Source organism: Kitasatospora phosalacinea (genome assembly GCF_030268885.1).
GTDB lineage: Bacteria > Actinomycetota > Actinomycetes > Streptomycetales > Streptomycetaceae > Kitasatospora > Kitasatospora phosalacinea_C.
The window spans coordinates 1-112,950 of sequence record NZ_BSSA01000003.1 but is presented as its reverse complement, the minus strand read 5'-3'; the positions used below and the strand labels follow the sequence as shown (position 1 = coordinate 112,950).

Sequence of the window (112,950 nt, the reverse complement as noted above, 5' to 3'; positions counted from 1 at the left end):
CACGCCAGCGGCGCCAGCCCGAACACCTCCCGGGTCGCGGTGTCGTCGATCACGAAGGGCCGCTCGAACTGGTACGCCGTCTCCCGGACGGCGCGGACCGTCGGGCTGGCCAGGCCGAGCAGGGCCAGCACCGGGCGCGGGATCGCGGTGACCTTCGGGGCGGGCCGCCCGGCGGCCCCGCAGAGGTCGGTGACGACCTGGCGCTGGCTGCGCGGCGGGTTGCTGGGGACGTGCCAGGCGCGGCCCCAGGCGCGTTCGTCGGCGGCGGCGGTGACCAGCAGCCGGGCGGTGTCCGCGGGGGCGGTCCAGCTGTGCGGGGCGTCGGGGTCGCCGAGGACCTGGACGGTGCGTCCGGCCAGCGCGCGGCCGAGGGCCCGGCCGTCGAGGACGCCGGCGACGCCCGGGCCGAGGTGGTCGGAGCCGCGGACCTCGGTGGCCCGGACGCGTCCGGCCTCGTGCGCGGCCAGCGCCTCGCGCCACATCGCGGCGCGCACCCCGCCCTTCACGGAGTTGGGCCGCAGCGGGGTCTGCGGGGTCATCGGGCCGTCCACCGCGCCGTAGCCGTAGAGGTTGGAGACGGTGGCGAGCACGGCGCCGGTGCGCTCGGCGGCGGTCAGCAGGGAGGCGGCGAGCGGCGGCCAGACCTCGGCCCAGCGGTGGTAGGGCGGGTTGGCGCAGTTGTAGATCGCCGCCGCCCCCTGCGCGGCGGCTCCGAGCGCGTCGGCGTCGGCGGCGTCCAGGTGCAGGCGGCGGACGCCGTCGAGCGGGTGGGCGGTGGCGGCGGTGCGGGTGACGACCACGACCTCCTCGCCGCGCTCGGCCAGCAGCCGGGCGGTGGTGGAGCCGACCGGTCCGGCGCCGACGACCAGGTGCTTGCTCATGGGAACGCTCCGTTCGGAGTCCGGGAGAACGGTGTTCTCGCTCGACCACCAGCCTGGCGCAGCCCCGGACCCCTGTCAAGAACAGTGTTCTCCATCAAGAACGACGTATCCGAATGTTGCGCCCGTTCTCGCCCGCTGGGAGGATGGCCCCATGCCGAAGGCCCCCACCCCCCGCGAGCGGATCCGCGCCGAGTTCACCCGCGAGATCAAGGACGCCGCCCGCCGCCAGCTCGCCGAGCACGGGCCCGCCGGGCTCTCCATGCGCACGCTGGCCAAGGAGGTCGGCCTGGTCTCCGCCTCCGCGCTGTACCGCTACTACCCGGGCCGGGACGCCCTGCTGACCGCCCTGATCGCGGACGCCTACGACGCGCTGGGCGACGCCGCGGACGCCGCCGCGGACCCGTTCGACGGCACCGACCACGCGGGCCGCTGGCTGGCCGTCTGCCGGGCCGTCCGCGGCTGGGCGGTGGCCCACCCGCACGAGTTCGCGCTCGTCCACGGCTCCCCCGTGCCCGGCTACACCGCCCCCGAGGACACCACCGGGCCCGGCAGGCGGCTGCCGCTGCTGATCGGCCGGCTCTTCCAGGAGGCCGCCGCCGCGGGCGCCTACCGCCCGCTCGGCGACCCGGCCGTCCCCGCCGCGGCCCGGGCCGCGCTCGCCCCGCTGCTGGACCGGATGCCCCCCGGCACCCCCGACCACCTGGTGGTCTCCGCGCTGGCCGGCTGGAGCGACCTGCTGGGCGCGCTCGCCCTGGAGGTGTTCGGCACCCTCGGCCGGTTCACCGCCGACCCGGCGGCGTACTTCGACCACCTGATGCACCGCACCGGCACCCTGCTCGGCCTGGCCGCCCCCTGAACGCACGGAACCGCCCGGCCGGGGAGTTCCCCGACCGGGCGGTTCGGCACGCACGCGTCCGTCAGTAGACGGGCTTCTCCGGCTCGATCTGGTTGACCCAGCCGATCACGCCGCCGCCCAGGTGCACGGCGTCCGCGAAGCCCGCGGACTTGAGCACCGCGAGGACCTCGGCGGAGCGCACGCCGGTCTTGCAGTGCAGCACGATGCGCTTGTCCTGCGGCAGGTCCTGCAGGGCGTTGCCCATCAGGAACTCGTTCTTCGGGATCAGGCGGGCGCCCGGGATCGAGACGATCTCGTACTCGTTGACCTCGCGGACGTCGATGATGTCGATCGCCTCGCCGTTGTCGATCCACTCCTTGAGCTGCTTGGAGGTGATCGTCGAGCCGACCGCGGCCGCGCTGGCCTCCTCCGAGACGACGCCGCAGAAGGACTCGTAGTCGATCAGCTCGGTGACCGTCGGGTTCTCGCCGCAGACGGCGCAGTTCGGGTCCTTGCGGACCTTCACCGAGCGGTACTGCATCTCCAGGGCGTCGTAGATCATCAGTCGGCCGACCAGCGGCTCGCCGATGCCGGCCAGCAGCTTGATCGCCTCGTTGACCTGGATCGAGCCGATCGAGGCGCACAGCACGCCCAGCACGCCGCCCTCGGCGCAGGACGGGACCATGCCCGGCGGCGGGGCCTCCGGGTACAGGCAGCGGTAGCAGGGGCCGTGCTCGGCCCAGAACACGCTGGCCTGGCCGTCGAAGCGGTAGATCGAACCCCAGACGTACGGCTTGCCGAGCAGCACCGCGGCGTCGTTGACCAGGTACCGGGTGGCGAAGTTGTCGGTGCCGTCGACGATCAGGTCGTAGCCGGAGAAGATCTCCATCACGTTGTCGTTGTCCAGGCGCTCCTCGTGCAGGACCACCTCGACCAGCGGGTTGATCTCCTTGACCGAGTCGCGCGCGGACTCCGCCTTGGACCGGCCGATGTCGGACTGGCCGTGGATGATCTGGCGCTGCAGGTTCGACTCGTCGACGGTGTCGAACTCGACGATGCCGAGCGTGCCCACCCCGGCGGCGGCCATGTACATCAGGGCCGGGGACCCGAGGCCACCGGCGCCGACGCACAGCACCTTGGCGTTCTTCAGCCGCTTCTGCCCGTCCATGCCCACGTCGGGGATGATCAGGTGGCGGGAGTACCGGCGGACCTCTTCGACGGTGAGCTCGGCGGCGGGCTCGACCAGGGGTGGCAGCGACACGGGGACTCCGATGGTCGTCAGGTTCTGTTCGACTACGCCAACAGTGTCACGTGCCCGGGGTATTCCAAGACAGTGGGTCCAGTGGGTGAGATGCACGACACCGGATGCCGAGACCTCGGCTCCCCGGGCCAACCCCCTGGTCAGGCCCGGCCGTTCCGGTTCACACCCGGCAGGCGGTCTCCAGCCAGACGTCCCCGAGCGACTCCTCCAACGGCACCTGCGTCCGCCATCCGAGACGGTCCCGGGCGGTCCGGACGTCCGCCTGCCGCCACTGCACCGGCTCGACCACCGCCCGCGCCTCCACGGCCCGCAGCCCCTCCGCGCCCGCCTGCTGCGCGGGCAGCACCACCTGCCGGGCGTCCTCGGTGACGGTGCCCTCGAAGCCGGACGCCCGCACCAGCAGGTGCGCCGCGTCCCGGGCCCGGACGGCGTGGCCGGAGCCGATGTTGATCACCCCGGTGGCGGCCGAGACCGCCGCCGCCTGGATCGCCCGCGCGACGTCCCGGACGTCGACGAAGTCCCGGTAGCCGGACAGGTCGGGCATCCGGACCTGGCTCTCCTCCTGCTCCAGCGCCCGCCGCAGCCCCTCCGCCAGCCGCCCGAACAGCGAGGCCGTCGGCGCCCCCGGCCCCACCACGTCGAACACCCGCAGCACCAGCGCGTCCAGCCCCGAGTTCAGCACCAGCTCGGTGCCCGCCAGCTTCGACACCCCGTACGGGCCCACCGGCCGCGGCTCCGCGCTCTCCGGGATCGGGCCCCCGGGCTGCGCGGGCCCGTACTCGGCTGCCGACCCCACGTGCACCAGCCGCGCGGGCTCCCGGCTGCGCCGGATCGCCTCGCAGACCGTCGCCACCGCGAGCGTGTTGGACCGGATCAGCGTCCGCGACGTCCCGTACGTGGCCCCCGCGCAGTTGATCACCACCTGCGCGGCCACCGCGTCCAGGAACCGGGCCAGCGCCCCCGGGCTCCCCGCGGCCAGGTCGAACCTGATGTCCGCGGAGTCCCCCCGCCCCAGCACCGTCACCTGGAGCCCCTCCTCCGCCAGCAGCCGATCGGCCACCCGCCGACCGATGAACCCGTCGGCTCCCAGCAACAGCACCCTCATCGGGTCCCAGTCCTTCCCTCGGGCCCGGCAGCCGCCGGGCGAAACCACATCCGATCAACACCCCGGCCCCCGCCGGCGCCCCGCCGCGCGGGGCCCCGCGACCGCCGGACGCCCGCGCGGGCGGAGCCCGGCCCGACCGGTCGCGACGACCGGACGGGCGGAGCCGACAGCAGCCGACGACCGGCCCCCGGCCGGCCGCGACAGCCCCGGCGCCCGGACCCCCGCCGTCCGGCACGGCCGTCCGCGGCCGGAACCCCCCTCACCGGTACGCCCCCGGCCCCGTGGACGGCGGCCAGGCGGTGCCGGCCAGGAGCAGGGCGGGGCCGAGCGCGGCGGCGGAGAGCGCGCCGCTCGGGGAGGCGCCCAGCCAGTGGGCCGGAGCGGGGAGGGTCAGCAGGGCGGCAGCGGCGGCGGCGGTGAGGACGGCGACCGCGGCCGCGGTCGGGCGTCCGGCGTCGCGGACGGCGGCGGCGAGCAGCGGCAGGGTGCCGAGCACCAGGAGCGCGGCCCACCCGGTGGCCGGGGTGTCCCCGGCCACCGCCCAGCCGAGCCCGGCGAGGGCGGCGAGCTGCGCCAGCACGGCCAGCGGCAGCGCGAACCGCAGCCGGGAGCGGTACTCCCCCAGCGTGGCGGCCCCGCCCTGTCGTCGACCGAACCGGCGCAGCCAGGCGGCCGCCCATCCGGCGGTGGCCGCGCCGAGCGCGGCGGCCCGCGCCGCGCCGGGCGCGGCCGCGGCGAGGAGCGCCAGCAGCAGGCCGGTGCCCGCGCCCTGGCCGAGCGCGGCCCACGGGACGCCGCCCCGGGCGGGGGCCGGTTCCCGCTGTTCCGGCCCCCAGTCGTCCTGGTCCGCCGCCCCGCCCCGGGCCTCCTCCCCGCCGCTCCGCCGTTCGACCGCGGCCCCGGCCCCCGCGCCGAGCAGGACCGCGAGCGCCCCGCCGGGCAGGCCGCCGAGGGTGGCGGCGGGCAGCAGCGGCAGCAGGTGGGCGGCGGCGGTGCGGAGGGCGGCGAGCGGGAGGGTGCGCAGCGGTTCGGCGGGCGGCAGCGGCTCGCGGGTGGGCGGGCGGCGCGGGACGCGGGCGTACAGCTCCTCGGCGAGGCCGAAGACGTCGGCGTGCCGGTAGCGGGCGGCGCCGTCGACGGCCAGGCCGGAGTCCTCCAGCGCGGCGGCGATCTCCAGCGGGTCGACCGCCTGTTCGCACAGGTCCCGGTTGCTGTCGAGGAGTTCGCGCACGGGGTCGGCGGGGGTGCCGGTCACAGCGCCTCCGCGAGGGCGGGCCCCGGGGTGCGCGGCGCCTGCCCGGCGGGCGCCGGCGGCGGGGTGCTGCCGCCGGAGACCCAGTACTCGGCGGGGCGGGCGAAGGGGCGGGCCGGGGCGCCGGGGCGGGCCGGGAAGGCCGGGTAGCGGGAGACCAGGTCGAGGTAGATCTCGCGGAAGGCGCCGACCACGGGTTCCACGGCGAAGCGTTCCTGCGCCCGGAGCCGTCCGGCCAGGCCGAGCCGGGAGCGGCGTTCGTGGTCGGTGAGCAGGGCGAGGCAGGCGGCGGCGAGCGCGCGCGGGCTGCGCGGCGGCACCAACAGGCCGGTGGGGCCGAGCACTTCGCGGGCGACGCCGACCTCGGTGGAGACCACGGCCCGTCCGCTGAGCATGGCGTCGGCGAGCAGCCGGGGGCTGCGCTGGGCGAGCGCGCTGAACACCACGACGCTGCCGGACTCCCAGGCGGCGGCCGAGCTGCGGGGCCGTCCGGCGAACTCGACGGCGTCCGCGACGCCGAGCCGTCCGGCGATCGCGGTGCAGTGCGCGAGGTAGCCGGGGGCGCCCTCCTCGCCGTACACCTTCAGCCTGGCGGCGGGCAGTTCGGCCCGGACCCGGGCGAAGGCGTGCAGCATCAGTTCGGGGTCGCGGCCGGGTTCGAGGGCCCCGGCCCAGACCAGGGTGGGCGCCCCGGGCTCCGCCCCGGCGGCGGGCCGTTCGGTGGCGGCGGTGCCCTCGTGGACGATCCGGGTGCGGGCGGCCTCGCCGCCGCAGCGCTGCTGCCACTGCCGGTCGTACTCGCTGCCGGGGGTGAGCACCGCGGCCTGCCGGTAGGTCTCCTCGGTCAGCTGCCGGAAGAAGGACAGCAGCAGGGCGCGCACCGGCCAGCGGTACGGGGCGCTGCGGTAGCCGCGGTACTGCTCGCGCAGGTGCAGGCCGTGCTCGGTGACCACGAACGGGACGCCGTGCAGTTCGCGGGCGACCAGCGCGGGCAGCGCGGCCGGCCCGCCGCCCACCACGTGGCACAGGTCGGCGCCGCCGAGCCCGGCCGGGCCGGTGCCGTACCAGGGCGCGGAGAGCGGCCGCAGGCACTGCTCCAGCAGGTCGGCGGCGACCAGCACGTCGCAGACCAGCGGCTGGCCCCCGGCGGTGTCGGCGCCGGGCATCCGCCAGACCCGCTCCAGAGCGCGGTGGGCGTGGCCGGAGGCGAGGAACGCGGGCAGCGCCTCGTCCTCCCGGCCGAGCGCGGCGAGCCGGTACAGCGCGGGCCCGAACCCGGCCCGCTCGCCGGGCGTCACCAGGGCGCGGACGAGTTCCTCGTACGCCTTGGTGTACGCCCGGCGGCGCAGGGCGGTCGGTCCGCGCCCGCCGGGGCGGCGGCCCCACATGGGCAGTTCGTGGACGCCGTGCAGGCCGCGGACGCCGCTGGGCGGGGCGGGGCGGCCGGCGGGCAGCAGCCGGTAGAGCCGGAACTCGTGCTCGGGCAGGCCGCCGACCAGGCGGCCGCACCAGCCTCCCTCGCCACGCTGCGCGTTGGTGAGGGTGCCCTCGGTGAGCAGAGCGATGCGCACGACGCCTCCAGAGCAGAGCGTTTCCACTGGGTTCACGGCCCTACGACACAGGGGAGTGCGTCCGTGCTCGACGGTCACCCGGCCGGTGCCCGCTCCCCGCGGTCGCCGCCCTCGCCGTCTCGCCCCCCACACCTGTTCGGTCCGACAACACGACGGTAGAGCGCCAGGCCGAGCCCCCTAGGGGCCCGGCCCGGCTTGCCACACCATCGAGTGAACGCCCGTGACCTCGCGCGTCCCCGTTCCGTTCTTCGGGCTTCCCGCCCGGTGCGCCCCGCGTGCGCCGGGCTCAGCCGCGCCGATCGGCCTCCGCGAGCAGCTCCCGCACCGCGCGGGCGACCGGCGCGGGGTGCTCCAGCATCGCCACGTGCCCGGAGTCCGGCAGCACCAGCAGCCGGGCGTCCCGGAACGCGGCGCAGGCCCGCCGGGCGGAGCGGTAGGACACCAGCTTGTCCTTGAGCCCGTAGACCAGCAGCACCGGCGCGGTGACCTGCTCGGCCTGCCGCCACAGCGACTGCTCGCCGCGCTCGGTGTACGCGCTGACGATCCCGCGCGCCGACCCGGCCAGCACGCCCAGGGCGTACGGGAGCGCGGACCGGCGGCGGTACTCGGCGACGGCCCGGGCCCGGCGGTGGGCGGGGATGCCCGCCGGGTCGGCGTAGACCAGGCCGAGCAGGTCGGCGGTGGCGGTCTCCGGGTCGGCGGCGGGGCCGCGGCGGCGGATCAGCTCGGCGACGCCGGGCACGGCCAGCAGCCCGGTCGACCAGGCGGTGCGCTGCGGGGGCAGTTCGGGCAGCGCCGGGGAGATCAGGGTGAGGCTGCGCACCAGGTCCGGCCGGAGCGCGGCGAGCCGGACGGCGACCGCCCCGCCGAGCGAGTTGCCGAACAGGTGCACCGGCCCGCGCCCGCTCTCCTCCAGGTACCCGATCACGGCCCGGACGTGCCCGGAGACCGACAGGTTGCCGTCCAGCGGCGGGGCGGAGTGCCCGAACCCGGGCAGGTCGACGGCCTCGCCGTCCACGTCGTCGGCGAGCAGGTCGAGGAGTTCGAGCCAGTTGTCGGCGGAACCGCCGAGACCGTGCACGAACAGGGCGGGCGGCAGGTCCTCGCGGGGCGCGGAGTGCCGGCTGACGGCCAGTGCTGCGCCGGGCACCTCGACGGTGCGGTGCGGCTCCAGGGCGGCGAGGGGGTGCTGGGAGGCGCTCATGGAGCACGATGGTAGTGAGGGCGGGAGCCGCCGACACGGCCGGTCACGGGCCCGTACTGCCCCCGTCACGAGGCCGTCTCGACCCGTGGACAGCCGCGGCCCGGGCCGTATTGTGGGCTCCCGACAAGGGCGGTTGTGCGCTTTACTCGGCTTCACCCGCGCACGAGCGGGTTACCGAAAAGTAGAATCAATCACCCCGCCAGTCCATCGCAGACCGTGAAGTGAGGAGCGCCGTGACGGCCATCCAGGAGGCGCAGGAGCGTCCGCGCGGTGCCCGCCTGCCGCGAAGCGCCCGCCGTGAACAACTGCTCGGAGCCGCCCAGGAGGTGTTCGTCGCCCAGGGCTACCACGCCGCCGCCATGGACGACATCGCCGAGCGGGCCGGCGTCAGCAAGCCGGTGCTGTACCAGCACTTCCCGGGCAAGCTGGAGCTCTACCTCGCGCTGCTCGACAAGCACTGCGACGCCCTGGTGGACGGCACCCGGGCCGCGCTGGAGGCGACCAGCGACAACAAGCAGCGCGTGGCCGCGACCATGGAGGCGTACTTCCACTACGTCTCCAGCGAGTCCGGCGCGTTCCGGCTGGTCTTCGAGTCGGACCTGACCAACGACCCGGCGGTGCGCGAGCGGGTCGACCGGGCCACCGACCTGAGCGCGACCCTGGTCTCCAAGGTGATCGCCGAGGACACCGACCTGCCCGAGGCCGAGGCCAAGCTGCTCGCGGTCGGCGTCTGCGGCCTGGCCCAGATCACCGCCCGGTACTGGCTCACCCAGGACGGCGAGATCCCGCGCGAGGAGGCCGTCCGGCTGGTCGCCAGCCTGGCCTGGCGCGGCCTGAAGGGCTTCCCGATGCACCCCGCCCAGGAGGGTTCCGCCGAGCAGGCGGACTGAACCGCGATTCGGCCCTGAGCGGACCGACCCCCGACCTTCGCCTCCCGGCCGGGTTGCTGCCTTAAGGTGATGCCCGTACGGCGCTCCCACCGCGAACGGCGGTCGGGGGCGCGCGGCCAGCTACCGGAGGGACGGAAGCCGTGGAGGTCAAGATCGGCGTGCAGAACGCGAACCGGGAGATCGTCCTGGAGAGCGCGCAATCTGCCGAAGAGGTCGCGGACGCGGTCGCCAAGGCCCTGGACGGCACCTCGAAGCTGTTCACCCTGGTCGACGAGCACGGCCGCCGCGTGCTGGTGCCGTCCGAGCGGCTCGCGTACGTCGAGATCGGCGAGCCGTCCGTCCGCAAGGTCGGCTTCGGCACGCTCTGAGCCCGCGTCACCGGCGCCCCGTCCCCCACCGGGGGGACGGGGCGCCGTGCTGTGCGTACCGGTGGGCCCGGGCGGGTAGGCGGACTGCTGCCGCAGCGTCGCGCACCAGGGAGGCAGCCGTGTGGGAGGCGATCACGTCGGTCCTGATCGGGCTGGCCGTCGGGGTGGGCGCCCTGCTGGTGCGGCCCGACCTGTACCCCGGCCCGCGGGCGCTGCCGGTCGGCACGGCGCTGGTCTCCGCGGTGCTGGCCGACCGGATCGGCCACTACGTGCTGGACGGGCACGCGCCGCTGCTGGCGCTGGCGCTCTCCGCCGCCGTGGCGGCCCTGCTGGTGTCGCTGCCGGCCCGCCCCGACCTGCGGCCGGGGCCCCGCGGCCGGCACCGCCACCCCTGAACGCCGGCGGCCCCGCTCAGGAGGCCAGGCCCAGCGCCGCCATCCGCTTGGTGTGGGTCTCGGTGATCCGGTTGAACATCTTGCCGACCTCGACCAGGTCGAAGCCGCGCACCTGCGCCCCGCCGACCAGCAGGTTGGACAGCGCGTCGCGCTCGGCGACCACCCGCTGCGCCTGGCTGAGCGCCTCGCCCATCAGCCGCCGCCCCCACAGCGCGAGCCGCCCGCCGACCCGCGGGTCCTCGGCGATCGCCTGCCGCACCCGCTCGACCGCGAACTCGGCGTGCCCGGTGTCGGACATCACCCGCAGCACCAGGTCCCGGGTGTCGTCGTCGAGCCGGACGGCGACCTCGCGGTAGAAGTCGCTGGCGATCGCGTCGCCGACGTACGCCTTGACCAGGCCCTCCAGCCAGTCGGCCGGGGCGGTCATCCGGTGGAAGTTCTCCAGCGGTTCGACGAAGGGCTCCATCACCGCGACCGGGTCGGCACCGACCTCGGCCAGCCGGTCGTGCAGCAGCTGGTAGTGCTGGAACTCGGCGGAGGCCATCCGGGCCAGCGCGGCCTTCTCCTCGATGCCGGGCGCGAACTTGGCGTCCTCGGCCAGCCGCTCGAAGGCGCTCAGCTCGCCGTACGCGAGGGCGCCGAGCAGGTCCAGCACGGCCGCCCGGTACTGCGGGTCGGCGGCCCGGGCCGCCCAGGGGCCGATCGAGTCGGTGGGCCCGTCCGCGGGTTCCTGAGTCTCCATGGCAACGACCTTAGTGGTCCCGCCCGGCCGCCCGGAGCCGCCCTCCGACCACCCCGCCAGCCGGGTTCGGCCGGTCGGAGTATCGACCGTCACGTGTTCGAGTCGTCGCTTGACTGTATGGTAGGTGGTGAGGCCAGGTGTAAGACCGGCGCGGCCCGTCCGTCCAACGGCAGGCCGCGCAGTCGTGCCCGGTGGCGTTCCGCCGCCCGGTGCAGCACCCGGCGCTCACGTACGCGGATGCCCGGTCGGAGACCCGATCGGCTCCGACCTGGCCCGAGCCTCGGGCCCAGGCACCGCACCAGGCCGAGCGAGGGCCGCCGCGGACCGCGCCGACAGCGCGCCGCACGACCCGGTTCACCACGGGACGCCCTCCCCCGCGCCGCCCGCCCGACGCGCCCCTCCCGGGGCCGCCCGGGCACGGCAGGACGCGTTCGGGCTCGGCCCTCCACATGGAAGAGGCAGCACCCTGTCCACCACCGTTGACCCCACCAAGACGACCTTCCGCGACCTCGGCGTCCTCGCGGAGACCGCCGAGGCCCTGGAGGCCGTCGGCATCGTCCACCCCTTCCCGATCCAGGAGATGACCCTGCCGGTCGCGCTGACCGGCCACGACGTCATCGGCCAGGCCAAGACCGGCACCGGCAAGACCCTCGGCTTCGGCCTCCCGCTGATCGAGCGGGTCGTGGTCAAGGCCGACGTCGCCGCCGGCCGGGCCACCGCCGAGCAGCTCTCCGAGAGCCCGCAGGCGCTCATCGTCGTCCCCACCCGCGAGCTCTGCACCCAGGTCACCAACGACCTGCAGACCGCGGGCAAGGTCCGCGACGTCCGCGTGCTGGCCGTGTACGGCGGCCGCGCGTACGAGCCGCAGGTCGAGGCCCTGAAGAAGGGCGTGGACATCGTGGTCGGCACCCCCGGCCGCCTGCTCGACCTGGCCGGGCAGCGCAAGCTCGACCTGTCCAAGGTCCGCGCCCTGGTCCTGGACGAGGCCGACGAGATGCTCGACCTCGGCTTCCTGCCGGACGTCGAGAAGATCATCACCATGCTGCCCGCCAAGCGGCAGACCCTGCTCTTCTCGGCCACCATGCCCGGCCAGGTCATCTCGCTGGCCCGCCGGTACATGAGCCAGCCCACCCACATCCGCGCCGCCGCCCCGGACGACACCGGCACCACCGTCGCCAACATCGAGCAGCACATCTTCCGCGCGCACTCGCTCGACAAGGTCGAGATGGTCTCCCGGATCCTGCAGGCCGAGGGCCGCGGCCTGGCGATGATCTTCTGCCGCACCAAGCGCACCGCCGCCGACGTCGCCGAGCAGCTCACCAAGCGCGGCTTCGCGGCCGGCGCGGTCCACGGCGACCTCGGCCAGGGCGCCCGCGAGCAGGCCCTGCGCGCCTTCCGCAACGGCAAGGTCGACGTCCTGGTCTGCACCGACGTCGCCGCCCGCGGCATCGACGTCGAGGGCGTCACGCACGTCATCAACTACCAGTGCACCGACGACGAGAAGACCTACCTGCACCGGATCGGCCGCACCGGCCGGGCCGGCGCCTCGGGCACCGCCGTCACCCTGGTCGACTGGGACGACATCCCGCGCTGGCAGCTCATCAACAAGGCGCTGGACCTGCCGTTCAACGACCCGGAGGAGACCTACTCCACCTCGCCGCACCTCTACGAGCTGCTGCGGATCGCCCCCGGCACCAAGGGCGTCCTGCCCCGGTCCGAGCGCACCCGGGCCGGCCTGGACGCCGAGGAGGTCGAGGACCTCGGCGAGACCGGCGGCCGCGGCGGGCGCGGTGGACGCGGTGGCCGCGACTCCTCCCGGGACGCCCGCGACTCCCGTGACGGCCGCGACTCGCGCGGCGGACGCGGTGGCGCCCCCGAGAGCCCGGCCCCCGCCGAGCGCCCGCGCCGCTCCCGCGAGCGCCGTCGCACCCGCGGCGGCAGCAGCGCGGCCGCCGTCGCCCCCGAGACCCAGACGGTCGAGCAGCCGCAGCCCGCCGCCACCGGCACCGGCCCCGCCGCCGCGCCGGTGGAGGGCCGCAGCCCGCGCCGCCGCAGCCGCAACCGCCGAGGCGGCGGCAGCGCCGCGGCCGCCGCCGTCGAGGCCACCGCCACCCCGGCGGCGGTCGAGGCGCCCGCGAGCGCTCCCGCGCCCGTCGTGGAGGCCCCGGCCGCCGAGGCCGCCACCACCGCCGCCCGCACCCCGCGCAAGCGCACCCGCAAGGCCGCCGCCCCGGCGTTCGCCGAGCCGGTCGCCGCCCCGGAGCCGGTGTCCGCCCCCGAGCCGGTCGCCGCCCCCGAGCCGGTCGCCGCCGAGCCCGTGATCCGCTCCCGGACGCCGCAGCAGCGCGCCATCCGCAAGCCGGTCACCTCCCTGGTGTCCCCCGCCGAGGAGCCCGCGGCGGCCCCGGCCCCGCGCAAGCGCGCCGCCAAGAAGGCCGTCGTCGCCACCGAGGCCGCCCCGGCCGCGGTCGTCGAGGCGGCTCCGGTCGAGGAGGCCCCCGCGCCGCGCAAGCGGGCCACCAAGAAGGCCGTGGCCGCTGAGGCCGCCCCGGCCGAGGAGGCCCCCGCGCCGCGCAAGCGCACCACCAAGAAGGCCGTAGCTGCTGAGGCCGCCCCGGCCGAGGAGGCCCCGGCCCCGCGCAAGCGCACCACCAAGAAGGCCGTCGTCGCCACCGAGGCCGCCCCGGCCGCGGTCGTCGAGGCGGCTCCGGTCGAGGAGGCCCCCGCGCCGCGCAAGCGCGCCACCAAGAAGGCCGTGGCCGCTGAGGCCGCCCCGGCCGAGGAGGCCCCGGCCCCGCGCAAGCGCACTTCGAAGAAGGCCGTGGCCGCTGAGGCCGCCCCGGCCGAAGAGGCCCCCGCGCCGCGCAAGCGCACCACCAAGAAGGCCGTGGCCGCTGAGGCCGCCCCGGCCGAAGAGGCCCCCGCGCCGCGCAAGCGCACCACCAAGAAGGCCGTGGCCGCTGAGGCCGCCCCGGCCGAGGAGGCCCCGGCCCCGCGCAAGCGCGCCACCAAGAAGGCCACGGCCGCCACGGTCGAGGAGATCCCGGCTCCGCGCCGGACCCGGAAGGCCGTCGAGCAGTAACCCGCACCACCCCCGCCGCAGGGGAGGGACCGACACCACGTCGTCCCTCCCCTGCGGCGTTCCCGGCCCCCGTCCGCGCCGTCCCGCCCTCCGCCGCCGGGGGCGTCGTCGGCCGTAGGGTGAGCCCGAAGCGTCGGGGTCGGAGATGAGGGGTCGCAGCGGATGAGTACGCCGCCGTTCTTGAAGTTGCCGTCGTGCGTGCGGGTGACCCGGATGGCGGGGTTGGCCGCGTTGTGGGGCGAGCCGACGGGGGCGGTGCGGGGGACGGCGGTGCTGGTGCCGGGGTTCACCGGCAGCAAGGAGGACTTCATCGCGCTGCTGGAACCGCTCGCGGAGGCGGGTTTCCGGACGGTGGCGGTGGACCAGCGGGGCCAGTACGAGTCCGGTGGTCCGGAGGACCCGGCGGCGTACACCGTCCCGGCGCTGGGGGCGGACGTGCGGGCGGTGACGGCGGAGCTGGGGGTGGCGGGGCCGGTGCACCTGCTGGGGCACTCGTTCGGGGGGCAGGTGGTGCGCGAGGCGGTGCTCGCGGCGCCGCAGGACCTGCCGTGGGTGTCGCTGACGCTGATGTCGACGGGAGCGGGGGCGATCGATCCGCCGGAGGCGGCGCGGACGGCGATGCTGCTGGAGGCGCTGGACTCGATGGACCTGGAGTCGATCTGGCAGGTGATGCGGCAGCTGGACGGCGAGCGGGTGCCGCCGCTGGACCCGGAGATCGCGGAGTTCCTGCACCGCCGCTGGCTGGCGAACCGCCCCCAGGGCCTGCGGGCGGCGGCCGCGCACCTGGTGTCGGCGCCGGACCGGGTGGACGAGCTGGCGGCGGTGCCGTTGCCGAAGCTGGTGCTGTCCGGGGAGCGGGACTACGCCTGGCCGGTCGAGGAGCAGTCGCGGATGGCGGAGCGGCTGGGCGCGGCCCGGCTGGTGGTCCCCGGCGCGGGCCACTCCCCGAACGCCGAGCGGCCGGCCGAGACGGCGGCGGCGCTGGCCGCGTTCTGGTCCGCCTGAGCCGCGCCCGGCGGTCCGCGGTTTCCGGCCGGATCCGGGCCGCGGGCAGGTCTCCTGACGAGTGATCAGAAGTCGGCCCGGGTTTTCGCGCGACAAGAATCGTTAGGTCGGGTAATATTTGATTCCGTCCGGGATCAGTACCCTCCGGCGGCCGCACCCTCCTCCGGCCGTCGAGACCACGGATTTAACCGGTGGGCAACCGCCGGGAAGCAGCGTCGCGGCACAGTGGGACATCGGGGCACTACGCCCTCCCTCCGGTGCCGCAGGGAAAGTGCCGCTGAAGAAGTCCTGCCTGAGAGTGGGGGGAACGACGGGTGACTGCACCTGCCGGACGTCCGACCCAGCCAACGCCGACGAGCCACCGCCTGGTGGCCACCCGTCGGCCGAGTCCGCCTCGGAGTCCGAGGACGGGAAGGGAGAGGCCCATGCGTTTCGAGATCCTCCGCCTGGATCACGCCGGCACGGAGACCGACCGGCTGATCGCCGACGCGGAGACCGTGTCCGAGTACCTGAAGGCCGCCGCGCAGACCGGCGAGCGCCTGTACATCCGGCCGTGCAAGGCCGTGTGAGCGAACGCGGACGGACCTCCGGGCCCGCCGACGTTCCGATACCCGGCTGACGCCCCGTCATCGCAGGAGACCCCTGGGACGGCGGGGCGTCAGTGTGTTCGGGGGCCGTCACCTGCGGGGGTTTGACGGTGCTCCCGCCGGGACATCACCTCTGCCGGACCCGGGCCGTTGCCGGGGCGGCTCGTGACGCACTCCTTACGGGTGATCGTCCTTGACGCAGCAGTCCGGAGGGAGGACCGTTGTCGGTTATGAGGGGCGAGCCAAGCTGCCCGAGGTGCGCCGGTCGGGTCCGCGCCCCCGGCCTCTTCTCCGACACCTGGCAGTGCGATCTGCACGGCGCCGTGCATCCGATGCAGCCGGTGCTGCCCCCGAGCATCGAGGCCCTGAACGTGGCGGTGAACCGCTCGCAGGTGCCGGTCTGGCTGCCCTGGCCGCTGCCGGTGGGCTGGCTGTTCACCGGGATCGCGCACGCGGGTGACGACCTGTCCGGCGCCCGGGCCACCGCCGTCGCCTGTTCCGGCCCGGCCCCGCTGGGCGGGTTCGGCGAGCTGGTGCTGGTGGCCGAGGAGCTGGGCATCGGCCTGGGCGCCCGGTACGCGGGGCTGGACGGGCCGGACCCGGGCGACTCGGTGGCGCTGTACAAGCCGGCCGACGCGAAGCTGATGGCGGCGGGCCGGCCGACGCCGATGTTCCACGTGCCGGGGGCGCCGGACGACCGGGCGGTGTACGTCGGCGAGGCGCGCGGCCTGTGGCTGTGGGCGATCGCCTGGCCCGAGCAGTCGGCGCTGCTGATGCACGACGAGCTGGTGCTGACCGACCTGCGGGACGCGGGCGCCGAGCTGGGCCTGCTGCCCTGCGGGGCGCTCTCGCCCCGGCTGCTGGGCTGAGGCCCGACCCGCCGGGCTGAGGCCCGACCCGCCGGGCCGGGCTCCGCCCAGATCGTCAGCGCGCCGGGGAAGGTCCCGTGCCCGGCGCCGGGTTCGGTGAGCAGGAACCGGCCGTGGCCGCGGCGCGGGGTGTCCCGGTAGGCGTCGCCGCGCACGGTCGGCCGGTGGAGGTCCCGCTCCCCGTCCCCGGGGACGGCCCCCTCCAGCAGTTCGACGTCCACCAGCCGCCGGAGCGCGGCCCGGTCGCGGTCGGACAGCTGCTCGCCCGCGCCGAGCCGGGCGAGGGCGTGCAGGACGTGGCGGCGCAGGCGGCCGGGACCGTCGGCGCGGATCGCCCGCAGGGCGGGGACGGCGGCGGGACCGATCGCGTCCGGCACCCGGCCGGCCGTGAACTCCTCGCGCCGGTCGCCGAGGAGCGGCAGCACCGCGGGCAGGACGACGGCGAGCGCGGCGGGGCCGGGGCCGCCCAGGACGGTGCGCACGGCCTCCCGCGCACCGCGCTCCGGCCGGGCCGGCGGGGCGGACGGCGCGGCGGCCCGCTCGGCGCCGAAGTCGTCGAGCAGCGCGGCGACTTCGCGCTCGGCCGCCGGTACGTCGTCCCGGGTCTCCGTGCCGGAGGGGGTCGGGCAGCGGACTGACGGGCCGTCCGCCGCCCCGGGCCGGGCGGCTCCCTATCCTGGGCGGCATGCGCATCGATCTGCACGCCCACAGCAACGCCTCCGACGGCACCGACTCCCCGGCCGAACTGGTCGCCAACGCGGTCGCGGCCGGGCTGGACGTGGTGGCGCTGACCGACCACGACACGGTGTCCGGCTACGGGGCGGCGGCGGCCGCGGTGGCCGGGACGGGGCTGGTGCTGGTGCCGGGGGCGGAGCTGTCCTGCCAGGTGGACGGCATCAGCATGCACCTGCTGGCGTACCTGTTCAACCCCGCGGAGCCCGCCTTCGCGGCCGAGCGGGAGCTGGTGCGCACCGACCGGTTCCGACGCGGGCGGGCGATCGTGGAGCGCTGCCGGGAGCTGGGGGCGCCGATCAGCTGGGAGCAGGTGGAGCGGATCGCGGGCGACGGCTCGGTGGGGCGCCCGCACATCGCCTCGGCGCTGGTGGAGGCGGGCGTGGTGGCGAGCGTCTCGGACGCGTTCACGCCCGAGTGGCTGGCCAACGGCGGGCGGGCGGACGTCCGCAAGCACGAGACCGACCCGGTGACGGCGGTCCGGCTGGTGCGCGCGGCGGGCGGGGTGCCGGTGTTCGCGCACCCGGGCGCGGTGAAGCGCGGGCGGACGGTGTCGGACGCGGTGATCGCCGAGCTGGCGGCGGCCGGGCTGGGCGGGCTGGAGGTCGACCACGTCGACCACGACGAGCCGACCCGGGCCCGACTGCGCGGCCTGGCGGCCGAGTTGGGGCTGTTCACCACCGGCTCCAGCGACTACCACGGCAGCCGCAAGACCGTCCGGCTGGGCGAGCACACCACCGACCCGGCCGCGTACGAGGAGCTGCTGGCGCAGGCGACGGGGGCGGCGCCGATCACCGGCTGACCCCCCGCCGACCGCCCGCAGCCCGGCCGTCAGTCGAGCGGGACGCCGCGGCGGCCGGGGTCGCGCAGGTCGGTGCCGTGCTGCAGCCAGCGCTCCTGCAGCGCCTCGGCGCCCTGGACGCGCTTGAACGCGGCCTCGTTGGGGGTCATCGGCAGCAGCGGCAGGAAGCGCACCGGGTCGGCCGGTTCGGGGAGGTCGAGGTCGGCGACCAGGCCGCCGGGCTCGGCGGCCAGCACCGAGGTGAACGGGGCTCCGCTCCACAGCGGGGAGCCGAGGTCGAGCGAGCCGCCGGGGGCCACCACCAGGCCCTCGACCTGCGGGCTGGCGGCCAACACCGCGAGCGCCTTGTGCACCTCGTCGCGGCCGCCGCGGACGGTCAGCACCAGTTCGGCGCGCGGGCCGCGCACCGGGTCGGCGACCGGGGAGGTCGGGTCGGCCATCGGGGCGGCGGCCATGCCGAGCGTCGCGTACCGGACCAGGCCGTCGGCGTCGGGGCCGAAGCGCAGCACCTCGATCCGGTCCGCGCCGACGAAGGTGACCGCGGCCCGGCCGGTGGGTTCGCCGAAGGTGCCGGTCAGCCGGGCCTCGACCAGGGTGAGGACGGTCTGCCGGGCCGGGCCCGCGGGGCCGTCCGGCTGCGAGAAGTCGCCGAAGTGAGGGAAGTCGTGCGCCATGCCGCGACCTTAGCGCGGGCGCGCCGCGCCGAACCTTGGCGCGACCTTTACCCGGCCGACGCCGAATGCCGGGCGCGGCTCCGGGAAGAACTGTTAATGTGAGCGGTCGGCCTTGTGAACACGAACCAGGGCCGCCACGGCCCCAGCGCGGGCCCCGGCGTGGAGGAGGTGGTCACGGTGGACAGCAGTCGACCATGCAGTACCGGCAGCTCTCTCCGGCCCACCCCGGCCCGCCGCCCGCGCGGCTGACCGGGCCCACCCCGCAGTGTCGCGCGCGGCCGAGAGAGCACCTTCCCCGGGGCTGATCCGACGAAACCCGCCCAGCGAACGGGCTTTCTGACACTTCTTCGGCCCTGGCGTGTCCACCGGTGTTTTCCGCCGTCGCGTCCCCCCGGCACGTCCCGGGGCGCGCCGGTCCGGCCCTAGGGAGCCCGCGCCATGTCGATGATGCACAACCTGCGCGCCGCCGTCGTCCGTCCAGCCCGCCGCCGGGTCGGCGACGCGTTCGAGTCGAAGCCCGGCGACACCCCGTCCGCGGTGGTGGACTGCGCCGTCTACCAGCAGGGCAAGCGGGCCACCGAGACCTGCAGCCCGCGCGAGGCCGCCCGGCAGGTGAAGGCGGCGCACCAGCTGGCGCCCGGCTCGTTCAGCTGGATCGGCCTGCACGAGCCGACCGAGGCCGAGTTCGAGGGCATCGCGCAGCGCTTCGGCCTGCACCCGCTGGCCGTGGAGGACGCGGTGCACGCGCACCAGCGCCCCAAGGTCGAGCGGTACGACGGCATGCTGTTCGCGGTCTTCAAGACCGTCCGCTACGTCGAGCACGAGCAGCTGACCCCGACCAGCGAGGTGATCGAGACCGGCGAGCTGATGGTCTTCGCCGGGCCGGACTTCGTGATCACCGTCCGGCACGGCGCGCACTCCTCGCTGCGCGCCCTGCGGCACCGCCTGGAGGCCGACACCGAGGGCACCGGCCTGCTCGCCAAGGGCCCGGCCGCCGTGCTGCACGCCATCGCCGACCACGTGGTGGACAACTACCTGCTGGTCGCCGACCGCCTGCAGAACGACGTCGACGAGATCGAGTACGACGTGTTCGCCAACAAGGGCGGCCGCGGCACCGACGTCGGCCGGGTCTACCAGCTCAAGCGCGAGGTGCTGGAGTTCAAGCGCGCCGTCACCCCGCTGCTGCGCCCGATGCTGCAGCTCTCCGAGCCCACCGCGCGGCTGGTCGACCTCGACATGCAGAAGTACTTCCGGGACGTCGCCGACCACCTGGCCCGGGTCAGCGAGCAGGTGCAGGGCTTCGACGAGCTGCTGAACTCGCTGCTGCAGGCCAACCTGGCGCAGGTCTCGGTCGCCCAGAACGAGGACATGCGCAAGATCACCGCCTGGGCCGCGATCTTCGCCGTCCCCACCATGATCACCGGCGTGTACGGGATGAACTTCGAGCACATGCCCGAGCTGAAGTCGACGTACGGCTACCCGGCGGTGCTCGGCGCCATCGTGGTGATCTGCTTCGGCATGTACCGGGGCTTCCGCCGCAACGGCTGGCTGTGACCGGCCGGCCCGCCCGCCGGGCGGGGCGTCAGCGACGCTCCGCCCGGGCCACCAGCACCAGGCCCAGCAGGATCAGCCCCACCGCCGGGTAGGCCGCCGCGGGCGGCCACTGGCCCAGCCACACCGCGGCGATCAGCGCCGCGCCCGGGGTCTCCAGCAGGATCGCCGTCGAGGTGATCGACGGGCCCAGGGTGCGCACCACCCGGTTGCTCAGCGAGTGCCCCAGCAGCTGCGCCGTCACCATCAGCAGGAAGATCTGCCACCACACGCCCGCCGGCCAGCCGCCCAGCCGGGCCCCCGTCAGCAGGCAGGCCACCAGCAGCGCGAGGGCGCAGGTCGCGTAGCAGACCAGGGTGTACGCGGTGGTCGACACGGTGCGCCGCACCTCCGCGCCCAGCAGCATGTACCCGGCCGCCGCCGCGCCCGCCGCCAGCGCCAGGCCGTCGCCCAGCAGCGCCCGCGCCGAGACCGTCAGGTCGACGCCGGTCAGCACCAGCACGCCCGCGAACGCCACGCCCGCGCCCAGCCACACCAGCCTGGGCGCCCGCACCCCGGTCAGCCGCATCAGCAGGATCGCCCACAGCGGGGTGGTGGTCACCAGCGCGGTGGACGACGCCACCGAGGTCATCCGCAGGCTCGGCATCCACAGCGCGAAGTGCAGCGCCAGCAGCACCCCCGCCGTCGCCGCCAGCAGCAGCGCCCGCCGCGGGATGCCGCGCAGCTCGGCCCGGTGCCGCCACAGCGCGTACGGACCCAGCACCGCCACCGACATGCTGTTGCGCCAGAACGCGATCGCCAGCGCGGGCGCGGCCGTCGCGCTGATCAGCGGCGCGGACAGCGAGATGCCCGCGATCGACACCGCCAGCAGCAGCAGGTCGGTGCGCGGCAGGTGCCGCCGTTCCCCGAGCGCCGGGGGTGCGGCGGGGGCGGTGGTGCTGACGGCGGTCACGGCGCTCCTTCGGGCGGTGGGGTGGACGGCATACACGGTAAGGGCTGTCGGACGCTACGGCACTGTCGCCCGGGGGACGGGGCCGGGCGCCGGGCACCCAGGCCGTACGCTGTGCGGCATGGAGCGTACGACGACCCCGGACCCGTCCGACTTCCTCGACCGGGCCCTGGTGGAGGAAGCCGCCAAGAAGTCCGGCCTGCTCTGGGTCCAGCCCGCCGGGCAGCCGCACGCCCGCCCGCTCTGGCACGCCTGGCACGACGGCGCGATCGTCGTCGTCGGCGACGGCGCCGAGCAGCCCCTGCACGGCCTCGCCGCGAGCGGCTCCGCCGCGGTGACCCTGCGCAGCAAGGACAAGTGGGGCCGCCTGGTCGCCCTGACCGCCGCCGTCACCCGCCTCGACCCCGGCACCACCGCCTGGGAGGGCGCCGTCGAGGAGCTCAAGGGCAAGCGGCTCAACGCCCCCGACACCGACACCATCGGCGACCGCTGGGCCCGCGAGTGCCACGTCCTGCGCCTCACCCCCACCGACGCCCCGCTCGCCCCGCTCCCCGACGACGCCCTCGCCGCGGCCCCGGTGCCCACCCCCGCCACCACCCGCGCGCCGATCCCGGCGGGGCTGCCCAAGATCCTCTTCAAGAAGCGCAAGCGCGAACGCTGACGCGGACGCGCAGCCAGGGGCGCGGGGAACTGCCGCGCCGGACCTGGCGCAGCCAGGGGCGCGGGGAACTGCCGCGCCGGACCTGGCGCAGCCAGGGGCGCGGGGAACTGCGCGAGCAACCCGGCACCCACCGCAGGATCGCGGGCTGACATCGGCTCACCACCCACCTCGCGACCTCGCTGACGTTCACCTTCCGCTGCGCGCAGTTCCCCGCGCCCCCGTCTGCGCCAGCCCGCTCGCGCAGCAGCGCAGCTCGCCACCGCCCCCGTCTGCGCCATCCCGCTCGCGCCGACGCGGCTTCCGCCGCCCTCCGCGGATAGATTTGGGGGGTTGTGTCCGTTTCCGCCGGAGGGAGTCTCGTGTGGCGGGGCCAGGCAGCCGGGTCTTCATCTCCCACCTCTCCGGTGTCGCGGTGTTCGACCCGAACGGCGACCAGGTCGGCCGGGTCCGGGACGTGGTCGTCTCGTTGCGCCTGGGCGGGCAGCCGCCGCGGGTGCTGGGACTGGTGGTGGAGGTGATCGGGCGGCGGCGGATCTTCCTGCCGATGACCCGGGTGACCAGCCTGGAGTCGGGCCAGGTGCTGTCGACCGGCCTGCTGAACATGCGCCGCTTCGAGCAGCGCCCGTCCGAGACGCTGGTCCTGGCCGAACTGCTGGACCGCACCGTGACCCGGACGAAGACCTCCGACGAGGTGACCGTCCTGGACGTGGCGATGGTGCAGACCCGGCTGCGGGAGTGGGAGATCGACAAGGTGTTCGTGCAGGCGGGGCGGCCGCCCGGGCGGCTGCGGAAGGCGAGGGGCGAGCAGCTGCTGCTGGACTGGTCGGCGGTGACCGGTTTCTCGCTGGCCGAGGAGGGCCAGGGCGCGGCCAACCTGCTGGCCACCTTCGAGCAGCTCCGCCCGGCCGACCTGGCCAACGTCATGCACCACCTGTCGGCCAAGCGCCGGGCCGAGGTCGCCGCGGCGCTCGACGACGACCGGCTGGCCGACGTGCTGGAGGAACTGCCCGAGGACGACCAGGTGGAGATCATCGGCAAGCTGCAGGAGGAACGGGCCGCGGACATCCTGGAGACCATGGACCCGGACGACGCCGCCGACCTGCTCTCCGAACTGCCGGAGGCCGACGCGGAGCGCCTGCTGCGGCTGATGGAGCCCGCCGAGGCGGAGGAGATGCGCCGCCTGCTCTCGTACGAGGAGGACACCGCGGGCGGGTTGATGACCACCGAGCCGATCGTGCTGGAGCCGGACGCCTCGGTCGCCGAGGCCCTCGCCCGGGTGCGGGTCGCCGACACCAAGCCCGCGCTGGCCGCGCAGGTGTACGTGTGCCGCCCGCCGAACGAGACCCCGACCGGGACGTACCTGGGCACCGTGCACTTCCAGCGGCTGCTGCGCGAGCCCCCGTACACGCTGGTCGGCTCGCTGGTGGACGACGACCTGGATCCGCTGCCGCCGAACACCCCGCTGCCGCTGATCACCTCCTACCTGGCCACGTACAACATGGTCGCGGCGCCGGTGGTGGACGAGGACGACCACCTGCTCGGCGCCGTCACCGTCGACGACGTGCTGGACCACCTGCTGCCGGAGGACTGGCGCGAGGGCGCGGAGCACGACATCGACGCGAGCACCGGCGGGGTGCGCGGTGGACGCTGACCGCAAGCGGCCGGGCGAGGGCTCCTCGGGCCAGCGGATCCAGGGCGAGCTGCGCGAACTGCGGCAGCTGCGCGAACTGCGCGCCCGGGAGCAGCGCGGCCGCCGCGAGGAGCGTCCCTCCCCCGCCGGCGGCTCCCGGGCCCGGCTCGACCAGCCGCGCACCGGCCGGCCCGGGCTGATCCGGCTGCCCGCCTGGGACCCGGAGGCGTTCGGCAAGCTCTCCGAGCGGATCGCGCGCTTCCTCGGCACCGGGCGCTTCATCGTCTGGATGACGGTGGTGATCGTCGTCTGGGTGGTGTGGAACACCCTGCTGCCGGAGGCCGTGCACTTCGACGGCTACCCGTTCATCTTCCTCACCCTGGTGCTCTCCCTGCAGGCCTCGTACGCGGCCCCGCTGATCCTGCTCGCGCAGAACCGCCAGGACGACCGGGACCGGGTCAACATGGAGCAGGACCGGGCCCGCAGCGACCGCAACATCGCCGACACCGAGTACCTGACCCGCGAGGTCGCGGCCCTGCGGCAGGGCCTCGGCGAGGTCGCCACCCGGGACTTCGTGCGCTCCGAACTGCAGTCGCTGCTGAAGGAACTGGACGAGCGCCGGGAGTCCGCCGACACGCTGTGACCGGCGGCACGCTACCGGCGAGTCGGGGGCGGGGCGCCGCGCCGTACCATCAACACATGGCCAACGAGACAGAGGTGGCGGCCGGGGCGACGGAGCAGTCCGTCCGGGAAGCCCTGGCGACCGTCCACGACCCGGAGATCAACCGCCCGATCACCGAGATCGGCATGGTGAAGTCCGTCGAGATCGGCGACGGCGGCGCGGTGAAGGTCGCGGTGTACCTCACCGTCTCCGGCTGTCCGATGCGCGAGACGATCACCCAGCGGGTCACCGACGCGGTGTCCGCCGTCCCCGGCGTCACCGCCGTCTCCGTCGAGCTCGACGTGATGAGCGAGGAGCAGCGCCGCGAGCTCTCCACCCTGCTGCGCGGCGGCGCCCCCGAGCGGGAGATCCCGTTCGCCAAGCCCGGCACGCTGACCCGGGTCTACGCGGTGGCCTCCGGCAAGGGCGGCGTCGGCAAGTCCTCGGTGACGGTCAACCTGGCGGCGGCGCTGGCCGCGGACGGCCTGAAGGTCGCCGTGGTGGACGCCGACATCTACGGCCACAGCGTGCCCCGGATGCTGGGCGTCGAGGGCCGGCCGACCCAGGTGCAGGACATGATCATGCCGCCGTCGGCGAACGGCGTGAAGGTCATCTCGATCGGCATGTTCACCCCGGGCAACGCCCCGGTGGTGTGGCGCGGCCCGATGCTGCACCGCGCCCTGCAGCAGTTCCTGGCCGACGTCTACTGGGGCGACCTCGACGTCCTCCTGCTCGACCTGCCGCCCGGCACCGGCGACATCGCCATCTCGGTCGCGCAGCTCGTCCCGAACGCCGAGATCCTGATCGTCACCACCCCGCAGATGGCCGCCGCCGAGGTCGCCGAGCGGGCCGGCACCATCGCCCTGCAGACCCACCAGAAGATCGTCGGCGTCATCGAGAACATGTCGGGCATGCCCTGCCCGCACTGCGACGAGATGATCGACGTCTTCGGCACCGGCGGCGGCCAGACCGTCGCCGACGCCCTCACCCGCACCGTCGGCGCCACCGTCCCGGTCCTGGGCTCCATCCCCATCGACGTCCGCCTCCGCGAGGGCGGCGACGACGGCCGCCCGGTCGTCCTCTCCGCCCCGGACTCCCCCGCGGGCGCCGCCCTGCGCACCATCGCCGGCAAGCTCTCCGGCCGCCAGCGCGGCCTCTCCGGCCTCTCCCTGGGACTGACCCCGAAGAACAAGTTCTGACGGCCCCCCAGCAGGACGGACGGCCCCGGGCAGCACGCCCGGGGTCGTTCGCGCGCACCCGCCCGGGGCGGCGGGCCGGGGGTGTCGCGGCGACGGCGGCGGCGGTGCCGGGCCTGGGCGTGCTGCTGGTGCTGACGGCGGCCGGATCGAGCGGCAGGACGACGGCCCGTACCGGTGCTACGGGTAGCGGGCGCCGGGGGGCCTACCGGCCGTCGTACGTGCCCAGGTCGGTGACGGTGGTGAAGCCGACGCCGTACGCGGACACCGAGCGGCCGTAGGCGCCGATCAGCACGCCGGGGGCCTCGCCGGCCAGCACCCAGCCGTGTTCGGACTCGCGGTAGCGGAAGGGCTGCGGGAGGCCGTTGACGGGCAGGGTGAGGGAGGACCAGGCGGGGCCGTCGAGGTCGTCGGCCAAGTCCCAGGCCAGGGCGGACTGCTGGTCGAGCCAGCTCTGCCGCAGGGTGCGGTCGAGGTTGCCGGGCCAGGTCGCGGCGAGCAGGCCGGAGCCGGCCAGCCAGGCGGCGGAGGAGGCGGAGGTGGCCTCCAGGGTGCCGGTGTTGTCGGCGCTGCGGCGCACGTCGCGGCGGGCGACGGTGACGACCACGGCGAAGCGGCGGGTGTCGCGCGGCTCGGGGCCGCGGGCGGGCTCGTCGCCGTGGCCGAGGGTGCCGTAGTCGGGGGTCTGGACGCCGTCGGCGGTGCGCTGGCCGGTGCCGACCTGGCCGAGCCAGCGGCGGCCGGTCCAGCCCTCGTCGAGGCCGTACCAGGGGAAGTCGGCGGCGTGGTAGCCGGCCAGCGGGTCGGCGGCGCGGCGGGCGGCGGGGGCGCCTGCCGTAGGGTGCGTGACGTCCACTGCGGGCTTCTCCTCTGCTGTGCTCCCCGGGCGCTCCATGGTCGCGCACCCGGGCCCCCTCGTCCGGGAAACCGGGCCGGACGCGGCCGGTCGTGACGGAGCCCACAGGGTCCGCCGTCCGGAGGGGCAGTGGACACGATAGCGGCGCGGACGGCGATGCCCCGCCTGCGGGAGCGGGGCGGGGCGTCGTGGGTGTCGTGCGGGCCGGGCGGCCGGGGCCTCAGGTCGCGTCGGGGTCGAACGGGGGGCGTTCGCCCGCGGCCAGGGCCGGGCCCGCGCTCGCGGCGGTCGCGGCCTTGGAGAAGTCCACCGAGGCGGTGGGCGTCGGGGTGCGGTCGCCGTTCAGCGCGGACTTGATGTCGACGCTGTCCTTGAGGTCCTTGAGCCCGAGCGGGTCGTCGCCGTCGCCGATCAGCTGCTTGCGGACGAAGGTCTTCGGGTTGAGGTCCTCGAAGTCGAAGTTCTGGAACTCCGGCCCGAGTTCGCTGCGGATGTCCTCCTTCGCGCTGTCCGCGAAGGAGCGGATCTTGCGGATGAAGCCCATCGTGTCCTGGATCAGCTTGGGGAGCTTGTCCGGACCGAAGATCACGATGGCCATGACGACGATCGTCACGACCTCCAGTCCGCCTATGTCTCCGAACACCTGAACTCCCAGCACCCGACAACGCTGAACCAAGGGTAAACGCGGGCTACCGCTCCCCCGGCCCCCGGAAGATGAAACCGTGGTAAAGACCACCCGGGTGACCGGCGGCTACGGCGTGCCGGTGAAGGCAGGCTAGCGCAGGAGCTGCCGCGGGTCACCGGTGGGCGTGGGCGTCGCGTCCAGCTGGTAGCGGGCGCGCAGCGGGTAGTCCGGCACGTCCACCGGCTGCTGGGCGTTGACCGGGACGATCGCCCCGCCGACCGGCGTGACGCTGGTGGGCTGCCGGGTGGTGCCCTGGCCCGCGGTGACGCCGCCGACCCCGCCGAGGGTGACGGCCGCGACCGAGAACGCCCCGGCGGCGGCGAACACCAGGCGGCGGCCGCGCGCGGCGGACGGCCGGGCGGCGGGCAGTTCGCCCAGCGCGGCGGCCAGCGGGCGCGGCAGCGCCTCCGCCGCGGGGCGCGGGGCGGCGGACGGGCGGGTGCCGAACAGGCCGGCCCGCGGGTCGATGCCGGGTATCGGCGCGTCCGCGCCGAGCGCGCCCCCGCCGAAGCCCGCGCCCCGGCCGAAGGTGCCGCCGGTGAGCCGACTGCCGCCGAACACTCCGCCGGACCCCGACGGACCGTCGGGGCCCGGCGCGTCCTCGGGCAGGTCGGCGACCGCCATGAGTCTCGCCATCAGGGCCGCCGACGGGCCGGGCGCGGCGGCCTCGCTGAGTGCGCGCTTGACCGACCGGGCCTGCTCGGCCTCGGCCAGGCAGTCCGGGCAGGTCGCCAGGTGGGCCTGGACCCGCTCGCGGGCGTCGTGGCCCAGCTCGCCGTCCAGGTAGGCGGAGAGCCGGTCGCCCAGGTGGTGCTCCTCGGCCTGCGGCTCGACCGGACGGACCGCCAGCGGGCGCAGCTCGGCGCCCGCCGGGGCCTGCTCGGCCCGGCGCAGCGCCGCCCAGCGCGGACGGCCCGCGGCCGTGTCCGCGCGCTCGGGGGCGCGATCGCTCATGACCCCCTCCGGTCGCTGACGGCCTGTTCGGCGCCGACCGGCACGGGCTCGGCGGAACCGCCCCGGCGCGAACGGCCCGCGGCGGCGTTCGGCGCCCGGTGCTTGAGGGCGGCGCGCAGGTGCGAGCGGCCGCGGTGGATCCGGCTGCGGACGGTGCCGAGCTTCACGCCGAGCGTCGCGGCGATCTCCTCGTACGACAGGCCCTCGATGTCGCACAGCACCACGGCGGCCCGGAACTCCGGCGCGAGGGTGTCCAGCGCCTGCTGCACGTCCGCGTCGAAGTGGGTGTCGCTGAAGTGCTGGGCGGGGCTGGGCTCGCGGCTGGCCAGGCGCTCCGCGGCGTCCTCGGCGAGGGCGTCGAAGCGGATCCGCTGGCGGCGGCGCACCATGTCCAGGAACAGGTTGGTGGTGATCCGGTGCAGCCAGCCCTCGAAGGTGCCGGGGGTGTACGTGGACAGCGAGCGGAACACCCGGACGAAGACCTCCTGGGTGAGGTCCTCGGCGTCGTGCTGGTTGCCCGTCAGCCGGTACGCCAGGCGGTAGACGCGGGCGCTGTGCGCCTCGACGATCTCCTCCCAGCTGGGCGGCGTCCAGCTCTGCGCGTCGGGCCCCTCCGCGAAGGACGCGAGCGTGCCGGCGGCCCCGGCCACCGAGTCGTCGGCTGCGGTCGACTTGTCCAGGGGGGAGTGCACAGACTGGTTCATCACGGGCTTCGGCGTACGGATCGACGTGAGGCCGCGGGGGTGCCGCTGCACAGGGACGTCGCCCTCGGCCACACCTCCTCGGTCGGCTCTTCTGCCCAGCAGAGCCACCACCATATCCACCTCACCCGTCAAGCCCGGATAAGAGCCGTCGAACAGCGACCGCCCCGGACGGTCGGGCCGCCCGTAGCAGTTCAACGGCCAGCCGTCGAACGCGGTTCCCGGGCGGCCAGTAGTCTGTCGCTGGAATTTGTCGACTTGGGTCGGCAACGGCGCTCCGGAAGAGGCAGCCATCACCGAGTTCGGGCCCCAGCGAGCGGCCCTCGCCGACACCTACGTCGGCGAGGACGCGGTGCTGACCTACGCCCGGGCCCAGTCGGCCCGCACCGGCATACGCGCGATCGGCCCCAGCGGCGGCGCCGCGCTGCGGCTGCTCGCCGCCGCCCTCGACGCCAAGGCGGTGGTCGAGATCGGCACCGGCACCGGCGTCTCCGGGGTCTACCTGCTGCGCGGCATGCGCGCCGACGGGGTGCTCACCACCGTCGACTCCGAGCCGGTCCGCCAGCAGTACGCCCGCGAGGCGTACCGGGCCGCCGGGTTCCCCGGCAACCGGGCCCGCTGCATCCCCGGCCGCGCCCGGGACGTGCTGCCGCGGCTCGCCGACGGCCAGTACGACCTGGTGTTCTGCGACGGCGACCCGGCCGACTCCCGGTTCCACCTCACCGAGGCGCTGCGCCTGCTGCGGCCGCGCGGCGTGGTCTGCTTCGAGGGCGTCTTCCAGGAGGGCCGGCTCGCCGAGCCCGAGCTCGACGACCCGCAGACCCGCGCCGTGCGCGACCTGGTCGCCGAGATCCGGGAGAGCGACACCCTGCTGCCCGCCCTGCTGCCGGTCTCCGACGGGCTGCTCTGCGCCGTCAAGCGCTGAGGCGCCCCGGCGGGCGCACGCGGAACGGGCCCGGCCCCCCGCGGCGGGGGGCCGGGCCCGTCGAGCACCTCGCGGATGAGACCGGGAGATGCGGGGTCACCTACCTGCAGATCAGCCGCAGGCCTTCTTGAGGGCCTCGCCCAGAGCGTCCGCCTCGTCCGGCGTCAGCTCCACCACCAGGCGCCCGCCCCCTTCGAGCGGAACTCGCATGATGATGCCCCGCCCCTCTTTGGTGACCTCCAGCGGGCCGTCACCCGTCCGCGGCTTCATGGCCGCCATGCTCGTTCCCCTTCCTGCAACCGTTCAGGTACGCACCGGACGGTCCGTCCACCGCCGGCATCGAACGCATTGATCGGAAGCCATTATCCCGCATGCAACCGCTGGATGACCAACATCACTCTCTGCGCCAACCCTCGCCAACCAGCCACAAAGCGCCCATTACCTGCCGAAAGCCGCATCCCGCCGCACTCCGACACGCCCGCCGGAGGTGCGGCACCTCACACTCCCCCGCCCGGCCGCGAACCGGCATGCTGGCCCACGACAGCCACCGCGACCCGGGGAGCCCTCACCCATGTCCGACACCGTGCGCTACGAGCGCGACGGCGCCCTCGCCGTCCTCACCATCGACCGCGCCGAGGCCATGAACGCCCTCGACGTCCCCACCAAGGTCGCCCTCCGGGACGCCGTCACCACCGCCGCGGCCGACCCCGCGGTCCGGGCCGTGCTGCTGACCGGCGCGGGGGAGAAGGCGTTCTGCGTCGGGCAGGACCTCAAGGAGCACGTCGGCCTGCTCCAGCGCCAGCGCGAGACCGGCGAGGGCGCCCTGCGCACCGTCGCCGAGCACTACAACCCGCTGGTCCGCGCCCTGGCCGGGATGCGCAAGCCCACCGTCGCCGCGGTCAACGGCGTCGCCGCCGGGGCCGGGGCCTCGCTCGCCTTCGCCTGCGACTTCCGGGTCCTCGCCGACACCGCGGGCTTCAACACCTCCTTCGCGGGCGTCGCGCTCACCGCCGACTCCGGCGCCTCCTGGACGCTCCCCCGCCTGGTCGGCCACGCCCGCGCCACCGAGCTCCTGATGCTCCCCCGCACCGTCCGGGCCGACGAGGCGCTCGCCCTCGGCCTGGCCACCCGGGTCGTCCCGGCCGCCGAACTCGCCGCCACCGCCCGCGAGTTCGCCCTCACCCTGGCCAACGGCCCGACCGTCGCCTACGGCGCGATCAAGGAGTCCCTCGCCTACGGCGCCTCGCACTCCCTGGACGAACTCCTCGACAAGGAGGACGAGCTCCAGACCCTGGCCGGCGAGAGCGAGGACCACCGCATCGCGGTCGACGCCTTCCTCACCAAGCAGAAGCCCGACTTCGTCGGTCGCTGAGCCGCTCCCGCGGCAGGACCGGGACGCTCCGCCGGGCCCCGGCGGGGCGTCCCCGCGCTACCTCGCGTGGCAGTCGGCCAGGTGGTCGTTGACCAGCCCGCACGCCTGCATCAGCGCGTACGCGGTGGTCGGGCCGACGAAGCGGAAGCCCGCCCGCTTGAGCGACCTGGCGAGCGCGGTCGACTCCGGGGTGACCGCCGGGACGTCCGCCAGGGTGAGCGGGGCGGGGCGGTCGGCCGGGTCGGGGGCGTGGCTCCAGACCAGGGCGTCCAGTTCGCCGTCGGCGAGGGCGCGGGCGGCCTTGGCGTTGGCGATGGTGGCGAGGACCTTGGCGCGGTTGCGGATGATGCCGGTGTCGTTCAGCAGCCGCTCGACGTCGGTGTCGTCGAACTGCGCGACCGCCGCGGCGTCGAAGCCCCGGAAGGCCGCCCGGAAGCCCTCCCGGCGGCGCAGGATGGTGATCCAGGACAGGCCGGACTGGAAGGCCTCCAGGGTGATCCGCTCGAACAGGGCCCGGTCGCCGTGGACCGGGCGGCCCCACTCGGTGTCGTGGTACGCCCGGTAGTCCTCGGCCGAGTCGCCCCAGCCGCAGCGCCGCAGCCCGTCCGTCCCGAGGACCGCCCCCGTCACGCCCGGTCGCTCTTCTCGTGCTGCCCGGCGGCGGCGTCCTCGTCGGCGGCCTCGTCGGTGGTCGCGTCGGCGGCCGCGTCGGACTCGTGGGAGGAGAGCACCTCGGTGGTTTCGCCGACCGCCGGCCCCTGCGGCTGCTTCTCCAGGACGGTGCTGAAGGACTCCAGCCCGGGCAGCGGGTCGCCGCCGGCCGCGGCGGAGCTCTCCACCGAGCCGCGGACCACGCCGACGGCCTCCAGCTCGGCGATCCGGGCGTCGCGGAGCGCGAGTTCCGCGCCGAGGCGGTCGAGCACGTCGTCGACCTCGTCCATCCGGTAGCCGCGCAGCGCCATCGGGAGGCGGAGCTCGTCCACGTCGGTGCGGCTGAGGGCGCGGTCCTGCGGCAGGCGCACGGCGAGGCGGTCGTGTTCGGCCTCCGGCAGCGTCCCGCCGCCGCCCAGGGCCACCACTGCGGCGCCACCGACCACCAGGGCCATCGCGATCACGATCACCACGAACACGAGCTGTCCTCCGTCAGTTCCCGGCAGTTCCCGGTCGGCTTCGGCCCGCCCGCGGGAGCTACGGTGGGATCATGGTCCCCTTACAGGCCGGGGCCCATCATTGCACCCGGGAGCGCTGAGGAGGAGACACCGGTGGCACTACGCCTCGGCACGCGGGAGTTCGGCCCGGACGAGCTGGTCATCATGGCGATCGTCAACCGCACCCCGGACTCGTTCTTCGACCGGGGGGCGACCTTCGCGGACGAGGCGGCGTTCGCGGCCGCGGACCGGGCGGTGGCGGAGGGCGCGGCGATCCTGGACATCGGCGGGGTGAAGGCCGGTCCGGGCGAAGAGGTCACCGTGGAGGAGGAGTTGCGCCGCACGGTGCCGTTCGTGGCGGAGCTGCGCAAGCGCCACCCGGACGCGGTGATCAGCGTGGACACCTGGCGGCACGAGGTCGGCGAGGCGGTCTGCGAGGTCGGCGCGGACCTGCTGAACGACGCCTGGGGCGGCTTCGACCCGAAGCTCGCGGAGGTCGCGGCCCGGTACGGCGCGGGCCTGGTGTGCACGCACGCGGGCGGCGCCGAGCCGCGCACCCGCCCGCACCGGGTGGGGTACGAGGACGTGATGGCGGACATCCTGGCGGTGACCGTCGGCCTGGCCGAGCGGGCGCTCGAACTGGGCGTGCGCCGCGACGGGTTGGTCATCGACCCGGGGCACGACTTCGGGAAGAACACCCGGCACTCGCTGGAGGCGACCCGCCGCCTGCCGGAGATGACCGCGACCGGCTTCCCGGTGCTGGTCTCGCTCTCCAACAAGGACTTCGTCGGCGAGACCCTGGACAGGCCGGTGGACGAGCGGCTGCTCGGCACCCTGGCCACCACGGCGGTCTCGGCCTGGCTGGGCGCGCAGGTCTACCGGGTGCACCAGGTCGCCGAGACCCGCCAGGTGCTGGACATGGTGGCCTCGATCCGCGGCACCCGTCCCCCGGCGGTGGCCCGCCGGGGGCTGGCCTGAGCCGCGCCCGGGCCCGGAACGGCGCTACGCCGGGGTGCCCTTGGGCCCCCGCGCGGCGTCCAGCACCTTCAGCACCTCCGCCACGTCGTCGGTGACGTGGAAGAGTTCGAGGTCGGCGGGGTTGGCCTTGCCCTGGGCGACCAGGGTCGACTTGAGCCACTCCACCAGCCCGCCCCAGTAGGCGCTGCCGAACAGGATCACCGGGAAGCGGGTGACCTTCTTCGTCTGCACCAGGGTGAGCGCCTCGAACAGCTCGTCCAGGGTGCCGAGGCCGCCGGGCAGGACCACGAAGCCCTGGGCGTACTTCACGAACATCGTCTTGCGGACGAAGAAGTACCGGAAGTTGAGGCCCAGGTCGACGTATTCGTTGAGGCCCTGCTCGAAGGGCAGCTCGATGCCGAGGCCGACGCTCAGCCCGCCCGCCTCGGTGGCGCCCTTGTTGGCGGCCTCCATCGCGCCGGGGCCGCCGCCGGTGATCACCGCGTAGCCGGCCTCGGCGAGGGCCCGGCCGATCTCCACCCCGGCCTCGTACTCGGGCGAGCCGACCGGTGTCCGGGCGGAGCCGAACACGCTGATGGCGGTGGGGAGTTCGGCCAGGGCGCCGAAGCCCTCGACGAACTCCGAGGTGATCCGCAGCACCCGCCACGGGTCGGTGTGCAACCAGTCGGCGGGCCCGGTGGTGTCCAGCAGCCGCTGGTCGGTCGTGCTCGCCTCGACCTGGTCGCGCCGCAGCAGGACGGGGCCCTTGCGCTTCTCGGGCCAGGGCTTCTTCGTCCGGCGGGCGGGGTCATCTCCGTTGGCTGTCATGACGAAACCCTACGCCTGACGGGGTGCGATCCGGGGTAAATAACGGCCGTCGCCCGGGCGGGAATCCGGCGAACCGCACCCGGCTCCCGCCCCCTCGACGGCTACCGGGTGAGCCAGTCCCGCATCCGCTCCTCGACCTCGGCGATCGCGCTGAGCGAGCAGTGCTCCTCGCGCTTGTGCGCCAGGTTCGGGTCGCCCGGGCCGTAGTTGACGGCGGGGACGCCGTGGGCGGAGAACCGGGCCACGTCCGTCCAGCCGAACTTGGCCCGGGGCTCGCCGCCGATCGCGGCCAGGAAGTCCCGGGCGGCGGGCAGGCCGAGGCCGGGCAGGGCGGCGGGCGAGGCGTCGACGATCTCCAGCTGGTACCCCTCGAAGACCGAGCGCAGGTGCTCCTCGGCCTGCTCCAGGCTGCGGTCGGGGGCGAACCGGAAGGCCACGTGGATCTTGCACTCGTCGGGGATGACGTTCCCGGCGACGCCGCCGTCGATCCGGGTCGCGTTCAGGCCCTCGCGGTACTCCAGGCCGTCGATCTCCACCCGGCGCGGCCGGTACTCGGCCAGCCGGCGGAGCACCTCCGCGGCCTTGTGGATGGCGTTGTCGCCGAGCCAGCTGCGGGCGGCGTGGGCGCGGACGCCGGTGAGCGTGACGTCGGCGCGCAGGCTGCCCTGGCAGCCGCCCTCGACGACGGCGCCGCTGGGCTCCATCAGGACCGCGAAGTCGCCCGCCAGCCAGTCGGGGTGGGTCGCGAACAGGTGGCCGAGGCCGTTGCGGTGGGCCTCCACCTCCTCGCAGTCGTAGAAGACGTAGGTGACGTCCCGGTTGGCCTCGGTGAGGGTGGCGGCGAGCCGCAGCTGCACGGCGACGCCGGACTTCATGTCGGAGGTGCCGCAGCCGTAGAGCAGGTCGCCCTCGACGTGCGAGGGCACGTTGTCGGCGATCGGCACGGTGTCCAGGTGCCCGGCGAGCACCACCCGCTCGTCCCGGCCGAAGTGGGTGCGGGCGACCACGTTGTTGCCGTACCGGTCGACGGTGAGGTGCGGCAGGGCCCGGAGCGCGGCCTCCACGGCGTCCGCGAGGGCGGTCTCCTCGCCGCTGACGGAGGGGAGGTCGACGAGGCGGGCGGTCAGCGTTCCGCCGTCGAGGGAGAGGTCGAGGGGCGCGTTCGGGCTGCTCATGGCGGTTACCTTATCGACAAGGTGCGGCTCCACCGGTGAGGTCGTCGGCCCGCCGGACCCCCTCCGCGGACGGCCGCGCAACCGTGCGGACCCGTACGGCCGTCCGAGCGGTTACGGTGTCCGCGAACAGCGCACGCCGGGCCGGGACCGATGCGACGCGATCAGCCACTGAGAGGGGCCACCCGTGACCGAGGACGCCGAGTACGACGCGCAGGACGGCGCCGCACCGCGCCGGCGGCGGCCGTGGCGGCGGGTGCTGGTCGGGCTGGTCGCGCTGTCGGTCGTGGGCGGCCTGGTGGTGTGGCTGAACCGGGACAAGATCACGCCCCCCGACGAGGGCTGCACGGTCACCACCGCGGCGGGCAGCGGCACCCTGGAGCTCCCGGCGGCGGCCAACGCGGCCACCATCACGGCGGTGGCGATGTCCCGCGGCCTGCCGGAGCGGGCGGTGACCATCTCGCTGGCGACGGCCATCCAGGAGTCGAAGCTGCACAACCTGGAGGGCGGCGACCGGGACTCGGTGGGCCTGTTCCAGCAGCGCCCCTCGCAGGGCTGGGGCACGGTCGACCAGATCATGGACCCGGTGTACGCGACCAACAAGTTCCTGGACGCGCTGGTGAAGGTCAACGGGTACGCGCAGATGCCGCTGACCGACGCCGCCCAGCAGGTGCAGCGCAGCGGCTACCCGCAGGCGTACGCCAAGCACGAGAACAACGCGACGCTGCTCGCCACGGTGCTGACCGGCCGCGAACCCGCCTCGCTGGACTGCGTGGTGCACCAGCTGCCGGACCCGCACCCCACCGACCCGGCCCAGAGCGTCCCGGACGCGGCCCACCTCTCGGAGCGGGTGCGCCGGGAGTTCGGCAAGGCGGTGGCGGTGGCGGGCGCCGAGAAGGCGGCCAAGGACCCGCGCGAGGTGCTGGCGCTCACCCCGCAGCCGACCGCGAGCACCGCGGGCGCGGGCGGGCCGGGCCAGACCGGCTGGGCGCTGGCGCACTGGTCGGTGGCGCAGGCGGCCGAGCTGGGCATCGGGCAGGTCGCGTACGACGGCAGGGTGTGGCGGGTGGACAAGCACGGCGAGGGGTGGAAGCCGCTGGCGGGCGCGCCGTCCGACCGGGTGCTGGTGACGCTGGGCGCGCCGGTCAAGAAGTGACGCCCGGGCGGCGGCCGACGGGCGCGGAGCCCCGACGGTGCGTTGACGCACTGGTGCGCGGGTGACCGTCCGCCGGGTGAATCGCGTCAACTCCCGCTGACGGCGGGCCCGTCGGCGGGCACCTCCGGACCGGTGCGCCGCCGGGGGCCGGAAGGCCGGGCCCACAAGGGGAGTGACGGTTCTTCGGCGACCGCCGCCCGGCCGGTGCGTCCGCACGGCCCGAAAAAGGATCGTCCGATCTTTGCCAACCCTTGACCTTGACCGGCCGAAACCTTCCCGGTGCTCTTGCGGTCATACACGTCGCCCGCCGGGCGGAGCGCCCCGCGCCCCGGCCCGGCGGACCGTCGACCTCACCTCTTAGGAGCACCATGTCCCTCCCCCTCACGCGCCGGATCGCCCAGGCCGCGCTGCTCGTCGCCGCCACCGCGGCGCCGCTCGCAGCCGCGGCGGGTGCCGCCTCCGCCACCGAGGTGGTGCCGCAGACCGACCTGGGCGCCGGCGTGACCAAGCTGGCCGACGTCCCCAACTCGGGCGACGCGGTGCAGGGGGCCGCCCACGAGCTGGGCCACGTGGTCGGCACCACCGGCGCCGCGACCCTCGCGGCGGGCGGCCCGGCGGCTGCCGACGCGGCCGGCAACACCGTCGCGCACAACCTGCCGTCCACCGACGACGCGCTCGGCAAGCTCGGCCCGGTCGGCAAGGCCGGCCAGCTGACCGGCTCGCTGGAGACGCTCACCGACAAGGTCGCCCCGGCGGTCGAGGAGAAGGTCGCCCCGGCGGTCACCGAGAAGGTCCTCCCCGCCACCGACCGGGCCACCGCCACCCCGCTGGCCACCGTCGCCCGCGGCCTGCCCACCGACAAGCTCACCCAGGGCCTGCCCGCCGGCGACAAGCTCGGCCCGGTCACCGGCGCCCTCCACTCGCTGCCGGTCGCGGGCGCCGTCGAGGGCCTGACCGAGCACGAGTCCGCCAACCGCCTCGGCGGCGTGCCCTCGCTCGGCGGCGACAGCCCGCTGGGCGGCCTGACCGGCGCGCTCGGCCCGGTCGGCGGCCTGCTCGGCGGCATCCAGGGCGGCGGCCTGCCGATCGGCTGACCCCGCGGAGCCCGGGACGACGGGAGGGGCGGAGCCGACCGGCTCCGCCCCTCCCGTTCCGCCCTCCGGCGGCGCTACCGCTTGAGCCGCTCCACCGCCGAGGCCACCCGCTCGTCGGTGGCGGTGAACGCCACCCGCACGAACCGGTCGCCCGCCGGGCCGTAGAAGTCGCCGGGCGCCACCAGGACGCCCAGCTCGGCGAGTTCGGCCACCGTCTCCCAGCACGGCCTGTCCTGGGTCGCCCACAGGTACAGGCTCGCCTCGGAGTGCTCGATCCGGAACCCGTACGCCTCCAGCGCGGCCCGCAGGGCGCTGCGCCGCTGGGCGTACCGGGCCCGCTGCTCGGCCACGTGCGCGTCGTCGGCGAGCGCGGCCGCGGTGGCCGCCTGCACCGGCGCGGGCACGATCATGCCGCCGTGCTTGCGGATCTCCAGCAGCTCGCGGACCACCACCGGGTCACCGGCCACGAAGGAGGCCCGGTAGCCCGCCAGGTTGGAGCGCTTGGACAGCGAGTGCACGGCCAGCAGGCCCTCGTGCGAGCCGCCGCAGACCGACGGGTGCAGCACCGACACCGGCTCGGCCTCCCAGCCGAGCTCCAGGTAGCACTCGTCGCTGACCAGCAGCACCCGGTGCTCCCGGGCCCACTCGACGGCGCGGCGCAGCTCGGCCGCGTCCAGCACCCGCCCGGTGGGGTTGGACGGCGAGTTCAGCCACAGCAGCCGGACCTTCGAGCCGTCCAGCTCCGCGACGTCCCCGTACGCGACCGGCTCGGCGCCGCAGAGCAGCGCCCCGACCTCGTAGGTGGGGTAGGCCAGCTTCGGGTAGGCGACCTGGTCGCCCGGGCCGAGGCCGAGCTGGCCGGGCAGCCAGGCCACCAGTTCCTTCGAGCCGACGGTCGGCAGGACGGCCTCGGGGCCGATCCCGGCGCCGCAGCGGCGCCCCAGCCAGCCCGCGATGGCGTCGCGCAGCGACAGCGGGCCCCACACGGTGGGGTAGCCGGGCGTGTCGGTGTGCGCGGCCAGCGCCCGCTGGACCAGTTCGGGCACCGGGTCCACCGGGGTGCCGACGGAGAAGTCGCAGAGCCCGTCCGGGTGCGCCTGGGCGGTGCGCTTGTACGGTTCGAGCTTGTCCCACGGGAAGACCGGCAGGCGGTCGGAGACGCGGCGCGCCGCCCCCGGGTGGCCCGGGAACGGCGCGTGCGTGCTGTCGTTGGTGCTCACAGCGTGGATGCCACCGATCAGTGGTCGGCGTTCTGCGGGGGCAGGGCCGCGATGAACGGGTGGTCACGCTCGATCAGGCCGAGCTTGGAGGCACCGCCGGGCGAGCCCAGGTCGTCGAAGAACTCGACGTTCGCCTTGTAGTAGTCCTTCCACTCCTCCGGGGTGTCGTCCTCGTAGAAGATCGCCTCGACCGGGCAGACCGGTTCGCAGGCACCACAGTCCACGCACTCGTCCGGGTGGATGTAGAGGGAGCGCTCGCCTTCGTAGATGCAGTCCACGGGGCACTCTTCGATGCACGCCTTGTCCTTGACGTCGACACAAGGCTGCGCGATGACGTAGGTCACGCTGTCGTTCCTCCTCGGAAGGGCTGCCGCCCTACTGTTTACTCGGTCGCGCTTTGCGCGCGGCGTCGTCGATGCCCGCCCCTAGTATCGCGGGTCGGGGGGCGCAAATGCACAGGAGGTGCGGTTGATGGTCGGCCCGGAGCCGTGGAAGGCCCGTCCGGAGGTCCGGATGGACCCGTCTGACGTGGGACGACGCGTGTCGGTCCGGCGTGTCGACGGCGTGGCGGAGGGCCGTCCGGTGTTCCGCGATGTGATCGGCGTGCTCACGTCGTGGGACGGCGACGGGTTGACGGTCGAACCGCGCAGCGGCGCGCCGGTGCGCTTCGCGGCCGAACTGCTGGTGGCCGGCAAGCCCGTCCCGCCGTTCCCGGCCCGCCGCACCGCCGCGCCCGCCGTCGCCCCGCTCGACCTGCAGCGCACCGCCGCCCGCTCCTGGCCCGCCGTCGAGCAGGAGCAGCTGGGCGAGTGGACGCTGCGCGCCTCGTCCGGGTTCACCCGCCGGGCCAACTCGGTGCAGGCGCTGGGCGACCCGGGCCTGCCGCTGCCCGCGGCGCTGGAGCGGGTGCGCGAGTGGTACGCGGCCCGTTCGCTGCCCGCGTACGTCGAGGTGGTCTCCCCCGGCTCGCCGCCCGCGCTCGCCGCCGAACTGGACCGGCTCGGCGCGGCCCTCGCCCCGACCCTGGTGCGCACCGCCCCGCTCGGCGAACTGGCCCGCACCGGCCGCCCCGCGGACGTCCGGCTGTCCCGCACCGCCGGACCCGAGTGGCTGGCGCTGTACCGCCGGGTGGGCGGCGACCCCGCCCTGGAGGCAGCCGCCACCGCGGTGCTGCACGGCGGCCCCTCGGTCTGGTTCGCCCGGGTCGAGGGCGGGGACGGCACCCCGCTGGCCATCGGCCGGCTCGCCGTGGACGGCCCGTGGGCCTGCTTCGGCGCGGTCGAGGTCGCCCCGGCCGCCCGCCGCCGCGGCCTGGCCACCGCCGTGATGGCCGCGCTCGCCGCCCGCGCCGCCGAGGAGGGCGCCACCGGCGCCTACCTGCAGGTCGAGGCCGACAACGGGGGCGCGATCGAGCTGTACGACCGGCTGGGCTTCACGACCAGTCACACTTACCACTACGCCCGCCTTCCCCAGCGGTAGCGTGCACCACCTGAAGTGAGCCACGACCGCTGCTGAACCGAAGGCCGCAGTGACCGAGCAGAGCAGAACCCGCTTCCGCACCGAAGCCCGGGGCGAGCACCCCGACCCGGTGCTGCTGTGCCTGCTCGCCGCCGCCGAGCACACCCTCGGCGATCCCGGCGACAGTGCCGAACAGCCGTCCCTGGAGGAACTCCTGACGGCCTGTCAGGCCGCCCTGGACCGGCACGCCGCCGCGATCCGCCAGGCCGTCGCCGAACGCCGCCCGAGCGGGCCGGAGGAGACCGCCGCGCTGCTCGCGGCGGTGCTCGGCGGCCGCGAGCGCTTCCACGGCCGCCAGTCCGACTACCTCCGGCTGGAGTCCTCGCTGCTGCCGGAGGTGCTGCGGCGGCGGCGCGGGCTGCCGATCATGCTCGCGCTGGTCTGGCAGGCGGTGGCCGCCCGGGCCGGCCTGACCGTGCACGGCATCGCCCTGCCCGGCCACTTCATCGTCGCGGTCGGCGGACCGGCGGGCGGCGACGAGTACGTCCTCGCGGACCCCTTCCACGGCGGCCGGCTCCTCGACGTCCCCGACGTGGAACGCCTGGTCGCCGCCTCCGGCCACCTCTTCTCCCCCGAACTCCTCTCCCCCGCGCAGCCCTTGGACACCGTGCTCCGCGTCCTGGGCAACATCCGCCGCTGGGCCGCCGACCGTCCCGAACACGCCCGCACCCAGCTCTGGGCCACCGAACTCGCCCTGCTGCTCCCCCGCCATCCAGCCCAACTCCGGCTCGAACGAGCCGAGTTGCTCGTGAAGACCGGCGACTTCCTGGCCGGCGCCGCCGAGATGGAGTCCTACGCGCAGATCCTCGACGCCTTCGACCCGGAGAGCGCCGCGAAGGTCCGCCTGGAGGCGAGGTCGGCCCGCCACCGCCTCAACTGAACGCACAGCGGGCGCAGATGGGGGCGCGGAGGGCTCCCGAGCAGCCGGTGCAGATGGGGGCGCGGGGAACTGCGCGACCAGCCGGGCACCCACCGCAAGATCGCGAAATAGTGCAACCAGCCGTCCCTCAGAGCGATCCGGCTGGCGTGCACGTGGCTGGGCGCGCAGTTCCTCGCGCCCCTGGTCTCGCCCTTCGTCCCCCTTACAGCCAGCCCTTCTCCCGCGCGATCCGCACCGCCTCCGCCCGGTTGCGGGCCGCCGTCTTCTGGATCGCCATCGACAGGTAGTTGCGCACCGTCCCCTCGGAGAGGTGCAGCCGGGCCGCGATGTCCGCGTTCACCGCGCCGTCCGCCGCCGCGGCCAGCACGTCGCGCTCGCGGCCGGTGAGCGGGTTGGCCCCCTCGGTGAGGGCGGCCGCGGCGAGCGTGGGGTCGATGACCTTCTCCCCGCGCAGCACCCGCCTGATCGCTTCGGCGAGTTCCGCGGCGGGTGCGTCCTTGACCAGGAAGGCGTCGGCCCCGGACTCCATCGCCCGGCGCAGGTAGCCGGGCCGTCCGAAGGTGGTGGCGATGACGACCTTGGTCCGCGGCCGGGCCCGCCGGACCTCCGCGCAGGCGTCGATGCCGGTCATGCCGGGCATCTCGATGTCGAGGACGGCGACGTCCACCTGGTGCTCCGCCACCGCCGCCGCGACCTCGTCGCCGCGGGAGACCTGGGCGACCACCTCCAGGTCGTCCTCCAGCGAGAGCAGCGCGGCGAGCGCCTCCCGCACCATGCCCTGGTCCTCGGCGAGCAGCACTCGCACCGGTCGTCCACCCGTTCCGTCCGTCACGTCGGGCAGCCTATTACCGTTCCCCGTCGGGACGTTCCCCGCTGGGTCCGGGCCGCAGCGGCACGAGGGCGCGCAGCCGGAAGCCCCGGCCGCGGTCGGCGGGGCCGGTCCGCAGGCGTCCGCCGACCTGCTCCAGGCGCTCGGCGAGGCCGGAGAGGCCGTTCCCGGCGCCGGACTTGCCCGGTCCGGCGCCGTTGTCGACGACCTCCAGGACGGCGTAGCGGCCGTCCTCCTCCCAGGTCTCGTCGAGGTGGACGGTGCACCGGGTGGCCCCGGCGCCGTGCCGGACGACGTTGGTGACGGCCTCGCGCAGCGCCCAGGCGAGCACGCCGGACTCCTCGGCGGCGAGGCCGGGACGCTCCTCGGCGAGCCGGGGGTCGGCGTCGAGTTCGATCTGGCTGGCGGCCAACGCGGTGCGGGCGGCGGCGAGTTCGACCGGCAGGGTGGGGCGGCGGAAGCCGCTGACGGCGCTGCGGACGTCGGCGAGGGACTGCCGGGCGACCTGCTCGATGTCGGCGACCTGGGCGCGGGCGGCGTCGGTCTTCCCGGCGTCCATCAGGCGTCCGGTGAGTTCGCCCTTGATGGCGATCAGCGAGAGCGAGTGGCCGAGCAGGTCGTGCAGGTCGCGGGCCAGGCGCAGCCGTTCCTCGGAGGCGGCGAGGTGGGCGACGGCGGCCCGGGCCTCGCGCAGTTCGCGCATGGTGGCGACCAGGCGCTGCATGGCGAGCATGGCCAGTCCGGCCATCAGGCAGGGCAGGCCGATGCTGACCAGGGTCTCGGCGTCGGCGCCGCTGGTGAGCCCGACGACGGCGAAGAGGCCGGTGGTGCCGAGGACGCCGACCAGGCCGTAGCGGCCGGGGAGGATCACCGAGGCGCACACCGAGGTGTACGTGAACAGGGTCAGCCAGGACTCGCCCAGGGCGTACGAGGTGGCGACGGCGATCACGGCCATCAGGGCGAGCGGCAGGTACCGACGGGTCTGCCGGAAGCCCGGGTGGTTGCGGACCACGATCAGCGACAGGTAGCAGGCCAGGAAGGCCGCCAGCGCGACGCCCCCGGCGACGCTCACCGCCGGGGAGTGCTGCCCCGTCGTCAGGTCCTGGACGGGGTAGGCCAGGTAGAGCGCCCAGATGGACGTCCAGGCGAGCTTGGCCAGCAGTTGCCGCCGGGTGTCGACGGGCGCGCCGGGGTACGTGGTCCAACGGCCGTCCGGCCCGGCCTCCCCGTCCTGGTCGGGGTGGCGGGCCGGTGCGGTGTTCTGCATGCGGGCCATCATGCCCGTCGCGCGTCCTTGCGGTACAGGTGGGCCGCGGCGGCGGTGAAGAGCACCAGGAAGGCGGCCAGCGCGGCGATCGGGAAGCCCGCGACGCCCCCGCCGTGGACGAACGAGGCCAGCTGGTTGTAGTCGTAGACCGGGTTGAACCGGGCGTAGGTCCTCAGCGAGTCGCTGACCGGGAACCAGGTGCCGCCGAACAGCGCCATCAGCATGTAGACGATCATCACCACGGGCTGGACGGCGTCCGGTTCGGCGGCGTAGCCGAGGGCGACGCCGAGCGCGGCGAAGACGAAGCTGCCGAGCCACAGGGCGGCGGCCAGGCCGAGCCACTGGACGGCCGGGAGGTCGACGCCCTCGATCGCGCCGATCGCGAAGACCACGGCGATCGCGGGCAGCGTGGTGACCGCGCAGGCGGCGATCTTGCCGAGGGTGTAGGCGCGTCCGGGCAGGGCGGTGAGCCGCAGTTGGCGGGTCCAGCCGCTCTTGCGCTCCAGCGAGATGCGCTGCGCGGAGCCGGTCAGCACGGCGCCGACCGCGCCGAAGGTGGCCATCGAGACCATGAAGTACGACTTGGCGGCGACCCCGTTCGCCACCGTGCCGCCGTTGCCGTAGGCGCTGATGAAGAAGACGTACAGCAGGGCGGGGTAGAGCACGGTGAACATCAGGTACCGCTTGTTGCGCAGGGTGCGCAGGATCTCCAGCCGGACCAGGGTGGTCATCGGACGTACTCCTCTTCGCTCTCGGTGCGGTCCTGCTCGCCGGTGATGGTCAGGAAGGCCTGCTCCAGGCCGAGGCTGGTGACCTCCAGCCCGCGCGGGTAGTAGCCCGCCGCGTAGAGCGCGGCGACGCCCGCGTCGGCGTCGGCGGAGCGGATCCGGACGGTGCGCACGCCGTCGGCGCGGGTGCTGACGTCGAGCCCGACGGTGCCGGGCAGGGCGCGCAGCACCGCCTCGTCGAAGTCGGGGCCGGAGGCGGCGCCGTCGGCGGGGTGGAGCTCGAAGCCGATCCGGCGGGCGCCGGCCCGGGCCTTGATCTCGGCGGAGGAGCCGTCGGCGATCAGTCGGCCCTTGTGCAGGACGAGGACGCGGTCGGCGACCGAGTCGGCCTCCTCCAGGTAGTGGGTGGCGAACAGCACGGTGCGCCCGGCATCGGCCTGGGCGCGCATGGCCTCCCAGAACTGGCGGCGGACCGAGACGTCCATGCCGGTGGTGGGCTCGTCCAGGACGATCAGGTCGTTGGCCCCGGCCACCGCGAGGGCGAAGCGGACGCGCTGCTCCTGGCCGCCGGAGAGCTTGTCGACCCGGCGGTCGGCGAGCTCGGTGATCCCGGCGGTGGCCAGCACCCGGTCGACGCCGTGGCCGCGGGGGTGGACCCTGCAGGCCAGTTCGACGATCTCGCGGACCTTGACGTCGCTCATCAGGCCGCCGCTCTGCAGCATCGCGCCGACCCGGCCGGCCGTGATCGCGGCCCGCGGGCTGCCGCCGAACAGCTCGACGGTGCCGCTGTCGGGCTCGCGCAGGCCCAGCAGCAGGTCGAGGCTGCTGGACTTGCCCGCGCCGTTCGGGCCGAGCAGGGCGACCGTCTCGCCCGGTCGCAGCACCAGGTCGAGGCCGTTCACCGCCTTCACCCGGCCGTAGCTCTTGCTGACGTTCCGGAAGGCCGCGACCTCCCCCGTTCCCGTCGTCATCTGCACCAAGTCCCTTCGAGAGCCGTTCTCTCCGACTCCTCAAGGCTCCTCGGAACGGGGGTGTCCGCGGCAGTGCCCGCCGTCGTGACCTCCGCATGACGGATGTCACGGCCCGAGCGGTGACCGGCCGTCACAGCAGGCCGAGCGACTCCTTCAGGAAGCGGACCTGGAGCAGCAGCAGGTTCTCCGCGACCTGCTCCTGCGGGGTCATGTGGGTCACCCCGGACAGCGGCAGCACGGTGTGCGGGCGCCCGGCGGCGAGCAGCGCGGTGGACAGCCGCAGGCTGTGCGCGACCACCACGTTGTCGTCGGCGAGGCCGTGCACGACCATCAACGGCCGGCGCAGCGAAGGGGCCATCTCCACCAGCGAGTTGGCCCGGTAGACCTCGGGCTCGGCGTTCGGGTCGCCGTAGTAGCGCTCGGTGTAGTGGGTGTCGTACAGGTCGTGCTCGGTGACGGGCGCGCCGGCCACCGCGGCGTGGAAGACCTCCGGTGCGCGGAGCACCGCGGCGGCGGCCAGGTAGCCGCCGTACGACCAGCCGCGGATCGCGACCCGGGCCAGGTCGAGCGGGAACTGCTCGGCGAGCGCGTGCAGCGCGTCGACCTGGTCCTGGACGGAGACCTCGGCGGTGCGCCGGTTGATCGACTTCTCCCAGCCGGGGCTGTGCCCGGGGGTGCCGCGCCCGTCGGCGACGATCACCGCGAAGCCCTGGTCGGCGAACCACTGCGAGACCAGGTGCGGGTTGTGCGCCTGCACCACCCGCTGCCCGTGCGGGCCGCCGTACGGGTCCATCAGGACGGGCAGTTCGCCGTCGACGTCGGGGTCGTAGCCGGTGGGCAGCAGCACCGCGCAGGGGATCCGCCGCTCGCCGGCGAACCGGAACACCGGGCGGGCGGTGATCAGCGGGGTGGCCGCGTGCGAGGCGACGACCAGCGGCTCGGCGCCCTCGCGGTGCACGGTGACGGTGGTGCCGGGGCGCATCGGGTCGGCGGTGGTCAGCACCGTGGTGCCCGCGCCGCGCACCGCGCCGAGCGCGCCGTCGCCGACCTCCCGCACGCCGTCCGGTCCGGCCTCGAAGACGCCCAGCCAGCCGGGCGGGCGGCGCTCGAACTCGGCGGCCCCGGCCGAGGCGGTGAACAGCACCGTCTCGCCGTCGGTGCCGAGCACCGAACGGACGTGCAGCCCGGCGTCGGTGAGCGCCTTCTCGCCGACGGTGAGCACCCGCACGCCGTCCCGGTCGGTGATCCGCACCAGCTGCCCGTCGGCCCGGCGCACCGGCACGCCGCCGAACAGCTCCAGCCAGTCCGCGTCCCGCTCGGTGACCAGCACGGTGGTGGCGCCGGTGGCGGGGTCGGCCTCCAGGACCAGCTGTTCGCGCTGGTCGCGGGCCTGCACCTGGAGCAGCGGCGGCCCGCCCGCCGACCAGTGCACCCGGGCCAGGTACGGGTACGCCGCCCGGTCCCAGCGGATCTCGGTGCGCGTCCCGTCCAGGCCGAGCAGCCAGAGCCCGACCTCGGCGTTGGGCGTCCCGGCCGCCGGGTAGGCGACCTCGACCGGCGGGCGGCCGGGGTTGGCCGGGTCGGCGATCCACCAGCGGCGCACCGGGGTGTCGTCGACCCGGGCGGCCAGCAGCGCGCTCCCGTCGGGGGCCCACCAGTAGCCGCGGTCGCGGCCCATCTCCTCCTGGGCGATGAACTCGGCCTGCCCCCAGCTGATCCCGTCCGCCTCCGGCCCGGCCAGCAGCCGGTCGCCGCTGCCGTCGGCGGCGCTCACCCGCAGTTCGCCGCCGGGGGTGGCGTAGGCGACGTGGCGGCCGTCGGGGCTGGGCCGCGGGTCCAGCAGCGGGGTGGCGGCGGGCAGCTCGCGGGCCGCGCCGCTGGCGGTGTCGACCGTGAACAGCCGCCCGGAGAGCGCGAAGGCGGCGGTGCGGGCGGCCGCGTCCAGGGCGTAGCCGACGATCCCGGCGGAGGTCTCCCGGCTGCGCTCGCGGCGGGCCCGCTCGGCGTCGGACAGCTCCTCCGCGCCGCCGTCGAGCAGCGCCCCGGGGTCGGCGAGCACGCTCTCGGCGCCGGTGGCCACGTCGAGGCGCCAGAGCAGGTTGGCCGGGCTCCCCTCGCCGCGGGAGCGCAGGAACAGCACCCGCGCGCCGTCCGGGGAGACGCTGAACGAGCGGGGCGCGCCCGCGGTGAACCGCCCGGTGCGGGCGTACTGCCGGGGGAAGGTGTCGTGCGGCTTCTCGGTCGTCATGGCCCGACCCTACGGCCACGGGCCCCGGTGATCACCCGGACGGCGCAGCTCACCCGAACGGCGGCGTACGGCCGTTCGGAGGGCCGCTGACCGGGGACGGAGCGGGCGGCGCGGGGGTGCGCGACACCCCGGGCCGGGTTACGGAACGTCATCCGGGTGTCACTGTTCGGGTATCAGTTGACCATCGTTCCGCCCGCCGCCCCGTCCCCGGGGCGGCGCACCCGAGAAAGGGTGTGAGCCGTCATGGCTTTGTCCGTCTCCGCCGTCCTGCTGATGCTGGTCGTGGTCGTGGTCCTGGTCCGCCGGTCGAACCTGAAACTGAGCCACGCGCTGGTGTGCGCGCTGCTCGGCTTCTACCTGGCGGGCAGCTCGATCGCACCGTCGATCCAGCAGGTGACGGCCAACCTGGCCGGGATGCTCAACGGGATCAACCTCTAGCGGCCGCCGAGCGCGTCCGGCCTGCCCGGGGCGTCCCCCCTGGGCGGGCCGTTAAGCTGCCGGGCATGACCTCCGTACCCCCGGCCGACGCGCGCGGGCTGCTGCTGGTGCACGCCCACCCCGACGACGAGTCGATCAACAACGGCTCGACCATGGCCCGGTACGCGGCCGAGGGCGTCCGGGTCACGCTGGTGACCTGCACGCTGGGCGAGGGCGGTGAGGTGATCCCGCCGGAGCTGGCACACCTGGCGCAGGACCGCGACAACACCCTGGGCAAGCACCGGATCGGCGAACTCGCCGCCGCGATGCGCGAGTTGGGCGTCACCGACCACCGCTTCCTGGGCGGCCCGGGCCGCTGGCGGGACTCCGGGATGATGGGCGTCGCGGACAACGACGACCCGACCTGCTTCTGGCGGGCGGACGTGGACGAGGCGGCCGGCCTGCTGGCGGAGGTGATCCGCGAGGTCCGGCCGCAGGTGCTGGTGACGTACGACGAGAGGGGCGGCTACGGCCACCCCGACCACATCCAGGCGCACCGGGTGGCGATGCGCGGCCACGAGCTGGCCGCCGACCCGGCGTTCCGCCCGGAGCTGGGCGAGCCCTGGCGGATCGCCAAGGTCTACTACAACCGGATGCCCCGCTCGGTGATCGAGGCCGCGCTCGCCGGGACGGCCGCCGAGGCGCCGTTCGGGGGCACCGCGCCGGTCGACCAGGTCCCCGGCGTGGTGGACGACCGGCTGGTCACCACCGTCCTGGACAACGCCGCGCACGCCGCGGCGAAGGCCGCCGCGATGCGGGCGCACGCCACCCAGATCACCGTGGACGGCTCCGGCCGCCACTTCGCGCTCAGCAACGGCCTCGGGCAGCCGCTGCTGGCCACCGAGTACTACGAGCTGGTGCGCGGCGCGCTCGGCCCCGGCGGCCCGGAGACCGACCTGTTCGCGGGGGTGGAGCGGTGAAGCCCCTGGACGTCCCGCACGCCCTGCTCGGCACCCGCGCGCAGCGCCTGGCCGAGCCGGTGCCGTCGCGCGGCCTGCGGATCGCCGCGTACGTCGTGCTGTTCCTGCTCGGCGCCGCGGTGTCGGTGTGCGGAGCTTTCGTGCAGACCCTGTGGGGCGGCTTCGGCGTGCTGCTGGCGCTGGCGGCCTGCGGCGGGCTCTTCTACGGGGGGCTGCGGGCGACCGGCACCAAGCTTGGCGCGGGGTGCGCGCTGGGCGGCTGGTTCCTGGTGCTGGCGGTGCTGCTGGCGCCCCGGCCGGAGGGTGACCTGGTGCTCTCCGCGACGGCGTCCGCGTACCTGTACCTGTTCGGCGGCGCGTTGCTCGGGGTGGTCTGCGCGACCCTGCCGACCCGCTCCGGGTTCCTGTTCGGCGCACCGGCGCCGGAGCCCCGACGGGCCGTCAGGGACGGCGACCGCTAGCGCATAGCGGGGCGATCCGGACCAACGGGATCCACCGGTCGTCCGACGGCCCGGATGCCTTGTCGGTAAGGTGGTGCCCCGGCGGGCCACCCCCCTGTCCGGCCCGGCCGGGCCGGAGGGTAGCTTCGGCACCACTCGCGTGGCGGGGGCGCTCGCCGCAGCCGACACGTGAACAGCTGAGTCCCCGGGGCAGGTCGCCCCGCCGCACGCCGCACGCCGTCGTCCGGCGGTCACCCGCCCCATACGCAGCGGACGGCCCGGCCGGCCCGGCCGCGAACCCGGAGCAGAGCAGCATTGAGCAGCCGCGAATCTGACAACGCCCACCCGCAGCCCCGCCGCGGCGCCCCCGACGCGTACCCGTCGGGCACCCCGCCGTACGGCACCGGCGTGCCCGGTGGGATCGGCGCGGACCCTGCCGCCGGACGGCCCGCGCCAGGTGCGCGACCCGACGAGGCCGAGGCGCCGAAGACGACGGAGACCACGCTGACCACCCGGGTGCGGATCAACATCCCCGGTTCGCGGCCGATCCCGCCGGTCGTGGTGCAGAGCAAGGTCAAGGACGAGAAGCCCGCGGAGCCGTCCGGCCCGCGCCACCGCGGCGGCGCCGGGGACCCGGTGCTCGGCGTGATGGACGCCAGGGGCCGCACCGCGACCCCGCCGAACCTGCCGCCGGAGTGGCAGGAGTCGGCCGCGCCCCGGTCGGGCGCGAAGACCTCCGAGTCGGAGTCCACCGGCGAGTGGTTCAAGCCGCGCCAGAAGGGCCGCCCGGAGCCCGCACCGGCCGCCGCCGCCCCCGCGGCCCCGGCGACCCCGGCCCGGCCCGGACAGGCCGCCCGACAGCCCTCCGCGGGCGCCCCGCAGGCCGCCCCGCGCCCGTCCGGCGCCCCCGCCTCGCCGTTCGCCCCGGCCGACCCGGCGGCGTCCTCCCGCACCGGCGGCCACCCGCTGCCGCGCCAGGACGAGCGCCCCGCCGCGGCAGGGCGCGACCCGTTCGCGGCGGACCCGCTCGCGGCCGCCCCGCAGGACCCCTTCGCGGCGTCCCCGCAGGACCCGTTCGCCCGGCCCCAGTCCTCCGCCGCGGCCGACGACCCCTTCGCCGCCCCGCAGGACCCGTTCGCGGCATCCCCGCAGGGCCCCTTCGCGGCCGCCCCGCAGGGCTCCGCCGGGGAGCCGGAGGACACCCAGATCGGCGGCTTCGATCCGATCACCGGCGAGGAGCCGCCCCCGGGCGCCGACATATCGGACCCGCCGACCACCCAGCTCTTCGCCGACCCGCCGACCACCCAGCTGTTCCTGAAGGCCCCGGGCTCCGCGGACGACCCGTTCGCGGACCCGTTCGCCGCCCCGGCCGCCGGCCCGGCCTCCGACCCGTTCGCCGAGGCCCCCAAGCCCCGTCCGGCCGCCGGTGGCGACGGCGGCGGCCGGTTCGCCGACCTGCCCGCCGCGCAGCCGTTCCCGGGCGGTCCGCGGGCGGCCGCGCCCAAGCGCGAGCAGGCCCCGGCCGCCCAGCCGCCGGCCGGGGAGCCGAAGCCCGCGGCCCCGGCTGCGCCCGCGCCCGCCGCTCCGTCCGCGGGTGCGGCCAAGAAGAAGGGCGGCCGCGGCAAGAAGCTGGTGGTGACCGGCCTCGGCGGCGTGCTGTTCCTCGGTGCGGCGGCGTACGGCGCGGGCCTGATGATGAACCAGTCGGACATCCCGAAGGGCACCACGGTGCTGGGCACCGACATCGGCGGCGACTCCCGCGACCAGGCGGTGAAGGCGCTGGACGGCGCGGTGGCCAAGGTCGGGCAGCAGCCGCTCCGGCTGAAGATCGGCGACCAGTCGGTCACCCTGGACCCGGCGAGCGCCGGTCTGAGCTTCGACACCACGGCGACGGTGGACGGGCTGACCCGGCACAGCTACGACCCGGTCGAGGTGCTGGGTTCGCTGGCCGGCAGCACCAAGGCCGTCGAGCCGCAGGTGCGGGTCGACCGGGCGAAGCTGAAGGCGGCGCTGGACGACCTGGCCGCCAAGTCCGGGCAGAGCCTGCAGGAGGGCTACGTCCGGTTCACCGACGCGGGCCCCGAGGTGGTGCCGGGCACCGGCGGCAAGGCGCTGGACTCGGCGGCCGCCGTCGGCCTGGTCGAGCAGGCGTACCGCGGCCGGGCGGCCGGCAAGGCGGACGCCGAGGTGGCGCTGCCGGTCGCCGACGCCCAGCCGAAGGTCGGCCAGGACGTGCTGCAGGCCGCCGCCGACGGGCTGGGCAAGCAGGTGCTGGCGGGCAACGTCACGGTGGTCTCGGGCACCCACCAGTTCGCCTTCGGCCGCAACACGGCCGCCAAGGCGCTGGTGCTGGCGCCGGACGCGACCGGCACCGTGGTGCTGAAGTGGGACATGAACCAGCTGGCGCTCGCGGTGGGCACCGTCTTCGACAAGGTGAAGACCACCAAGAACGGCCAGCAGGTGCTGATCACCACCCAGGACGTGGCCGACGCGATCGGCCAGGGCGTCACCAGGACCGGCAAGGACCGCACGGTCCGGATCCCGGGCTGACGTCCCGTCAACCCGTCGGCCGGGCCGGGGCGCTGAGCGGGCGCCCCGGCCCTCTGGCGAATCCTCGCCACTGGCGTCGCGGAACGGGACGAAACGGACGCCGCAACCGCGCGGCCACGTCGTGTTACCAATCCTTGATCCGCCGCCGGTCGACAAGTCGGTTCACCGGTACGCAAGATGTGCCGCGTGCCGAGACCCCGCTTCCTCCCGCTCCCGCTGACCGCCACGGTGGCGGCGCTGTCCATCGCGCTGTGCTCCTGCAGCTCCACCGCGGGCTCCGCCGACGGCGGCCCGGCCCGGGCGGCGGCAGCGGCGGGCGGCGGGGACGCGCCGCGGATGACCCAGCAGGAGATGAACGCCCGGCCGCGCGACGCCCTGCGCCAGGGCGGCACCCTGGTCTGGGCGATCGACCAGTACTCCACCCAGTGGAACCCGGTCCAGGCGGACGGCTCCGAGGCGTCCACCAACGACGTGGTCAAGTCGCTGCTGCCGACCTTCTGGCGCTCCGACGCGGGCGGCGTGCAGACCCCCAACCCGGCCTTCCTGCTCGACGCGAGGAGCGAGCAGCAGCAGGGCAGGCAGGTCGTGGTGTGGACGCTCAACCCGAAGGCCCACTGGTCCGACGGCACCCCGATCACCTGGCGCGACCTGCAGGCCAACTGGCAGGCGCTGAACGGGCAGGACCCGGGCTACAAGACCGCCACCACCAACGGCTTCGACCAGGTGGAGAGCGTGGTCCGCGGCCAGGACGACTTCCAGGCCGTGATGACCTTCAAGGAGCCGTACTCGGAGTGGCAGGCGATGTTCAACAACGCCGGCAACGCCCCGCTGCTGCCCGCGAAGTACGTCTCCTCCCCCGAGCTGTTCAACACCTCCTTCAGGAACCGCGTCCCGGTCACCGCGGGCCCCTTCAAGCTGGAGTCGCTGGACGCCGGGGCGCGCACCGTCACCGTGGTCGCCGACCCGGGCTGGTGGGGCGACAAGCCGCTGCTGGACCGGATCGTCTTCAAGGCGTACGACACCGGCGCGATGCCGCAGGCCTTCGCCAAGGGCGAGGTCGACTTCTACAACAACGGCCCCAACACCGAGGGCTACCGGCTGATCCGGTCCACCGCGGGCGGTGAGGTCCGCAAGGCCGGCGGCCCCAACCTGCGGCACCTGGTGCTCAACGGCAGGAGCCCGCTGCTGGAGGACGCCCGGCTGCGGCAGGCGCTGATCCAGGCGATCGACCGGGCCGAGATCACCCGCACCGACCTGGCCGGCCTGGACTGGCCGTACGTGCCGATGAACAACCACTTCCTGGTGCCCTCCCAGCACGGCTACCAGGACAACTCGAACGGCCTGAGCCGCTTCGACCCGAACGCCGCGAAGGCCTCGCTGGACGCGCTGGGCTGGAAGCCGGGCCCGAACGGCGTCCGCAGCAAGGACGGCAAGGAGCTGGTGCTGCGCTACGTGGCGCCGGCCGCGAACAACCTGGCGCAGAACGAGAGCGAGGAGGTCACCCGGATGCTCGCCGCGGTCGGGGTGACCGTCCAGGTCAAGACCGTGCCGGCCGGCGAGTACTTCGACGGCTACGTCTACAAGCACGACTTCGACCTGACCTCCTTCTCCCTGTTGGGCACGCCCTTCCCGGTCTCCAACTCGATCAGCACCTTCCAGCAGGACTCCGGCTCCAACTGGGCCCAGGTCGGCAGCAAGGCGCTGGACAAGGCGATGGCGGACGCCGCCAAGGCCGACACCGTCGACGAGGAGACCGCCGCGCTCAACCGCGCCGACACGGAGGCCTGGCAGGTCGCCGGGCTCGTCCCGCTGTACCAGCGCCCGGCCATCTACGGGGTGCGCAAGGAACTCGCCAACATCGGTGCCGCCGGGCTCGGCGATGTCGTGTACGAGAACATCGGCTTCGTGAAGTAACAACCGCGGCGGTAACGCCGCGGCGAGGTCTCGCCAATGGCGAGAAAATGCCAGTCGGGCGGCGCCCCGCGCGCCGCCCGAATTGGGGGACCACTACCCATGAATTCGCCCCCGCACGCCCGAAAACACCGGTGTCCGATTATCGGACACTCAATTGCGCCCACCAATTGCGGTGAATAGCACCAAAACGGACATCTGCTCTACGCGCGTCATCTCACCGCCCTCCCGAACCGGCCGTCCTGATAGCGGAGCTGACGGTGCATCGTTACGGACATGTGAACACCACTTGACCCGGCTTGTCCGGTTTTGACCGTCTCGCTGGACCGATGTCAAGAGTCCGAGAACTACGAAGTGGTTGACATTCCAGCACGAAGGAGGAAATGGGCCGCCGACAACTGGGGAACTCTTGACGTTCGATAAACGACTTGCAAGAGTCCATTCATCCAAGTTCTTACTCCTTGCTTCTGCACGGACCACGGTCGGGAGCTTTAGCACCATGACGACGCCTACTGGGGCCACGACGGACGGGAACACCTCCCGTCCCGGGTCGACGTCGGACCTCGCGGACAACGCCACGACCGACGCGCCCGGCGATCCGGGCTTCCGCGGCCTCTCCCCCGGCCAGCTGATGTGGCGCCGCTTCCTCCGCGACCGCACCGGCGTGGTGAGCGCGTGCGTGGTGCTGTTCTTCGTCGCGGTGGCGATCCTCGCCCCGCTCATCTCCATGCTCTACGGCAAGAACCCGGAGACCCACTACGGCCAGGAGGACGTCAGCCTGCTGACCGACTCGGGCCTGCCCACCGGGCCCAACGGCGGCATGAGCGGCGACTTCTGGTTCGGCCTGGAGCCGGGCCTCGGCCGCGACGTGCTGACCCTGCTGATCTACGGCATCCGCACCTCGCTGGTCATCGCGGTCGCCACCTCGCTGCTGACCACCGTGATCGGTGTCGCGCTCGGCATCGCGGCCGGCTACCTCGGCGGCAAGACCGACTACCTCATCGGCCGGGTCATCGACGTCCTGATGTCGTTCCCGTCGCAGATCTTCCTGATCGCGACCATGCCCGTGGTCACCAGCCTGCTGGTCAGCCCGAACGAGAAGAACCCCGGCTGGCTGCCGTTCGTCGCGGTCACCCTGGTGCTCTCGCTGCTCGGCTGGATGGGTCTGGCCCGCATCCTGCGCGGCGTGTCGCTGTCGCTGCGCGAGCGCGAGTTCATCGAGGCCGCCAAGGTCACCGGCGCCTCCCCGATGCGGATCATCTTCAAGGAGATCCTGCCCAACCTGTGGACCCCGATCCTGGTGCAGTCCACCCTCGCGCTGCCGGCCTTCGTCACCGCCGAGGCGGGCCTGTCCTACCTCGGCGTGGGCGTCTCCGAGCCGACCCCGGACTGGGGCCGCATGATCGCCGACGCCGCCAACTACCTCCGGACCGACGTCACCTTCCTGCTCTTCCCGGGCCTCGCCATGGTGGTGTTCGTTCTGGCCTTCAACCTGCTCGGCGACTCCGTCCGGGACGCGTTCGACCCGAAGACCAACCGCTGACAGGCCCTCAAGACTCCGGGGGGACCGGAAAGCCAGGCCCCGGGCACACCCACGATGATTTCCGCACACCTATCCCAGGCAGGATGAAGATGAGCTCTCGCAAGACGCGGCTCGCGGCCGCCATTCTCGTGGCCGGGGCCCTGGCCGTCACCACGGCGTGCTCCAGCGGCCACAGCAACAGCGACGGCAGCAAGGGCGGCGCCGGCGCCTCCAAGGCCCCGGTCAAGGCCACCTCGATCTCGGTCGGCACCGCCGAGGACTCGAAGGGCCCGGCCGTCGCGGAGCCGGGTGCGAAGAAGGGCGGCACGGTCAACATGATCGACCGCGACGACTTCTCGCACCTCGACCCGGCCCAGATCTACATGAACTACAACGCCGAGGTCTCGCTGCTCTTCACCCGTCAGCTGACGGGCTACAAGACCGCCCCCGACGGCACCCAGAAGCTGGTCGGTGACCTCGCCACCGACACCGGCACCACCACCGACGGCGGCAAGACCTGGAAGTTCACGCTGAAGGACGGCGTGAAGTGGCAGGACGGCTCGCCGATCACCTCGGCCGACGTCAAGTACTCGATCGAGCGCACCTACGCCTCGTTCATCAAGTCCGGCCCGACCTACGTCCAGACCTGGATCTCGGGTGCCGACTACCGCAGCGCCTACGAGGGCCCCTTCGGCGGCAAGCACCTGGACGCCGTCCAGACCCCGGACGACAAGACCGTGGTCATCACCTTCCCCGAGGCCCACACCGACGCCAACTTCACCCTGGCGATGACCGGTTACGGCATCGTGCCGAAGGACCACGACACCAAGGAGGAGTACGACAAGAAGCCGTTCTCCTCGGGCCCGTACCAGATCACCGAGCACGTCACCGACCGCTCGCTGGACCTGGAGCGCAACCCCAACTGGGACCCGGCCACCGACCCGATCCGGAACGCCTACCCGGACAAGTGGCACATGAGCTTCGGCGTCCAGGCGCAGCAGTCCACCGAGCGCTTCATGGCGGACAACGGCGACGACAAGAACACCTTCTCGTTCCACAACCAGGTCCACACCACCTACATCGACCAGGTCAAGGCCGACGAGAAGCTCAAGTCCCGTACCCTCGAGGGCCTGACCCCGTACGTGGACTACTACTACATCAACAACACCCGCATCAAGGACCAGAAGGTCCGCGAGGCGCTGGTCAAGGCGTTCCCGCACCAGCAGACCCGCCAGCTGCAGGGCGGCACCTCCTACGGTGACTACGCCACCTCGTACATGAGCCCGACCGTCCTGGGCTACGAGTCCTACGACGCCTACGGCATCCTCAAGAAGCCGCAGGGCGACCCGGACGCCGCCAAGCAGCTGCTGACCGAGGCGAACGCGGTGGGCACCACCATCGTCTACGCGTACAACAACACCCCGGTCCAGCAGAAGGTCACCGAGGCGATCCGCGACGCGCTGGAGAAGGCGGGCTTCAAGTTCGTCCCGAAGCCGCTGGACGCGAAGACCTACTACGACGCCATCGGCCAGGTCAACAACGAGTACGACCTGTACTGGGGCGGCTGGGGCGCCGACTGGCCGACCGGTTACACCTCGCTGCAGCCGGTCTGGGACGGCCGTGCCATCGCCGACGGTGCCTCCAACTACGCCCACCTGAACGACCCGGAGATCAACTCGGCGATCGACGCCGCGGTGAAGATCGCCGACCCGGTCGAGCAGGGCAAGGCGTGGGCCGCGATCGACAAGAAGCTGCAGGACAAGGCCGTCTCGATCCCGGACGTCTACCAGCGCTCGCTGAGCCTGTACGGCTCGGGCCTCGGCGGCGTCAAGTTCGACACCCTGGCCGGTCTGCAGTCCCCGCTCAACATCTACGTCAAGTAGTAGTCGTCACCGAGCAGTAGCTCACGGCGGGGCACCGGCACGATCTGCTGGTGTCCCGCCCCGATCAGGAGAGCCCGTCCGATGCTCCGATTCCTCGTCCGCCGAACCCTCGGCGCTCTCGTCATCCTGTTGATCGTCTCGATGGTCACGTATGCGCTGTTCTTCGCGATCCCGGCGGACCCGGCCCGGCTCTACTGCGGCAAGACCTGCTCGCCCGAGAACCTCGCCCTGATCAGGCACGAGATGGGCTTCGACAAGTCCTGGCCGGTCCAGTACTGGAACTGGCTGAGCACCATCTTCAGCGGTGGCACCTTCAACGGCGTGCACTGCGGCGCCCCGTGCTTCGGCTACTCCTTCGACAAGAAGGAACTGGTCGGCGGCATCCTCGCGGACCGCTTCCCGACCACCCTGTCGCTGACCGTCGGCTCCGCCGTGATCTTCCTGATCTTCGGCATCGGCACCGGCATGCTGGCCGCCCACAAGCAGGGCAAGGCCGCCGACAAGATCGCCAGCTCGCTGTCGCTGCTGGCCTCCTCGATGCAGATCTACGTGGCCGGCCCGCTCGCGCTCTGGGCGCTGTGCTACAGCACCGACCTGCTGGACCTGCCGACCTACATCCCGTTCACCAAGGACCCGATCGGCTGGGCCGGCGGCCTGCTGGTGCCGTGGATCGTGCTCTCGCTGATCTGGACCGCCAACTACACCCGCATGACCCGTTCCTCGATGGTCGAGCAGCTGTCCGAGGACTACGTGCGGACCGCCCGGGCCAAGGGCATGTCCGGCAGCTCGGTCTTCATGCGCTACGCCTGGCGCGGCGCGATGGGCACCATCGTCACCGTCTTCGGCATCGACCTGGGCGTGCTGCTCGGCGGTGCCATCATCACCGAGACGACGTTCAGCCTGCACGGCCTCGGCCAGCTGGCGATCCAGTCCTTCATCGACTCCGACCTGTCGCTGCTGGTCGGCGTCACCGTGGTGGCCGCCACACTGATCGTCTTCTTCAACATCATCGTCGACGCCGCCTACGCCCTGATCGACCCGCGCATCCGCCTGGCCTGACGGCCACACCCCGGCCGACCAGCAGTCCCGACCTCACGTACCGCACCGAGGAGCCCAGTCCATGACCACCCAGGCCAAGCCCGAGGAGGTGTCCGCCGGCAGCGGCGGCACGCCGTTCCTCTCAGTCCGCGACCTCTCGGTCCGCTTCAGCACCGAGGACGGCGTGGTCCGGGCCGTGGACAACCTCTCCTTCGACGTCGCCCCGGGCTCCACGCTCGGCATCGTCGGCGAGTCCGGCTCTGGCAAGTCGGTGACCAACCTGGCCGTGCTGGGCCTGCACAACCCGGACCGGACCGAGATCTCCGGTTCGATCAAGCTGGACGGCCAGGAGCTCGTCGGCGCGCCGAACAGGGAGCTGGAGAAGCTCCGCGGCAAGAAGATGTCGATGATCTTCCAGGACCCGCTGACCGCGCTGTCGCCGTTCCACACCATCGGCAAGCAGATCGGCGAGACCTTCCGCAAGCACACCGGCGCCTCCAAGAAGGAGGCCCGGGACCGGGCGATCGAGATGCTGACCCGGGTCGGCATCCCGCAGCCCACCAGCCGGGTCGACGACTACCCGCACCAGTTCTCCGGCGGCATGCGCCAGCGCGCGATGATCGCCATGTCGCTGGTCTGCGACCCCAAGCTGGTCATCGCGGACGAGCCGACCACGGCGCTGGACGTCACCGTGCAGGCCCAGATCCTCGACCTGCTCAAGGACCTCCAGCAGGAGATGGGCACCGCGATCATCCTGATCACCCACGACCTGGGCGTGGTCGCCCGGACCGCGCAGGACATCATGGTGATGTACGCGGGCCGGGCCGTGGAGCGCGGCACCGTCCGCGAGGTGCTGAAGGCCCCCCAGCACCCGTACACCTGGGGCCTGCTGTCCTCGATGCCGAGCCTGACCGGTGACGTCAACATCCCGCTGAAGCCGGTCCGCGGCACCCCGCCGAGCCTGATCAACCTGCCGTCGGGCTGCCCGTTCAACCCGCGCTGCGACTTCCGCGAGAAGGTGATCGGCGGTGGCTGCACCTCGGAGCGCCCGCCGCTGTCCCCGGCCACCGGGCACGCTGCCGCCTGCCACCTGAACCAGGCGCAGCGGCAGGACATCTTCATCGACCAGATCAAGCCGCGGCTCGGCTGAGAGGCACTCCCATGAGCAACGAACTGACCCTCAAGCCGGCGTCCCCGGCCGTCGGCTCCGGCGACCCGCTGCTGTCGCTCACGGGCCTGAAGAAGCACTTCCCGGTGATGGAGGGCTTCCTGTTCAAGCGCCAGGTCGGCGCGGTGCACGCGGTGGACGGCGTGGACCTGGAGGTCTTCCCGAGCGAGTCGGTGGGCCTGGTCGGCGAGTCCGGCTGCGGCAAGTCGACCACCGGCCGCCTGGTGACCCGGCTGCTGGAGCCGACCGGCGGCGAGATCCGCTACGCCGGCCAGGACATCACGCACGCCAGCCGCAAGGAGCTCGCGCCGATCCGGTCCGAGATCCAGATGATCTTCCAGGACCCGTACTCCTCGCTGAACCCGCGGCACACCGTCGGCTCGATCATCGGCGCGCCGATGGAGATCAACGGCATCAACCCGGCGGGCGGCATCCAGCGCCGGGTGCAGGAGCTGCTGGAGACGGTCGGCCTCAACCCGGAGCACTACAACCGCTTCCCGCACGAGTTCTCCGGCGGCCAGCGCCAGCGCATCGGCGTGGCCCGGGCGCTGTCGCTGAACCCGAAGCTGATCGTCGCGGACGAGCCGGTCTCGGCGCTGGACGTGTCGATCCAGGCGCAGGTGGTCAACCTGCTCCAGGAGCTGCAGCGCGAGCTGGGCATCGCGTTCCTGTTCATCGCCCACGACCTGTCGGTGGTGCGGCACTTCTCGCAGCGCGTCGCGGTGATGTACCTCGGCAAGATCGTCGAGATCGCGGACCGCAAGTCGCTGTACGAGTCGCCCCGGCACCCGTACACCCACGCCCTGCTGTCGGCCGTCCCGGAGGCCGACCCGGACGACGACCGCGAGCGCATCCGGCTGACCGGTGACGTCCCGTCGCCGCTCAACCCGCCGTCCGGCTGCCGGTTCCGCACCCGCTGCTGGAAGGCGCAGGAGAAGTGCGCCTCCGAGGAGCCGCCGCTGGTCCAGCTGTCCGGCAACGCGGCGAACCACCTGACGGCCTGCCACTTCCCCGAGGACCCGGCCCCGGCCGCCGTCCCCGCCCAGCGCGCCGAGGTCTGAGCCCCCGGCAGCACCGCGAAGGGCCCCGCCGATCCGTTCGGCGGGGCCCTTCCGCGTCCGCGGGGGCGGTCAGATCAGGTTGTCCCGCTCCCCCGCGAAGTGGCAGGCCGAGTCGTGCCGGGCCCGCCCCTCAAGCCAGTCCCGCACGGTCAGCGCCGGGTCCTCCCTGGCGCACTTCTCCTGCGCCTTCCAGCAGCGCGTCCGGAACCGGCACCCGGAGGGCGGGTTGGCCGGGGAGGGCACGTCGCCGGTCAGCACGATCCGGTCCCGGTGCTCGCGCGCCGCCGGGTCCGGCACCGGCACCGCGGACAGCAGCGCCTGGGTGTACGGGTGGGTGGCGTGCTCGTAGATCTCCAGGTCGCTGCCGATCTCGACCATCCGCCCGAGGTACATCACGCCGACCCGGTCGGAGATGTGCCGGACGATCGACAGGTCGTGGGCGATGAACATGTACGACAGGTTGAACTCGCCCTGCAGCTTCTCCAGCAGGTTGATCACCTGGGCCTGCACCGAGACGTCCAGCGCGGAGACCGGCTCGTCGCAGATGATCACCTCCGGCTTGAGCGCCAGGCCGCGGGCGATGCCGATGCGCTGGCGCTGGCCGCCGGAGAACTGGTGCGGGTACCGGTTGATGTACTCCGGGTTCAGGCCCACCACGTCCAGCAGGTCCTGCACGGCCTTGCGCCGGTCGCCCTTCGGCGCCACCTCGGGGTGGATCTCGAAGGGCTCCCCGATGATGTCGCCGACCGTCATCCGCGGGTTCAGCGAGGTGTACGGGTCCTGGAACACCATCTGGATGTTGCGGCGCACCGCCTTGAGCGCGGCGCCGGACAGCCGGGAGATCTCCTCGCCCTTGTACTTCACCGACCCGGCGGTGGCGGGCTCCAGGTTCATCAGGACCTTCGCCAGGGTCGACTTGCCGCAGCCGGACTCGCCGACGATGCCGAGCGTCTCGCCCTGCATCAGGTCGAAGGAGACGCCGTCGACGGCCTTGACCGCGCCGACCTGCTTCTTGAACAGGACGCCCTTGGTCAGCGGGAAGTGCTTGAGCAGGTCGCGCACCTCCAGGATGGGTTCGCCGCGCGGCACGTCCTGGGCGAACGCGACCTCCTCGGGCGTGGTCGCCCCGAGCGGGGTGGCTCCGTTAGCCGTCACGGAGGGTCTCCTTCCAGAAGAAGCACGCACTGCGCCGTCCGGGCAGCGGCGTCCCGTCGTCCGCGGTCACCTGCTCCAGCGGCGGCACCTTCTGCCGGCAGACGTCCTGCGCCCGCGGGCAGCGCGGGTTGAACGCGCAGCCGGGCGGGATCCGCAGCAGGTTGGGCGGCAGGCCCTTGATCGCGAAGAGCTCCTGGCCCTTCTGGTCGAGCCGCGGGATGGAGTCCAGCAGCCCGCGGGTGTACGGGTGGGCGGGCCGGGCGTACAGCTCGTGGACGGGGGCGGTCTCGACGATCCGGCCCGCGTACATGACGGCGATCTTGTCCGCGACGTCGGCGACCACGCCGAGGTCGTGGGTGATCAGGATCAGGCCCATGTGGTACTCGGCCTGGAGTTCCGCGAGCAGGTCCATCACCTGGGCCTGGACGGTGACGTCCAGCGCGGTGGTGGGCTCGTCCGCGATGATCAGGTCCGGTTCCAGGGCCAGCGCCATCGCGATCATGATGCGCTGGCGCATGCCGCCGGAGAACTGGTGCGGGTAGTCGTTGACCCGTTCCTTGGCCGCCGGGATGCGCACCCGGTCCATCAGCTCGACCGCCTTGGCCTTGGCGTCCTTGCGGTTGTCGCCGCGGTGCTTGCGGTACATCTCGCCGAGCTGGTAGCCGACCGGGAGCACCGGGTTGAGCGAGGAGAGCGCGTCCTGGAAGATCATCGCGATCTTCTGTCCGCGGATCCTGCGCCGCTCGTCCTTCGACATCTTGAGCATGTCCCGGCCGCGGAACAGGATCTCCCCCTGCGGGATGCTGGCCGGCGGCATGTCGAGGATGCCCATGATGGCCTGCGCGGTGACGGACTTGCCGGAGCCGGACTCGCCGAGCACCGCCAGCGTCTCGCCCGCGCTGACGGTGTAGTTGACGCCGTTGACGGCCTTGGCGACGCCCTCCCTGGTCTTGAACTCGACGTGCAGGTCCTTCACGTCCAGCAGCGGCCCGGTGAACGGTTCCTCGCGGGCCGTGCGGGCCTGGTCGGCAGCGGTGGTCATGTGCCTCGTGTCCCCTCGCTCAGCGCAGCTTCGGATCGAGGGCGTCGCGCACCGCGTCGCCCAGCATGATGAAGGCCAGCACGGTGACGGAGAGCGCCGCGGCCGGGAAGAACAGGGCGAACGGGGCCTGCCGGATCACCTTCTGCGCGGAGGAGATGTCCACGCCCCAGGAGATCGTCGGGTCCTGCAGGCCGATGCCGAGGAAGCTCAGCGTGGCCTCCGCGGTGATGTAGCCGCCGAGCGCGATGGTCGCGACCACGATCACCGGGGCCACCGCGTTCGGCAGGATGTGCCGGAACATCAGCCGCCCGGTGCCGGCGCCGAGCGCCCGCCCGGCGACCACGTAGTCGGACTGCTTGACGGTGATCACCGAGCCGCGCATCACGCGGGCCAGCTGCGTCCAGCCCAGGAAGGCCAGCGCGATCACCACCGACCAGACGGTGCGGACGGAGAACGCGTTCAGCAGCACCAGGGCGCCGAGCAGCAGCGGGATGCCGAAGAAGATGTCGATGATCCGGGAGATCACCGAGTCGGTCCAGCCGCCGAAGTACCCGGAGACCATCCCGGCCAGCCCGCCCAGGACGGTGACCGCCAGGGTGACGCAGATGCCGACCGTGATGGACGCCCGGGCCCCGTAGAGCACCCGGGCGTAGATGGAGCGGCCCTGGCCGTCGTAACCGAACCAGCCCGCCCCGAAGAAGTCGGTGTAGTCGGGCTTGCGCAGGTAGTCCTGGGTCAGGTTGGCGGCCCGCGGGTCGGCGTTGGTGAACAGCCCGGGCCAGATCGCGATCACGATCAGCAGCAGGATCAGCAGTGCCGAGATGATGAAGGTGGGCCGCTTGCGCAGGTCCCGCCAGGCGTCGCCCCACAGGCTGCGGGCCTGCTCCCGCTTGACCGGGTCGGGCTCGATCAGCGTCTCCTGCTCCACGGCCAGTCCCTGCTGTCCGACGTAGTCGAGGTGGTCGCTGTCGGTCGGCTGGATGTTGCGCAGCGGGTCGTTGTGGTCGGGGATGTCCTCGTTGCGCTCAGGCATAGCGGATCCTCGGGTCCAGGACGGCGTAGAGCAGGTCGACGACCAGGCTGGCGACCAGGTACACCAGCACGAGCACGGTGACGATGCCGACGACCGTCGGGCCTTCCTTCTGGTTGATCGCCTTGTAGAGGACGTTGCCGACGCCGGCGATGTTGAAGATGCCCTCGGTGACGATCGCGCCGCCCATCAGGGCGCCCAGGTCGGTGCCCAGGAAGGTCACCACCGGGATCAGCGAGTTGCGCAGCAGGTGCCGCCCGATGATGGTGTGCCGGGGCAGGCCCTTGGCCACCGCGGTGCGCATGTAGTCGGCGCGCAGGTTCTCGCCGATCGAGGTGCGGGTGAGCCGGGCGACGTAGGCCAGCGACAGGGACGCCAGCACCAGGCCCGGCAGGATCAACTGGGTGATGTCCTTGGAGTCCTGGACGGTCGCGGTGACCCATCCCAGGTTGATCGCGAAGATCGTCTGCGCGATGTAGCCGAGCACGAACACCGGGATCGAGATGACGATCAGGGTCAGCACCAGGACCAGGGTGTCGGCGATGCTGCCGCGGTACAGGCCGGCGATCAGGCCGAGCGGCAGGCCGATGAAGATCTCGAAGAAGAAGGCGACCAGGGCCAGCCGGATGGTGACCGGGAAGGCGTCCGCCATGATCTCGGAGACCGGGCGGCCGGTGAAGCTGGTGCCGAAGTCCAGGTGGAAGATGTTGTTCATGTAGTGCAGGTACTGCTTCCACAGCGGCTGGTCGAGGTAGTACTTGTGCCGCAGGCTGGCGACCTGCGCCGGGTCGGCGGCCTTGTCGCCGAACATCGCGGCGATCGGGTCGCCGGGCAGGCTGTACACCATCAGGAAGATCAGCAGCGTGGCCCCGAAGAACACCGGGATCATCTGGAGCACGCGGCGTAGTACGTAGTGGCCCATGGGAGCCCTCCCTCCGAAGGGGTGACGTAGTACCGGAGCCCCGCCCTCCGTGCGGGGAGGACGGGGCCGGTGCCGGGCAGGTCAGCCCTTGACCTCGACCTGGGTCCAGGCCGGGTTGCCGAAGGAGTCGAACGTGACGTTCTGGACGTTCGTGGAGTAGCCGGAGTTGGTCCGGTAGTACCAGAGCGGGATGGCCGGCATGTCGGTCGCCAGCTGCTCCTCGGCCTTCTGGTAGCCGGTCGCGGTGTCCTGGATCGAGGCGGCCTGGTCGGCCTCGGTGGAGAGCTTGTCGAACTCCGGGCTGGAGTAGCCGGTGTCGTTGGAGGCCGCGCCGGTGCGGTAGACGTCCGCCAGGAAGTTGGCGTTCAGCGGGTAGTCCTGCACCCAGCCGGTGCGGAACATGCCGTTGATCTGGTGCCCGGTGATCGCCGCGCGGGCGGTCTTGAAGTCGGTCTTCGGGTCGCCGCTGCAGTTCACCCCGGTCGCCTGCCGGATCGAGTTGCAGACCGCGTCCACCCACTCCTTGTGGCCGCCGTCCGCGTTGTACGTGATCTTGACCGCGTTGCCGGGGACGCCGCCGCCCTCCTGGATCAGCTGCTTCGCCTTGTCCGGGTTGTACGTGCAGAAGTCCCCGCAGGTGCCGGACTTGTAGCCCTCGACGCCCTCGGCGACCCAGGCGGTGGCGGACTTGCGCGAGCCCTGCAGCACCGTCTTGGTGATGGTGTCGCGGTCGATCGCCATCGACAGGCCCTGCCGGACCTTGGCGGTGTTCGCGCCCTGCCACTCGGGCTGGTAGAGGGTGAAGCCGACGTTCTGGATCGCGCCCTGCGGGGCGTCGATCGCCCGGTCGCCCAGGTCGTTCTTGTAGTTCGCCAGCGCCGACGGCGGCACCTGGTCCATCACGTCCAGGTTGTTCGACTGCAGGTCCGCGTAGGCGGCCTCGGCGGTGGTGTACATCTTGAAGACGACGCCGCCGTTCTTCGGCTTGTCCACGCCCTGGTAGTTGGCGAAGGTCTTGGTGACCACCTGCGAGTTGTGGTCCCAGCTGACGAACTGGTATGGCCCGTTGCCCACCGGCTTCTGCCCGTAGCCCGCCGGGTCCTTGAAGAACCCCTCCGGGAGCGGCGAGAAGGCCACGTACCCCAGCTTGTACGGGAAGTACGAGACCTTGTTGTACAGCTTGATCGTGAAGTGCGTGTCGTCCTGGACGGTCAGGCCGGACATCTTGTCGGTGGTCGGCGAACCGCTCTCCGGGTGGACGTCCTTGTAGCCCTCGATGTCGCCGAACCAGGAGCTGTTGATCTGGTTGTTGCCGACGTTGGCCGCCCAGTTCCAGGCGTCCACGAAGCTCTTCGCCGTCACCGGCGTCCCGTCGTGGAACGTCCACCCCGACTTCAGCGTGACGTTGTAGGTCTGCGCGTCACTGGTGTCGATCGACTCCGCGACCTGCATCCGCAGCTTGCCGCTGGAGGGGTCGTAGTCGGCCAGGCCCTTGAAGAGGTTCTGCACGATGCGTCCGCCGCCGGTCTCGTTGGCGTTGGCAGGCTGCAGCGGGTTCTGCGGCTCGCTGCTCTGGTAGGTGAAGGTCTTGCTGGTGTCCGACGAACCGCCGCCGGAGCCGCCGTCACCGCTACTGCCACAACCCGTGGCCACCAGGGCCACGGACGTCGCACTGACAACAGCCCAGCGCACGCGGGTGCCTGCAGGCATGGAGCTTCCTCCTCAGGGGTGTATGAGACGCATCTCACCTCATGAGAAGGGGCGGGCAGGTGCGGCGCGACCGCAGTAGGGCCGGACGGGGGAGGTACGGCGGAGGGGTGCCGGGCGTGTCGCCCGGCACCCCTCCTGAGTGCCCGTCAGTGCCGCGCCGGCCTTCAGGCGGCGGCCGCGGTCTCCCGCTCGGCCGCGAAGTGGCAGGCCGACTCGTGCTTGGCGCCACCGGCCAGCAGCTCGGGGACGGCCAGCAGCGGGAGCTCGGTGGAGCAGCGCTCCTGCGCCTTCCAGCAGCGGGTGCGGAACCGGCAGCCGGAGGGCGGGTTGGCCGGAGAGGGGATGTCGCCGGAGAGGATGATCCGCTCCCGCTTCTCCCGGTCGCTCGGGTCCGGCACCGGCACCGCGGACAGCAGCGCCTGGGTGTACGGGTGGGTGGCGTGGTCGTAGATCTCCAGGTCGGTGCCGATCTCGACCATCTTGCCGAGGTACATCACGCCGACCCGGTCGGAGATGTGCCGGACGATCGACAGGTCGTGGGCGATGAACATGTAGGAGAGCTCGAAGTCCTGCTGCAGCTTCTCCAGCAGGTTGATCACCTGGGCCTGCACCGAGACGTCCAGCGCGGAGACCGGCTCGTCGCAGATGATCACCTCCGGCTTGAGCGCCAGGCCGCGGGCGATGCCGATGCGCTGGCGCTGGCCGCCGGAGAACTGGTGCGGGTACCGGTTGATGTACTCCGGGTTCAGGCCCACCACGTCCAGCAGGTCCTGCACGGCCTTGCGCCGGTCGCCCTTCGGCGCCACCTCGGGGTGGATCTCGAAGGGCTCCCCGATGATGTCGCCGACCGTCATCCGCGGGTTCAGCGAGGTGTACGGGTCCTGGAACACCATCTGGATGTTGCGGCGCACCGCCTTGAGCGCGGCGCCGGACAGCCGGGAGATGTCCTCGCCCTTGTAGAGGACCTGGCCCGCGGTGGCCCGCTCCAGGTTCATCAGGACCTTGGCCAGGGTCGACTTGCCGCAGCCGGACTCGCCGACGATGCCGAGCGTCTCGCCCTTGTGGAGGGTGAAGGAGATGCCGTCGACGGCCTTGACCGCGCCGACCTGCTTCTTGAACAGGATGCCCTGGGTCAGCGGGTAGTGCTTGACCAGGTCGCGGACCTCCAGGATGGGCTCAGCCATGGAGGGTCTCCTTCCAGAAGTGGCAGGCGCTCTTGCGCCCGGCGAGCTCGGCGCCGTCCCGGTCGGTGACCTGGTGCAGGGCGGGGCTCTCGGTGCGGCACAGGTCGGTGGCGGCGTCGCAGCGCGGGTTGAACGCGCAGCCGGCCGGGACCTTGTAGAGGTTGGGCGGCAGGCCCTTGATCGCGTACAGCTCCTCGCCCTTCTGGTCCAGTCGCGGGATCGACCGGAGCAGGCCCTCGGTGTAGGGGTGGGCGGGGTTGGCGTACAGGTCGTGGACGGGGGCGGTCTCGACGATCCGGCCCGCGTACATGACGGCGATCTTGTCCGCGACGTCGGCGACCACGCCGAGGTCGTGGGTGATCAGGATCAGGCCCATGTGGTACTCGGCCTGCAGTTCCGCGAGCAGGTCCATCACCTGGGCCTGGACGGTGACGTCCAGCGCGGTGGTGGGCTCGTCCGCGATGATCAGGTCCGGCTCCAGGGCCAGCGCCATCGCGATCATGATGCGCTGGCGCATGCCGCCGGAGAACTGGTGCGGGTAGTCGTTCACGCGCTGGGCGGCGGCCGGGATGCGCACCCGGTCCATCAGCTCGATCGCCTTGGCCTTGGCCTCCTTCTTGGAGAGGCCCTGGTGCACGCGGAACATCTCGCCGAGCTGGTAGCCGACGGAGAGCACCGGGTTGAGCGAGGAGAGCGCGTCCTGGAAGATCATCGCGATCTTGCGGCCGCGGATCTTCCGGCGCTCCTCGCCGGACATCTTCAGCATGTCCTGGCCGCGGAACAGGATCTCCCCGGAGGTGATCCGGCCGGGCGGCATGTCGAGGATGCCCATGATGGTCTGCGCGGTGACGGACTTGCCGGAGCCGGACTCGCCGAGCACGGCCAGCGTCTCGCCCGCGGCGACCGAGTAGTTGACGCCGTTGACGGCCTTGGCGACGCCGTCCCGGGTCTTGAACTCGACGTGCAGGTCGCGGACTTCGAGCAGCGGGGTGCCCGGGACCGGGCGGTCCTTCGCGGCAGTGGTCTTCTCAAGTGCGGTGGTCATGATGCGGGCCGCCTCTCTCAACGCAGCTTCGGGTCGAGGGCGTCGCGCACCGCGTCGCCGAGCATGATGAACGCCAGGACGGTGACGGAGAGCATGCCGGCCGGGAAGAACAGCGCGAACGGTGCCTGGCGGATCACCTTCTGGGCCGAGTTGATGTCGATGCCCCAGGAGATGGTCGGGTCCTGCAGACCGATGCCGAGGAAGCTCAGCGTGGCCTCGGTGGCGATGTAGCCGCCGAGCGCGATGGTCGCGACCACGATCACCGGGGCGATCGCGTTCGGCAGGATGTGCTTGAACATGATCCGGCCGGTGCCGGCGCCGAGCGCCTTGGCCGCGGTCACGTAGTCGGACTGCTTGACGGTGATCACCGAGCCGCGCATCACGCGGGTCATCTGCGTCCAGCCGAGGACGACCAGCGCGAAGACCACCGACCAGACCGTGCGGACCTGGAAGGCGTTCAGGATGACCAGCGCGCCCAGCAGCAGCGGGATGCCGAAGACCATGTCGGTGAAGCGGGAGACGATCGTGTCGACCCAGCCGCCGTAGTAGCCCGCGATCATGCCCAGCAGGCCGCCGAGGACGGTGACGCCGGCGGTGACGCAGATGCCGACGACCACCGAGGCGCGGGCGCCGTAGATCATCCGGGCGTAGATGGAGCGGCCCTGGCCGTCGTAGCCGAACCAGTCGCCCTGGAAGAAGTGCAGGTAGTTCGGCTTGGTCAGGTAGTGGTTGCGCAGGTCGCCGGCCCGCGGGTCCACCGAGGTGAACAGGCTCGGGGCGATCGCGAACAGCACCAGCAGGACGATCAGCACCGCGGAGATGACGAAGACCGGGCGCTTGCGCAGGTCGTGCCAGGCGTCCAGGCCGAGGCTGCGGGGCTTCTCGGCCTTCGCCTCGGCGGCGGTGCCCCGCTGCGCGGGGATCGCGTTCTCTCCCGCGGGGGCGGTCTTTTCGATCATGTCAGGCATACCGGATCCTCGGGTCCAGGACCGCGTAGAGCAGGTCGACGAGCAGGCTGGCGAAGAGGAAGACCAGCACCAGCACCACGACGAAGCCGGAGACGGTCGCACCCTCGCTGCGGCCGATGGCGTGGTACAGCGCGTTACCGACGCCCTGGACGTTGAAGATGCCCTCGGTGACGATCGCGCCGCCCATCAGGGCGCCCAGGTCGGTGCCCAGGAAGGTGACCACCGGGATCATCGAGTTGCGCAGCAGGTGGGTGCCGATCACCTTGCGCCTGGGCAGGCCCTTGGCGACGGCGGTGCGCATGTAGTCGGCCTTCAGGTTCTCCGCGATGGAGGTCCGGGTCAGGCGGGCGACGTACGCCAGCGAGATCGAGCCCAGCACGACGGCGGGCAGGATCAGCTGGTCGAAGGTCATGTGCTGCGCCTGCACCGTCGGCTTGACCCAGCCGAGCTGGATCGCGAAGACGTTCTGGAAGATGAAGCCGAGCACCGGGACGGGGATGGAGATCAGCAGCAGGGTCAGGACCAGGGTCGACTTGTCGAACGCCTTGCCGCGGCGCAGGCCGGCGAACAGGCCGATCGCGACGCCGACGACCAGTTCGAAGGCGAAGGCGAGCAGCGCGAGCTGGATGGTGACCGGGAACGCCTCGCCGATCACGTCGGTGACCTTGCGGCCGCCCATGGTCGTGCCGAAGTCACCGGTGAACAGGTCCCCCATGTAGTTGAGGTACTGCTGCCACTTGGAGACGTCGAGTCCCATCTGGTGCTTGAACGCGGCGAGCTGGGCCGGGTCGGCGGCCTTGTCGCCCCACATCGCGGCCGCGGGGTCGCCGGGCAGCATGCGGGTCATGAAGAAGATGATGGTGACCGTGCCCAGGAACACCGGGATCATCTGGAGCAGTCGCCTCGCGACGTAGCGCCCCATCGTGCCTCCAATTGACTGCTCTGACGGGCTGTCGTCCCGGTGTCAGAGTTCTGGACGTGACAACGGCCGGTGCCGGGCCGCCCGGTGGGGCGGGGCACGGCACCGGCCGTGTCTGTTCGAGCCGTGCGGTGCCGGCGCGGTTACTTCTGCTTGACCTCGACCTGGGTGAAGACCGGGTCACCGAACGAGTCGTACTTCACGTTCTGCACGTTGTTCGAGTAACCGGCGGTGGTCTTGTAGTACCAGAGCGGGATGGCCGGCATGTCCTTGGCCAGCTGCTCCTCGGCCTTCTGGTACAGGTCCGCGGTGTCCTTCACCGAGGTGGCCTTGTCCGCCTCGGCGGCCAGCTTGTCGAACTCCGGGCTGGAGTAGCCCGCGTCGTTGGCCGCGGCGCCGGTGCCGTACACGTCGCGCAGGAAGTTGGCGTTCAGCGGGTAGTCCTGCACCCAGCCGGTGCGCATCAGGCCGTCGACCTTCTTGTTCTTGATCAGGTCGCGGGAGGACTTGAAGTCCGGCTTCGGGTCGCCGACGCACTCCACGCCGGTGGCCTGGCGGATGGAGTTGCAGACCGCGTCCACCCACTCCTTGTGGCCGCCGTCGGCGTTGTACAGCACGGTGATCTTGTTGCCGGGGACGCCGCCGCCCTCGGTGATCAGCTGCTTGGCCTTCTCCGGGTTGTACGTGCAGTACTCGCCGCAGGTGTTGTCCTTGTAGCCCATGGCGCCCGGGGCGACCCAGGAGTTGGCGGGCTGGCGGGAGCCGTTGAGCACCGTCTTGGTGATGGTGTCGCGGTCGATCGCCATCGACAGGCCCTGGCGGACCTTCGACAGGTTCGCCGGCTTCCAGTCGTCCGCGTACAGCGAGAAGGAGATCGACTGGATGGCGCCCTGGGCCTGGTCGACGGCGCGGTCGCCCAGGTCGCTCTTGTAGGAGGCCAGGTCGCTCGGGTCGACCTGGTCCAGCACGTCCAGGTTGTCGGAGACGAGGTCCTTGTAGGCGCCCTCGGCCTGCGAGTAGTTCTTGAAGACGATGCCGGCGTTCTTCGGCTTGTCGACGCCCGCGTACTTGTCGTAGGCGGCGACGGTGACGGCCTTGTTGTGCTCCCACGAGACGAACTTGTAGGGGCCGTTGCCGATCGGGGACTGGCCGTACTTCGCCGGGTCGGTGAAGAAGACCTCGGGCAGCGGCGAGAAGGCGGTGTAGCCGAGCTTGTACTCGAAGTACGAGACCGGGCCGTTCAGCGCGATGGTGAAGTGGGTGTCGTCGACGACCTTCAGACCGGACATGGTCGTGGCCTTCGGGTCGCCCTCGTCCGGGTGGACGTCGGTGTAGCCCTGGATGTCGGAGAACCAGTCGGAGTTGATCTGGTTGTTCTTGACGTTGGCCGACCAGTTCCACGCGTCCACGAAGGACTTGGCGGTCACCGGGGTGCCGTCGTGGAAGGTCCAGCCCGACTTCAGGGTGACGGTGTAGTTCTGCGCGTCGGTGGTCTCGATCTTGTCGGCCACCTGGTTGCGGAGCTCGCCGTTGGTGGGGTCGTAGTCCACCAGGCCCTTGAAGAGGGTCTTGATGATGCGACCGCCACCGACCTCCATGGCGTTCGCCGGCTGGAGCGGGTTCTGCGGCTCGGTGCTCTGGTAGCTGAAGGTGCCCTGGGCGTTGACCGCCCCGCCACCGTTCGAGCCGGAAGAGCTTCCGCCGTTGCTGCCGCAAGCGGTAGCGGCGAGGGCGACCGCGACGGCTGCGACAACCCACTTGGCCTGGCTGGCACCGCGCATGGGTGTGCCTCCTGAAATCGTGTTGCAGATCGCTCGCGGCCTGGCGCGCACCCCTGCGCAGGAGCCTCGACCCGAGCTCGACTGCACCCACTATCGGTCACTCACGGATACGGAAATGACCATTCCGGATTTCAATTTGGTCACATGAACGATGGATGAATCCCGGAAAACGGACATTCAAGACATACTCAGACATGGGCGAAACGGACAGTTGTCACGGATGACGATCCGTGACGTCCGATTAACGAACGCCCCGCCCTCGGGTGCCCGTGACGCAACGTCACCGAAAACGCGACCGGCCGACGTCCGCGAGGACGCCGGCCGGTCGGCCGAACGGGGTGGAACCGCGGGCGTCAGCCCTTCTTGGCGCGCGAGGCGGTGCGGCCGCGCTCCTTGGCGTCCAGGACGACCTTGCGGATGCGCACGGTCTCCGGGGTCACCTCGATGCACTCGTCCTCGCGGCAGAACTCCAGCGACTGCTCCAGCGAGAGCTTGCGCGGCGGCACGATGGACTCGGCCACGTCGGCGGTCGAGGACCGCATGTTGGTGAGCTTCTTCTCCTTGGTGATGTTCACGTCCATGTCGTCGGAGCGGGAGTTCTCGCCGACGATCATGCCCTCGTACACCTCGGTGCCGGGGTCGGTGAACAGCACGCCGCGCTCCTGCAGGTTGGTCATCGCGAAGGCGGTGACCACACCGGCCCGGTCGGCGACCAGGGAGCCGTTGTTGCGGGTGGTCAGGGTGCCGAACCACGGCTCGTAGCCCTCGTGGATCGAGTGCGCGATGCCGGTGCCGCGGGTGCTGGTGAGGAACTCGGTGCGGAAGCCGATCAGACCGCGGGAGGGCACCACGAACTCCATCCGGACCCAGCCCGAGCCGTGGTTGGACATGTTGTCCATCCGGCCCTTGCGGACGCCCATGAGCTGCGTGACGGCGCCCATGTGCTCCTCGGGGACGTCCACGGTGAGGCGCTCGACCGGCTCGTGGGTCTTGCCGTTGATCTCGCGGGTGACCACCTGCGGCTTGCCGACGGTCAGCTCGAAGCCCTCGCGGCGCATGGTCTCGATCAGGATGGCCAGCGCCAGCTCGCCGCGGCCCTGCACCTCCCAGGCGTCCGGGCGCTCGGTCTCCAGCACGCGCAGCGAGACGTTGCCGATCAGCTCGCGGTCCAGGCGGTCCTTCACCTGGCGGGCCGTCACCTTGCGGTCCACCTTGGCGCCGGACTTGGCGTCCGCGCCCTTGCCGGAGCCGCCCTTGCCGACCAGCGGCGAGGTGTTGGTGCCGATGGTCATCGAGATCGCGGGCTCGTCGACGGTGATCAGCGGCAGCGCGATCGGGTTCTCGGTGTCCGCGAGGGTCTCGCCGATCATGATCTCGGAGATGCCCGCGACGGCGCAGATGTCACCGGGGCCGGCCACCTCGGCGGGCTTGCGGGTGAGCGCCTCGGTCATCAGCAGCTCGGAGATCCGGACGTTCTGGATCGAGCCGTCGCGCTTGATCCAGGCCACCGTCTGGCCCTTGCGCAGCTCGCCCTGCTCGACCCGGAGCAGCGCGATGCGGCCGAGGAAGTTGTCGGCGTCCAGGTTGGTGACGTGCGCCTGCAGCGGGGCGTCCTCGTCGTAGGTCGGGGCCGGGACGTGCTCCAGGATGGTGGAGAAGAACGGCTCCAGGTTGCTGGAGTCGGCCGGCACGGTGCCGTTCTCCGGCTTGGTCAGCGAGGCCACGCCGTCACGGGCGCAGGCGTAGACGATCGGGAACTCGATCTGGTCCTCGTCCGCGTCCAGGTCCAGGAACAGGTCGTAGGTCTCGTTGATGACCTCGTCGATCCGGGCGTCCGGGCGGTCGGTCTTGTTGATGCACAGGATGACGGGCAGCCGGGCGGTGAGCGCCTTGCGCAGCACGAAGCGGGTCTGCGGCAGCGGGCCCTCGGAGGCGTCGACCAGCAGGACGACCGCGTCCACCATCGACAGGCCGCGCTCGACCTCGCCGCCGAAGTCGGCGTGGCCGGGGGTGTCGATGATGTTGATGGTGATCGGCGCGCCACCGTCCTTGGGGTGGTACTTGACCGCGGTGTTCTTCGCGAGAATGGTGATGCCCTTCTCGCGCTCCAGGTCGTTCGAGTCCATCATCCGGTCGTCGAGCTGCTGGTGGGCGGCGAAGGCGCCGGCCTGCTTCAGCATGGCGTCGACCAGGGTGGTCTTGCCGTGGTCGACGTGGGCGACGATGGCGACGTTACGAATGTCGTTGCGCGTGGGCATGCGGCGCTGATTCTCCCGGAATCGTGGGTCACGGTGCCCGGCCCGCGTCAGCATTCACCGGTCCACCCGCCGGGCACGGCACATGCCTCGGCTTCTTCCCATCGTACGGGGAAGGGCCCAATGGAGCCGAAACGGGCGGCTGCGGGGCGGTGGAGATCACAAGTGCGTCTCGGTCCTTCCCGTACGCACCACGGGGTCGGGAAGCTACGCCGGTGAAGAAGAAGACCCGTCTCCTGGTGCTCCTCGCGGTGTTCGCCGGGGTGTTCCTGACCCAACCGCTGCTCTCCCGGGTGTCGGTGCCGCCGCTGCACGTCGGCCTGCTCGCGATCTTCGGCGGGGCGGTCACCGGCAACCTGCTGACCCAGCTCGGGCTGGCGGTGCTGGCCCGCCCCGCCGGTCTGGCGCCGACCCTGTACCTGGTCGGCGCGGGCCGCCGGGTCCGCACCGTGCGGTTGGGCCGGTGCCCGCTGGTGCTGCGCACCGTGCCGCTGCCGTTCCTGGCCGGCAGCTACCAGCTCACCCCCGGCCCGCGGTGGCGGGCCTGGACGGCGGTGACGGCCGCCTACCTGCCCGCGCCGGTCCTGGGGGTCTGGCTGCTGGCGACCGGCGAGGGCGGCTGGCAGCCGTTCGGCCTGATGCTGGCGGCCCCCCTGCTGGAACTGGCCGTCCAGGCCGCCTTCCCGGGCTGCCCGGGCTGGGTGGTGCTGCGGATGCCCCTGGCCTCCCCCGCGGTGCTGGCCCAGGTGTACGCGACCCCGGGCCAGGCGGTGGCCGCCCGGGCGCTGGAGGGCGGGCGGATCGGCGAGGCCGCCGCCGCGCTGGCCGCCGAACCGGGGAACGGCACCCTGACCGACGGCCTGTTCCGGGTGCGGGTGCTGCTGGCGACCGGCGAGTGGGCCGCCGCCCTGGAGCGGGCCGAGCGGATCACCGTCGCCGCGCCGGTGGCCCGGGTCGGCTGGCTCGCCGACCTGGTGCGTGCCGAGGCGCTGGTGTGCGCCGCCGACGCGGGGCTGCTGCCGCCCGCCGAGTACCTGCCGCGGCTGGCCGCGGCGGTCGACGCGGTCGGCGACCGCCGACCGGGCGCGGCGGTCCGGGCCGACCTGCACCGGCTGCGCGGGGATTGGGAGCAGGCCGTGAAGTGCGCCGCCCCGGCCGCGCGGCGGGCCCTGGACGCGTGGGGCGCGGCGGACGCCGCCTGCTCGCTGGCGGCCGCGCTGCAGGCCGCCGGGCGGCCGGAGGAGGCCCGCCGGGCCCTGGCCCGGGCCCACGGGGTGCTGCCCGGCCTGGCCCGGACCGCCCTGGTGGAGCGCCGGGCCGCGGCCGTGGTGCTGGACTAGAGCGCCAGCTCGAACCAGACGATCTTGCCCTTGGGGGTGCGGCGGCTGCCCCAGCGCTCGGCCAGCAGGGAGACGAGCTGCAGGCCGCGGCCGCCCTCGTCGGTCTCCTGGGCGCGGCGCTGGCGCGGCTGGGCGTAGCCGTCGTCCCAGACCTCGCAGACCATGGTCTTGTCGCGCAGCAGGCGCAGCCGGATCTCGCCGCGGCCGTGCCGCAGCGCGTTGGTGACCAGCTCGCTGACCAGCAGCTCGGAGGTGTCGACGAGTTCGTCCAGGCCGCGTTCCAGCAGCCAGCCGCAGGCGGCCTCGCGGGCCTTGGCCACCGAGGTCGGCTCGGGGGGCAGCCGCCAGTCGCCGACCGAGCCCCGGGGAAGGCCCTTGACCTTGGCCATCAGCAGGGCGATGTCGTCCTCGCCGTGGTGCGGGTTGAGCTCGTCCAGGACCTGGTCGCAGAGCTCCTCGATCCGCTCGGACCCGGCGGCCAGGGCGGCCCGGAAGGCGTCGATGCCCTCGTCGAGCTGGTGCTTGCGGGACTCCACCAGGCCGTCGGTGTAGAGGGCCAGCACGGCGCCCTCGGGCAGGTCGACGGTGACCTCCTCGAAGGGCTCGCCGCCGACGCCGAGCGGCAGGCCCGGCGGCACGGTGATGGTGCGGGCGCCCTGGCCGGGGGTGAGCAGGACGGGCGGGAGGTGCCCGGCGTTGGCGAAGGTGCAGCGCTGCTTGACCGCGTCGTACACGGCGTAGACGCAGGTGGCGAGGTAGACCTCGGCGCTGGAGCGGTCCGGGTCCTCGTCGTTGCCCAGGCCGCGGGCGATCTCGTCGAGGGCGGAGAGCACCTCCTCGGGGTCGAGGTCGAGCATGGCCAGGGTGCGCACGGCGGTGCGCAGCTGGCCCATCGCGACGGCGGCGCGCAGGCCGCGGCCCATCACGTCGCCGATCACCAGGGCGGTGCGGCTGCCGGGCAGCGGGATGACGTCGAACCAGTCGCCGCCGACCTCGGTGTTGTTGTTGCTGGGCAGGTAGCGGCGGGCGATCTCCAGGCCGGAGGCGGCCGGGTTGCCGGGGGGCAGCAGGCTGCGCTGCAGGATCAGGGCGCGCTCGTGCTCGCGGCGGTAGAGCCGGGCGTTGTCGACGCAGACGGCGGCGCGGGCGACGAGCTCCTCGGCGATCGCGACCTCGCGGGCGTCGAACGGCTCGCTGCCGATCGCCCGGGAGAGCTGGACCAGGCCGAGCACCTGGTCGCGGGCGACCAGCGGCACCACCAGGGTGGAGCGCAGCAGCGGGTCGGGCCCGGGCTGCGGGACGACGCTGCGGCCGGTGCGCAGGGCGCGGGCGTGCGGGGAGCGCGGCGGGTAGCAGAGCGTGCCGCCCGCCTCGGCGACCCGGACGCCGCCGCGCTCGCTGCCGAGCACGGACGGGGCGTTGCCGACCACGCTGGAGACGGCGACCCGGCGCAGTTCGCCGCTCTCCGGGTTGGCGCTGAGCGGGGCGGAGTCGCCGGTGAGCAGCGCGGTGTACAGGTCGACGGTGGCCACGTCGCAGAACTGCGGGACGATCACGTCGAGCAGTTCCTTGGCGGTGGTCTCCAGGTCGAGGGTGGAGCCGATGTGGGTGGACGCCTCGTTCAGCAGGGCGAGGCTGCGGCGCACCCCGGCGGCCTCGCGTTCGGCGATGTGCCGGCTGGTGACGTCCTGGACCTGCCCGGCCACGCCGATCGGGCGGCCGCCCGCGGCGGTGAGCCGGTACAGCGAGACCGCCCAGGTCCGCTGGTCCTCGTCGCGCCCGGCGCTGGGGCGGGCGGCCCGGACCGGGCCGGACAGCCGCAGGTCGAGGACGGGCTCCTGGCCGGTGAGGACCTTGCGCAGGGCGAGCAGCAGCCGGTCCGCGTCGGAGGGGCGGAACACGTCGCCGGGGGCCAGGCCCTGCAGGGCGGCGGGGCTGCGGCCGACGCCGGCCGCGAAGGCGGCGTTGACCCGCTGCAGCTTGAGGTCGGTGTCGAACAGGAAGAACCCGGTGGGGGTCTGCCCGATCACGGCCTCGGAGGCGGCCAGGTCGGTCTCGATGGCGCGCAGCCGGCCGAGGTCGACGGCCAGGCAGGTGGCGGAGCCGTCGGCGCTGGCGGGCATCGCGTAGACCTCGGCGAGGCTCTCGGCGCCCGACAGGTCCCGGTAGGGGGCGGTGCCGACCCACTCCTCGCCGGACAGGATGCGCTCCAGCCGGGCCCGGCCGCGCTGCCACAGCTCGCGCGGGACGAACGCGGTGATCGGGTCGGCGCCGACCGCCTCGGCGGCGGGGACGCCGAAGAACTCGGCCGCCCGGTCGCTCCACTGGGCGATCCGCCCGTCCGGGCCGATCGCGAAGGTCGCGACCCGGATGTAGTCGTAGATGGTGCCCGAGGCGCCCTGTCCCCAGCCGAGCGGCAGCGGGACGGGGGTCGTCGGGGCACCCGGCTGCTCCGGCACCGCGGCATAGCCGCCGCTGCCGTGCGTCACGTTCCGTGCCGGGAAGCTGTTCAACGGACCGACCCCTCCAACCCGCGCCCATCCGGTGTCGAGAAGACCGAGTATTCGATGTCCGAGTATTCATCATCCGGGTGCGGGCGCACACGCCCTTCAACGTCACAACATCGAATCGGGTAGCTGAACCTCCGAGTTCACGAGCTCGAACCAGACCACTTTGCCCAGCCCCTCGGCCCTGGTGCCCCAGCGCAGGGCGAGCCTGCGCACCAGTTCGAGGCCGCGCCCGCCCTCGTCGCCCGCCCCGGCGTGGCGCTCCTTGGGCGGGTCGGGCAGCGGGTCGGAGATCTCGACCAGGAGCAGTTCGCCGAGGGTGAGCCGGACGCCGATCGGGGCGCTGGCGTACCGGACGGCGTTGGTGACCAGTTCGCTGACGAGCAGTTCGGCGGTGTCGGTGAGCTCCTCGACGCCCCAGTCGGCCAGCGTGCCGCGGACCAGGCGGCGGGCGCGGGAGACCGCGGTCGGTTCGGCGGGCAGCGTCCAGCCCGCGGTGGGCGACTCGGCCCGGCCGCGGCCGAGCCGGGCCAGCAGCAGGGCCACGTCGTCGGGCTCGCGGCCCTGCTCCATGGTGCCGAGGACGGCCTCGCACGCCTGCTGGATCGAGGCGTACGGCTGTTCCAGCACGCTGATCAACCTCCCCAGTCCCACGTCCAGGTCCTTGTCCCGGGACTCCACCAGCCCGTCGGTGCACAGGGCGAGCAGGCTGCCGTCCGGGATCTCCATCTCGATGGACTCGAACGGCACCCCGCCGACGCCGAGCGGCGCGCCGGAGGGCAGGTCGAGCACCTGGCCCGCGCCGCCGGGCAGCGGGCCGCCGGAGCGGGCCGGTTCCGCGTCGGCGCCGGGGACCACCAGGACCGGCGGGATGTGGCCGGCCTTGGTGACGGTCAGGCTGCGCCGGGCCGGGTCGAAGACCGCGTAGACGCAGGTGGCGAGCAGGGCCTCGTCGGGGCCCTGGGCGAGGTCGTCGGCGAGCTCGTGGACGTGCCGCAGGACGACCTCGGGGGCCAGGTCGAGGGCGGCCAGCACGCGGACGGCGGTGCGCAGCCGCCCCATCGTGGCGGCGGCCCGCAGGCCGTGGCCCATCACGTCGCCGACCACCAGGGCGGTGCGGTCGTCGGGCAGCGGGATGACGTCGAACCAGTCGCCGCCGACCTCGGTGCCGCTGGAGCCGGGCACGTACCGGTAGGCGACCTCGACGCCGGTGGGCTGCGGGACCTGCTGGGGCAGCAGGGTGCGCTGCAGGGTGAGCGCGGCGGTGCGCTCGCGGGCGTAGAGGCGGGCGTTGTCGAGGGAGCTGCCGGCCCGGTCGGCGAGCTCGACGGTGAAGGCGAGGTCGTCGCGGTCGAAGCCCTCGCGGTAGCCGGCCCGGCTGACCACCAGCAGGCCGATGACGATGCCGCGGGCCCGCAGCGGGACCACCAGCCGGGAGTGGACGCCGAGTTCGCGGGCGGCCTCGACCTTGGGGTCTCCCGCGAAGGACAGCTCCTCGGTGCCGTTGCCGCCGGAGAGCATCTCGGGGACGCCGCTGCGCAGCACCCGGCCGAAGACCGAGTCCTCGTCGAAGGTGACCCGGGCGCCGTGCCGCAGCATGGTCTCCACGGCGGGGCCCTGCTGGATCGCGGCGACGCCGAGCTGCAGCAGCGAGGTGTGCCGGTCGTGGCCGTGCCGGGGCAGGTCGTCGCCGTGCGCGACGGCCTGCAGCAGGATCACCCCGGCGTAGTCGGCGAGCCGCGGGACGACCGCGCCGGCCAGCTCCTGGGCGATCATCGACGCGTCCAGCAGGTCGCCGACCCGGGAGCCGAACTCGTTGAGCAGCGACAGCCGACGCCGGGCGCCCTCGACCTTGGCCACTGCCCGGTAGCGCTCGGTGACGTCCATCACGGTGCCGGAGATGCCCAGGACGCGGCCGGAGCGGTCGGTCATCCGGCTGTAGGAGATCGACCGGTAGCCGGAGCGGGCGGTGGACGGGGAGGCCAGCGTGACGTCGATGACGGGCTCGCCGGTGGCCAGCACCTGGCGCTGGACGGCGGTGATCTCGTCGGCGGAGCGCTCGGGCAGCGTCTCGCCGGTGGTGCGGCCGATGTGCTCCTCGGCGGGCAGGCCGTTCATCTCGGCGAGGGTGCGGTTGACGGCGGTGTAGCGCAGGTCGGTGTCGAGGACGGCGATGCCGAGCGGGGACTGCTCGAACAGGGCGTCGCGGACCGCGAGGTCCCGTTCGACGGCGCGCAGCGCGGCGGCCTCGGTGAGCGCGGCCTGCACGTACGGGGCGCCGTCGCCGTCGACCAGCAGCGACAGCCGGACCTCCACCTCGACCGGCAGGCCGTCCCGGTCGGCGAGTTCGGTGAAGCCGTGCCAGGAGCCGCGGCGCAGCGTCTCCTCCAGGGCGGCGCGGGTGCGCTGCACCTGGTCCGGGTCGGGGATCAGCTCGTCGACGGCGCGGCCGACCAGCACCTCGCTGGGCCAGCCGAGCATCTCCTCGGCGGCGGGGCTCCACAGCACCACCCGGCCCGAGGTGTCCAGGATGACGATCGCCACCCGGACCACGTCCAGCAGGCTGCCGCCCTCGGTGCGGCGGCTCGGGTGCAGGGCGGTGGGGCCGCTGTCGGCGCGGGCGCCGGGGGGCGCCGCCGGCGTGCCGGGGAAGGCCCGGGCGGGGCGGCCGCGGGCCGGGGACTGGCCGGGGCCGGGCGCGGTGGGCGGCTGCGGGGCCGGGCCCGCACTGGGGGCGGTGCCGGGCAGTGCGGAGGGCCGCTCGCCGGGGCCGGGGCGGCCGCGGCGCAGCCGGGCCCGGGCCGCCGCCCGCCCGGCCGGGCCCGCGGGCAGCGCGGCACCGCCGGGGCGCCGCGCCCCGCGCGCGGGCGGACCGGACGCCTCGCGCCCTCCGCCGTCACCCGGCTTCGCCACCTACGGAGCCTCCGGCCGTCGCTGGGACGCCCCCGGCGGTCACCGGGGTGCGGGCCGCCGCCACGCCGCGCCGCCGCGGGCTCACGGATCGTGACGAATGCTGCCGAACTCTGCCATACCCAGGGAACCGCGCCGCTATCCCGGCATCCGGGTCGTCTGTCCGATTGGCGTACAGACCGGGCGTTTCGGCGTGCGGGAGGGTCTCCCGGGTGCCTAGTGCAGGAGCCCGTCGCGGTGCAGGTCGTCGAAGAGGACCTGGTCGACCGGGGGGACGCGGTCGCGGTCGGCGTAGCCGAACCACTCGACCTCCTCGATCTCGCTGCTGGCGGCGAGGGTGCCGGTGTAGTCGGCGGCGTAGCAGGCCATCGAGACCAGGGTGCCGGGGGCCTGGGCGTGGGCCTCGGCCCGGTAGGTGCCGACGTGGGTGACGGTGTCGGGGAGGATGGCGACGGTGAGCTCCTCGGCGACCTCGCGGACCAGGGTCTGCAGGTCGGTCTCGGTGCCCTCGCGCTTGCCGCCGGGGATGTAGAACACGTCCTTGCCGCGGGGGCGGGCGCACAGGATCCGGCCGCCCTCCAGCCGCACCCACGCCACCGTGTCGATCAGGTCTGCCATCGCCGTCCTCGTGCTCGTCGTACCCGCCCGACCCTACGGCAGGGGCGGGGCGTCGGCGGCGGCCAGCCGCTGGTTCCCGAACTCGGGGCGGTCGGTGACCTCGGGGCCGAACCAGGGCGGCGGGGTGAACGCGGCGGCCCGCTCGGGGTCGGTGAACTCGACCTCCACGGTGCGCAGTCCGGCCAGTCGGCCGTGGTAGGTGTCGACCACGGCCTCGTCCGGGCCGAGCGGGACGATCCGGCGGGTCTTGTCGATCCGGGCGTGCTCGGTGGCGGGCCACAGCTCGGCGAACTGCTCGGCGCTCAGCGGGATCTCCCACTCGCCGCGGACCAGCCCGACGCCGCGCTTGACGGTCAGCGAGCACGCCGTGCCCTGCTCGCGCACCCGCGCCTCGGCCCCCTCCGGCCCGAGCACCAGGTACCCCTGCCGGACCTCGAACTCCCGCCCGTCCGGGACGGCTGCGCCGTCCGGGACGAGGAACTTGCGCTCGATCTCGACGCCCACGCGTCCTCCTCGGCATCCACCTCCGGGGCGGCGTGCGCCGCTCCGGGGCCACACGCTACGCGGGCCGGGCCGGGCGGCGGGGGATCACGCGGGGTCGGCGGGTTCCCCGGCGCCCTCCGGGGCCTCGGGGCCCTGGGGGTCCTCGGGTTCGACCCAGTACAGCTGCTTGTGGCCGCGGGCCTCGAACTCGGCCGCCAGCGCCTCGGCCCGGGCCCGGTCGAGGCCGCGGGCGAGCAGGAAGCGGTTGCCGTTGTCGTCCTGGCGCATCACCCGGTGCGGGGCGGCCGGGCGTTCCTCCCGGTGCATGCCCACACGGTAGCGGTCCGACCCGGTGGGGGGCGGGTCGGACCGCCCGTCCGGCCACCAGGCTGGACGGTGAGTGCTACCGGGCGGTACGCGGCCGGTCAACGTCTCGTTAACGCGGGGGCGTCCCAACTAGCTTACGCGTACCAGGAGTTCGCCGTGCAGTACGGCGAACCAGGCATCCGGGTCGGCGCCCCAGCGGGCCCAGCCGTCGGCGATCCGCTCCAGGTCCGCGGGGGTGGCCAGGCCCTCGGCCAGGGCGGTGTCGGCCAGCTTGGTGCGCGTCGTGCGCTCGGCCCAGCTCTGCGACCACCAGGCGCGCTCCTCGTCGGTGGCGAAGGTCCAACTGCTGGACGAGGGAACGACCTCGACGCCCGGCCCGTCGGCCAGCCCGGCCGCACGGGCCCAGGCCAGCAGGCGGCGACCGGCGTCGGGCTCGCCGCCGTTGGCCCGGGCGACCTTCCGGTACAGGCCCACCCACTCGTCCAGCTCCGGCAGTTCGGGGTACCAGGCCATCGCGGCGTAGTCCGAGTCGCGGACCGCGATCACCCCGCCGGGGGCGGTGACCCGGCGCATCTCGCGCAGTGCGGCGACCGGATCGGGCAGGTGCTGCAGCACCTGGTGGGCGTGCACCACGTCGAACGAGCCGTCGGCGTAGGGCAACCGGTACACGTCCGCGACCTCGTACGACAGGTTCGCCAGCCCGCGGTCGGCGGCCAGGGCGGCGGCCTCGGCCAGCACCCCGGCGACCGGCTCGATGCCGACCACCCGACCGGTGGGGCCGACCAGTTCGGCCAGGTCGGCGGTGATCGTGCCCGGACCGCAGCCGACGTCCAGCAGCCGCTGCCCGGGGCGCAGTTCGGGCAGCAGGTAGGCGGCGGAGTTGGCGGCGGTGCGGCTGCGGTGCGAGCGCAGGACGGCGTTGTGGTGGCCGTGGGTGTAGGCGGGCATGGCGGGACTCCCTCTCCCTCGAAGGCGGTTCCTCGGCGGCTCCTCCAGCATAGGAAAACGTTCCACTCTTCGGACACCTGCGTCTCGCATCGCAAGACTGATGAGCAATCACTCGTCTTTTCCACGTCGGCGGGAGCAGAATGCTCCGCATGGGAAAGACCTATGAGCGCATTGATGCCAAGCTGCGCGCGTTCATCGAGAAACAGCCCGTCTACTTCGTCGGCACCGCCCCGCTGGCCGCCGACGGCTTCCTCAACCTGTCGCCCAAGGGCCGGGTCGGCACCCTCGTCGTGATCGACGAACTGACGCTCGCCTACCTGGACTTCGGCGGCTCGCACGCCGAGACCATCGCCCACCTGCGGGAGAACGGGCGGATCGTCCTGATGTGGTGCGCCTTCGAGGGCCCGCCCACCGTGCTGCGGGTGCACGGGCACGGCGAGCCGGTGTTCCGCGACGACCCGCGGTTCGCCGAGCTGCTCGCCCGCTTCGACCCCGCCGCGGACGGCACCGCGCTGCGCGCGATCGTCCTGGTCCGGGCCGAGCGGGTCAGCGACTCCTGCGGGTTCGCCGTCCCGTTCATGGACTACCGGGCCGACCGGACGCTGCTCGCCGAGTACTTCGACCGCAAGGGCGAGGACCGGTTCAGCGAGTACTGCGAGGGCAAGGAGAACGTCGGCGTCAGCATCAACGGGCTGCCCGCCCTGCCGCTGCCGGTGCCGCCCCGGCCGTCCTGAGCGGCCGCTGCCGCCGGGCGGCGCACGGGCGGGCGTACGGTGGGAGCCCCGCCGCCCGCCGACCCCGTGGAGTCCCGCCGTGCCCCGCCCCCACGTCCTGCTGAGCGCCGCGGTGTCGCTCGACGGCCACCTCGACGACGCCTCGCCCGAGCGGCTGCTGCTCTCCAACGCCGAGGACTTCGACCGGGTCGACGCGCTGCGCGCCGACAGCGACGCGGTCCTGGTCGGCGGCGGGACGCTGCGCGCCGACAACCCCCGGCTGCTGGTCAACTCGGCCGGGCGGCGCGCCGAACGGGTCGCCGCCGGGCGCCCCCCGTACCCGCTGAAGGTCACCCTGAGCGCGAGCGGGCGGCTCGACCCGCAGCTGCGGTTCTGGCACACCGGCGGCGCCAAGCTCGCCTACACCACCGACGCCGCCGCGCCCGCGCTGCGCGCCGCGCTGGCCGGGGCGCCCGGCACCGAGGTGGTCGGCCTGGGCCCGCAGGTGGCGCTGGGCGCGGTGCTGGACGACCTGGGCGCCCGCGGGGTGCGCCGGCTGATGGTCGAGGGCGGCGGCGCCGTGCACACCCGCTTCCTCGCCGAGGGCCTCGCCGACGAGCTGCAGGTGGCCGTCGCCCCGCTGCTGGTCGGCCAGGCCGACGCGCCGCGCTTCCTCTCCCCCGCCGCCTACCCCGGCGGCCCGACCCGGCGGATGCGGCTGCTCGGGGCACGTACCGTGGGGGACGTCGTCCTGCTGCGGTACGCCCCGAAGGAGTCCCCCGATGAGCACCGGTGACCACGACCGCGAGCGCGACCTGCACTGGATGCGCCGCGCGATCGAGCTGTCGAAGCGCTGCCCGCCCTCCACGACCGCCTTCTCGGTCGGCGCGGTGGTCGTCGGCGCGGACGGCGAGGTGCTCGCCGAGGGGTACAGCCGCGAGGTGGACGCCGTGAACCACGCCGAGGAGGCCGCGCTCGGCAAGCTCCCGGACGGCGACCCGCGGCTGCGCACCGCCACCGTCTACTCCACCCTGGAGCCCTGCGGCCGGCGCGCCTCCCGGCCGCACCCCTGCGCGGAGCTGATCGTCGCGGCCCGGGTGCCGCGGGTGGTGGTGGCCTGGCGGGAGCCCGCCCTGTTCGTCGAGGACTGCCAGGGCACCGCACTGCTGACCGCCGCGGGCACCGAGGTGGTCGAGCTGCCGGAACTCGCCGCGGAGGCCCGGGCGGTGAACGCGCACCTGGTGGGCTGAGGGCGCCCGCGGACGTTTTTGTACGATTGAGGAACAAACACTCGTACGAGGCCTCCCGAGGAGCCCCGATGCCCGTCCTCACCCCGCCGGTCCGGGCCGTCCTGCTCGACATGGACGGCACCCTGGTCAACTCCGACGCCGTGGTCGAACGCTGCTGGCGCCGCTGGGCCGAGCGCAACGGCCTGGACGGCGACGAGGTGATGCGGGTCGCGCACGGGCGGCAGGGCCACCTCACCATGGGCCTGCTGCTGCCCGACCGCCCGGTGGAGCAGAACCTCGCCGAGAACGCGGTGATGCTCGACGAGGAGTCCTCCGACACCGAAGGCGTGGTCGAAGTCCCGGGCGCCGCACGGCTGGTGGCCTCGCTGGCCGGTCTGCCGCACGCCCTGGTGACCTCCGCCGACGACCGGCTGGCCCGGGTCCGGATGGCCGCCGCCGCCGTCCCGCTGCCGCCGCTGATGATCACCGCCGAGCACGTCGGCGCCAGCAAGCCCGACCCGGAGGGCTTCCTCAAGGCCGCCGCCGAACTGGGCGTCGCCCCCGCCGAGTGCCTGGTGCTGGAGGACTCCGAGGCGGGCATCGCCGCCGCCCGGGCGGCCGGGATGCCGGTGCTCGGCATCGGCCCGCGCGCCGCCGCCCACCGGCCCGACCACCACGTGGACGACCTGTCCGGCGTCTTCGTCAGCCCCGCCGCCGACGGCACCCTGGTCGTCGAACTGCCCTGATCCGCCCTTCGGTTGACGCCCGGTGACGCGCCGCAGCGAGGGCTGCGCGGCGCCGGGCGTCACGCGCCGCCGACAGCGGGCCCGCGGAGGTGCCGACCGGCCGGGAGGGCGGCGGCGGGCAGCAGGCCGAGGGCGGCGAGCAGCGCCAGGGCGGGCAGGGCGCCGGGCGTTCCGGTGCCGGTGCCGGTGCCGACGGCGACCGCGATGCCCAGGGTCGGACCGACGTTCATCGCGGTCTGCTTCAGGCCGCCGACCACCCCCGCGTACCCCGGCGGGGCGTCGCCGACCACGGTGCCGGTCGCCGTCACCATCACCGCCGCGAACCCCGCGCCCAGCAGCGCCGAGGCCACCGCGGTGGCCGCCACCGACGCGCCCGCGCCGCCCGGACCGGCCAGCCCCGCGATGCCCGTCACCAGCAGCGCCACCCCCGCCAGCGCCGTCCACCGCGGCCCCCGCGCCCGCAGTGCCCGTTCCGCCGCCGGGGCGCCCAGCACCATCAGCGCGGTCAGCGGGAGCATCCGCAGCGCGGTCTGCGACGGGCCGACGTGCAGGGCGTCCTGGAGGCGGAAGGTGGTGCTGAACAGGGTGCCGAACAGCCCGGCCGAAGCGGTCAGCAGCAGGAACAGGGAGGCCGCCACCGGGCGCGACCGGACCACCGGACGCGGCACCACCGGGTTCGCGGCCCGCCGCTCGTGGCCCACCAGGGCCCCCAGCAGGGCCGCGGACAGCGCGAGTTCGACGGACGCCCCGCCCCAGCCGCGCTCCGGGACGCGGGACAGCGCGTGCACCGAGACCGCCAGCGCCGCCGCCAGCAGGACCGCGGCCGCGAGGCCGAACGGGGGCCGGGCTCCCGGGTTCCCGGGCTCAGCCGGACTCTCGGGCTCGACCGGGCTGCCGGGCTCGACCGGGGCGGGGCGCAGGGCGAGCGTCATGGCGGCGAGCAGCACGGCGACCGGGACGTTGATCCAGAACACCGCGCGCCAGCCGAACCCGTCCACCAGTGCCCCGCCGAGCAGCGGACCCGCGCCCGCCGCCACCGCGATCGCCCCCGTCCGGACGGCGACCGCCCGGCCCAGCCGCTCCGGCGGGCAGCACAGCCGCAGCAGCGCGAGCGTGCCCGGCTGCAGCAGCGCGCCGAACACGCCCTGGGCGACCCGCAGTCCGACCACCCAGCCGACGGTCGGCGCGAGCGCGACGCCCGCCGAGGACGCGCCGAAGCCCAGCACGCCCGCCAGCAGCGTCCGGCGGTGGCCGTACCGGTCGCCGAGCCGCCCCGCGAGCACCAGCAGGGCCGCGACGGCCACCAGGTAGCCGGTGCTCGTCCACTGCAACCGGGCCGCGGTGGCGTCGAGTTCGCGCTTCATGTCGGGCTGCGCCATCAGCAGCACCGTGCCGTCCAGGGCCACCAGGACGGCCGCCCCGGCACTCACCGGCAGCGCGAGGCGGCTCACTGCGCGGCCCCGAGGTCCGCGGCCCCGAGGTGCGCGGTCAGCACCGCCGCCAGCAGTTCCTCCTCGCGCCCCTCCCCCAGCATCAGCCCCGTGCTCCCCCAGCCCTGCAACTGGGCCAGCCCGTGCAGGTTCGCCCACAGCGCGGCGGTCACCACCGGGGCCCGCTCCGCGTCCCCCGTGCACTCCCCGACCAGGCGCACCAGCTCCCCGAACAGCGGCACCGTCGCCTCCCGCAGCCGCGGCCCCGCCTCCGCCAGCCCGTCGCTGCTCAGCAGGTCGTGCCGGAACATCAACTCGTACATCCCGCGCCGCTCGACGGCGTACGCCAGGTACGCCCGGGCGAGCCTGGCCAGCCGCTCCCGCGGCTGCGCCCCCCGCACTGCCGCGAACCGCCCCGCCAGCTCCTCGAACCCGCGGCGCGCCACCGCCGACAGCAGCTCCCGGTGGGTCGCGAAGTAGCGCCGGGGCGCCCCGTGCGACACCCCGGCCCGCCGCGCGATCTCCCGTAGCCCGACCGCCCCCGACCCCTCCGCCACCACCAACTCCACCCCGGCGTCCACCAGGCGCTCCCGCAGGGGGGTCTGTTCGTCGCTGCTCATGGACACTGTCTACCAGCAGCGAGTAGACAGTGTCTACGGACTACGTTGAAGACATGGCCCCACTGCCCGACTGGATGCGCCCGCCCCGCGCGGAAGGCTGGTTCGCGGAGGATCTCGACCGCCTGCCCGAGGCGCCGCGGCACACGGAACTGATCGACGGAGCGCTCGTCTTCATGACGTCCCCGCAGCGGTCGTGGCACAGCCGCGTCGTCACCGCGCTCACCAACGCCCTCACCGCCCAGGCCCCCGCCGACATCGAGGTCGAGCGCGAAATGACGGTCCGGCTGGACTCCCGCACCCGTCCCGAGCCCGACCTCCTGCTCGTCACCGTGCCGTTCGACCCGGACCGCACCTGGCACGACCCCGCGAACGTCCTGCTCGTCGCCGAGGTGGTCTCGCCCGAGTCCGCCCACCGCGACCGCACGGTGAAGCTCCGCAAGTACGCCGAGGCGGGCATCCCCCACTACTGGCTGATCGAGGACGAGTCCGGAGCCGCCGTGGCCCACGTCTACGAACTCGACGCCCCCACCCGCAGCTACGTTCCGGTCGGCATCTTCCGGGGGGCGTTCACCCGCTCCGTGCCGTTCGCGGTCACGGTCGACCTCGACCGGCTCGTTCCCCGTACGGGCGCAGCACGGTGAGGCCGTCCTCCGGGGCGGCGGACATCGCGAAGGGGAAGCGGTCGAGCTCCAGGCAGAGCCGCACGTCGTCCTCGTGGACGCCCTTGCGGACGTGCTGGAGCAGTTCCGCGGCGGCGGTGGAGTCGGCGGCGCGCCGGAGGTAGGGGGCGGGGTCCGGGGCGGGGCCGGTGGCGCGGTGGGCGATGTACCGGGCGCAGGCGAGGTCCTCCTCGGCGCGGCCGTCCTCGCCGGTGACGACGAAGGTCACCTCCGGGCGGCCCCGCAGGGCGCGGGCGGTGGCCCCGGCGACCACGAAGCTCGCACAGAGCACCAGGTCGGCCCCCTGCACCGCGAGCGCGCCGACCGTCCCGGCGGTGGTCTTCTGCACGACGGTGCGCCCGGCGAGGTCGGTGCCGCGGATCCGGCCGGGCGAGTTGACGGCGTCGAAGCCGGGCGCGGGCGCCCCGTCCTTCAGGGCGACCCACTCGGGGTGACGGGCCTTCAACTCCAGTGCCGCGTCGAGCGATTCGGCCAGCACGATCCGCTCCGCCCCCTGCGCGAAGGCCCAGGCGGCGGTGGTGAAGGCCCGCATCACGTCGACGACCACGGCGACGGACGGGGTGGCGGTGAGTTCGCCGATGGCGAGGAAGCTGGTCTCCATGCCGCCCATCCTCACCGGCCCGCCCCGCCCGGCACCAAGGCTTTTCCGGGCCCGGACGCGGCGGTGGCCGCCCTCCCGGGGGAGGGCGGCCACCGTTGCGGGCCGGTCAGACGTTGAAGCGGAACTCGACGACGTCGCCGTCCTGCATGACGTAGTCCTTGCCCTCGATGCGGGCCTTGCCCTTGGCGCGGGCCTCGGCGAGGGAGCCGGCGGCGACGAGGTCGTCGAAGGAGGTGACCTCGGCCTTGATGAAGCCCTTCTGGAAGTCGGTGTGGATGACTCCGGCGGCCTCGGGGGCGGTGGCGCCCCGCTTGATCGTCCAGGCCCGGGTCTCCTTGGGGCCGGCGGTCAGGTAGGTCTGCAGGCCGAGGGTGGCGAAGCCGACCCGGGCGAGGGTGGCGAGGCCGGGCTCGTCCTGGCCCATGGACTGGAGGAGTTCGAGGGCCTCGTCGTCGTCGAGCTCGATCAGCTCGGACTCGATCTTGGCGTTGAGGAAGATGGCCTCGGCGGGGGCGACCAGGGCGCGCTGGGCGTCCTTGAAGTCCTCGTCGGAGAGGGCGTCCTCGTCGACGTTGAAGACGTAGAGGAACGGCTTCGAGGTCATCAGGTGCAGGTCGCGGATGGCGGTGGTGTCGAAACCGGCCTCGAAGAGGGTCTTGCCGGTCTCCAGGACGGCCTGGGCGGCCTCGGCGGCGGCGAGCACGGCCGCGGTGTCCTTCTTGAGCCGGGCCTCCTTCTGGAGCCGCGGCAGCGCCTTCTCGATGGTCTGCAGGTCGGCGAGGATCAGCTCGGTGTGGATGGTCTCGATGTCGTCCTTGGGCGAGACCTTGCCGTCGACGTGGACCACGTCGGGGTCGGTGAAGGCCCGGACGACCTGGCAGATCGCGTTGGCCTCGCGGATGTTGGCGAGGAACTTGTTGCCCAGGCCCTCGCCCTCGCTGGCGCCGCGGACGATGCCCGCGATGTCGACGAAGTCGACGGTGGCCGGGAGGATGCGCTGCGAGCCGAAGATCTCGGCGAGCTTGCCCAGCCGCGGGTCCGGGACGCCGACGACGCCGACGTTCGGCTCGATGGTGGCGAACGGGTAGTTGGCCGCCAGCACGTCGTTCTTGGTCAGGGCGTTGAACAGGGTCGACTTGCCGACGTTCGGCAGGCCGACGATTCCGATCGTGAGCGACATGGAGAGTGGTGTCCCGGGGCTTGGAGGGCGTCGAGGTGGCCCGGTGCGGGCCGATCCCCCAGTCTACGGGGCGCGCGGGGGGACGGACGAAGCGCGGTGGGAGCGCGCACCGGCCGGACACGGACAATTGCTCGGGAGCCATTACACACGGTGTCGATGATCGGACCGTACGTTGGTCGGGTGGAGCAGAGCATCCGTACCCAGCCGCCAGGGCCGAGAAGGCGACCGCCCGGACGCGGCGCCGGCGAGGCCGCCGTTCCGGGGCAGAGCGGGCCCCCCGAGTCGCGGCTGCGGTCGGCGTCCGGCGCCCGGACCGGCCCGCCGGCGCTGAAGCGCGCGGTGCAGCGGCTACTGGCGGCGCGGCAGCGGCGCGGCGGGAGCGGGCGTCCGGCCCGGCTGACGGCGGTGGGCACCGGGGTCGTGGCGGTGGCCGGGACGCTGGTGTGCGCCGCGGTGGACCGGTTGCTGTTCGGCGGGCTCGGGGTGCTGTTCGGGCTCGGCTATCTGGTGGTGTGCTTCCAGCTGGCCGTGCGGGTGCGGTACCCGGACCTGCCGGCGGCGCCGATCTGCGGGCCGATCGCCTTCGCGGCGGCGCTGGTGCTGCTGCAGCCGGGACCTGCGCAGGGCGTCACCGGCCAGGTGGTCGCGCTGGCCGGCGGCCTGGCGCTGCGGGCGGGCTGGCTGTTCGCCGGCACCGCCCTGGCCGCCGCGATCGTCACCGCGCGTTACCTGGCCCAGCGCCGCCGTCGCCGGGCCAGGTAGGGCGCCGGGCCGGGCAGGCCGCCGGGCCAGGTAGGTCGTCGGGCCGGCCAGGTCGGCGGCCCGGGCAGGTCGGCGGCCCGGCGGGTGCGCGGGGTCAGTGGCCGACCGGGGGTTCGGCGGCGGGCACGGTGGGCTGCAGGGTGGCCGCCATGGCCGCGCCGACGATGCCCGCGTCGTTGCGCAGTTCGGCGGGGACGACCTCGGCGCGGCGGTCCTTGAGCAGGGGCAGGAACTTCTCGTGCTTGCGGCTGACGCCGCCGCCGATGACGATCAGCTGCGGGGAGAACAGCATCTCGACCAGGTCGAGGTACTCGTCGACCCGCCCGGCCCACTCGGACCAGCTGAGGTCGTGGCGCTCCTTGGCGGCGGAGGAGGCGCGCCGTTCGGCGTCCTTGCCGCGCAGTTCGAGGTGGCCGAGTTCGGTGTTGGGGACGAGCACGCCGTCGGAGAACAGGGCGCTGCCGATGCCGGTGCCGAAGGTGAGCAGCAGGACGACGCCGCCCCGGCCGCGTCCGGCGCCGTAGGTGACCTCGGCGATGCCGGCCGCGTCGGCGTCGTTGACCACGGTGGCGGGCAGGCCGAGGGCCTCGCTGAACCGGGCGGCGGCGTCCAGGCCGATCCAGCCCTTGTCGACGTTGGCGGCGGTCATGGTGCGCCCGTCGACGACCACGCCGGGGAAGGTCAGGCCGACCGGCCCCCGGTGGTCGAAGTGCCGGACGACCTCGCAGACCGCGCCGATCACCTCCTCCGGTCCGGAGGGGTGGGGGGTGAGCACCTTGTGGCGCTCCCGGGCGAGCGCGCCCATGTCCAGGTCGACCGGTGCGCCCTTGATGCCCGAGCCGCCGATGTCCACGCCGAAGACCGTCGTCACTGCCGTCGCCTCCCGTGCCCGCCGGGGGCGTCCGCTGCCCGCCGGCCCTCGCACCAACGTACGGGGGTACGGGGTCGGGCGCAGCCCGTTCCCGGAGGGCGGCCGCCCGCACGGGCGACGCCCGGCCCCGTGGAGCGGGACCGGGCGCCGGGCGGGACGGGGAGGGTCAGACCTTGCCGGCGGCTTCGGCGCGCAGGTCGCGGCGGAGCTCCTTGGGGAGCGAGAAGGTGAGGTGCTCCTCGGCGGTCTTGACGATCTGCACGTCCTGGAAGCCGTGCGCGGCGAGGAGTTCGAGCACGCCGTCGACCAGGACCTCCGGCACGGAGGCGCCGCTGGTCAGGCCGACCGTGCCGACGCCCTCCAGCCAGGCCGGGTCGATCTCCTCGGCGAAGTCGACCAGGTGGGCGGCCTTGGCGCCGTACTCGAGGCCGACCTCGACCAGCCGGACCGAGTTGGAGGAGTTCTTGGAGCCGACCACGATCAGCAGGTCGGCCTCGGGGGCGAGCTGCTTCACCGCGACCTGGCGGTTCTGGGTGGCGTAGCAGATGTCGTCGCTGGGCGGGGAGACCAGCAGCGGGAAGCGCTGCTTGAGGGCGCCGACGGTCTCCATGGTCTCGTCCACGGAGAGGGTGGTCTGGGAGAGCCACACCAGCTTGGACTCGTCGCGGACCTTGACGTTGGCGACGTCCTCGGCGCCGTCCACCAGGTGGATCCGCTCGGGGGCCTCGCCCATGGTGCCGACGACCTCCTCGTGGCCCTCGTGGCCGATCAGCAGGATGTCGTAGTCCTCGTCGGCGAACCGGCGGGCCTCCTTGTGCACCTTGGTGACCAGCGGGCAGGTCGCGTCGATGGTGGCGAGCTTGCCCGCCTCGGCCTCGTCGTGCACGGACGGGGCGACGCCGTGCGCCGAGAAGACCACGATCGAGCCCTCGGGCACCTCCTCCGTCTCGTCGACGAAGATCGCGCCCCGCTTCTCCAGGGTCTGCACGACGTACTTGTTGTGGACGATCTGCTTGCGGACGTAGATCGGCGCCCCGTACTGCTCCAGGGCCTTCTCCACGGCGATCACGGCGCGGTCGACACCCGCGCAGTAACCCCGGGGGGCGGCGAGCAGGACACGGCGCTGGGGGGTGGTCGACATGGCTCCATCGTACGGGCGAGTCCCGCGGGCCCCCACGCGCGTCGGCGCGGTCTTGGCGGCGGCGGGCGGGTCGGATCGGGTGGAATGGCGAGGGTGAGCACACAGGCACCGGCCGCTGAGCTGCGGCGCACCCTCGGGGTGCGGGATCTGATGGTGTACGGGCTGCTGTTCATCGCCCCGATGGCGCCGGTCGGCGTGTTCGGCGTGCTGGACGCGAAGAGCCACGGCGCGGTGGCCGCGGTGTACCTGGTGGCGACGGTGGCGATGGGGTTCACCGCGCTGTCGTACGCCGAGATGGTGCGGGCGGTGCCGCGGGCCGGGTCGGTGTTCGCGTACGCGCGGGCCGGGCTGGGCGAGGGGGCGGGGTTCGTCGCCGGGTGGATGGCGATGCTGGACTACCTGCTGATCCCGGCGGTGGCGTACCTGTTCTCCGGGATCGCGCTGAACTCGCTGGTGCCGGACGTCTCGCGCTGGGTGTGGACCGTGCTGGCGGTGCTGGTCACCACGGCGCTGAACCTGGTCGGGGTGCGGACGGCCGCGGTGGTGGGGTTCGCGGTGCTGGCGATGGAGGTCGTGGTGCTGGCGGTGTTCGTGGTCGCCGCGGTGGTGGTGCTGGCCCGGGACGGGGCGGCGCGCGACTGGGGCTCCCCGTTCGGGGGAGTCGGCGCGTTCTCGTTGACGGCGGTGCTGTCCGCGGTGTCGGTGGCGGTGCTCTCCTACCTGGGCTTCGACGCGATCGCCTCCTTCGTCGAGGAGGCCGTCGGCGCGTCGGCGGCGGTGGCGCGGGCGGTGCTGTGGTGCCTGGCCCTGGCCGGGCTGCTGTTCGTGGTGCAGACGTACCTGGCGGCGGTGCTGGAGCCGACGACGCCGCAGCAGCTGGCCGCCGACCCCCAGGCGCAGGGCTCCGCCTTCTACGACACCGTGGAGTCCTCGGTCGGGCACTGGCTGCACGTGCTGATCGCGGCGTCCAAGGCGATCGGGGCGGCGTTCGCGGCCCTGGCCGGGCAGGCCGCGGCCGGGCGGCTGGTGTTCGCGATGGGGCGGGAGGGGCGGCTGCCGCGGGCGCTCGGCGCGGTCGACGGGCGGACGGGGGTGCCCCGGCGGGCGCTGCTCACCGCGGCCGTGATCACGCTGGTCGCGGCGGTCTGGGCGGCCCGCCGCGACGACGGGCTCGACCAGCTGACCTCGGTGGTCAACGTCGGCGCGCTCACCGCGTTCGTGCTGCTGCACGCCTCGGTGGTGGGCTGGTACGTGGTGCGCGGCGGCTCGCGGGACTGGCTGCGGCACGGGGTGGTGCCGCTGCTGGGCGTGGCGGTGCTGGTGGCGGTGCTGGTGGAGGCGTCGCACACGGCGCAGGTGGTGGGGGCGGTGTGGCTGGGGGTGGGGCTGGTGGTGCTCGTCGCGCAGCGCGGGCGGGAACGCGAGGCGTGAAGCCAGGGGCGCGGGGGGGAACTGCTGCGCTTGGCGGGGTGGTGCGGATGGGGGCGCGGGGAACTGCGCGAAGCGGGAGGTGAACGTCAGCAAGGTCGCGGGACGGTGCAAGTGATCATCCTGCTTCGCGATCTGGCTGTGCGTGCTCTGCCGGCCGCGCAGTTCCCCGCGCCCCTGGTTTCGCGCCTGCGGGTTTCGACTGCGCGTCCAGGGCAGCGGTTAGCCTCGGGGGATGGTCAATGCGAGCAGTCCGGAAGCGCCCCTGCCGGTGGGGAAGGTGTCGGCGTTGATCGGGGGGTGGGTCGATCGGCTGGGCGAGGTGTGGGTGGAGGGGCAGATCGCGCAGCTGAACCGGCGGCCGGGGGCCGGGATGGTGTTCCTGACGCTGCGGGACCCGGACCGGGACGTCTCGTTGACGGTGACCTGCTTCCGGCAGGTGTTCGAGCAGGTGGCGGACGCCGTGCAGGAGGGGGCCCGGGTGATCGTCCGGGCGAAGCCGGAGTGGTACACGGCGCGCGGGACGCTCTCGCTGCGGGCGTCCGAGCTGCGGCTGGTGGGGTTGGGCGAACTGCTGGCGCGGCTGGAGCAGTTGAAGCGGCGGCTGTTCGCCGAGGGCCTGTTCGAGGACGCCCGGAAGAAGCCGCTGCCGTTCCTGCCGGGCTGCGTGGGCCTGGTGACCGGCCGCGGTTCGGCGGCCGAGCGGGACGTGCTGGAGAACGCCCGGCGGCGCTGGCCGGCCGTCCGATTCGAGGTGCGCAACGTGCTGGTGCAGGGGCCGCAGGCGGTGGGCCAGGTGTGCGAGGCGGTGCGGGAGCTGGACGCGCTGCCGGAGGTGGAGGTGATCGTGGTGGCCCGCGGCGGCGGCAGCGTGGAGGACCTGCTGCCGTTCTCCGACGAGGAGCTGGTGCGGACGGTGGCGGCGGCCCGGACGCCGGTGGTGAGCGCGATCGGGCACGAGCCGGACCAGCCGCTGCTGGACTTCGTCGCGGACTTCCGGGCGTCCACCCCGACCGACGCGGCGAAGCGGGTGGTGCCGGACGTGGGCGAGGAGCTGGCCCGGGTGCGGCAGTTGCGCGACCAGGCGCGGCGGGCCGTGCTGCACCGGGTCGAGCGGGAGTCGGCGGGGCTGGCCTCGGTGCGCAGCCGTCCGGCGCTGGCCGCGCCGACCGAGGCGGTGGCGGCCCGCGGCGCGGAGGTGGAGGCGCTGGTGGAGCGGGCCCGGCGGGTGCTCGGGCACCGGCTGGACCTCGCGCAGAGCGACCTGGGGCACGCGCTGGCCCGGGTGGTGGCGCTGTCGCCGCTGGCCACCCTGGAGCGCGGGTACGCGGTGCTGCAGAAGGCGGACGGCACGGTGCTGACCGACCCGGCGCAGGCCGCGGACGGGGAGGTGCTGCGGGCCCGGGTGGCGGGCGGCTCGTTCGGGGTGCGGGCGGAGCCGGACGCGGGCTGACCGCCCGTCGACCATCCGGTACCGGCTCGCGGAATTGCCCGCGAGCCCCCTCCGCACGGGAATTGACGGGCATTCACGGTGCTTTTCCGTGAACTGCTTGCACCCGATCGGACCGGGTCATAGTGTGACGGGCCTTCCCTTTTCCGGCATTTTCCGGAGGTTTGGCATGGACGTCTCCCCGTCGAACAGACCGGTGGTGACGCCCGCGCTGATCGAGGCCGCCAAGTCGGGGAACCGCGATGCCTGGGCGGACATCTACCGGTGCTACCACGGCGCCGTGCTGGCGTTCCTGCTGCGCCGCACCGGGAGCCGGCCGCTGGCCGAGGACCTGGCCCAGGACACCTTCGTCCGCGCGATGGCGGGAATTCGCGGTTTCCACTGGACGGGTACGGACCTCGGCGCGTGGCTGTTCACCATCGCCCGCCACGTACTGCTGGACCACGAGAAACGGCGCTCCACCCGCCGGGAGTCGGCGGTGGCCGCGGTCGCCGACCACGACTCCGGGGTGCGGGTGGAGGAGTCGGTGATCGCCGCGGCCGAGGCGGAGCGGGTGGGCGCGGCGCTGTCGGTGCTGAACGAGCGGCAGCGCTCGGTGCTGCGGCTGCGGTACTGGGACGGGCTGAGCTCGGTGGAGATCGCCGACCGGATCGGGCTGCGGGTGGGCGCGGTGAAGACGCTGACGTACCGGGCCCGGCTGAACCTGCGGCGCACGCTGGCGCAGGGCTCGCCGGCCCCGGTCCGGCGGACGGCGGGGGCGGCGGGTCAGGCCGCGGGCGGGCGCTGCCGGGAGAGCGGCGTGGAGTGCTCCTGGAAGCCGAGGCTGCGGTAGAGGGCCTGGCCGTCCTCGGTGGCGTGCAGGTCGACCCGGGTGGCGCCGCTCGCGTCGAACCAGGCGAGCAGGGCCTCGGTGCAGGCTCGGGCGTGGCCCCGGCCGCGCTGCTCGGGGCGGGTGCAGATGTTGAAGACGAAGCCGAACAGGCCCTCCGGGTGGCCGGGGGCGGGCAGCCGCTGCTCCAGGGTGCCGACGGCGCAGCTGAGCAGCCGTCCGGGGCGCTCCGGGTCGTCGACCACGTACGCCTGCAACCGGCGCCGCGGCTCGGCGAGTTGCCGGACCAGCAGGTCGGCGGCGGTGCGCTGCCAGGGGCCGGGGCGGGCCTCTCCGTGCATGGCCTCGAACATCAGCGTGCGGAGTTCGACCAGTTCCTCCGCGTCCGCGGGGACGGCCGGGCGTGGGGTGCTCATGCAGCGCAGGGTAGGGCGGGGTACGGGGCGGGGCGCAACGGGTTTGTCGGGGGCAGCGCCTACCCTGGCGGCATGGCAGATCAGCGGGGTCAGCAGGGAGCAGGTCCTCAGGAGTCGCTCGGTTACGAGCAGGCGCGGGACGAACTGCTGCAGGTGGTGCGGCAGTTGGAGACCGGCGGGACGACGCTGGAGGAGTCGCTGGCGCTGTGGGAGCGCGGCGAGGAGCTGGCCAAGGTCTGCCAGCGCTGGCTGGACGGCGCCCGGGCCCGGCTGGACGCGGCGCTGGCCGCGGAGGAGCCCGCCGGGGAGTGAGCCGTCCGCGCCCTGTGACGCACGTCACGACGGCTCCGGGAATGGTTTAAGTTTCATCGAAGTTGGACCTGGTCGTACGGCACCCCAGCCGCCGGATCGGACCCCAGTCCCCAGCTTTGAGGTAGGACACAGACCATGACCCTGGCACTCGACGCCGCCGCCCAGGACCTGCTCTTCCGTGAGGCCCGCACCGCCAACACCTTCTCGGACGAGCCGGTCAGCGACGAGCAGGTCCAGGCCATCTACGACCTGGTGAAGTACGGCCCGACGGCCTTCAACCAGCAGCCGCTGCGCATCGTCCTGGTCCGCTCCGAGGAGGGCCGCGCCCGCCTCGTCCAGCACATGGCCGAGGGCAACCAGGCCAAGACCTCCGCCGCGCCGCTGGTCGCCATCCTCGCCGTCGACAACGAGTTCCACGAGGAGCTCCCGACCCAGCTGCCGCACTTCCCGCAGGCGAAGGACCTCTTCTTCTCCGAGCGCCCGGTGCGCGAGGCCTCGGCCGTGCTGAACGGCGCCCTGCAGGCCGCCTACTTCATCATCGGCGTCCGTGCCGCCGGCCTGGCCGCGGGCCCGATGACCGGCTTCAACCCGGAGGGCATCAACAAGGAGTTCTTCGGCGACGGCGAGCACTCGGTGCTGGCCGTGGTCAACATCGGCAAGCCGGGCGAGGACGCCTGGTTCCCGCGCAGCCCGCGCCTGGCCTACGACGAGGTCGTCACCACCGTCTGAACCGGTCCCCGGCACTGACGCCGAAGGCCCCCGCCGGATGTCCGGCGGGGGCCTTCGTGGTGCGCGGCGCTCCGCGGTGCGCGGCGTCAGTGCAGGGTCTCGGCGAGCTGGGCGAGCTCCTCGTACGAGGCGGTGCCGGTGAGGACCGTGGTGCCGGTGTCCCCGGCCGGGCGGACCAGTCCCCGGTAGCGGTCGCCCTGCACCCGCTGCCACTCCTGGCCCGCCACGGTGACGGTGCCGTCCGGCTGGGCGCCCGGCACGTTCTGCGCCACCACGTCCGCGGACTTGCCGTTGCTCTGCTCGATCGCCGCGTACTGGCCGGAGGCGGTGTTGATGCCCAGGTGCCAGGAGGCGTGGCCCTTGTCGTTCGGGCTGTAGCTCACCGAGGTGGCCTTCCAGCCGTCCGGCAGCCGGTCCGGACCCAGCAGCGGGTAGGGCGCGGCCCGCTTCGCCGACGCGAGTTCGACCTGGTACGGCACCGCGTGCGCGCCGCCCTTGCCGTCCGCGCTGGGGATCGAGAAGTACGCGACCACCACCACGACGCCGACCGCCGCCATCGACAGGACCATGTCCCGTACCGTCTGTCGGCCCCTCTTGCTGCTGTTGCCTGCCACCCGCCCATGGTAGGCGGCGCTTACGCGGGCACTGCGCACCGGTGTGCCGGTGGGGGGTGGTGGGGGCGGTGAGGGGCGGTCACCGCCCGGTAAGGGGCGGAGGAGGCGGGCGCCACAGACACCCGTTCCACCTGCCGATACGATCGCAGCAACCCTCAATGCAGCACCGGTGACGCTCCGCGTCCAGGTGCTGACTGGCCGTCGCGTACAGAGAGGTAACGACGATGACCACGCAGTACCCGCACCACCTCCCCTCCGCCCTGGAGGTCGCTCCGGAGGCGCCCGACCGCAACCTCGCCCTCGAACTGGTCCGGGTCACCGAGGCCGCCGCGATGGCGGCCGGCCGCTGGGTCGGCCGGGGCGACAAGAACGGCGCCGACGGCGCGGCCGTGAAGGCGATGCGCACCCTCGTCTCCACCGTCTCGATGAACGGCGTCGTCGTCATCGGCGAGGGTGAGAAGGACGAGGCCCCGATGCTCTACAACGGCGAGCGGGTCGGTGACGGCACCGGCGCCGAGTGCGACGTCGCCGTCGACCCGGTGGACGGCACCACGCTGACCGCCAAGGGCATGAACAACGCCGTCGCGGTCCTCGCGGTCGCCGACCGCGGCACCATGTTCGACCCCAGCGCGGTCTTCTACATGGACAAGCTGGTCTGCGGCCCCGAGGCCGCCGACTACGTCGACATCACCGCCCCGCCCGCGGTCAACATCCGCCGGGTCGCGAAGGCGAAGGGCTCCGCGGTCGAGGACGTCACCGTCGTCGTGCTGGACCGGCCCCGGCACCAGGACCTGGTCCGGGAGATCCGCGAGGCCGGTGCCCGGATCAAGTTCATCTCGGACGGCGACGTGGCCGGTGCGATCATGGCCGCCCGCGAGGAGACCGGCGTCGACCTGCTGATGGGCGTCGGCGGCACCCCCGAGGGCATCATCGCGGCCTGCGCGATGAAGTGCATGGGCGGCGTCATCCAGGGGCGGCTGTGGCCCAAGGACGCGGCGGAGCGCCAGAAGGCGATCGACGCCGGGCACGACCTGGACCGGGTGCTCACCACGGACGACCTGGTCAGCGGCGAGAACGTGTTCTTCGTCGCCACCGGCATCACCGACGGCGAGCTGCTGCGCGGCGTGCACTACCGCCAGGAGACGGCCACCACCTCGTCGCTGGTCATGCGCTCCAAGAGCGGGACGATCCGGCGGATCGACTCCACCCACAAGCTCGCCAAGCTGCGGGCGTACAGCGCGATCGACTTCGACCGGGCGAACTGAGCAGGCAGGGGCGCGGGGAACTGCGTGCGGCGGGAGTCGCACGTCAGCGTGGTCGCGGGACAGTGCAAGTGGTTGCCCTGCTTCGCGATCCGGCTGTGCGTGCTCGGTCGGCCGCGCAGTTCCCCGCGCCCCCGGCTCCGCGTTTCCTGGTTCCGCCCTTCAGCCGGCTATGCGGGCCGGGACGCGGATCTCCGCTTCGCGGCGGCGACGGCGGGTGAGGACGACGCGGCGTTCGGCGGCGGTCAGGCCGCCCCAGACGCCGTAGGGCTCGGGCTGGGCGAGGGCGTGTTCGCGGCACTCGAGGAGGACGGGGCAGCGGGCGCAGACGCGCTTGGCCTGCTCCTCGCGGGCGAGGCGGGCCGCCGTGGGCTCCTTGGAGGGGGCGAAGAACAGCCCGGCCTCGTCGCTGCGGCAGGCGGCGGAAGTGTGCCAGGGGCTGTCGTCCACGTCCGGCTGGGCCGCCGGGCGGCGGGCGGCGGCGGTGGACTCGATCGGATGCAGCACGGTAACTCCTGACCAGGCTCAAGGCTCGGGGACGGTGTCGCCTCCTGCCCGACTGCCCCGTGCTCCCTCGCCGTGGCACCGTCGCCGACCCGCGGGGTCACAGCCGTACAGGAACGATGTGCGAGGGGAACTACCCCGCCGCCCCGGGATTCATGCACACCGCACGCAACCGACTACCCGCTGCACTCGGGACAACGACGAGTGCCGCGAGGGGAGTTGACGCCGCGTCGGGAAACGCGCAGGTCAGCCGTCGAGCTGTCGGCGGACCCACTCCGTGAGCTTCTTGCCGCGCCGCGGCTTGGCCTCGACGCCGCCGAACACGGCGGCGCCCTTGACCCGGACGACGGGGGCGTAGGGGTCGGCGGAGGTCTGTTCGCGAACTTCGAAGCCGCCGAAGACGCCCGCGCCTCCGCCGTGCAGGCTGACGTTCTCGGGGACGCGGACCTCGACGCCGCCGAACACCGTGACCACCTCGATGACCACCTCGGGGGACTCGAAGACCGCGTCGGTGAGGTCGATCTCGATGCCGCCGAACACGGCGACCGCCTTGAGGTGCGAGCCGACCCGCCAGCGGCCCTTGCGGGAGGCGCCGCCGAAGACCGCGACCATGGTGGGGGACTCGGCGCGGGCCGGGGGCAGCGGGGGCTGCGGGGCGGGGGCCGGGGCGTCCAGCGGGGGCTTGGTGAGGTTGTGCCGGATCGGGCCGGGGTGGCTGGGCAGGTCGCGGGTGAGGGGTTCCAACTCGCCGAAGGTGCGGGCGTTGTAGGCGGCCTCGACGCGCTCGGCGTGCTCGTCGACGGTCAGCCGGCCCTCGGCGTACGCGTCGCGCAGCAGGTCGGCGACGCGTTCGCGGTCGGCGTCGGAGGCGCGCAGTTCGGCGGCCAGGTCGGTTCCGGGCGCCTGGACGGGGGCGTTCTTCGCCAGCGGGGCGGGCAGCGGGCCCTGCGGGTCCTGCTCGGGGGAGTTGTCCACGTCACAAGCCTAGCGAGCCGACCCCCGTACCGAACGGCGGTTCGACGCAACGGGCGTGACCCCGGTCACGGAGGCGGACCTGGGCGCGGCGGGAGCGGCGGGTGCGCCTAACCTGGAGGGTGCCTCGTCGACGAAGCCGAAAGAACCGAAGGATCACCCCATGGCCCCAGAGTTCGCCTACCGCGACCTGCTCCCGCTCGGCACGGACACCACTCCGTACCGCAAGCTCACCTCCGAGGGGGTCTCGACCTTCGAGGCGGGCGGTCGCACCTTCCTGCAGGTCGAGCCGGAGGCGCTGCGGCTGCTGACGGCCGAGGCGATGCACGACATCTCGCACTACCTGCGCCCGGCGCACCTGGCGCAGCTGCGCCGGATCCTGGACGACCCGGAGGCCAGCCCGAACGACCGGTTCGTGGCGCTGGACCTGCTGAAGAACGTCAACATCTCGGCGGGCGGCATCCTGCCGATGTGCCAGGACACCGGCACCGCGATCGTGATGGGCAAGCGCGGCCAGAACGTGCTGACCTCCGGCGAGGACGAGTCGGCCATCGCCCGCGGCGTGTTCGACGCGTACACCAAGCTGAACCTGCGGTACTCCCAGATGGCCCCGGTGACCATGTGGGACGAGAAGAACACCGGCAACAACCTGCCGGCCCAGATCGAGCTGTACGCCACCGACGGGGACGCGTACAAGTTCCTGTTCATGGCGAAGGGCGGCGGCTCCGCCAACAAGTCGTACCTGTACCAGGAGACCAAGGCGATCCTCAACGAGGCGTCGATGCTCAACTTCCTGGAGCAGAAGATCCGTTCGCTGGGCACCGCGGCCTGCCCGCCGTACCACCTGGCGATCGTGGTCGGCGGCACCAGCGCCGAGTTCGCCCTGAAGACCGCGAAGTACGCCTCCGCGCACTACCTGGACAACCTGCCCACCGGCGGTGACGCGAGGACCGGGCACGGCTTCCGCGACCTGGAGCTGGAGCAGAAGGTCTTCGAGCTGACCCAGAAGATCGGCATCGGCGCGCAGTTCGGCGGCAAGTACTTCTGCCACGACGTGCGGGTGATCCGGCTGCCGCGGCACGGCGCCTCGCTGCCGGTCGCGATGGCGGTGTCCTGCTCGGCGGACCGCCAGGCGCTCGGCAAGATCACCGCGGAGGGCGTGTTCCTGGAGCAGTTGGAGACCGACCCGGCGAAGTACCTGCCGGAGACCACCGACGAGCACCTGAACGACGACGTGGTGCGGATCGACCTGAACCGCCCGATGTCCGAGGTCCGCGCCGAGCTGTCCAAGTACCCGGTGAAGACCCGGCTCTCGCTCACCGGCACGCTGGTGGTGGCCCGCGACATCGCGCACGCCAAGATCAAGGAGCGCCTCGACGCCGGCCAGGGCATGCCGCAGTACCTGAAGGACCACCCGGTGTACTACGCGGGCCCGGCGAAGACCCCCGAGGGCTTCGCGTCCGGCTCCTTCGGCCCGACCACGGCCGGGCGGATGGACTCCTACGTCGACCAGTTCCAGGCGGCGGGCGGCTCGATGGTGATGCTGGCCAAGGGCAACCGCTCCAAGCAGGTCACCAAGGCGTGCGCCGAGCACGGCGGCTTCTACCTGGGCTCGATCGGCGGCCCCGCGGCCCGGCTGGCGCAGGACTGCATCAAGAAGGTCGAGGTGCTGGAGTACCCGGAGCTCGGCATGGAGGCGGTCTGGCGGATCGAGGTGGAGGACTTCCCGGCGTTCATCGTGGTGGACGACAAGGGCAACGACTTCTTCGCCGAGGTCACCGACGGCCCGCTGATCACCAACCTGCGGGTGCGCTCGGCGCAGTAGCGGCGTCCGTGCGCTGAAACGGGACGAGCCCCGGCCGGTGAGGGTCGGGGCTCGTTCTGGTCGTGCGGGCAGCGGTCACGGGCAGTTGAGGACCGCGCCGAGCGGTTCGAGGTCCTCGCCCGGCTTGTCGGTGGCGGGCACCGGGTCGGCCTCCGGCGCGGGCTGCTCGGCCAGCACCTGGAGGGCGTTCTCGATCGCGTTCGGGTCGGTGGCGACGGCGGTGTGCTCGACCGGGGCCGGGGTCTGCTCGGCCTCGGGAACGGCGGTGGTGGTCTCGTCGGCCATGGGGTGGGCCGCCTTTCAGCTGAGAGGGTTCGATCACCCGGACGACTGTCGTTGGGCGCGCGGACAGTATCGTAGGGACCGCTAAATGTCTTATAAACGTTGCACCGCGCACCCGCTTGGTGGACGTTTGCACGGTTCCTCATAAGCTGTCGCCCCCACACGACCGGCGGAGGCGTGGGGAACAGACGGTTCATCGGCCACAGGGGAGGACATGGAGCATCAGGACACGCGCTCCGCCGCGGCGTTGCGCTTCCAAGTGCTCGGCCCTGTCCAGGCGTGGCGCGGTGACGTGCCGCTGGCCCTCGGATCGCCGCAGCAACAGGCCGTCCTGGTGGCCCTGCTGCTCAGCGAGGGCCGTCCGGTGACCACCGACGACCTGGTGGACGGCATCTGGGGGGACCGCACCCCGCCGCAGGCGGTGGCCGCGCTGCGCACCTACGTCTCCCGGCTGCGTTCGGTGCTGGAGCCCAACCGCGCCGCCCGCAAGCCCTCCGAGGTCCTGGTCTCGATGACCGACGGGTACGCGCTGCGGATTCCGGCAGACGCCCTGGACCTGGCCGTCTTCGAGCGGCAGGTCACCGAGGCGTCCACCGCCCGGGCCGACGGCGGCTTGCGCCCCGCCCACGACACCCTGGTCGCCGCGCTCGACCTGTGGCGCGGCCGTCCGCTGGCCGGCGTGCCGGGGCCGTACGCCGAGACCCAGCGCGGCCGGCTCTCCGAGCGGCAGCTCGCGGTGGCCGAGGAGCGCTGCGCGCTGGCCCTGGAGATCGGCCTGCACGCCGACGTGGTGGCCGAGTTGAACTCGCTGTGCGCCGCGCACCCGCTGCGCGAACGGCTGCGCGAACTGCTGATGCTGGCGCTGTACCGCAGCGGTCGGCAGGCCGAGTCGCTGGGCGTGTACGCGGACACTCGCAAGCTGCTGATCGACGAGCTGGGCGTGGAGCCGGGCAGCGGGCTGTCCACCATGCACGCCCGGATCCTGGCCGGCGACCCGGACCTGCTGGCGCCGTCGGCCGCCCCGCCGAAGGCCGCCGCGGAGCCTCCCCCGTTCGTCCCGCCCGCCCAACTCCCGGCCGACGTCTCGGACTTCAGCGGGCGCAGCAAGATGGTGAGCGAACTGCGGGACGTGCTGAGAGCGGGTTCCGGCCAAGCCGTCGTGGTGACCTCGCTGGCCGGCATCGGCGGCGTCGGCAAGACCACCCTCGCGGTGCACGTCGCGCACTCGCTGCGCCCGGACTTCCCGGACGGGCAGCTGTACGTGGACCTGCGCGGCGCGGGCGCCTCCCCCGCCGACCCGGCCGTGGTGCTCGGCGACTTCCTGCACGCCCTCGGTGCGCCCGACGCCCCCGACTCGCTGGAGCAGCGCGCCGCGCTGTACCGCTCGCTGCTGGCCGACAAGCGGATGCTGATCCTGCTCGACAACGCCCGCGACGCCCGGCAGTTGCGGCCGCTGATCCCCGGCGTCTCCGGCAACGCGGTGATGGTGACCAGCCGCTCCCGGCTGGCCGAACTGCCCGGCGCGCACCTGGTGGACATCGAGGAGCTGACCCCGGACGAGGCGCTGGCGCTGTTCTCGGCGATCGTCGGCGCCGAGCGGGTCGGCGCCGAGCCGGAGGCCGCGCTGCAGGTGGTGACCTCCTGCGGGTTCCTGCCGCTGGCGGTCCGGATCGCCGCCGCCCGGCTGGCCAGCCGTCCGCGCTGGAGCGTCTCCGACCTGGCCCGGCGGTTAGCGGACCAGCGCAACCGGCTCCAGGAGCTCCAGCTCGGCAACCTCGCCGTGGAGACCACCCTGGGGCTCGGTTACGCCCAGCTCCGGCCGGAGGAGGCCCGGGCGTTCCGGCTGCTCGCCCTGGTCGACTCCCCCGACCTGCCGCTGGCGGCCGTCACCGCGCTGCTCGGCACCTCCGAGCCGGAGGCCGAGGACCTGGCGGAGGCCCTGGTCGAGGCCAACATGCTGGAGTGCTTCACCCCCGGCCGGTACCGCTACCACGACCTGCTGCGCCTGTACGCGCAGCGGCAGAACGCCAAACTGGCGGACGTCGAGCAGCAGCAGGCGGCGCTACTGCGGCTGCTGGACCTGCTGCACGCCACCATGCACAACGCCCGGCAGGTGATCGAGCCGGACGACCTGGCCATCGAGCCGCTGCACCGGGCCGACTCGAGCGGCCAGTCGTTCGTCGACGGCCAGGCGGCCCGCAGCTGGCTCCGGTCCGAGATCGGCGTCCTGCTGGGCGCCGTCGAGGCCGCCGCCGACGCCCCCCTCGACCTGCTGCAACCCGCCGTGGACATCCTGCAGAACCTGACGTTCGTGAGCGAGGACCCGACGCTCGCCCCGCGGTTCCTCGCCATGCTCCGGGCCGCCGCGGTGAGCCCGGTGGCCCTGCAGGACCCGGAGACCCTGGCCTGCGTGCACCACGCGCTCGGCCAGATCCACCGGACCGCCTCCGAACTCGCGGCCTCCGAGGAGTCGTTGGCCCTCAGTCTGGCACTGCAACCCGTCGGCCGGGCCACCGCGCTCCGGTTGACCACCGCCAACGGCCTGGCCATCACGCTCACCCTGGCCGGCCGACCCGCCGAGGCCCTGCCCTTCTACCAGCAGGCGCTGGAGGCGGTGCAGCAGTTGGACTCCCCGATCAGCGAGGCCAGACTGCTCGCCAACACGGCCCGCGCCCACGTCGGTCTGGGTCGGCACGCCGAGGCGGAGGAGTCCGCCCGCGCCGCGGTGGCGGCGGCCCGGGCGTCCGGGAACGTGCCGTGCCTGGCGGACACGCTCTACCAGTTGGGCGTGGTGCTGCGCTCGACCGGCTCGCCCGGCGAGGCGGCGGTGCACCTGCGGGAGGCGCACCAGCTCTACCGGCAGCAGCAGCACCCGATCTGGGAGGGCTACTCGCTGGCCCGGCTGGCCGCCTGCCTGCTCGCGGACGGTCAGTTCGCGGCGGCGGCGGAGGCGGCCGAGGAGTCGCTGTCGATCGCCCAGGAGATCGAGGCGGCGTACTGCCAGGGCATGGCGAACGCCGCACTGGGCGAGGCGCTCCTGGAGCTGGGCCAGCCCTCGCGCGGGCTGGCCTGTCTCCAGGAGGCGCTCACGGTGTTCACCCGGCTCGGTGTGCCCGAGGCCCAGCCCGTGCAGGACCTCATCGCTTCGCGGCACACCGAGCCTTCCCCTCCCCCTCTTCCCCCCGTCGCGCCGTAGGCCCCCGCTCCCCCGTGGTACCCCCCTGGTCCCCCCCCTGGCGGAAGCCTTCCCCCCGGGAGCGTCGGCGTCCCCGCAGCCCCCCGGCTGCGGGAACGCCTTGACGCTTCCCCGGCGCTGAGAAGACTCTGACAGGTGGCGATTGACGTTCGATAAACGCTCGCGGCAAGGCCGTCGGTCGGGCGCCGGCCCGGGCCGCGGCGCAGCTCACGGCCCTGGCGCGGGGCATGGCGCGGTCGCGCCATGCGGCGTGCGGACCGTTGGCGCGCTACCTGGCGGGCCCCGGTGTGCTTCCCCTGGCGGGCGATAAGCGCCCAACGGCGCACGAGTTGACCGGAAACGGACTCCACGGTGCGGTGATCGCGTTTATCCTCGAAGGCCAGGGTCGGGCGTGGTGTGCGGGCCACGACGGGCAGGGCAGGACGCACGCGGGAGAGGTGCCCAGATCATCGTGACGGACGAACAGACCGCTGCCGCCGCCGACGCCGACGGGGCGTCCGCGGCAGGTGCGCGCCGAGCCGAACGGGCCCGCCAGGCCGCCGTGTTCGACGCGATCGGGGGCCGCTACCAGGAGGTGTTTCCGGCCAGGACCGGGCAGCTCGCGTGCGGCGACTGGCTGCTGTCCGAACTCCAGCCCGGCGCAAGGGTGTTGGACGTGGGCTGCGGGGCCGGTGAGCCGACCGCCCGCCAACTGGCCGCGGGCGGGCTGCAGGTGACCGGCGTCGACCTGTCGGAGGGCATGCTGGCGCAGGCCCGGGCGGCCGTCCCGGCGGCGTCCTTCCACCGGATGGACGTCCTGGACCTCGGCCTGGAGAGCGCCGGAACCCTGTGGGGCGCACCGGAGTTGGGCCCCGCCGGGCACGGTTCGCTGGACGCCGCGGCGGCGTTCTTCTCCCTGCTGATGCTGCCCCGCGCGGAGATCGCCGAGACGCTCGGCCGCCTCCGCGCCCTGCTGCGCCCGGGCGGCCTGCTGGCACTGGGCATGGTCGAGGCCGACCTGGACGACGCTCCGCTGCCGTTCCTGGAACAGGAGATCCGGGTCAGCGGCTACCTGCGCGAGGAGCTGACGGCCCTGCTGGAGGGCACCGGGTTCGCGGTGGAGGCGGTGGACAGCCAGTCGTACGCGCCCGCCGGGTCGGCCCAGCCGCCGGAGACCCAGCTGTACCTGCGCTGTCGGCGCACCGGCTGACGCGGCATCAGTCTCCGTACCCGAGACCACACCTGCACAGATCGGGCAGCCCGTGCGCGACCACCTGGAGCCCCTGGCGGGGCAGCCGCCCGCCGTACCCGTCCAGCGGCACCCGCCGCCCGGCGGAGGTGCCTCCGGCGCGGTGCCCTCCGGCGTGCCGCAGCGGCTGGCGGAGCGGCTGGCCGCGCTGGACCGGGCGGCCCGGCGGATCAACAGCTCGCTGGACCTGACGGCGACCCTGCGCAACCTGGGCCGGGTGCTCGTCCCGGCGGTCGCGGACGCCCTGGTGGTGCTGGTCCGCGACCCGCTGCCGGACGTCGAGCGCGACCCGGGCCCGCCGCGGGCCCTGCAGGTGCGGCACACCTGCGGCACCCGGCTGGGCCGACGCGCCGGGCTGCGCCCGGTGCTGCCCGGCAGCGCCCTGGAGCGCGCCCTGGCCCACCGCGCCCCGGGCGGGCCGATCGTGCTGGACGACCGCCGCGGGGGCCTCGCCGCCGAACTGCTGGGCGCCCGGGCGCTGGGCCGGCTGCCCGCCGGGACGGCGCTGCTGGCGCTGCCGCTGCACGGGCGGCAGGCCGCGCTCGGCATGCTGCTGCTGATCCGCCGCCCGCTGCCGGACGGCGCCCCGGCCGGCTTCGACCCGGCCGACGCCGCGACCGCCGCGCACCTGGCCACCCACGGCGGCCTGGCGGTGGACACCGCGCTGCGCTACACCCGCGAGTGGGAGATCGCCGACCAGTTGCAGCGCTCGATGCTGCCCGCGCACCTGCCGCAGCCGCACGGCGTCCGGCTGGCGCACCGCTACCTGCCGGGCGAGCGCGGCGCGCAGGTCGGCGGCGACTGGTACGACTCGATCCCGCTGCCCGGCAACCGGGTCGCGCTGATCACCGGCGACGTGATGGGCCACTCGCTGACCTCGGCCGCCGTGATGGGCCAGCTGCGGACCTCCGCGCAGACCCTGGCGGGCCTGGACCTGCCGCCGCACGAGGTGCTGTACCACCTCGACGAACAGGCCCAACGCCTGGGCCGCGAGCACCACTTGGCGACCTGCGTGTACGCGGTGTACGACCCGATCGCGGGCCGGGTGCGGATCGCCAACGCCGGGCACGTGCCGCCGGTGCTGATCGGCCCGGACGGCAGCAGCGAGCTGCTGGACCTGCCCCCGGGCGCACCGATCGGCGTCGGCGGGGTGGACTTCGCCTCGGTGGAGCTGCCCGCGCCGCCCGGCTCGGCGCTGCTGCTGTTCACCGACGGCCTGGTGGAGACCCGCCGCCGCCCGCTGGGCACCGGCCTGGAACTGCTGCGGGCCCGGCTCGCGGGCGGCAACCGGCTCACCCCCGAGCAGCTGTGCCAGGAGGCGCTGCGGATCCTGCCGCCGGGCGACCGGGCCGACGACATCGCCCTGCTGGCGGCCGCCTTCGACGGCATCCCGGCCGAGGACGTCGCGCACTGGCACCTGCAGCCGCGGCACGAGACGCCGGGCCGGGCGCGGCGGCTGGCCGGGCACGCGCTGCGCCGCTGGGGGCTGGAACACCTCGCGGAGAACTGCGAGTTGATGGTCAGCGAGCTGGTCACCAACGCGATCCAGCACGCCACCCGGCCGGTGACGCTGCGGCTGGTGCGCACCTCGCTGCTGCGCTGCGAGGTCGGCGACGACTCGCCCGCGCTGCCGCGCACCCGCCGGGCCGGGCCGGAGGAGGAGCGCGGGCGCGGCCTGCAGATAGTGGCCCGGTGCGCGGACCGCTGGGGCGCGACCCGGCTGGGCGCGGGCAAGGTGGTCTGGTTCGAGCAGCGGCTGGAGCGCGGCCGCTGACGGCTGCGACCGTCGACGCCCGCGGGCACTGACGGCTGCGGGCGTCGACGGCCGCGGGGGCCGACGGCTGCGGGGCGGGGCTCAACGCCAGGGGTCGAGGGCGTGCTTGCCGCTGGTCCGCCCGGCTTCGAGGCTCTCCAGGACGGCCGGGCCGTCGGCCAGCGGGTGGACCACGGGGGTGCCGGGCGGGTAGACGCCGTCGGCGACGAGCGTCCCGAGTTCGGCGATCAGCGAGCGGTAGAGGGCCGGGACGGCGGTGGCCAGGGTGCCGATGTGCAGGCCCTTGACCTGGACCGGGTGGGCGAAGACCAGGTCGTGCGTGGTCAGGGTGGCGTCGCCGGAGGCCGCGCCGAACACCACGACGCGTCCGGTGAAGGGCTTGGTGACCGCCAGGCTGGTGGCGAAGGTGGTCCGCCCCACCGACTCCAGGACCAGGTCGACCCCGCCGGTCAGCCGGGTGATCTCCGCGGCCAGGTCGGGGCGCCGGCCGTCCAGGACCTCGTCGGCGCCGAGCGCCCGGACGGTGTCGTGCTTCGCCGGGGAGGCGGTGGCCACCACCCGCGCGCCGTAGTGGCGGGCCAGGCGGACGGCGGCCTGCCCCACGCCGCCGGCCGCGGCCTGGACGAGCACCGTCTCGCCCGGCTCGATCCCGCCCAGCGGCTTCAGCGCGGCCAGGGCGGTCGCCCAGTTCAGCACCATGCCGAGCGCTTCGGCGTCGCTCCAGCCGTCCGGCACGGGGAGCGCCCCGGCCGCCGACACCGTCGCGTACTGCGCGAACGCGCCCGGGCCGGTGCCGACGACGTGGGTGCCGGGCGGGAGCGGCTCGGTGACGCCCGGCCCGACGTCCACGATCTCGCCCGCGGCTTCGAAGCCCGCGACGTAGGGCGCCCGCGGGCCGCCCCCGTACGTGCCGCGGGTCTGCATGACGTCCGCGAAGTTGACCCCGGCGGCGCCCACCCGGATCAGGTACTCGCCGGGCCCCGGCACGGGGCGGGGGTGGTCGGTGGTGAGGGTGAGGTCCCGGGGGCCCAGGTGCGAGCGCTGGACCAGGGCCCGGGACGTCCGTTCATCGGTGCTGTGCCGTTCGTCGGTCTTCATGCGCCGAAGGTAGGACCCTGACACTTGCGTCAAGGGCAAGCGGCGGGTGCGGGTCGGTGCGGGGCGCCGCCCGGAGGTAGGCGTCGAGCGCCGCCTGCTGCTCGCTGAGGAGGGCGATCCGGGCGGCGAGCCGGTCCCGGTGCGCCCGCACCTCGCGCAGGAACTCCTCGTCCACCGGCCCGGCTCCCCCGGAGGCGTCGGCGGGGTCCGGCAGGGCCTCCCTGATCAGCCGCACGGGCAGCCCCGACTCCAGCAGCGAGCGGATGGCGAGCACCCGGTCGATGGTGGACCGGCAGTAGTCGCGGAACCCGTTGTCGAACCGGCCGGGGACGATCAGTCCCTCGTCCTCGTAGTACCGAAGCGACCTCGCGCTCACGCCGCTGGCGCGCGCGGCTTCCCCGATCCTCATGCCCGTGACCAACGCCGGGAGGCGCCGCGGTCTTCCGCGCCCCGGGCCGGATCGCCGCCAACGGCCTTCTGCGGGAGGCCGGTCGGCCCCTTCACGCGAGGAACCCCGGCACCTCGGCGACGAGCCGGTCGAGCGCGTCGAGCACGTCCGGGCCGAGCACGGCGAGCGCGAGCGGGCGGCTGCGGCGCAGGGCGAGGACGGTGCGCAGCACGTCGGCGTGGTGGATCTCGCGCAGCGCGGCGGCGTACTCGGCGGCCGCGGCGGGGGTGGCGGCGGACCGCCGGGCCAGCAGCAGCGCCTTGACCACGGCGAACATCATCCGGCGGCCGCGGACGAGTTCGGGCCGCTCGTTGAGGCCGAACACCTCGATGGTGGCCTCGCCGCGGACGGTCAGCGGGTCGTACGCGCCGGAGTCCAGGTAGAGCCGCAGGTGGTCGGCCGGGTCCTCGCGGCAGGGGTCGACCAGCAGGCCGTCGCCGGTGGCCGGGTCGCGCGGGAAGCGGTCGCGCTTGCGGTTGCTGTTGCAGTGGGCGCAGGCCAGCAGGTGGTTCTGCCAGTCGAAGGTGCGCAGCGGGGCCTGGGCGATCGGTTCGAAGTGGTCGATGTCGGTGCCCAGGTTGTCGCCGCAGTACATGCAGCGTTCCAGGCCGGGGGCCATCTGCCGCAGCATCAGCCGCAGTTGGGCCTTGGGGCGGACGGCGCGGCGCCACGCGGCGCGCCCGGTGGCGGTGGTGGGGCCGTCGGCGCGTATCCGGTCGGTGGCACGGGCGAGTTCGGCGGCCAGCCGGGGCTGGAGCGGTGGCCGCTGGAGCGGGATCACCCGTCCCTGCCGAGCAGCCGGGCGGTGACCTCGTCGACCCGGGCGGTCAGCGAGCTGTTCAGCTTGGCGCCCAGTTCGCGGTACTCGGCGAGTTCGGCGTCGGTGGCCTGCCCGGCGTACAGCTTGCGCTCCAGGCGCACCAGCAGCCGGCGTTCGGCCTCGGCGGCGGGCGAGTAGGCGCTGGGCAGCGCGAACAGCTCGGACAGCGCGGTGTCCTCGCCGCTGCCGTACAGCACCCGCTGCCGGAGTTCCTCGTCGAGCCGGTACGGGGCGCGGTCCTCGTCCGGGCCGGGCAGCCGGACCAGGGCGCCGGGGTCGGCGGCCTGGCAGACGTACGGGCTGTGGGTGGTGACCAGGAACTGGGCGTGCGGGAAGCGCTCGGTGAGCCAGGGGCCGATCCGCTGCTGCCAGAGCGGGTGCAGGTGCCGGTCGACGTCGTCCAGCAGCACCGGGCCCGAGGTGGGGGCGGCGGCGAGTTGGCTGACCAGGCGGGCCAACCCGGCGGTGCCGTCGCCGAGTTCGTCCAGCGGGAGTTCCAGGTCGCCGCGGGCGACGTGCTGCCGCTCCGGGTCGCTGACCCGCCAGCCGGGGGGCAGCACCTCGGCGACCAGTTCGGCGTCCAGCGGGGTGCGGCGGCCCGGGGCGGGCAGCGGGAAGTGGGCGCGCGGGGGGCCCGGCGGGTCGCCGACCCGCCAGCGCGGGGCCGGGTCGGCCCGGACCCAGCCGTCGGCGCCCCAGCGGGCGGCGGGGCCGGGGGGCAGCGCGCCGAGCGCCATCGCGAGCACCCGCAGCAGGGTGCTCTTCCCGCTGCCGTTCGGCCCGGCAAACACCGTCCACCCCGGGCCGGCCGGGATCGTCAGGTCGACCTCCCGCGCGCCGGTGAAGCACTTCACTCCGGACACCCTGATCCGCGACACGTACACCGGACCACCCCCTCGGAGCGGTTTATGCCCACGCCCCCGCCCGCACACGCCCGCACACGCCCGGCCGGCAGGTGAACGTGACGCGGCGTCAACTCGCCCGGCCCCCGCCGCCGTAGCCCGTTCGAGTGAGCCCGGCCCTCGGGCGGCTCGGGCGGCTCGGGCGGCTCAGAAAGTGTGGGGTAATTGGCTAGCTACTGATCGTTGAGGTCGTCGGCGAGGCGGCGGGCTGCTTCGGTCTCGATGGGGCCGCGTGGTTCGATCTCCTCGCCGGCGAGGCGGGCGGCCATGAGGCGGATCATGGCGACCTTGATCATCGCTTCGGCGTGCGCGGTCTTGCGCTCGTAGTCCCTCGCCAACCGTCTGCACCGTCCCAGCCAGGC

106 protein-coding genes and 1 pseudogene (1 of these 107 only partly in view) are annotated in these 112,950 nt (G+C 73.7%); 49 read left to right on the top strand and 58 right to left on the bottom strand.

The genetic code is table 11. From position 1 onward, the window contains the following. Positions 1-881: the 5' portion of an NAD-dependent epimerase/dehydratase family protein gene (locus QSK52_RS06640; protein ID WP_285734644.1), read on the bottom strand. It extends 31 nt beyond the left edge of the window; 881 of the gene's 912 nt are visible here — the first part of the coding sequence; it begins with the start codon at positions 879-881; its stop codon lies off the left edge, out of view. A gap of 151 nt (positions 882-1,032) precedes the next feature. On the opposite strand from QSK52_RS06640, the gene QSK52_RS06635 reads away from it, so the two are divergent. Then, positions 1,033-1,737 (top strand): TetR/AcrR family transcriptional regulator, encoded by a 705-nt coding sequence (locus QSK52_RS06635; RefSeq protein WP_285734642.1) that lies wholly within the window; start codon positions 1,033-1,035, stop codon positions 1,735-1,737. 61 nt (positions 1,738-1,798) lie between these two features. Here QSK52_RS06635 and moeZ read toward each other — a convergent pair whose 3' ends face one another. The 5 genes from moeZ to QSK52_RS06610 all read right to left on the bottom strand — a co-directional run bounded on the left by moeZ (position 1,799) and on the right by QSK52_RS06610 (position 8,109). After that, positions 1,799-2,977, bottom strand: coding sequence for an adenylyltransferase/sulfurtransferase MoeZ (gene moeZ / locus QSK52_RS06630; protein WP_033251452.1), 1,179 nt, complete (start codon positions 2,975-2,977; stop codon positions 1,799-1,801). Positions 2,978-3,137: 160 nt separating this feature from the next. Continuing rightward, a complete protein-coding gene (locus QSK52_RS06625; protein ID WP_285734640.1) occupies positions 3,138-4,082 on the bottom strand; it encodes an NAD-dependent epimerase/dehydratase family protein in 945 nt (314 codons plus the stop codon). Positions 4,083-4,341: 259 nt separating this feature from the next. Beyond that, complete coding sequence (locus QSK52_RS06620; RefSeq protein WP_285734637.1) at positions 4,342-5,337, bottom strand: hypothetical protein; 996 nt, start codon at positions 5,335-5,337, stop codon at positions 4,342-4,344. Then, a complete protein-coding gene (locus QSK52_RS06615) occupies positions 5,334-6,905 on the bottom strand; it encodes a DUF3492 domain-containing protein (RefSeq protein ID WP_285734636.1) in 1,572 nt (523 codons plus the stop codon). Before QSK52_RS06615 ends, QSK52_RS06620 begins: the two co-directional genes overlap by 4 nt. A 286-nt stretch (positions 6,906-7,191) precedes the next feature. Next, positions 7,192-8,109 carry an alpha/beta fold hydrolase gene (locus tag QSK52_RS06610; protein ID WP_285734634.1) on the bottom strand — a complete coding sequence of 306 codons (918 nt, stop codon included), beginning with the start codon at positions 8,107-8,109 and terminating at the stop codon, positions 7,192-7,194. Positions 8,110-8,342: 233 nt separating this feature from the next. Here QSK52_RS06610 and QSK52_RS06605 point away from each other — a divergent pair, with 233 nt between their 5' ends. The 3 genes from QSK52_RS06605 to QSK52_RS06595 all read left to right on the top strand — a co-directional run bounded on the left by QSK52_RS06605 (position 8,343) and on the right by QSK52_RS06595 (position 9,762). Then, positions 8,343-8,999 (top strand): TetR/AcrR family transcriptional regulator, encoded by a 657-nt coding sequence (locus QSK52_RS06605; RefSeq protein ID WP_033251448.1) that lies wholly within the window; start codon positions 8,343-8,345, stop codon positions 8,997-8,999. Positions 9,000-9,139: 140 nt separating this feature from the next. Further along, positions 9,140-9,367, top strand: coding sequence for a DUF3107 domain-containing protein (locus QSK52_RS06600; protein WP_033251447.1), 228 nt, complete (start codon positions 9,140-9,142; stop codon positions 9,365-9,367). A gap of 119 nt (positions 9,368-9,486) precedes the next feature. Then, positions 9,487-9,762: a hypothetical protein gene (locus QSK52_RS06595; RefSeq protein ID WP_285734632.1), complete on the top strand. Its 276-nt coding sequence runs from the start codon at positions 9,487-9,489 to the stop codon at positions 9,760-9,762. Between the two features lie 16 nt (positions 9,763-9,778). Here QSK52_RS06595 and QSK52_RS06590 read toward each other — a convergent pair whose 3' ends face one another. Continuing rightward, positions 9,779-10,504 (bottom strand): ferritin-like fold-containing protein, encoded by a 726-nt coding sequence (locus tag QSK52_RS06590; RefSeq protein WP_285734630.1) that lies wholly within the window; start codon positions 10,502-10,504, stop codon positions 9,779-9,781. A gap of 580 nt (positions 10,505-11,084) precedes the next feature. On the opposite strand from QSK52_RS06590, the gene QSK52_RS06585 reads away from it, so the two are divergent. The 6 genes from QSK52_RS06585 (at position 11,085) to QSK52_RS06560 (ending at position 17,581) form a co-directional block, all read left to right on the top strand. After that, positions 11,085-13,586, top strand: a complete 2,502-nt coding sequence (locus tag QSK52_RS06585) for a DEAD/DEAH box helicase (RefSeq protein WP_352230273.1) — start codon at positions 11,085-11,087, stop codon at positions 13,584-13,586. Between the two features lie 162 nt (positions 13,587-13,748). After that, complete coding sequence (locus tag QSK52_RS06580) at positions 13,749-14,591, top strand: alpha/beta fold hydrolase (protein WP_285734628.1); 843 nt, start codon at positions 13,749-13,751, stop codon at positions 14,589-14,591. 425 nt (positions 14,592-15,016) lie between these two features. Next, positions 15,017-15,160 (top strand): hypothetical protein, encoded by a 144-nt coding sequence (locus QSK52_RS06575; protein WP_162869915.1) that lies wholly within the window; start codon positions 15,017-15,019, stop codon positions 15,158-15,160. Between the two features lie 248 nt (positions 15,161-15,408). Continuing rightward, entirely contained in the window at positions 15,409-16,047 is a 639-nt protein-coding gene (locus tag QSK52_RS06570) for a DUF6758 family protein (RefSeq protein WP_033211956.1), read from the top strand. Between the two features lie 164 nt (positions 16,048-16,211). Next, positions 16,212-16,685 (top strand): hypothetical protein, encoded by a 474-nt coding sequence (locus tag QSK52_RS06565; RefSeq protein WP_285734624.1) that lies wholly within the window; start codon positions 16,212-16,214, stop codon positions 16,683-16,685. Positions 16,686-16,732: 47 nt separating this feature from the next. Then, on the top strand, positions 16,733-17,581 hold the full coding sequence (locus QSK52_RS06560) for a PHP domain-containing protein (protein ID WP_285734621.1): 849 nt from the start codon (positions 16,733-16,735) through the stop codon (positions 17,579-17,581). Positions 17,582-17,610: 29 nt separating this feature from the next. Here the strand turns inward: QSK52_RS06560 and QSK52_RS06555 are convergent, their stop codons facing one another. Further along, positions 17,611-18,255 carry a suppressor of fused domain protein gene (locus tag QSK52_RS06555; protein ID WP_285734619.1) on the bottom strand — a complete coding sequence of 215 codons (645 nt, stop codon included), beginning with the start codon at positions 18,253-18,255 and terminating at the stop codon, positions 17,611-17,613. 438 nt (positions 18,256-18,693) lie between these two features. On the opposite strand from QSK52_RS06555, the gene QSK52_RS06550 reads away from it, so the two are divergent. Continuing rightward, the gene (locus QSK52_RS06550; protein ID WP_285734617.1) at positions 18,694-19,809 is read left to right on the top strand and encodes a magnesium and cobalt transport protein CorA; all 1,116 of its coding nucleotides are present in this window, start codon (positions 18,694-18,696) and stop codon (positions 19,807-19,809) included. A 28-nt stretch (positions 19,810-19,837) separates the two neighbouring features. On the opposite strand, the gene QSK52_RS06545 is transcribed toward QSK52_RS06550, so the two are convergent. Next, the gene (locus tag QSK52_RS06545) at positions 19,838-20,758 is read right to left on the bottom strand and encodes a DMT family transporter (protein ID WP_435053174.1); all 921 of its coding nucleotides are present in this window, start codon (positions 20,756-20,758) and stop codon (positions 19,838-19,840) included. 118 nt (positions 20,759-20,876) lie between these two features. Here QSK52_RS06545 and QSK52_RS06540 point away from each other — a divergent pair, with 118 nt between their 5' ends. The 4 genes from QSK52_RS06540 (at position 20,877) to QSK52_RS06525 (ending at position 24,906) form a co-directional block, all read left to right on the top strand. Beyond that, entirely contained in the window at positions 20,877-21,416 is a 540-nt protein-coding gene (locus tag QSK52_RS06540; protein ID WP_285734615.1) for a hypothetical protein, read from the top strand. 361 nt (positions 21,417-21,777) lie between these two features. Further along, entirely contained in the window at positions 21,778-23,067 is a 1,290-nt protein-coding gene (locus QSK52_RS06535; protein WP_285734613.1) for a magnesium transporter MgtE N-terminal domain-containing protein, read from the top strand. Between the two features lie 49 nt (positions 23,068-23,116). Beyond that, a complete protein-coding gene (locus QSK52_RS06530; protein ID WP_435053186.1) occupies positions 23,117-23,689 on the top strand; it encodes a DUF1003 domain-containing protein in 573 nt (190 codons plus the stop codon). 56 nt (positions 23,690-23,745) lie between these two features. Further along, on the top strand, positions 23,746-24,906 hold the full coding sequence (locus QSK52_RS06525) for an Mrp/NBP35 family ATP-binding protein (RefSeq protein ID WP_285734609.1): 1,161 nt from the start codon (positions 23,746-23,748) through the stop codon (positions 24,904-24,906). 202 nt (positions 24,907-25,108) lie between these two features. Here QSK52_RS06525 and QSK52_RS06520 read toward each other — a convergent pair whose 3' ends face one another. From QSK52_RS06520 to sigE, 4 genes are all read right to left on the bottom strand, one after another. Beyond that, a complete protein-coding gene (locus QSK52_RS06520; protein ID WP_285734607.1) occupies positions 25,109-25,759 on the bottom strand; it encodes a hypothetical protein in 651 nt (216 codons plus the stop codon). 220 nt (positions 25,760-25,979) lie between these two features. Further along, positions 25,980-26,402, bottom strand: coding sequence for a sec-independent translocase (locus tag QSK52_RS06515; RefSeq protein ID WP_285734605.1), 423 nt, complete (start codon positions 26,400-26,402; stop codon positions 25,980-25,982). A gap of 132 nt (positions 26,403-26,534) precedes the next feature. Next, entirely contained in the window at positions 26,535-27,398 is an 864-nt protein-coding gene (locus QSK52_RS06510) for an anti-sigma factor family protein (protein WP_285734603.1), read from the bottom strand. Then, a complete protein-coding gene (gene sigE, locus QSK52_RS06505) occupies positions 27,395-28,102 on the bottom strand; it encodes an RNA polymerase sigma factor SigE (RefSeq protein ID WP_078914669.1) in 708 nt (235 codons plus the stop codon). Before sigE ends, QSK52_RS06510 begins: the two co-directional genes overlap by 4 nt. Before the next feature lie 247 nt (positions 28,103-28,349). Between sigE and QSK52_RS06500 the strand changes: the two genes are divergently transcribed. Then, a complete protein-coding gene (locus QSK52_RS06500) occupies positions 28,350-29,024 on the top strand; it encodes an O-methyltransferase (RefSeq protein WP_435053173.1) in 675 nt (224 codons plus the stop codon). 111 nt (positions 29,025-29,135) lie between these two features. On the opposite strand, the gene QSK52_RS06495 is transcribed toward QSK52_RS06500, so the two are convergent. Beyond that, positions 29,136-29,303 (bottom strand): DUF3117 domain-containing protein, encoded by a 168-nt coding sequence (locus QSK52_RS06495; protein WP_014137929.1) that lies wholly within the window; start codon positions 29,301-29,303, stop codon positions 29,136-29,138. A gap of 292 nt (positions 29,304-29,595) precedes the next feature. On the opposite strand from QSK52_RS06495, the gene QSK52_RS06490 reads away from it, so the two are divergent. Continuing rightward, on the top strand, positions 29,596-30,396 hold the full coding sequence (locus QSK52_RS06490) for an enoyl-CoA hydratase/isomerase family protein (RefSeq protein ID WP_285734599.1): 801 nt from the start codon (positions 29,596-29,598) through the stop codon (positions 30,394-30,396). A 57-nt stretch (positions 30,397-30,453) separates the two neighbouring features. Here the strand turns inward: QSK52_RS06490 and QSK52_RS06485 are convergent, their stop codons facing one another. Beyond that, entirely contained in the window at positions 30,454-31,026 is a 573-nt protein-coding gene (locus tag QSK52_RS06485) for a DNA-3-methyladenine glycosylase I (protein WP_285734597.1), read from the bottom strand. Then, the gene (locus tag QSK52_RS06480; RefSeq protein WP_285734595.1) at positions 31,023-31,526 is read right to left on the bottom strand and encodes a DivIVA domain-containing protein; all 504 of its coding nucleotides are present in this window, start codon (positions 31,524-31,526) and stop codon (positions 31,023-31,025) included. Before QSK52_RS06480 ends, QSK52_RS06485 begins: the two co-directional genes overlap by 4 nt. A 183-nt stretch (positions 31,527-31,709) precedes the next feature. On the opposite strand from QSK52_RS06480, the gene folP reads away from it, so the two are divergent. Then, on the top strand, positions 31,710-32,522 hold the full coding sequence (gene folP, locus QSK52_RS06475) for a dihydropteroate synthase (RefSeq protein ID WP_285735073.1): 813 nt from the start codon (positions 31,710-31,712) through the stop codon (positions 32,520-32,522). A gap of 24 nt (positions 32,523-32,546) precedes the next feature. Here the strand turns inward: folP and QSK52_RS06470 are convergent, their stop codons facing one another. Both QSK52_RS06470 and dapE read right to left on the bottom strand, forming a co-directional pair. Continuing rightward, positions 32,547-33,329, bottom strand: coding sequence for a TIGR00730 family Rossman fold protein (locus QSK52_RS06470; RefSeq protein ID WP_285734593.1), 783 nt, complete (start codon positions 33,327-33,329; stop codon positions 32,547-32,549). A gap of 101 nt (positions 33,330-33,430) precedes the next feature. Next, positions 33,431-34,504: a succinyl-diaminopimelate desuccinylase gene (gene dapE, locus QSK52_RS06465; protein WP_285734591.1), complete on the bottom strand. Its 1,074-nt coding sequence runs from the start codon at positions 34,502-34,504 to the stop codon at positions 33,431-33,433. A gap of 184 nt (positions 34,505-34,688) precedes the next feature. On the opposite strand from dapE, the gene QSK52_RS06460 reads away from it, so the two are divergent. Further along, positions 34,689-35,657: a hypothetical protein gene (locus tag QSK52_RS06460; protein ID WP_285734589.1), complete on the top strand. Its 969-nt coding sequence runs from the start codon at positions 34,689-34,691 to the stop codon at positions 35,655-35,657. A gap of 368 nt (positions 35,658-36,025) precedes the next feature. Next, positions 36,026-36,751: a hypothetical protein gene (locus tag QSK52_RS06455; protein ID WP_285734588.1), complete on the top strand. Its 726-nt coding sequence runs from the start codon at positions 36,026-36,028 to the stop codon at positions 36,749-36,751. A gap of 74 nt (positions 36,752-36,825) precedes the next feature. Here the strand turns inward: QSK52_RS06455 and dapC are convergent, their stop codons facing one another. Together dapC and fdxA are read right to left on the bottom strand one after the other, a co-directional pair. Continuing rightward, positions 36,826-37,971, bottom strand: coding sequence for a succinyldiaminopimelate transaminase (gene dapC / locus QSK52_RS06450; RefSeq protein WP_285734585.1), 1,146 nt, complete (start codon positions 37,969-37,971; stop codon positions 36,826-36,828). Between the two features lie 17 nt (positions 37,972-37,988). After that, on the bottom strand, positions 37,989-38,315 hold the full coding sequence (gene fdxA / locus QSK52_RS06445) for a ferredoxin (protein WP_030061559.1): 327 nt from the start codon (positions 38,313-38,315) through the stop codon (positions 37,989-37,991). Between the two features lie 127 nt (positions 38,316-38,442). Here fdxA and QSK52_RS06440 point away from each other — a divergent pair, with 127 nt between their 5' ends. Beyond that, complete coding sequence (locus QSK52_RS06440; protein WP_285734576.1) at positions 38,443-39,450, top strand: GNAT family N-acetyltransferase; 1,008 nt, start codon at positions 38,443-38,445, stop codon at positions 39,448-39,450. 49 nt (positions 39,451-39,499) lie between these two features. Then, a complete protein-coding gene (locus QSK52_RS06435) occupies positions 39,500-40,369 on the top strand; it encodes a transglutaminase-like domain-containing protein (RefSeq protein WP_285734574.1) in 870 nt (289 codons plus the stop codon). A 202-nt stretch (positions 40,370-40,571) separates the two neighbouring features. Here the strand turns inward: QSK52_RS06435 and QSK52_RS06430 are convergent, their stop codons facing one another. The 5 genes from QSK52_RS06430 to QSK52_RS06410 form a co-directional block, all read right to left on the bottom strand. Next, a complete protein-coding gene (locus QSK52_RS06430; RefSeq protein WP_285735070.1) occupies positions 40,572-41,210 on the bottom strand; it encodes a response regulator transcription factor in 639 nt (212 codons plus the stop codon). A gap of 4 nt (positions 41,211-41,214) precedes the next feature. Then, positions 41,215-42,465 carry a sensor histidine kinase gene (locus QSK52_RS06425; protein ID WP_285734572.1) on the bottom strand — a complete coding sequence of 417 codons (1,251 nt, stop codon included), beginning with the start codon at positions 42,463-42,465 and terminating at the stop codon, positions 41,215-41,217. Between the two features lie 8 nt (positions 42,466-42,473). Continuing rightward, a complete protein-coding gene (locus QSK52_RS06420; RefSeq protein WP_285734570.1) occupies positions 42,474-43,196 on the bottom strand; it encodes an ABC transporter permease in 723 nt (240 codons plus the stop codon). After that, positions 43,193-44,164 carry an ABC transporter ATP-binding protein gene (locus tag QSK52_RS06415; RefSeq protein WP_285734569.1) on the bottom strand — a complete coding sequence of 324 codons (972 nt, stop codon included), beginning with the start codon at positions 44,162-44,164 and terminating at the stop codon, positions 43,193-43,195. Before QSK52_RS06415 ends, QSK52_RS06420 begins: the two co-directional genes overlap by 4 nt. Before the next feature lie 130 nt (positions 44,165-44,294). Continuing rightward, complete coding sequence (locus QSK52_RS06410; RefSeq protein WP_285734566.1) at positions 44,295-46,412, bottom strand: S9 family peptidase; 2,118 nt, start codon at positions 46,410-46,412, stop codon at positions 44,295-44,297. Between the two features lie 243 nt (positions 46,413-46,655). Here QSK52_RS06410 and QSK52_RS06405 point away from each other — a divergent pair, with 243 nt between their 5' ends. The 10 genes from QSK52_RS06405 (at position 46,656) to QSK52_RS06360 (ending at position 59,382) form a co-directional block, all read left to right on the top strand. Next, on the top strand, positions 46,656-46,850 hold the full coding sequence (locus tag QSK52_RS06405; protein WP_285734564.1) for a DUF2304 family protein: 195 nt from the start codon (positions 46,656-46,658) through the stop codon (positions 46,848-46,850). A gap of 65 nt (positions 46,851-46,915) precedes the next feature. Further along, positions 46,916-47,809 (top strand): N-acetyl-1-D-myo-inositol-2-amino-2-deoxy-alpha-D-glucopyranoside deacetylase, encoded by an 894-nt coding sequence (gene mshB / locus QSK52_RS06400; protein WP_285734562.1) that lies wholly within the window; start codon positions 46,916-46,918, stop codon positions 47,807-47,809. Beyond that, positions 47,806-48,270 (top strand): DUF6113 family protein, encoded by a 465-nt coding sequence (locus QSK52_RS06395; RefSeq protein WP_285734560.1) that lies wholly within the window; start codon positions 47,806-47,808, stop codon positions 48,268-48,270. Before mshB ends, QSK52_RS06395 begins: the two co-directional genes overlap by 4 nt. A 294-nt stretch (positions 48,271-48,564) precedes the next feature. After that, positions 48,565-50,799, top strand: coding sequence for a peptidoglycan binding domain-containing protein (locus QSK52_RS06390; RefSeq protein ID WP_285734558.1), 2,235 nt, complete (start codon positions 48,565-48,567; stop codon positions 50,797-50,799). 186 nt (positions 50,800-50,985) lie between these two features. Further along, positions 50,986-52,713, top strand: coding sequence for an ABC transporter family substrate-binding protein (locus QSK52_RS06385; protein ID WP_285734556.1), 1,728 nt, complete (start codon positions 50,986-50,988; stop codon positions 52,711-52,713). Positions 52,714-53,209: 496 nt separating this feature from the next. Next, positions 53,210-54,253, top strand: a complete 1,044-nt coding sequence (locus QSK52_RS06380) for an ABC transporter permease (RefSeq protein WP_285734554.1) — start codon at positions 53,210-53,212, stop codon at positions 54,251-54,253. 89 nt (positions 54,254-54,342) lie between these two features. Then, the gene (locus tag QSK52_RS06375) at positions 54,343-56,115 is read left to right on the top strand and encodes an ABC transporter substrate-binding protein (protein ID WP_285734552.1); all 1,773 of its coding nucleotides are present in this window, start codon (positions 54,343-54,345) and stop codon (positions 56,113-56,115) included. An 81-nt stretch (positions 56,116-56,196) separates the two neighbouring features. Continuing rightward, positions 56,197-57,174 (top strand): ABC transporter permease, encoded by a 978-nt coding sequence (locus QSK52_RS06370; protein WP_285734550.1) that lies wholly within the window; start codon positions 56,197-56,199, stop codon positions 57,172-57,174. Positions 57,175-57,235: 61 nt separating this feature from the next. Then, positions 57,236-58,303, top strand: coding sequence for an ABC transporter ATP-binding protein (locus QSK52_RS06365; RefSeq protein WP_285734548.1), 1,068 nt, complete (start codon positions 57,236-57,238; stop codon positions 58,301-58,303). A gap of 11 nt (positions 58,304-58,314) precedes the next feature. After that, positions 58,315-59,382, top strand: a complete 1,068-nt coding sequence (locus QSK52_RS06360) for an ABC transporter ATP-binding protein (protein ID WP_285734545.1) — start codon at positions 58,315-58,317, stop codon at positions 59,380-59,382. Between the two features lie 69 nt (positions 59,383-59,451). Here QSK52_RS06360 and QSK52_RS06355 read toward each other — a convergent pair whose 3' ends face one another. The 11 genes from QSK52_RS06355 to typA form a co-directional block, all read right to left on the bottom strand. After that, complete coding sequence (locus tag QSK52_RS06355) at positions 59,452-60,471, bottom strand: ABC transporter ATP-binding protein (RefSeq protein ID WP_285735068.1); 1,020 nt, start codon at positions 60,469-60,471, stop codon at positions 59,452-59,454. 55 nt (positions 60,472-60,526) lie between these two features. Next, on the bottom strand, positions 60,527-61,579 hold the full coding sequence (locus QSK52_RS06350; protein ID WP_285734543.1) for an ABC transporter ATP-binding protein: 1,053 nt from the start codon (positions 61,577-61,579) through the stop codon (positions 60,527-60,529). A 19-nt stretch (positions 61,580-61,598) separates the two neighbouring features. Continuing rightward, entirely contained in the window at positions 61,599-62,612 is a 1,014-nt protein-coding gene (locus tag QSK52_RS06345; protein WP_285734541.1) for an ABC transporter permease, read from the bottom strand. Further along, positions 62,605-63,531 carry an ABC transporter permease gene (locus QSK52_RS06340; protein WP_285734538.1) on the bottom strand — a complete coding sequence of 309 codons (927 nt, stop codon included), beginning with the start codon at positions 63,529-63,531 and terminating at the stop codon, positions 62,605-62,607. The genes QSK52_RS06345 and QSK52_RS06340 overlap by 8 nt, the downstream gene beginning before the upstream one ends. 81 nt (positions 63,532-63,612) lie before the next feature. Beyond that, entirely contained in the window at positions 63,613-65,241 is a 1,629-nt protein-coding gene (locus tag QSK52_RS06335) for a peptide ABC transporter substrate-binding protein (RefSeq protein ID WP_285734536.1), read from the bottom strand. A gap of 164 nt (positions 65,242-65,405) precedes the next feature. After that, complete coding sequence (locus QSK52_RS06330; protein WP_285734534.1) at positions 65,406-66,425, bottom strand: ABC transporter ATP-binding protein; 1,020 nt, start codon at positions 66,423-66,425, stop codon at positions 65,406-65,408. Then, positions 66,418-67,470 carry an ABC transporter ATP-binding protein gene (locus tag QSK52_RS06325; protein WP_285734532.1) on the bottom strand — a complete coding sequence of 351 codons (1,053 nt, stop codon included), beginning with the start codon at positions 67,468-67,470 and terminating at the stop codon, positions 66,418-66,420. Before QSK52_RS06325 ends, QSK52_RS06330 begins: the two co-directional genes overlap by 8 nt. 17 nt (positions 67,471-67,487) lie before the next feature. Further along, positions 67,488-68,438, bottom strand: a complete 951-nt coding sequence (locus QSK52_RS06320) for an ABC transporter permease (protein WP_285734530.1) — start codon at positions 68,436-68,438, stop codon at positions 67,488-67,490. After that, positions 68,431-69,360, bottom strand: a complete 930-nt coding sequence (locus tag QSK52_RS06315; RefSeq protein ID WP_285734528.1) for an ABC transporter permease — start codon at positions 69,358-69,360, stop codon at positions 68,431-68,433. The genes QSK52_RS06320 and QSK52_RS06315 overlap by 8 nt, the downstream gene beginning before the upstream one ends. A 140-nt stretch (positions 69,361-69,500) precedes the next feature. Then, positions 69,501-71,138 carry a peptide ABC transporter substrate-binding protein gene (locus QSK52_RS06310; protein ID WP_285734526.1) on the bottom strand — a complete coding sequence of 546 codons (1,638 nt, stop codon included), beginning with the start codon at positions 71,136-71,138 and terminating at the stop codon, positions 69,501-69,503. A 353-nt stretch (positions 71,139-71,491) separates the two neighbouring features. Then, positions 71,492-73,396, bottom strand: a complete 1,905-nt coding sequence (gene typA, locus QSK52_RS06305; RefSeq protein WP_285734523.1) for a translational GTPase TypA — start codon at positions 73,394-73,396, stop codon at positions 71,492-71,494. Positions 73,397-73,608: 212 nt separating this feature from the next. Here typA and QSK52_RS06300 point away from each other — a divergent pair, with 212 nt between their 5' ends. Further along, the gene (locus tag QSK52_RS06300) at positions 73,609-74,733 is read left to right on the top strand and encodes a hypothetical protein (protein WP_285734520.1); all 1,125 of its coding nucleotides are present in this window, start codon (positions 73,609-73,611) and stop codon (positions 74,731-74,733) included. On the opposite strand, the gene QSK52_RS06295 is transcribed toward QSK52_RS06300, so the two are convergent. The 6 genes from QSK52_RS06295 to QSK52_RS06270 all read right to left on the bottom strand — a co-directional run bounded on the left by QSK52_RS06295 (position 74,730) and on the right by QSK52_RS06270 (position 82,526). After that, complete coding sequence (locus tag QSK52_RS06295; protein ID WP_435053185.1) at positions 74,730-77,192, bottom strand: SpoIIE family protein phosphatase; 2,463 nt, start codon at positions 77,190-77,192, stop codon at positions 74,730-74,732. The genes QSK52_RS06300 and QSK52_RS06295 overlap by 4 nt on opposite strands. 156 nt (positions 77,193-77,348) lie before the next feature. Continuing rightward, entirely contained in the window at positions 77,349-80,153 is a 2,805-nt protein-coding gene (locus QSK52_RS06290; RefSeq protein WP_285734517.1) for a SpoIIE family protein phosphatase, read from the bottom strand. Between the two features lie 213 nt (positions 80,154-80,366). Beyond that, on the bottom strand, positions 80,367-80,768 hold the full coding sequence (locus QSK52_RS06285) for an NUDIX hydrolase (protein WP_285734515.1): 402 nt from the start codon (positions 80,766-80,768) through the stop codon (positions 80,367-80,369). A gap of 33 nt (positions 80,769-80,801) precedes the next feature. Further along, complete coding sequence (locus tag QSK52_RS06280) at positions 80,802-81,272, bottom strand: adenylate cyclase (RefSeq protein WP_285734512.1); 471 nt, start codon at positions 81,270-81,272, stop codon at positions 80,802-80,804. 84 nt (positions 81,273-81,356) lie between these two features. Beyond that, positions 81,357-81,578, bottom strand: a complete 222-nt coding sequence (locus QSK52_RS06275) for an SPOR domain-containing protein (RefSeq protein WP_285734511.1) — start codon at positions 81,576-81,578, stop codon at positions 81,357-81,359. A 129-nt stretch (positions 81,579-81,707) separates the two neighbouring features. Beyond that, a complete protein-coding gene (locus QSK52_RS06270) occupies positions 81,708-82,526 on the bottom strand; it encodes a methyltransferase domain-containing protein (protein ID WP_285734509.1) in 819 nt (272 codons plus the stop codon). 149 nt (positions 82,527-82,675) lie between these two features. On the opposite strand from QSK52_RS06270, the gene QSK52_RS06265 reads away from it, so the two are divergent. The 4 genes from QSK52_RS06265 (at position 82,676) to QSK52_RS06255 (ending at position 85,214) form a co-directional block, all read left to right on the top strand. Continuing rightward, on the top strand, positions 82,676-83,260 hold the full coding sequence (locus QSK52_RS06265; protein WP_285734507.1) for a pyridoxamine 5'-phosphate oxidase family protein: 585 nt from the start codon (positions 82,676-82,678) through the stop codon (positions 83,258-83,260). A gap of 79 nt (positions 83,261-83,339) precedes the next feature. Further along, entirely contained in the window at positions 83,340-84,035 is a 696-nt protein-coding gene (locus tag QSK52_RS39435) for a RibD family protein (protein WP_352230272.1), read from the top strand. After that, on the top strand, positions 84,022-84,489 hold the full coding sequence (locus tag QSK52_RS39430) for a deaminase (protein WP_352230271.1): 468 nt from the start codon (positions 84,022-84,024) through the stop codon (positions 84,487-84,489). Before QSK52_RS39435 ends, QSK52_RS39430 begins: the two co-directional genes overlap by 14 nt. A gap of 68 nt (positions 84,490-84,557) precedes the next feature. Beyond that, positions 84,558-85,214, top strand: coding sequence for an HAD-IA family hydrolase (locus QSK52_RS06255; RefSeq protein ID WP_285734504.1), 657 nt, complete (start codon positions 84,558-84,560; stop codon positions 85,212-85,214). Between the two features lie 59 nt (positions 85,215-85,273). On the opposite strand, the gene QSK52_RS06250 is transcribed toward QSK52_RS06255, so the two are convergent. After that, positions 85,274-86,665, bottom strand: coding sequence for an MFS transporter (locus QSK52_RS06250; protein ID WP_285734502.1), 1,392 nt, complete (start codon positions 86,663-86,665; stop codon positions 85,274-85,276). Next, entirely contained in the window at positions 86,662-87,264 is a 603-nt protein-coding gene (locus QSK52_RS06245) for a TetR/AcrR family transcriptional regulator (RefSeq protein WP_285734500.1), read from the bottom strand. Before QSK52_RS06245 ends, QSK52_RS06250 begins: the two co-directional genes overlap by 4 nt. A 53-nt stretch (positions 87,265-87,317) precedes the next feature. Here QSK52_RS06245 and QSK52_RS06240 point away from each other — a divergent pair, with 53 nt between their 5' ends. After that, entirely contained in the window at positions 87,318-87,905 is a 588-nt protein-coding gene (locus tag QSK52_RS06240) for a Uma2 family endonuclease (RefSeq protein WP_285734498.1), read from the top strand. Here the strand turns inward: QSK52_RS06240 and QSK52_RS06235 are convergent. Both QSK52_RS06235 and ychF read right to left on the bottom strand, forming a co-directional pair. Continuing rightward, positions 87,856-88,545, bottom strand: a complete 690-nt coding sequence (locus QSK52_RS06235) for a 2-phosphosulfolactate phosphatase (protein WP_285734496.1) — start codon at positions 88,543-88,545, stop codon at positions 87,856-87,858. The two genes, QSK52_RS06240 and QSK52_RS06235, sit on opposite strands and share 50 nt — an antisense overlap. Before the next feature lie 106 nt (positions 88,546-88,651). Beyond that, positions 88,652-89,725, bottom strand: a complete 1,074-nt coding sequence (gene ychF, locus QSK52_RS06230) for a redox-regulated ATPase YchF (RefSeq protein WP_285734495.1) — start codon at positions 89,723-89,725, stop codon at positions 88,652-88,654. Between the two features lie 339 nt (positions 89,726-90,064). On the opposite strand from ychF, the gene QSK52_RS06225 reads away from it, so the two are divergent. Continuing rightward, positions 90,065-90,487, top strand: a complete 423-nt coding sequence (locus QSK52_RS06225; protein ID WP_285734493.1) for a DUF6542 domain-containing protein — start codon at positions 90,065-90,067, stop codon at positions 90,485-90,487. A gap of 94 nt (positions 90,488-90,581) precedes the next feature. Here QSK52_RS06225 and ppgK read toward each other — a convergent pair whose 3' ends face one another. Both ppgK and QSK52_RS06215 read right to left on the bottom strand, forming a co-directional pair. After that, positions 90,582-91,358 (bottom strand): polyphosphate--glucose phosphotransferase, encoded by a 777-nt coding sequence (gene ppgK / locus QSK52_RS06220; RefSeq protein WP_285734491.1) that lies wholly within the window; start codon positions 91,356-91,358, stop codon positions 90,582-90,584. Positions 91,359-91,524: 166 nt separating this feature from the next. After that, the gene (locus tag QSK52_RS06215; RefSeq protein ID WP_285734489.1) at positions 91,525-92,499 is read right to left on the bottom strand and encodes a 4-hydroxy-3-methylbut-2-enyl diphosphate reductase; all 975 of its coding nucleotides are present in this window, start codon (positions 92,497-92,499) and stop codon (positions 91,525-91,527) included. An 84-nt stretch (positions 92,500-92,583) separates the two neighbouring features. Between QSK52_RS06215 and QSK52_RS06210 the strand changes: the two genes are divergently transcribed. The 3 genes from QSK52_RS06210 to QSK52_RS06200 all read left to right on the top strand — a co-directional run bounded on the left by QSK52_RS06210 (position 92,584) and on the right by QSK52_RS06200 (position 96,209). Then, positions 92,584-93,930, top strand: coding sequence for an APC family permease (locus QSK52_RS06210; RefSeq protein WP_285734486.1), 1,347 nt, complete (start codon positions 92,584-92,586; stop codon positions 93,928-93,930). Between the two features lie 232 nt (positions 93,931-94,162). Continuing rightward, positions 94,163-95,380, top strand: coding sequence for an exodeoxyribonuclease VII large subunit (gene xseA, locus QSK52_RS06205; protein ID WP_285734484.1), 1,218 nt, complete (start codon positions 94,163-94,165; stop codon positions 95,378-95,380). Between the two features lie 166 nt (positions 95,381-95,546). Further along, complete coding sequence (locus QSK52_RS06200; protein WP_285734483.1) at positions 95,547-96,209, top strand: RNA polymerase sigma factor; 663 nt, start codon at positions 95,547-95,549, stop codon at positions 96,207-96,209. Here QSK52_RS06200 and QSK52_RS06195 read toward each other — a convergent pair. Then, a complete protein-coding gene (locus QSK52_RS06195) occupies positions 96,143-96,622 on the bottom strand; it encodes a GNAT family N-acetyltransferase (RefSeq protein WP_285734481.1) in 480 nt (159 codons plus the stop codon). The genes QSK52_RS06200 and QSK52_RS06195 overlap by 67 nt on opposite strands. A gap of 72 nt (positions 96,623-96,694) precedes the next feature. On the opposite strand from QSK52_RS06195, the gene QSK52_RS06190 reads away from it, so the two are divergent. Together QSK52_RS06190 and QSK52_RS06185 are read left to right on the top strand one after the other, a co-directional pair. After that, positions 96,695-96,934 (top strand): exodeoxyribonuclease VII small subunit, encoded by a 240-nt coding sequence (locus QSK52_RS06190; RefSeq protein WP_285734479.1) that lies wholly within the window; start codon positions 96,695-96,697, stop codon positions 96,932-96,934. A gap of 135 nt (positions 96,935-97,069) precedes the next feature. Then, positions 97,070-97,663, top strand: coding sequence for a malonic semialdehyde reductase (locus tag QSK52_RS06185; RefSeq protein WP_285734478.1), 594 nt, complete (start codon positions 97,070-97,072; stop codon positions 97,661-97,663). Between the two features lie 86 nt (positions 97,664-97,749). Here the strand turns inward: QSK52_RS06185 and QSK52_RS06180 are convergent, their stop codons facing one another. Then, entirely contained in the window at positions 97,750-98,277 is a 528-nt protein-coding gene (locus QSK52_RS06180; RefSeq protein ID WP_285734477.1) for a DUF4245 domain-containing protein, read from the bottom strand. 224 nt (positions 98,278-98,501) lie between these two features. On the opposite strand from QSK52_RS06180, the gene glpX reads away from it, so the two are divergent. Next, positions 98,502-99,542: a class II fructose-bisphosphatase gene (gene glpX / locus QSK52_RS06175; protein ID WP_285734476.1), complete on the top strand. Its 1,041-nt coding sequence runs from the start codon at positions 98,502-98,504 to the stop codon at positions 99,540-99,542. 159 nt (positions 99,543-99,701) lie between these two features. On the opposite strand, the gene QSK52_RS06170 is transcribed toward glpX, so the two are convergent. Continuing rightward, positions 99,702-100,046 carry a WhiB family transcriptional regulator gene (locus QSK52_RS06170; protein ID WP_435053172.1) on the bottom strand — a complete coding sequence of 115 codons (345 nt, stop codon included), beginning with the start codon at positions 100,044-100,046 and terminating at the stop codon, positions 99,702-99,704. 243 nt (positions 100,047-100,289) lie between these two features. Further along, positions 100,290-101,018 carry a DUF1707 SHOCT-like domain-containing protein gene (locus QSK52_RS06165; protein ID WP_285734475.1) on the bottom strand — a complete coding sequence of 243 codons (729 nt, stop codon included), beginning with the start codon at positions 101,016-101,018 and terminating at the stop codon, positions 100,290-100,292. A gap of 160 nt (positions 101,019-101,178) precedes the next feature. Between QSK52_RS06165 and QSK52_RS06160 the strand changes: the two genes are divergently transcribed. After that, complete coding sequence (locus QSK52_RS06160; protein ID WP_285734474.1) at positions 101,179-102,840, top strand: fumarate hydratase; 1,662 nt, start codon at positions 101,179-101,181, stop codon at positions 102,838-102,840. Between the two features lie 75 nt (positions 102,841-102,915). Here QSK52_RS06160 and QSK52_RS06155 read toward each other — a convergent pair whose 3' ends face one another. Continuing rightward, entirely contained in the window at positions 102,916-103,125 is a 210-nt protein-coding gene (locus QSK52_RS06155) for a hypothetical protein (protein ID WP_285734473.1), read from the bottom strand. 211 nt (positions 103,126-103,336) lie between these two features. Here QSK52_RS06155 and QSK52_RS06150 point away from each other — a divergent pair, with 211 nt between their 5' ends. From QSK52_RS06150 to QSK52_RS06140, 3 genes are all read left to right on the top strand, one after another. Continuing rightward, positions 103,337-106,318 carry an AfsR/SARP family transcriptional regulator gene (locus QSK52_RS06150; RefSeq protein WP_285734472.1) on the top strand — a complete coding sequence of 994 codons (2,982 nt, stop codon included), beginning with the start codon at positions 103,337-103,339 and terminating at the stop codon, positions 106,316-106,318. A 451-nt stretch (positions 106,319-106,769) separates the two neighbouring features. Beyond that, complete coding sequence (locus QSK52_RS06145) at positions 106,770-107,507, top strand: class I SAM-dependent methyltransferase (RefSeq protein ID WP_285734471.1); 738 nt, start codon at positions 106,770-106,772, stop codon at positions 107,505-107,507. A gap of 52 nt (positions 107,508-107,559) precedes the next feature. Further along, positions 107,560-109,320, top strand: coding sequence for an ATP-binding SpoIIE family protein phosphatase (locus QSK52_RS06140; RefSeq protein WP_285734470.1), 1,761 nt, complete (start codon positions 107,560-107,562; stop codon positions 109,318-109,320). 81 nt (positions 109,321-109,401) lie between these two features. Here the strand turns inward: QSK52_RS06140 and QSK52_RS06135 are convergent, their stop codons facing one another. The 5 genes and pseudogenes from QSK52_RS06135 to QSK52_RS06115 all read right to left on the bottom strand — a co-directional run. Continuing rightward, the gene (locus QSK52_RS06135; RefSeq protein ID WP_285734468.1) at positions 109,402-110,418 is read right to left on the bottom strand and encodes a zinc-binding dehydrogenase; all 1,017 of its coding nucleotides are present in this window, start codon (positions 110,416-110,418) and stop codon (positions 109,402-109,404) included. Then, positions 110,387-110,827, bottom strand: a complete 441-nt coding sequence (locus QSK52_RS06130; RefSeq protein WP_285734466.1) for a MerR family transcriptional regulator — start codon at positions 110,825-110,827, stop codon at positions 110,387-110,389. The genes QSK52_RS06135 and QSK52_RS06130 overlap by 32 nt, the downstream gene beginning before the upstream one ends. Positions 110,828-110,918: 91 nt before the next feature. Then, complete coding sequence (locus QSK52_RS06125) at positions 110,919-111,647, bottom strand: HNH endonuclease (protein ID WP_285734465.1); 729 nt, start codon at positions 111,645-111,647, stop codon at positions 110,919-110,921. Then, positions 111,644-112,549: an AAA family ATPase gene (locus QSK52_RS06120; protein ID WP_285734464.1), complete on the bottom strand. Its 906-nt coding sequence runs from the start codon at positions 112,547-112,549 to the stop codon at positions 111,644-111,646. Before QSK52_RS06120 ends, QSK52_RS06125 begins: the two co-directional genes overlap by 4 nt. 212 nt (positions 112,550-112,761) lie before the next feature. Then, a pseudogene (locus tag QSK52_RS06115) lies at positions 112,762-112,950 on the bottom strand (hypothetical protein); the annotation flags it as partial.

Coding starts and splice junctions, on each gene's coding strand:
- QSK52_RS06455 (WP_285734588.1), top strand. CDS start 36,026: ATGTCCCTCCCCCTCACGCGCCGGATCGCCCAGGCCGCGCTGCTCGTC.
- QSK52_RS06585 (WP_352230273.1), top strand. CDS start 11,085: ATGACCCTGCCGGTCGCGCTGACCGGCCACGACGTCATCGGCCAGGCC.
- QSK52_RS06215 (WP_285734489.1), bottom strand. CDS start 92,499: ATGTCGACCACCCCCCAGCGCCGTGTCCTGCTCGCCGCCCCCCGGGGT.
- QSK52_RS06370 (WP_285734550.1), top strand. CDS start 56,197: ATGCTCCGATTCCTCGTCCGCCGAACCCTCGGCGCTCTCGTCATCCTG.
- typA (WP_285734523.1), bottom strand. CDS start 73,396: ATGCCCACGCGCAACGACATTCGTAACGTCGCCATCGTCGCCCACGTC.
- QSK52_RS06325 (WP_285734532.1), bottom strand. CDS start 67,470: ATGACCACCGCACTTGAGAAGACCACTGCCGCGAAGGACCGCCCGGTC.
- ychF (WP_285734495.1), bottom strand. CDS start 89,725: ATGTCGCTCACGATCGGAATCGTCGGCCTGCCGAACGTCGGCAAGTCG.
- QSK52_RS06635 (WP_285734642.1), top strand. CDS start 1,033: ATGCCGAAGGCCCCCACCCCCCGCGAGCGGATCCGCGCCGAGTTCACC.
- QSK52_RS06315 (WP_285734528.1), bottom strand. CDS start 69,360: ATGGGGCGCTACGTCGCGAGGCGACTGCTCCAGATGATCCCGGTGTTC.
- QSK52_RS06590 (WP_285734630.1), bottom strand. CDS start 10,504: ATGGAGACTCAGGAACCCGCGGACGGGCCCACCGACTCGATCGGCCCC.
- QSK52_RS06440 (WP_285734576.1), top strand. CDS start 38,443: ATGGTCGGCCCGGAGCCGTGGAAGGCCCGTCCGGAGGTCCGGATGGAC.
- QSK52_RS06210 (WP_285734486.1), top strand. CDS start 92,584: ATGGCGAGGGTGAGCACACAGGCACCGGCCGCTGAGCTGCGGCGCACC.
- xseA (WP_285734484.1), top strand. CDS start 94,163: ATGGTCAATGCGAGCAGTCCGGAAGCGCCCCTGCCGGTGGGGAAGGTG.
- QSK52_RS06285 (WP_285734515.1), bottom strand. CDS start 80,768: ATGGCAGACCTGATCGACACGGTGGCGTGGGTGCGGCTGGAGGGCGGC.
- QSK52_RS06340 (WP_285734538.1), bottom strand. CDS start 63,531: ATGGGCCACTACGTACTACGCCGCGTGCTCCAGATGATCCCGGTGTTC.
- QSK52_RS06420 (WP_285734570.1), bottom strand. CDS start 43,196: ATGACCACCCTGGTCCGGCTGGAGATCCTGCGCACCCTGCGCAACAAG.
- QSK52_RS06200 (WP_285734483.1), top strand. CDS start 95,547: ATGGACGTCTCCCCGTCGAACAGACCGGTGGTGACGCCCGCGCTGATC.
- QSK52_RS06555 (WP_285734619.1), bottom strand. CDS start 18,255: ATGGCGCACGACTTCCCTCACTTCGGCGACTTCTCGCAGCCGGACGGC.
- QSK52_RS06275 (WP_285734511.1), bottom strand. CDS start 81,578: ATGCACCGGGAGGAACGCCCGGCCGCCCCGCACCGGGTGATGCGCCAG.
- sigE (WP_078914669.1), bottom strand. CDS start 28,102: ATGAACCAGTCTGTGCACTCCCCCCTGGACAAGTCGACCGCAGCCGAC.
- QSK52_RS06570 (WP_033211956.1), top strand. CDS start 15,409: ATGAGGGGCGAGCCAAGCTGCCCGAGGTGCGCCGGTCGGGTCCGCGCC.
- QSK52_RS06310 (WP_285734526.1), bottom strand. CDS start 71,138: ATGCGCGGTGCCAGCCAGGCCAAGTGGGTTGTCGCAGCCGTCGCGGTC.
- QSK52_RS06135 (WP_285734468.1), bottom strand. CDS start 110,418: ATGAAGACCGACGAACGGCACAGCACCGATGAACGGACGTCCCGGGCC.
- QSK52_RS06130 (WP_285734466.1), bottom strand. CDS start 110,827: ATGAGGATCGGGGAAGCCGCGCGCGCCAGCGGCGTGAGCGCGAGGTCG.
- QSK52_RS06345 (WP_285734541.1), bottom strand. CDS start 62,612: ATGCCTGAGCGCAACGAGGACATCCCCGACCACAACGACCCGCTGCGC.
- QSK52_RS06185 (WP_285734478.1), top strand. CDS start 97,070: ATGACCCTGGCACTCGACGCCGCCGCCCAGGACCTGCTCTTCCGTGAG.
- QSK52_RS06320 (WP_285734530.1), bottom strand. CDS start 68,438: ATGCCTGACATGATCGAAAAGACCGCCCCCGCGGGAGAGAACGCGATC.
- QSK52_RS06525 (WP_285734609.1), top strand. CDS start 23,746: ATGGCCAACGAGACAGAGGTGGCGGCCGGGGCGACGGAGCAGTCCGTC.
- QSK52_RS06425 (WP_285734572.1), bottom strand. CDS start 42,465: ATGCAGAACACCGCACCGGCCCGCCACCCCGACCAGGACGGGGAGGCC.
- QSK52_RS06335 (WP_285734536.1), bottom strand. CDS start 65,241: ATGCCTGCAGGCACCCGCGTGCGCTGGGCTGTTGTCAGTGCGACGTCC.
- QSK52_RS06245 (WP_285734500.1), bottom strand. CDS start 87,264: ATGAGCAGCGACGAACAGACCCCCCTGCGGGAGCGCCTGGTGGACGCC.
- QSK52_RS06330 (WP_285734534.1), bottom strand. CDS start 66,425: ATGGCTGAGCCCATCCTGGAGGTCCGCGACCTGGTCAAGCACTACCCG.
- QSK52_RS06270 (WP_285734509.1), bottom strand. CDS start 82,526: ATGCCCGCCTACACCCACGGCCACCACAACGCCGTCCTGCGCTCGCAC.
- QSK52_RS06380 (WP_285734554.1), top strand. CDS start 53,210: ATGACGACGCCTACTGGGGCCACGACGGACGGGAACACCTCCCGTCCC.
- QSK52_RS06415 (WP_285734569.1), bottom strand. CDS start 44,164: ATGACGACGGGAACGGGGGAGGTCGCGGCCTTCCGGAACGTCAGCAAG.
- QSK52_RS06365 (WP_285734548.1), top strand. CDS start 57,236: ATGACCACCCAGGCCAAGCCCGAGGAGGTGTCCGCCGGCAGCGGCGGC.
- QSK52_RS06375 (WP_285734552.1), top strand. CDS start 54,343: ATGAGCTCTCGCAAGACGCGGCTCGCGGCCGCCATTCTCGTGGCCGGG.
- QSK52_RS06350 (WP_285734543.1), bottom strand. CDS start 61,579: ATGACCACCGCTGCCGACCAGGCCCGCACGGCCCGCGAGGAACCGTTC.
- mshB (WP_285734562.1), top strand. CDS start 46,916: ATGACCTCCGTACCCCCGGCCGACGCGCGCGGGCTGCTGCTGGTGCAC.
- QSK52_RS06190 (WP_285734479.1), top strand. CDS start 96,695: ATGGCAGATCAGCGGGGTCAGCAGGGAGCAGGTCCTCAGGAGTCGCTC.
- QSK52_RS06255 (WP_285734504.1), top strand. CDS start 84,558: ATGCCCGTCCTCACCCCGCCGGTCCGGGCCGTCCTGCTCGACATGGAC.
- QSK52_RS06265 (WP_285734507.1), top strand. CDS start 82,676: ATGGGAAAGACCTATGAGCGCATTGATGCCAAGCTGCGCGCGTTCATC.
- QSK52_RS06550 (WP_285734617.1), top strand. CDS start 18,694: ATGTCGATGATGCACAACCTGCGCGCCGCCGTCGTCCGTCCAGCCCGC.
- QSK52_RS06580 (WP_285734628.1), top strand. CDS start 13,749: ATGAGTACGCCGCCGTTCTTGAAGTTGCCGTCGTGCGTGCGGGTGACC.
- QSK52_RS06235 (WP_285734496.1), bottom strand. CDS start 88,545: ATGGAGACCAGCTTCCTCGCCATCGGCGAACTCACCGCCACCCCGTCC.
- QSK52_RS06495 (WP_014137929.1), bottom strand. CDS start 29,303: ATGGCGGCCATGAAGCCGCGGACGGGTGACGGCCCGCTGGAGGTCACC.
- QSK52_RS06610 (WP_285734634.1), bottom strand. CDS start 8,109: ATGAGCGCCTCCCAGCACCCCCTCGCCGCCCTGGAGCCGCACCGCACC.
- QSK52_RS06540 (WP_285734615.1), top strand. CDS start 20,877: ATGGAGCGTACGACGACCCCGGACCCGTCCGACTTCCTCGACCGGGCC.
- QSK52_RS06510 (WP_285734603.1), bottom strand. CDS start 27,398: ATGAGCGATCGCGCCCCCGAGCGCGCGGACACGGCCGCGGGCCGTCCG.
- folP (WP_285735073.1), top strand. CDS start 31,710: ATGGCGATCGTCAACCGCACCCCGGACTCGTTCTTCGACCGGGGGGCG.
- glpX (WP_285734476.1), top strand. CDS start 98,502: ATGACCACGCAGTACCCGCACCACCTCCCCTCCGCCCTGGAGGTCGCT.
- dapE (WP_285734591.1), bottom strand. CDS start 34,504: ATGAGCAGCCCGAACGCGCCCCTCGACCTCTCCCTCGACGGCGGAACG.
- QSK52_RS06575 (WP_162869915.1), top strand. CDS start 15,017: ATGCGTTTCGAGATCCTCCGCCTGGATCACGCCGGCACGGAGACCGAC.
- QSK52_RS06160 (WP_285734474.1), top strand. CDS start 101,179: ATGGCCCCAGAGTTCGCCTACCGCGACCTGCTCCCGCTCGGCACGGAC.
- QSK52_RS39430 (WP_352230271.1), top strand. CDS start 84,022: ATGAGCACCGGTGACCACGACCGCGAGCGCGACCTGCACTGGATGCGC.
- QSK52_RS06155 (WP_285734473.1), bottom strand. CDS start 103,125: ATGGCCGACGAGACCACCACCGCCGTTCCCGAGGCCGAGCAGACCCCG.
- QSK52_RS06195 (WP_285734481.1), bottom strand. CDS start 96,622: ATGAGCACCCCACGCCCGGCCGTCCCCGCGGACGCGGAGGAACTGGTC.
- QSK52_RS06410 (WP_285734566.1), bottom strand. CDS start 46,412: ATGACGACCGAGAAGCCGCACGACACCTTCCCCCGGCAGTACGCCCGC.
- QSK52_RS06625 (WP_285734640.1), bottom strand. CDS start 4,082: ATGAGGGTGCTGTTGCTGGGAGCCGACGGGTTCATCGGTCGGCGGGTG.
- QSK52_RS06240 (WP_285734498.1), top strand. CDS start 87,318: ATGGCCCCACTGCCCGACTGGATGCGCCCGCCCCGCGCGGAAGGCTGG.
- QSK52_RS06360 (WP_285734545.1), top strand. CDS start 58,315: ATGAGCAACGAACTGACCCTCAAGCCGGCGTCCCCGGCCGTCGGCTCC.
- QSK52_RS06405 (WP_285734564.1), top strand. CDS start 46,656: ATGGCTTTGTCCGTCTCCGCCGTCCTGCTGATGCTGGTCGTGGTCGTG.
- QSK52_RS06560 (WP_285734621.1), top strand. CDS start 16,733: ATGCGCATCGATCTGCACGCCCACAGCAACGCCTCCGACGGCACCGAC.
- QSK52_RS06150 (WP_285734472.1), top strand. CDS start 103,337: ATGGAGCATCAGGACACGCGCTCCGCCGCGGCGTTGCGCTTCCAAGTG.
- QSK52_RS06470 (WP_285734593.1), bottom strand. CDS start 33,329: ATGACAGCCAACGGAGATGACCCCGCCCGCCGGACGAAGAAGCCCTGG.
- QSK52_RS06490 (WP_285734599.1), top strand. CDS start 29,596: ATGTCCGACACCGTGCGCTACGAGCGCGACGGCGCCCTCGCCGTCCTC.